Origin of the sequence: Streptomyces sp. NPDC050997, from assembly GCF_040660135.1 — a bacterium.
Taxonomy (GTDB): domain Bacteria; phylum Actinomycetota; class Actinomycetes; order Streptomycetales; family Streptomycetaceae; genus Streptomyces.
In genome coordinates, this window is record NZ_JBFAGK010000020.1 from 1 (window position 1) to 109,636 (window position 109,636).

116 protein-coding genes and 4 pseudogenes (1 of these 120 cut by a window edge) are annotated in these 109,636 nt (G+C 70.1%); 68 read left to right on the top strand and 52 right to left on the bottom strand.

All coding sequences use genetic code 11. The features are described from left to right. Positions 1-120: 120 nt before the first annotated feature. Positions 121-795: a response regulator transcription factor gene (locus tag AB0H86_RS33775; protein ID WP_362447636.1), complete on the bottom strand. Its 675-nt coding sequence runs from the start codon at positions 793-795 to the stop codon at positions 121-123. Continuing rightward, positions 792-2,081 (bottom strand): histidine kinase, encoded by a 1,290-nt coding sequence (locus AB0H86_RS33780; RefSeq protein WP_362448144.1) that lies wholly within the window; start codon positions 2,079-2,081, stop codon positions 792-794. Before AB0H86_RS33780 ends, AB0H86_RS33775 begins: the two co-directional genes overlap by 4 nt. 84 nt (positions 2,082-2,165) lie before the next feature. Here AB0H86_RS33780 and AB0H86_RS33785 point away from each other — a divergent pair, with 84 nt between their 5' ends. Continuing rightward, positions 2,166-2,720, top strand: a complete 555-nt coding sequence (locus AB0H86_RS33785; RefSeq protein ID WP_362447640.1) for a GNAT family N-acetyltransferase — start codon at positions 2,166-2,168, stop codon at positions 2,718-2,720. Positions 2,721-2,741: 21 nt separating this feature from the next. Here the strand turns inward: AB0H86_RS33785 and AB0H86_RS33790 are convergent, their stop codons facing one another. From AB0H86_RS33790 to AB0H86_RS33835, 10 genes are all read right to left on the bottom strand, one after another. After that, complete coding sequence (locus tag AB0H86_RS33790; RefSeq protein ID WP_362447643.1) at positions 2,742-4,352, bottom strand: type VI secretion protein; 1,611 nt, start codon at positions 4,350-4,352, stop codon at positions 2,742-2,744. A 90-nt stretch (positions 4,353-4,442) separates the two neighbouring features. Continuing rightward, entirely contained in the window at positions 4,443-5,858 is a 1,416-nt protein-coding gene (locus AB0H86_RS33795; RefSeq protein ID WP_362447646.1) for an ATP-binding protein, read from the bottom strand. Between the two features lie 10 nt (positions 5,859-5,868). Then, positions 5,869-7,428, bottom strand: a complete 1,560-nt coding sequence (locus tag AB0H86_RS33800; RefSeq protein ID WP_362447649.1) for an SCO6880 family protein — start codon at positions 7,426-7,428, stop codon at positions 5,869-5,871. Continuing rightward, positions 7,425-8,765: a hypothetical protein gene (locus tag AB0H86_RS33805; protein WP_362447652.1), complete on the bottom strand. Its 1,341-nt coding sequence runs from the start codon at positions 8,763-8,765 to the stop codon at positions 7,425-7,427. The genes AB0H86_RS33800 and AB0H86_RS33805 overlap by 4 nt, the downstream gene beginning before the upstream one ends. Then, complete coding sequence (locus AB0H86_RS33810) at positions 8,755-9,558, bottom strand: hypothetical protein (protein WP_362447655.1); 804 nt, start codon at positions 9,556-9,558, stop codon at positions 8,755-8,757. The genes AB0H86_RS33805 and AB0H86_RS33810 overlap by 11 nt, the downstream gene beginning before the upstream one ends. 201 nt (positions 9,559-9,759) lie before the next feature. Next, positions 9,760-10,068 carry a hypothetical protein gene (locus tag AB0H86_RS33815; protein ID WP_356777353.1) on the bottom strand — a complete coding sequence of 103 codons (309 nt, stop codon included), beginning with the start codon at positions 10,066-10,068 and terminating at the stop codon, positions 9,760-9,762. Between the two features lie 426 nt (positions 10,069-10,494). After that, positions 10,495-10,869, bottom strand: coding sequence for a VOC family protein (locus AB0H86_RS33820; RefSeq protein WP_362447658.1), 375 nt, complete (start codon positions 10,867-10,869; stop codon positions 10,495-10,497). Next, positions 10,862-11,134, bottom strand: coding sequence for a DUF397 domain-containing protein (locus AB0H86_RS33825; protein ID WP_362447661.1), 273 nt, complete (start codon positions 11,132-11,134; stop codon positions 10,862-10,864). Before AB0H86_RS33825 ends, AB0H86_RS33820 begins: the two co-directional genes overlap by 8 nt. Continuing rightward, positions 11,127-11,315: a DUF397 domain-containing protein gene (locus AB0H86_RS33830; RefSeq protein ID WP_362447664.1), complete on the bottom strand. Its 189-nt coding sequence runs from the start codon at positions 11,313-11,315 to the stop codon at positions 11,127-11,129. The genes AB0H86_RS33825 and AB0H86_RS33830 overlap by 8 nt, the downstream gene beginning before the upstream one ends. A 10-nt stretch (positions 11,316-11,325) precedes the next feature. Next, positions 11,326-12,171, bottom strand: a complete 846-nt coding sequence (locus AB0H86_RS33835; RefSeq protein ID WP_362447667.1) for a helix-turn-helix transcriptional regulator — start codon at positions 12,169-12,171, stop codon at positions 11,326-11,328. 197 nt (positions 12,172-12,368) lie between these two features. Here AB0H86_RS33835 and AB0H86_RS33840 point away from each other — a divergent pair, with 197 nt between their 5' ends. The 5 genes from AB0H86_RS33840 to AB0H86_RS33860 all read left to right on the top strand — a co-directional run bounded on the left by AB0H86_RS33840 (position 12,369) and on the right by AB0H86_RS33860 (position 16,519). After that, positions 12,369-12,803, top strand: a complete 435-nt coding sequence (locus tag AB0H86_RS33840; RefSeq protein ID WP_362447670.1) for an ATP-binding protein — start codon at positions 12,369-12,371, stop codon at positions 12,801-12,803. A 31-nt stretch (positions 12,804-12,834) separates the two neighbouring features. Continuing rightward, positions 12,835-13,608: a Uma2 family endonuclease gene (locus tag AB0H86_RS33845; protein WP_362447673.1), complete on the top strand. Its 774-nt coding sequence runs from the start codon at positions 12,835-12,837 to the stop codon at positions 13,606-13,608. 9 nt (positions 13,609-13,617) lie between these two features. Further along, on the top strand, positions 13,618-14,262 hold the full coding sequence (locus AB0H86_RS33850; protein WP_362447676.1) for a Uma2 family endonuclease: 645 nt from the start codon (positions 13,618-13,620) through the stop codon (positions 14,260-14,262). A 347-nt stretch (positions 14,263-14,609) separates the two neighbouring features. Continuing rightward, on the top strand, positions 14,610-15,617 hold the full coding sequence (locus AB0H86_RS33855) for a bifunctional lytic transglycosylase/C40 family peptidase (RefSeq protein ID WP_362447679.1): 1,008 nt from the start codon (positions 14,610-14,612) through the stop codon (positions 15,615-15,617). A 197-nt stretch (positions 15,618-15,814) separates the two neighbouring features. Then, positions 15,815-16,519: a phosphatase PAP2 family protein gene (locus tag AB0H86_RS33860; protein ID WP_362447682.1), complete on the top strand. Its 705-nt coding sequence runs from the start codon at positions 15,815-15,817 to the stop codon at positions 16,517-16,519. Between the two features lie 79 nt (positions 16,520-16,598). Here AB0H86_RS33860 and AB0H86_RS33865 read toward each other — a convergent pair whose 3' ends face one another. Then, the gene (locus AB0H86_RS33865) at positions 16,599-18,143 is read right to left on the bottom strand and encodes an FAD-binding oxidoreductase (protein ID WP_362447685.1); all 1,545 of its coding nucleotides are present in this window, start codon (positions 18,141-18,143) and stop codon (positions 16,599-16,601) included. Between the two features lie 405 nt (positions 18,144-18,548). Here AB0H86_RS33865 and pstS point away from each other — a divergent pair, with 405 nt between their 5' ends. The 4 genes from pstS (at position 18,549) to pstB (ending at position 22,713) form a co-directional block, all read left to right on the top strand. Then, positions 18,549-19,670, top strand: coding sequence for a phosphate ABC transporter substrate-binding protein PstS (gene pstS, locus AB0H86_RS33870; RefSeq protein ID WP_362447688.1), 1,122 nt, complete (start codon positions 18,549-18,551; stop codon positions 19,668-19,670). Between the two features lie 140 nt (positions 19,671-19,810). After that, entirely contained in the window at positions 19,811-20,818 is a 1,008-nt protein-coding gene (gene pstC / locus AB0H86_RS33875; RefSeq protein WP_362447691.1) for a phosphate ABC transporter permease subunit PstC, read from the top strand. Next, a complete protein-coding gene (gene pstA, locus AB0H86_RS33880; protein WP_362447694.1) occupies positions 20,815-21,873 on the top strand; it encodes a phosphate ABC transporter permease PstA in 1,059 nt (352 codons plus the stop codon). Before pstC ends, pstA begins: the two co-directional genes overlap by 4 nt. Positions 21,874-21,936: 63 nt before the next feature. Then, positions 21,937-22,713: a phosphate ABC transporter ATP-binding protein PstB gene (gene pstB, locus AB0H86_RS33885; protein WP_362447697.1), complete on the top strand. Its 777-nt coding sequence runs from the start codon at positions 21,937-21,939 to the stop codon at positions 22,711-22,713. A gap of 201 nt (positions 22,714-22,914) precedes the next feature. Here the strand turns inward: pstB and AB0H86_RS33890 are convergent, their stop codons facing one another. Both AB0H86_RS33890 and AB0H86_RS33895 read right to left on the bottom strand, forming a co-directional pair. After that, complete coding sequence (locus AB0H86_RS33890) at positions 22,915-23,913, bottom strand: inorganic phosphate transporter (RefSeq protein WP_362447699.1); 999 nt, start codon at positions 23,911-23,913, stop codon at positions 22,915-22,917. 7 nt (positions 23,914-23,920) lie between these two features. Then, a complete protein-coding gene (locus AB0H86_RS33895; RefSeq protein ID WP_362447701.1) occupies positions 23,921-24,541 on the bottom strand; it encodes a DUF47 family protein in 621 nt (206 codons plus the stop codon). Positions 24,542-24,740: 199 nt separating this feature from the next. On the opposite strand from AB0H86_RS33895, the gene AB0H86_RS33900 reads away from it, so the two are divergent. Next, positions 24,741-25,100: a metal-sensitive transcriptional regulator gene (locus AB0H86_RS33900; protein WP_362447704.1), complete on the top strand. Its 360-nt coding sequence runs from the start codon at positions 24,741-24,743 to the stop codon at positions 25,098-25,100. A gap of 48 nt (positions 25,101-25,148) precedes the next feature. On the opposite strand, the gene AB0H86_RS33905 is transcribed toward AB0H86_RS33900, so the two are convergent. Further along, entirely contained in the window at positions 25,149-25,322 is a 174-nt protein-coding gene (locus tag AB0H86_RS33905) for a hypothetical protein (protein ID WP_362447707.1), read from the bottom strand. A 109-nt stretch (positions 25,323-25,431) separates the two neighbouring features. Further along, positions 25,432-26,268, bottom strand: coding sequence for a hypothetical protein (locus AB0H86_RS33910; protein WP_362447710.1), 837 nt, complete (start codon positions 26,266-26,268; stop codon positions 25,432-25,434). Positions 26,269-26,389: 121 nt separating this feature from the next. On the opposite strand from AB0H86_RS33910, the gene AB0H86_RS33915 reads away from it, so the two are divergent. Beyond that, the gene (locus tag AB0H86_RS33915; protein ID WP_362447713.1) at positions 26,390-26,560 is read left to right on the top strand and encodes a hypothetical protein; all 171 of its coding nucleotides are present in this window, start codon (positions 26,390-26,392) and stop codon (positions 26,558-26,560) included. A gap of 99 nt (positions 26,561-26,659) precedes the next feature. Here the strand turns inward: AB0H86_RS33915 and AB0H86_RS33920 are convergent, their stop codons facing one another. The 3 genes from AB0H86_RS33920 to AB0H86_RS33930 are packed head-to-tail and all read right to left on the bottom strand — an operon-like array spanning position 26,660 to position 30,555. Beyond that, complete coding sequence (locus tag AB0H86_RS33920) at positions 26,660-27,085, bottom strand: NUDIX hydrolase (protein WP_362447715.1); 426 nt, start codon at positions 27,083-27,085, stop codon at positions 26,660-26,662. A gap of 25 nt (positions 27,086-27,110) precedes the next feature. Beyond that, the gene (locus AB0H86_RS33925; protein WP_362447718.1) at positions 27,111-28,208 is read right to left on the bottom strand and encodes a CHAD domain-containing protein; all 1,098 of its coding nucleotides are present in this window, start codon (positions 28,206-28,208) and stop codon (positions 27,111-27,113) included. Continuing rightward, positions 28,189-30,555, bottom strand: coding sequence for an RNA degradosome polyphosphate kinase (locus tag AB0H86_RS33930; protein ID WP_362448147.1), 2,367 nt, complete (start codon positions 30,553-30,555; stop codon positions 28,189-28,191). The genes AB0H86_RS33925 and AB0H86_RS33930 overlap by 20 nt, the downstream gene beginning before the upstream one ends. A gap of 901 nt (positions 30,556-31,456) precedes the next feature. On the opposite strand from AB0H86_RS33930, the gene AB0H86_RS33935 reads away from it, so the two are divergent. The 5 genes from AB0H86_RS33935 (at position 31,457) to AB0H86_RS33955 (ending at position 36,190) form a co-directional block, all read left to right on the top strand. Further along, entirely contained in the window at positions 31,457-31,999 is a 543-nt protein-coding gene (locus AB0H86_RS33935) for an RNA polymerase sigma factor (protein WP_362447721.1), read from the top strand. Between the two features lie 229 nt (positions 32,000-32,228). Further along, positions 32,229-33,065 carry a zf-HC2 domain-containing protein gene (locus tag AB0H86_RS33940; protein WP_362447724.1) on the top strand — a complete coding sequence of 279 codons (837 nt, stop codon included), beginning with the start codon at positions 32,229-32,231 and terminating at the stop codon, positions 33,063-33,065. A gap of 73 nt (positions 33,066-33,138) precedes the next feature. Then, positions 33,139-34,005 (top strand): ABC transporter ATP-binding protein, encoded by an 867-nt coding sequence (locus AB0H86_RS33945; protein ID WP_362447727.1) that lies wholly within the window; start codon positions 33,139-33,141, stop codon positions 34,003-34,005. Further along, positions 34,002-35,534, top strand: coding sequence for an ABC transporter permease (locus tag AB0H86_RS33950; RefSeq protein ID WP_362447730.1), 1,533 nt, complete (start codon positions 34,002-34,004; stop codon positions 35,532-35,534). The genes AB0H86_RS33945 and AB0H86_RS33950 overlap by 4 nt, the downstream gene beginning before the upstream one ends. Continuing rightward, entirely contained in the window at positions 35,525-36,190 is a 666-nt protein-coding gene (locus AB0H86_RS33955) for an ABC transporter (protein ID WP_362447733.1), read from the top strand. Before AB0H86_RS33950 ends, AB0H86_RS33955 begins: the two co-directional genes overlap by 10 nt. A 26-nt stretch (positions 36,191-36,216) precedes the next feature. Here AB0H86_RS33955 and mshD read toward each other — a convergent pair whose 3' ends face one another. After that, a complete protein-coding gene (gene mshD / locus AB0H86_RS33960; protein WP_362447736.1) occupies positions 36,217-37,143 on the bottom strand; it encodes a mycothiol synthase in 927 nt (308 codons plus the stop codon). A gap of 147 nt (positions 37,144-37,290) precedes the next feature. Between mshD and AB0H86_RS33965 the strand changes: the two genes are divergently transcribed. Together AB0H86_RS33965 and AB0H86_RS33970 are read left to right on the top strand one after the other, a co-directional pair. Further along, positions 37,291-39,117, top strand: coding sequence for a bifunctional metallophosphatase/5'-nucleotidase (locus AB0H86_RS33965; RefSeq protein WP_362447739.1), 1,827 nt, complete (start codon positions 37,291-37,293; stop codon positions 39,115-39,117). Between the two features lie 92 nt (positions 39,118-39,209). Next, positions 39,210-40,508, top strand: a complete 1,299-nt coding sequence (locus AB0H86_RS33970; RefSeq protein ID WP_362447742.1) for a DUF2993 domain-containing protein — start codon at positions 39,210-39,212, stop codon at positions 40,506-40,508. 33 nt (positions 40,509-40,541) lie between these two features. On the opposite strand, the pseudogene AB0H86_RS33975 reads toward AB0H86_RS33970, so the two are convergent. Then, positions 40,542-40,669 (bottom strand): annotated as a pseudogene (locus tag AB0H86_RS33975) (Uma2 family endonuclease); the annotation flags it as partial. 688 nt (positions 40,670-41,357) lie between these two features. Between AB0H86_RS33975 and AB0H86_RS33980 the strand changes: the two are divergent. Continuing rightward, positions 41,358-43,136, top strand: a complete 1,779-nt coding sequence (locus AB0H86_RS33980; RefSeq protein ID WP_362447745.1) for an ABC transporter ATP-binding protein — start codon at positions 41,358-41,360, stop codon at positions 43,134-43,136. A 44-nt stretch (positions 43,137-43,180) separates the two neighbouring features. On the opposite strand, the gene AB0H86_RS33985 is transcribed toward AB0H86_RS33980, so the two are convergent. The 3 genes and pseudogenes from AB0H86_RS33985 to AB0H86_RS33995 form a co-directional block, all read right to left on the bottom strand. Then, a complete protein-coding gene (locus tag AB0H86_RS33985; protein WP_362447748.1) occupies positions 43,181-44,941 on the bottom strand; it encodes an Imm49 family immunity protein in 1,761 nt (586 codons plus the stop codon). A gap of 175 nt (positions 44,942-45,116) precedes the next feature. After that, positions 45,117-47,184 (bottom strand): annotated as a pseudogene (locus AB0H86_RS33990) (pectinesterase family protein). A 121-nt stretch (positions 47,185-47,305) separates the two neighbouring features. Beyond that, positions 47,306-48,268, bottom strand: coding sequence for an aminoglycoside phosphotransferase family protein (locus AB0H86_RS33995; protein ID WP_362447751.1), 963 nt, complete (start codon positions 48,266-48,268; stop codon positions 47,306-47,308). A gap of 397 nt (positions 48,269-48,665) precedes the next feature. Between AB0H86_RS33995 and AB0H86_RS34000 the strand changes: the two genes are divergently transcribed. The 9 genes from AB0H86_RS34000 (at position 48,666) to AB0H86_RS34040 (ending at position 56,237) form a co-directional block, all read left to right on the top strand. Beyond that, positions 48,666-49,067 carry a hypothetical protein gene (locus tag AB0H86_RS34000; RefSeq protein WP_362447754.1) on the top strand — a complete coding sequence of 134 codons (402 nt, stop codon included), beginning with the start codon at positions 48,666-48,668 and terminating at the stop codon, positions 49,065-49,067. Between the two features lie 158 nt (positions 49,068-49,225). Next, the gene (locus tag AB0H86_RS34005) at positions 49,226-50,212 is read left to right on the top strand and encodes a hypothetical protein (RefSeq protein WP_362447757.1); all 987 of its coding nucleotides are present in this window, start codon (positions 49,226-49,228) and stop codon (positions 50,210-50,212) included. Between the two features lie 201 nt (positions 50,213-50,413). Continuing rightward, entirely contained in the window at positions 50,414-51,769 is a 1,356-nt protein-coding gene (locus AB0H86_RS34010; protein ID WP_362447760.1) for a peptidoglycan-binding protein, read from the top strand. After that, the gene (locus tag AB0H86_RS34015) at positions 51,769-52,488 is read left to right on the top strand and encodes an ABC transporter ATP-binding protein (protein ID WP_362447762.1); all 720 of its coding nucleotides are present in this window, start codon (positions 51,769-51,771) and stop codon (positions 52,486-52,488) included. Before AB0H86_RS34010 ends, AB0H86_RS34015 begins: the two co-directional genes overlap by 1 nt. Before the next feature lie 86 nt (positions 52,489-52,574). Beyond that, a complete protein-coding gene (locus tag AB0H86_RS34020; RefSeq protein ID WP_362448150.1) occupies positions 52,575-53,759 on the top strand; it encodes an ABC transporter permease in 1,185 nt (394 codons plus the stop codon). Between the two features lie 135 nt (positions 53,760-53,894). Continuing rightward, positions 53,895-54,404: a SigE family RNA polymerase sigma factor gene (locus AB0H86_RS34025; RefSeq protein ID WP_362447765.1), complete on the top strand. Its 510-nt coding sequence runs from the start codon at positions 53,895-53,897 to the stop codon at positions 54,402-54,404. Between the two features lie 54 nt (positions 54,405-54,458). Further along, positions 54,459-55,463 (top strand): hypothetical protein, encoded by a 1,005-nt coding sequence (locus AB0H86_RS34030; RefSeq protein WP_362447768.1) that lies wholly within the window; start codon positions 54,459-54,461, stop codon positions 55,461-55,463. Positions 55,464-55,554: 91 nt separating this feature from the next. Beyond that, on the top strand, positions 55,555-55,842 hold the full coding sequence (locus AB0H86_RS34035) for a hypothetical protein (protein WP_362447771.1): 288 nt from the start codon (positions 55,555-55,557) through the stop codon (positions 55,840-55,842). Next, complete coding sequence (locus tag AB0H86_RS34040) at positions 55,839-56,237, top strand: hypothetical protein (RefSeq protein ID WP_362447774.1); 399 nt, start codon at positions 55,839-55,841, stop codon at positions 56,235-56,237. The genes AB0H86_RS34035 and AB0H86_RS34040 overlap by 4 nt, the downstream gene beginning before the upstream one ends. Positions 56,238-56,243: 6 nt before the next feature. Here the strand turns inward: AB0H86_RS34040 and AB0H86_RS34045 are convergent, their stop codons facing one another. The 6 genes from AB0H86_RS34045 to AB0H86_RS34070 all read right to left on the bottom strand — a co-directional run bounded on the left by AB0H86_RS34045 (position 56,244) and on the right by AB0H86_RS34070 (position 61,969). Continuing rightward, positions 56,244-57,698, bottom strand: coding sequence for a HAMP domain-containing sensor histidine kinase (locus AB0H86_RS34045; protein WP_362447777.1), 1,455 nt, complete (start codon positions 57,696-57,698; stop codon positions 56,244-56,246). Then, positions 57,695-58,426: a response regulator transcription factor gene (locus tag AB0H86_RS34050; RefSeq protein WP_362447780.1), complete on the bottom strand. Its 732-nt coding sequence runs from the start codon at positions 58,424-58,426 to the stop codon at positions 57,695-57,697. Before AB0H86_RS34050 ends, AB0H86_RS34045 begins: the two co-directional genes overlap by 4 nt. A 105-nt stretch (positions 58,427-58,531) precedes the next feature. Further along, the gene (locus AB0H86_RS34055; RefSeq protein ID WP_362447783.1) at positions 58,532-58,732 is read right to left on the bottom strand and encodes a hypothetical protein; all 201 of its coding nucleotides are present in this window, start codon (positions 58,730-58,732) and stop codon (positions 58,532-58,534) included. Between the two features lie 29 nt (positions 58,733-58,761). Next, the gene (locus tag AB0H86_RS34060) at positions 58,762-59,937 is read right to left on the bottom strand and encodes a trypsin-like peptidase domain-containing protein (RefSeq protein ID WP_362447785.1); all 1,176 of its coding nucleotides are present in this window, start codon (positions 59,935-59,937) and stop codon (positions 58,762-58,764) included. A gap of 133 nt (positions 59,938-60,070) precedes the next feature. Continuing rightward, complete coding sequence (locus AB0H86_RS34065) at positions 60,071-61,093, bottom strand: LacI family DNA-binding transcriptional regulator (protein ID WP_362447788.1); 1,023 nt, start codon at positions 61,091-61,093, stop codon at positions 60,071-60,073. Positions 61,094-61,189: 96 nt separating this feature from the next. Continuing rightward, positions 61,190-61,969, bottom strand: a complete 780-nt coding sequence (locus AB0H86_RS34070; RefSeq protein WP_362447791.1) for a response regulator transcription factor — start codon at positions 61,967-61,969, stop codon at positions 61,190-61,192. A gap of 171 nt (positions 61,970-62,140) precedes the next feature. On the opposite strand from AB0H86_RS34070, the gene AB0H86_RS34075 reads away from it, so the two are divergent. From AB0H86_RS34075 to AB0H86_RS34110, 8 genes are all read left to right on the top strand, one after another. Beyond that, on the top strand, positions 62,141-63,025 hold the full coding sequence (locus AB0H86_RS34075) for an alpha/beta fold hydrolase (RefSeq protein ID WP_362447794.1): 885 nt from the start codon (positions 62,141-62,143) through the stop codon (positions 63,023-63,025). Positions 63,026-63,063: 38 nt separating this feature from the next. Beyond that, the gene (locus AB0H86_RS34080) at positions 63,064-63,318 is read left to right on the top strand and encodes a MoaD/ThiS family protein (protein ID WP_362447797.1); all 255 of its coding nucleotides are present in this window, start codon (positions 63,064-63,066) and stop codon (positions 63,316-63,318) included. Between the two features lie 2 nt (positions 63,319-63,320). After that, positions 63,321-64,556 carry a hypothetical protein gene (locus tag AB0H86_RS34085; protein WP_362447800.1) on the top strand — a complete coding sequence of 412 codons (1,236 nt, stop codon included), beginning with the start codon at positions 63,321-63,323 and terminating at the stop codon, positions 64,554-64,556. Between the two features lie 153 nt (positions 64,557-64,709). Then, positions 64,710-65,447 (top strand): DUF2993 domain-containing protein, encoded by a 738-nt coding sequence (locus tag AB0H86_RS34090; RefSeq protein ID WP_362447803.1) that lies wholly within the window; start codon positions 64,710-64,712, stop codon positions 65,445-65,447. Positions 65,448-65,666: 219 nt separating this feature from the next. Continuing rightward, positions 65,667-65,747 (top strand): putative leader peptide, encoded by an 81-nt coding sequence (locus AB0H86_RS34095; RefSeq protein ID WP_350310325.1) that lies wholly within the window; start codon positions 65,667-65,669, stop codon positions 65,745-65,747. A gap of 127 nt (positions 65,748-65,874) precedes the next feature. After that, entirely contained in the window at positions 65,875-66,714 is an 840-nt protein-coding gene (locus tag AB0H86_RS34100; RefSeq protein WP_362447806.1) for a sulfurtransferase, read from the top strand. Positions 66,715-66,755: 41 nt separating this feature from the next. Then, complete coding sequence (locus tag AB0H86_RS34105; protein ID WP_362447809.1) at positions 66,756-67,043, top strand: DUF1416 domain-containing protein; 288 nt, start codon at positions 66,756-66,758, stop codon at positions 67,041-67,043. Positions 67,044-67,150: 107 nt separating this feature from the next. Beyond that, on the top strand, positions 67,151-67,411 hold the full coding sequence (locus AB0H86_RS34110; RefSeq protein WP_362447812.1) for a DUF3099 domain-containing protein: 261 nt from the start codon (positions 67,151-67,153) through the stop codon (positions 67,409-67,411). A 16-nt stretch (positions 67,412-67,427) separates the two neighbouring features. Here AB0H86_RS34110 and AB0H86_RS34115 read toward each other — a convergent pair whose 3' ends face one another. After that, entirely contained in the window at positions 67,428-67,790 is a 363-nt protein-coding gene (locus AB0H86_RS34115; protein WP_362447815.1) for a DsrE family protein, read from the bottom strand. A gap of 177 nt (positions 67,791-67,967) precedes the next feature. Here AB0H86_RS34115 and AB0H86_RS34120 point away from each other — a divergent pair, with 177 nt between their 5' ends. From AB0H86_RS34120 to AB0H86_RS34145, 6 genes are all read left to right on the top strand, one after another. Further along, a complete protein-coding gene (locus AB0H86_RS34120) occupies positions 67,968-68,702 on the top strand; it encodes a hypothetical protein (RefSeq protein WP_362447818.1) in 735 nt (244 codons plus the stop codon). Beyond that, complete coding sequence (locus tag AB0H86_RS34125) at positions 68,699-69,727, top strand: hypothetical protein (RefSeq protein WP_362447821.1); 1,029 nt, start codon at positions 68,699-68,701, stop codon at positions 69,725-69,727. Before AB0H86_RS34120 ends, AB0H86_RS34125 begins: the two co-directional genes overlap by 4 nt. Beyond that, on the top strand, positions 69,724-70,650 hold the full coding sequence (locus AB0H86_RS34130) for a hypothetical protein (RefSeq protein WP_362447823.1): 927 nt from the start codon (positions 69,724-69,726) through the stop codon (positions 70,648-70,650). The genes AB0H86_RS34125 and AB0H86_RS34130 overlap by 4 nt, the downstream gene beginning before the upstream one ends. Positions 70,651-70,876: 226 nt before the next feature. Beyond that, entirely contained in the window at positions 70,877-71,452 is a 576-nt protein-coding gene (locus AB0H86_RS34135; RefSeq protein WP_362447826.1) for an FABP family protein, read from the top strand. Positions 71,453-71,598: 146 nt separating this feature from the next. Further along, positions 71,599-72,036 (top strand): transcriptional repressor, encoded by a 438-nt coding sequence (locus tag AB0H86_RS34140; RefSeq protein ID WP_362447829.1) that lies wholly within the window; start codon positions 71,599-71,601, stop codon positions 72,034-72,036. Positions 72,037-72,046: 10 nt separating this feature from the next. After that, positions 72,047-73,015, top strand: a complete 969-nt coding sequence (locus tag AB0H86_RS34145) for a folate-binding protein (RefSeq protein WP_362447832.1) — start codon at positions 72,047-72,049, stop codon at positions 73,013-73,015. Positions 73,016-73,031: 16 nt separating this feature from the next. Here the strand turns inward: AB0H86_RS34145 and dtd are convergent, their stop codons facing one another. Beyond that, positions 73,032-73,457 (bottom strand): D-aminoacyl-tRNA deacylase, encoded by a 426-nt coding sequence (gene dtd / locus AB0H86_RS34150; protein ID WP_362447835.1) that lies wholly within the window; start codon positions 73,455-73,457, stop codon positions 73,032-73,034. Between the two features lie 158 nt (positions 73,458-73,615). On the opposite strand from dtd, the gene AB0H86_RS34155 reads away from it, so the two are divergent. From AB0H86_RS34155 to AB0H86_RS34165, 3 genes are all read left to right on the top strand, one after another. Continuing rightward, positions 73,616-74,206: an aerial mycelium formation protein gene (locus AB0H86_RS34155; RefSeq protein ID WP_362447838.1), complete on the top strand. Its 591-nt coding sequence runs from the start codon at positions 73,616-73,618 to the stop codon at positions 74,204-74,206. 71 nt (positions 74,207-74,277) lie between these two features. Beyond that, positions 74,278-75,273, top strand: coding sequence for an asparaginase (locus AB0H86_RS34160; RefSeq protein ID WP_362447841.1), 996 nt, complete (start codon positions 74,278-74,280; stop codon positions 75,271-75,273). Positions 75,274-75,592: 319 nt separating this feature from the next. Continuing rightward, the gene (locus tag AB0H86_RS34165; protein ID WP_362447844.1) at positions 75,593-76,846 is read left to right on the top strand and encodes a GNAT family N-acetyltransferase; all 1,254 of its coding nucleotides are present in this window, start codon (positions 75,593-75,595) and stop codon (positions 76,844-76,846) included. A 174-nt stretch (positions 76,847-77,020) separates the two neighbouring features. On the opposite strand, the gene AB0H86_RS34170 is transcribed toward AB0H86_RS34165, so the two are convergent. Then, positions 77,021-77,206: a hypothetical protein gene (locus tag AB0H86_RS34170; RefSeq protein WP_362447847.1), complete on the bottom strand. Its 186-nt coding sequence runs from the start codon at positions 77,204-77,206 to the stop codon at positions 77,021-77,023. Between the two features lie 174 nt (positions 77,207-77,380). Here AB0H86_RS34170 and AB0H86_RS34175 point away from each other — a divergent pair, with 174 nt between their 5' ends. Next, positions 77,381-78,298, top strand: coding sequence for a GntR family transcriptional regulator (locus AB0H86_RS34175; RefSeq protein ID WP_362447850.1), 918 nt, complete (start codon positions 77,381-77,383; stop codon positions 78,296-78,298). A gap of 45 nt (positions 78,299-78,343) precedes the next feature. Here AB0H86_RS34175 and AB0H86_RS34180 read toward each other — a convergent pair whose 3' ends face one another. After that, positions 78,344-78,532, bottom strand: a complete 189-nt coding sequence (locus AB0H86_RS34180; protein ID WP_362447852.1) for a hypothetical protein — start codon at positions 78,530-78,532, stop codon at positions 78,344-78,346. Positions 78,533-78,702: 170 nt separating this feature from the next. Here AB0H86_RS34180 and AB0H86_RS34185 point away from each other — a divergent pair, with 170 nt between their 5' ends. From AB0H86_RS34185 to AB0H86_RS34210, 6 genes are all read left to right on the top strand, one after another. Further along, entirely contained in the window at positions 78,703-79,587 is an 885-nt protein-coding gene (locus AB0H86_RS34185; protein ID WP_362447855.1) for a GntR family transcriptional regulator, read from the top strand. Continuing rightward, a complete protein-coding gene (locus AB0H86_RS34190; RefSeq protein ID WP_362447858.1) occupies positions 79,587-80,339 on the top strand; it encodes an HAD family hydrolase in 753 nt (250 codons plus the stop codon). Before AB0H86_RS34185 ends, AB0H86_RS34190 begins: the two co-directional genes overlap by 1 nt. Positions 80,340-80,417: 78 nt before the next feature. After that, positions 80,418-80,555, top strand: coding sequence for a hypothetical protein (locus AB0H86_RS34195; RefSeq protein WP_362447860.1), 138 nt, complete (start codon positions 80,418-80,420; stop codon positions 80,553-80,555). Positions 80,556-80,918: 363 nt separating this feature from the next. Further along, positions 80,919-83,036: an aminoglycoside phosphotransferase family protein gene (locus AB0H86_RS34200; protein WP_362447862.1), complete on the top strand. Its 2,118-nt coding sequence runs from the start codon at positions 80,919-80,921 to the stop codon at positions 83,034-83,036. A 40-nt stretch (positions 83,037-83,076) separates the two neighbouring features. Next, positions 83,077-83,682: a TetR family transcriptional regulator gene (locus AB0H86_RS34205; protein WP_362447865.1), complete on the top strand. Its 606-nt coding sequence runs from the start codon at positions 83,077-83,079 to the stop codon at positions 83,680-83,682. Between the two features lie 55 nt (positions 83,683-83,737). Then, positions 83,738-85,825, top strand: coding sequence for an AAA family ATPase (locus AB0H86_RS34210; RefSeq protein ID WP_362447868.1), 2,088 nt, complete (start codon positions 83,738-83,740; stop codon positions 85,823-85,825). 81 nt (positions 85,826-85,906) lie between these two features. Here the strand turns inward: AB0H86_RS34210 and AB0H86_RS34215 are convergent, their stop codons facing one another. Then, positions 85,907-86,749, bottom strand: a complete 843-nt coding sequence (locus AB0H86_RS34215; RefSeq protein ID WP_362447871.1) for a nitroreductase/quinone reductase family protein — start codon at positions 86,747-86,749, stop codon at positions 85,907-85,909. A gap of 206 nt (positions 86,750-86,955) precedes the next feature. On the opposite strand from AB0H86_RS34215, the gene AB0H86_RS34220 reads away from it, so the two are divergent. Beyond that, the gene (locus AB0H86_RS34220) at positions 86,956-87,081 is read left to right on the top strand and encodes a hypothetical protein (RefSeq protein ID WP_362447874.1); all 126 of its coding nucleotides are present in this window, start codon (positions 86,956-86,958) and stop codon (positions 87,079-87,081) included. On the opposite strand, the gene AB0H86_RS34225 is transcribed toward AB0H86_RS34220, so the two are convergent. After that, positions 87,039-87,515: a DUF4265 domain-containing protein gene (locus tag AB0H86_RS34225; protein ID WP_362447877.1), complete on the bottom strand. Its 477-nt coding sequence runs from the start codon at positions 87,513-87,515 to the stop codon at positions 87,039-87,041. The genes AB0H86_RS34220 and AB0H86_RS34225 overlap by 43 nt on opposite strands. 67 nt (positions 87,516-87,582) lie before the next feature. Beyond that, positions 87,583-87,798, bottom strand: coding sequence for a Clp protease N-terminal domain-containing protein (locus AB0H86_RS34230; RefSeq protein ID WP_362447880.1), 216 nt, complete (start codon positions 87,796-87,798; stop codon positions 87,583-87,585). Positions 87,799-87,850: 52 nt separating this feature from the next. Here AB0H86_RS34230 and AB0H86_RS34235 point away from each other — a divergent pair, with 52 nt between their 5' ends. The 6 genes from AB0H86_RS34235 (at position 87,851) to AB0H86_RS34260 (ending at position 91,024) form a co-directional block, all read left to right on the top strand. Continuing rightward, positions 87,851-88,072 (top strand): type II toxin-antitoxin system VapB family antitoxin, encoded by a 222-nt coding sequence (locus tag AB0H86_RS34235; RefSeq protein ID WP_362447883.1) that lies wholly within the window; start codon positions 87,851-87,853, stop codon positions 88,070-88,072. Further along, on the top strand, positions 88,069-88,488 hold the full coding sequence (locus AB0H86_RS34240; RefSeq protein WP_263210236.1) for a PIN domain-containing protein: 420 nt from the start codon (positions 88,069-88,071) through the stop codon (positions 88,486-88,488). Before AB0H86_RS34235 ends, AB0H86_RS34240 begins: the two co-directional genes overlap by 4 nt. Before the next feature lie 62 nt (positions 88,489-88,550). After that, positions 88,551-88,682, top strand: coding sequence for a hypothetical protein (locus AB0H86_RS34245; RefSeq protein WP_362447886.1), 132 nt, complete (start codon positions 88,551-88,553; stop codon positions 88,680-88,682). A 449-nt stretch (positions 88,683-89,131) separates the two neighbouring features. Beyond that, positions 89,132-89,698, top strand: coding sequence for a helix-turn-helix transcriptional regulator (locus AB0H86_RS34250; RefSeq protein WP_362447889.1), 567 nt, complete (start codon positions 89,132-89,134; stop codon positions 89,696-89,698). 77 nt (positions 89,699-89,775) lie between these two features. Then, complete coding sequence (locus AB0H86_RS34255) at positions 89,776-90,558, top strand: hypothetical protein (protein ID WP_362447892.1); 783 nt, start codon at positions 89,776-89,778, stop codon at positions 90,556-90,558. A 130-nt stretch (positions 90,559-90,688) separates the two neighbouring features. Next, a complete protein-coding gene (locus tag AB0H86_RS34260; RefSeq protein WP_362447895.1) occupies positions 90,689-91,024 on the top strand; it encodes a DUF2516 family protein in 336 nt (111 codons plus the stop codon). Between the two features lie 60 nt (positions 91,025-91,084). Here the strand turns inward: AB0H86_RS34260 and AB0H86_RS34265 are convergent, their stop codons facing one another. The 3 genes from AB0H86_RS34265 to AB0H86_RS34275 all read right to left on the bottom strand — a co-directional run bounded on the left by AB0H86_RS34265 (position 91,085) and on the right by AB0H86_RS34275 (position 94,955). Next, positions 91,085-92,605, bottom strand: a complete 1,521-nt coding sequence (locus tag AB0H86_RS34265) for a fused response regulator/phosphatase (protein ID WP_362447898.1) — start codon at positions 92,603-92,605, stop codon at positions 91,085-91,087. 251 nt (positions 92,606-92,856) lie between these two features. Then, positions 92,857-93,936, bottom strand: coding sequence for an NlpC/P60 family protein (locus AB0H86_RS34270; RefSeq protein WP_362447901.1), 1,080 nt, complete (start codon positions 93,934-93,936; stop codon positions 92,857-92,859). A 206-nt stretch (positions 93,937-94,142) separates the two neighbouring features. After that, positions 94,143-94,955 (bottom strand): class I SAM-dependent methyltransferase, encoded by an 813-nt coding sequence (locus AB0H86_RS34275; protein ID WP_362447904.1) that lies wholly within the window; start codon positions 94,953-94,955, stop codon positions 94,143-94,145. A gap of 294 nt (positions 94,956-95,249) precedes the next feature. On the opposite strand from AB0H86_RS34275, the gene mshA reads away from it, so the two are divergent. Then, on the top strand, positions 95,250-96,587 hold the full coding sequence (gene mshA / locus AB0H86_RS34280; RefSeq protein ID WP_362447906.1) for a D-inositol-3-phosphate glycosyltransferase: 1,338 nt from the start codon (positions 95,250-95,252) through the stop codon (positions 96,585-96,587). Next, positions 96,580-97,107, top strand: a complete 528-nt coding sequence (locus AB0H86_RS34285) for a YbjN domain-containing protein (protein ID WP_362447909.1) — start codon at positions 96,580-96,582, stop codon at positions 97,105-97,107. Before mshA ends, AB0H86_RS34285 begins: the two co-directional genes overlap by 8 nt. A gap of 15 nt (positions 97,108-97,122) precedes the next feature. Here AB0H86_RS34285 and AB0H86_RS34290 read toward each other — a convergent pair whose 3' ends face one another. Both AB0H86_RS34290 and AB0H86_RS34295 read right to left on the bottom strand, forming a co-directional pair. Beyond that, positions 97,123-97,764, bottom strand: a complete 642-nt coding sequence (locus tag AB0H86_RS34290) for a hypothetical protein (RefSeq protein WP_362447912.1) — start codon at positions 97,762-97,764, stop codon at positions 97,123-97,125. Between the two features lie 75 nt (positions 97,765-97,839). Next, positions 97,840-98,679, bottom strand: a complete 840-nt coding sequence (locus AB0H86_RS34295) for an AraC family transcriptional regulator (RefSeq protein WP_362447915.1) — start codon at positions 98,677-98,679, stop codon at positions 97,840-97,842. A gap of 49 nt (positions 98,680-98,728) precedes the next feature. Here AB0H86_RS34295 and AB0H86_RS34300 point away from each other — a divergent pair, with 49 nt between their 5' ends. Further along, the gene (locus AB0H86_RS34300) at positions 98,729-99,184 is read left to right on the top strand and encodes a DUF2000 domain-containing protein (protein WP_362447918.1); all 456 of its coding nucleotides are present in this window, start codon (positions 98,729-98,731) and stop codon (positions 99,182-99,184) included. Between the two features lie 12 nt (positions 99,185-99,196). Here the strand turns inward: AB0H86_RS34300 and AB0H86_RS34305 are convergent. Beyond that, positions 99,197-99,864, bottom strand: a pseudogene (locus tag AB0H86_RS34305) (MFS transporter); the annotation flags it as partial. A 78-nt stretch (positions 99,865-99,942) separates the two neighbouring features. On the opposite strand from AB0H86_RS34305, the gene AB0H86_RS34310 reads away from it, so the two are divergent. Beyond that, on the top strand, positions 99,943-100,704 hold the full coding sequence (locus AB0H86_RS34310) for a phosphoglyceromutase (RefSeq protein ID WP_362447920.1): 762 nt from the start codon (positions 99,943-99,945) through the stop codon (positions 100,702-100,704). Positions 100,705-100,798: 94 nt separating this feature from the next. On the opposite strand, the gene AB0H86_RS34315 is transcribed toward AB0H86_RS34310, so the two are convergent. The 7 genes and pseudogenes from AB0H86_RS34315 to phoU form a co-directional block, all read right to left on the bottom strand. Next, on the bottom strand, positions 100,799-101,446 hold the full coding sequence (locus AB0H86_RS34315; protein WP_362448153.1) for a hypothetical protein: 648 nt from the start codon (positions 101,444-101,446) through the stop codon (positions 100,799-100,801). Between the two features lie 107 nt (positions 101,447-101,553). Next, positions 101,554-101,775 (bottom strand): annotated as a pseudogene (locus AB0H86_RS34320) (hypothetical protein); the annotation flags it as partial. A gap of 102 nt (positions 101,776-101,877) precedes the next feature. Beyond that, positions 101,878-102,219, bottom strand: a complete 342-nt coding sequence (locus AB0H86_RS34325; protein WP_362447923.1) for a hypothetical protein — start codon at positions 102,217-102,219, stop codon at positions 101,878-101,880. A 112-nt stretch (positions 102,220-102,331) separates the two neighbouring features. Continuing rightward, positions 102,332-103,348, bottom strand: a complete 1,017-nt coding sequence (locus AB0H86_RS34330) for a hypothetical protein (protein WP_362447926.1) — start codon at positions 103,346-103,348, stop codon at positions 102,332-102,334. A gap of 39 nt (positions 103,349-103,387) precedes the next feature. Continuing rightward, positions 103,388-103,597 carry a hypothetical protein gene (locus tag AB0H86_RS34335; protein ID WP_362447929.1) on the bottom strand — a complete coding sequence of 70 codons (210 nt, stop codon included), beginning with the start codon at positions 103,595-103,597 and terminating at the stop codon, positions 103,388-103,390. Between the two features lie 169 nt (positions 103,598-103,766). Then, on the bottom strand, positions 103,767-104,015 hold the full coding sequence (locus AB0H86_RS34340; RefSeq protein WP_362447932.1) for an SCO4226 family nickel-binding protein: 249 nt from the start codon (positions 104,013-104,015) through the stop codon (positions 103,767-103,769). Between the two features lie 449 nt (positions 104,016-104,464). Further along, positions 104,465-105,166 carry a phosphate signaling complex protein PhoU gene (gene phoU, locus AB0H86_RS34345; RefSeq protein WP_362447935.1) on the bottom strand — a complete coding sequence of 234 codons (702 nt, stop codon included), beginning with the start codon at positions 105,164-105,166 and terminating at the stop codon, positions 104,465-104,467. A gap of 235 nt (positions 105,167-105,401) precedes the next feature. On the opposite strand from phoU, the gene AB0H86_RS34350 reads away from it, so the two are divergent. Together AB0H86_RS34350 and AB0H86_RS34355 are read left to right on the top strand one after the other, a co-directional pair. Next, entirely contained in the window at positions 105,402-106,721 is a 1,320-nt protein-coding gene (locus AB0H86_RS34350; protein WP_362447938.1) for an ATP-binding protein, read from the top strand. Beyond that, complete coding sequence (locus AB0H86_RS34355; RefSeq protein ID WP_266890667.1) at positions 106,718-107,398, top strand: response regulator transcription factor; 681 nt, start codon at positions 106,718-106,720, stop codon at positions 107,396-107,398. Before AB0H86_RS34350 ends, AB0H86_RS34355 begins: the two co-directional genes overlap by 4 nt. A gap of 90 nt (positions 107,399-107,488) precedes the next feature. Here AB0H86_RS34355 and AB0H86_RS34360 read toward each other — a convergent pair whose 3' ends face one another. Next, positions 107,489-108,172 carry a DUF461 domain-containing protein gene (locus AB0H86_RS34360; RefSeq protein ID WP_362447941.1) on the bottom strand — a complete coding sequence of 228 codons (684 nt, stop codon included), beginning with the start codon at positions 108,170-108,172 and terminating at the stop codon, positions 107,489-107,491. A gap of 684 nt (positions 108,173-108,856) precedes the next feature. Between AB0H86_RS34360 and AB0H86_RS34365 the strand changes: the two genes are divergently transcribed. Beyond that, positions 108,857-109,339, top strand: a complete 483-nt coding sequence (locus AB0H86_RS34365) for a CarD family transcriptional regulator (protein WP_003953493.1) — start codon at positions 108,857-108,859, stop codon at positions 109,337-109,339. 274 nt (positions 109,340-109,613) lie between these two features. Further along, on the top strand, positions 109,614-109,636 hold the 5' portion of the coding sequence (ispD, locus tag AB0H86_RS34370) for a 2-C-methyl-D-erythritol 4-phosphate cytidylyltransferase (protein WP_362447944.1). The gene runs 790 nt beyond the window's last position; 23 of the gene's 813 nt are visible here — the first part of the coding sequence; it begins with the start codon at positions 109,614-109,616; its stop codon lies beyond the right edge, outside the window.

Genomic DNA, 109,636 nt, shown 5'->3' on the forward strand with positions numbered 1-109,636 from the left:
TGCAGGGGGGACCCTGTGGGAGAGTAGGACGCCGCCGAACAATTTTTGGGAAAACCCCCGTGCCTTGGGCACGGGGGTTTTCTGCGTTCCAGGGGTCTTTCACGACGGGATTCAGTCTTTTCAGGACGGATTCACCAGTCTTGTGTCGTAGGCCAGAATGACCGCCTGGATACGGTCCCGGGAACCCGTCTTCGAGAGAATGCGGCCCACGTGGGTCTTCACCGTGGATTCGGCGAGGTGGAGACGAGCGGCTATCTCGGTGTTCGTCCAGCCCAGGCCGATGACCGTGAGGATCTCGCGTTCGCGGTCCGTGAGGGATGCCAGGCGGGGGTCCGGCTGTTCCGGGCCGTCGGTGTGGGTATCCGCCGGCGGGAGGTGCTGGGCGTAGGCGTCCAGGAGGCGGCGGGTCAGGCCGGGGGCCACCACCGCGTCGCCCGTCGCCACCGAGCGGATACCGGAGAGAAGGTCCTCCGGCTGGGCGTCCTTCACCAGGAAGCCGGAAGCGCCGGCGCGCAGCCCCGCGTACGCGTACTCGTCCAGGTCGAACGTCGTGAGGATCAGGACGCGGGTGCGGTCGCCGACGGCGGTGATGCGGCGGGTGGCCTCGATGCCGTCCAGGCCGGGCATACGGACGTCCATCAGGACGACATCGGGGTGGAGTTCGGCGGCCAGGCGGACCGCCTCGCTGCCGTTCGTCGCCTCCGACAGCACCGACATGTCGTCCTGGCTCTCCAACAGCATGCGGAAGCCTAAGCGTTGGAGGGGCTGGTCGTCGGCGATGAGGACCGTGGTCACTGCGGGGATTCCTCCGGGAGGTGAAGGTGGACGCGCCAGCCCCGGTCGGGGGGTTGGCGGGGGCCGGCTTCAAGTGTGCCGCCGTACAGGGCCGTTCGCTCGCGCATGCCGGGAAGGCCGCGGCCCGCGGTGCCGTCGGGTTCGCGGCCGTGGCCGGTGTCGGTCACCGTGACGGTGACGGCGCCCTGGGCCTCGTAGGACAGCTTGATGTGTGAAGTGGCTGCCGGGCCGGCGTGTTTGAGGGTGTTGGTGAGGGCTTCCTGGATGACTCGGTAGACGGTGAGCTGGCGGCCCGGGGGGAGGGTCGGTGTGCCGTGGATGGTGGTGTGGACGGGCAGGCCGGCGGAGCGTACGCCGGCTATCAGGGGGTCGAGGTCGGTCAGGGTGGGTTGCGGGGAGAGTTCCGGGGCGGCGGGGTCCTTGTCCTCGTCGCGGAGGACGTCCAGGAGGCGACGGAGTTCCGTCAGGGCCTGGCGGCTGGTGGTGGAGATGGCGTTCAGGGCCTCGGCGGCGCGTTCGGGGGCCTTGGCCGCGGCGTAGCGGCCGCCGTCGGCGAGGCCCGTGATGACGGAGAGGTTGTGGCCGATGATGTCGTGCATCTCGCGGGCTATGCGGGCGCGTTCGGCGGCGGCGGCGAGGCGGGCCTGCTGGTCGCGTTCGATCTCCAGGCGGCGGGCGCGGTCTTCCAGGGCCTCGGTGTAGTTGCGGCGGGTGCGGACGGTGATGCCGATCGCCGCCGCCACGATGATCGACATCAGCACGGAGAAGATGCGCTGGTCCAAGCTCTCGCGTGGGTGGCGCAGGGTCGTCAGGGAGTCGATCGTGAGGATCAGGGCCGTTGTCCACCACAGGGTGCGCGGGTGGCGGCGCAGGGCGAGGTGGAAGACGACGAGCATGTGGAGCATGGAGACCTGGAGGGCCGCTCCGCTCCAGGCGTTGACCAGCGCGAACGGGGCCATCGTGAGGAGTACGGACCTGGGGTGGGCGCGGCGTTGGAGGAGGGGGAGCGACAGGGCCAGGCTGAGGGTGAGGAGCAGCCAGCCGGGGGTGTCGGGGTTGCGGGTGACATTGCGCCAGCCGCCGCCCAAGTAGTCGATCAGGGCCGCCGTTACCCAGAAGCCGGTGAGGTGCAGGTCCCAGAGGAGGGGGTGGCGCCGGTCGAATTCGCGGACTCGTCGGCTGACGCGTTGGACGTACTCGGTGAGGGGTTCTGCCGCGCGGTCCTGAGTCACCGGGGTCTGTGCCGCCGGGTTCCGCGTCGCCTGTTCTTCCGCCACGAGGTCCATCGTGAAGGGTGCGGTTGCCGTCGTCACAGGTCCGGGGCTGTATTTGCGGTGAGCGGTGTAGTACTGGGGTACTAGCGTGGACGTATGAGTAGCTATGTGATCCGGTCCGTGCGTGCCGGCGAGTGGGCTGCCGCCAAGGAGTTGCGGCTTTCGGCGCTGCGGGATCCGGTCGCGCACCTCGCCTTCCTGGAGACCTACGAAGAGGCGGCTGCCAGGCCGGACTCCTTCTGGAAGGAGCGGACGGCGGGCGGCGCCGAGGGGGCGCTCGGGACGCAGCAGATCATCGCCGAGGGGCCGGACGGGCACTGGGTGGGGACGCTGACCGTGCTGCTGGAGGAGCCCGGGACGACGGACTGGGCCGGGCTTCCGGTGGAGCTGCGGCAGGGGCACGTCGTCGGTGTGTTCGTGCGGCCCGAGGAGCGCGGGAGCGGGCTGACGGAAGTGCTGTTCGACGCCGGGCTGGAGTGGGCGTGGGGGCGTGAGGCGGAGCGGGTGCGGCTCATCGTGCACGAGGAGAACGGGCGGGCGCAGCGGTTCTATCGCCGGGTGGGGTTCGTGCCGAGCGGGCGTACCGTGCCGTTGCCGATGGCGCCGGGGGAGAACGAGTTGGAGTTCGTCCTCGAGCGGGGGCGGGACTGACGCGGGTGCGTGGCCGAGGCGTTACGACGGGAGGTCGGCGTTCGGCCAGCGCGTACGGGCCTGTTCGCGGGAGCGGAGCAGGGCCAGGGTCGGCAGCCCCCGGTTTGCTCCGGTGGTCAGCAGCTCCGGGAGCTGGGGAAGCGGGGCCACGGCGGCGACGTCGTCCAGGACGAGGGTGAGTGGTGGGTCGAGGCGACCGGAGGATGACCGTTCGGCCATGTGCCGGCCGCGCTCGACCACGCTTGAGGTGAGGGCCGTGAGGAGTGGCATCGCGCCCGGGTTTGTTCGGGGGTCCTCGATGGATTCACCCACCACGTAAAGCGTGCCCCCTTCGTCCACGAAGGAATCCAAGGCGAGGGCATCACTTCGGTTGGGAGTGCAGGCCTCGCGGATGTTGACCGTGGAGAGGGCGGAGAGGGCTCGGGCGGCCAACTCCTGGGCGATGTCCCGGCGTTCGGGGTGGGCGGTGAGGGCGGCCTCGAGTTCGCCCGCGGAGCCGGAGGCCGCCTTGGGGTTCGTACGGAGGGTTCGTACCGCGTCCTGGATCTGGATGCCCTGGGACCAGCGGTGGACGTGGCGGATCGTGCGGCCGTCGATCGCGGCGGCGTGCAGGTAGCTCCGTAGGAGCGTTTCGGCCACGTCGGTGACGGCCTGGTCGATTTTCGCGGTGGGGCGGATGGGGGCGAGGAGCGCGGTGGCTGTGGCCGCCGCGGTCTGTTTGTTCTCGCAGCCGGCCGTGGGGGACCAGTGGAGGCGGGCCGGGGTGTCGCAGAGGTGGGTGGGGTCGTAGACGTGGACCGGGCCGAGTTTGGCGCGGGCGTCCTTGGTGTCCTGCCACACGGCGGGGTTCGAGGTGAGGACGAGGGCGGGGCCCTCCGCGTCGCGTACGGCCTGGGTCGCGGTGGTGTGACGGCTTGCCGGGGGGCCGTAGTGCACCATGGCTTCGGCGCGCTGGGTTTCCCACGCGCCCGGCTGCTTGCCGGTGGCCAGGGGTGCGAGGGGCTGGGGTGCGAGGGGCTGGGCGGGTGCCGGCGTCGCGGTGAGGGGGGCCGTGGGGTCGGCCGCGGGGTGGGCGGCGGAGGGCTGCGCGAGGTGTGGCTGGTGTGCGGGTTCCGTCGTCGGCCGGGTGGGGAGTTGCTCCAGTGCCGGCTGGTGGGGGGTGGCGGTGCCGGCGTGGGGCGGCTCGGGCGTCGGTCTCTGGGCCGGGACCTCGTACGCGGTGGGGCCCGGTGCCGGCCCGGCGTAGGGGTCCCCTGCCCGCTTCCTCGCCCGGACCGCCCTCCAGCGGGCCACGGTGCCCAGGATGAACACCGTCAGGACGACGAGGATCATCAACTGGCCGATGAACAGGCCCCAGAAGAGGCCGTAGCCGGAGAAGGCGGTGGGGTCGGCCTCGGGCCAGGCGCCGGGGATGTCGTGGGGTCGGGCGATCAGGTGGCGCATGGCCGGCGGGGTGCGGGCGAAGGTGACGCCGGTGGGCCAGGCGCCGTGGGCGAACAGGCCGGCCAGACCCGTGGCCGTCCAGACCAGGACGGTCATGCCGAGGAGGAAGGCGAGCAGGCCGACCAGCAGACCGTCGGGCATGCCTCCCTGGCTGCCCGCTCGCCGGTCGCGCTCGTCACCCGGTCTCATCGTTCCCCGCTCCCGTTCTCGGCTCGCCGCTCGCCGCTCGCCGCTCGCCGCTCGCCGCTCGCCGCTCGCCGTTCGCCGTTCGCGTTCGCCCTACGCCACTGTCGACTCGGAGTCGCCGAGGTGCTGTTCCACGAACGCCGCCGCCCGTTCCTCCGCCTCCAACTCGGCCGCGTGCAGGGCGTCGTCGATCAGCTGGCGGTCGGCGGACGACTCGGTCATGGCGCGGTCGGTGAAGACGAGTGGCCGTTCCGTCTCGGTGACCAGGTGTTTGACGACCTGGACATTGCCGTTGACGTCCCACACGGCGATGCCGGGCGTGAGGGACGGGATGATCTCCACGGCCCAGCGGGGGAGGCCCAGTACCCGGCCCGTCGCCCTCGCCTCGTCGGCTTTCTGGGCGTAGATCGTCCGGGTGGACGCCATCTTCAGGATCGCGGCGGCCTCCTTCGCCGCCGCTCCGTCCACGACGTCGGACAGGTGGTGGACGACCGCGACGAAGGACAGGCCGAGGCGGCGGCCGAACTTCAGCAGCCGCTGGAACAGCTGGGCCACGAAGGGGCTGTTGATGATGTGCCAGGCCTCCTCGACCAGGAAGATGCGCTTCTTCCGGTCGGGGCGGATCCAGGTGTGCTCCAGCCACACGCCGACGATCGCCATCAGGATCGGCATGGCGATGGAGTTGCGGTCGATGTGGGACAGGTCGAAGACGATCAAGGGGGCGTCGAGGTCGATGCCGACCGTCGTGGGGCCGTCGAACATGCCGCGCAGGTCACCGTCGACCAGGCGGTCGAGGACCAGCGCCACATCCAGGCCCCATGCCCGGACGTCCTCTATGTCGACGTTCATCGCCTCGGCGGACTCCGGCTCGGGGTGCCGTAGCTGCTCGACGATGTCCGTGAGGACCGGCTGGCGTTCGACGATCGTCTCGTTGACGAAGGCGTGCGCGACCTTCAGCGCGAAGCCCGACCGCTCGTCGAGGCCGTGGCCCATCGCGACCTCGATGATGGTCCGGAGCAGCGCCAACTGCCCCGTGGTCGTGATCGCGGGGTCGAGCGGATTGAGCCGGATACCCATGTCCAGGGCCGCCGTCGGGTCGAGCCGGATGGGAGTTATTCCCAGCTCCTGCGCGACGAGGTTCCATTCGCCGACGCCGTCCTCGCCCTGTGCGTCCAGGACGACGACCTGGCGGTCGCGGAAGCGCAGTTGGCGCAGGACGTACGTCTTCTCCAGGGCCGACTTGCCGTTGCCCGACTCGCCGAGGACCAGCCAGTGCGGCGCCGGGAGTTGCTGGCCGTACAGCTGGAAGGGGTCGTAGATGTACCCCTTCCCGGAGTAGACCTCGCGGCCGATGATGACGCCCGAGTCGCCGAGGCCGGGGGCGGCGGTCGGGAGGTAGACGGCCTGCGCCTGGCCCGTGGAGGTGCGCACCGGCAGGCGGGTCGTCTCGACCTTCCCGAAGAGGAAGGACGTGAAGGCGTCGGTGAGGATGGACATCGGATCCCGCATGAGGCGGCCCCTACCTTCGAATGCCGGTGGCGAACGGAAGGGTGTTCACGAAGGCGCGATGGTGCTCGCGGTCGCACCACTCCAGCTTCAGGTACGACTTTCCGGCCGAGGCCCGGATGGTCCGCTTGTCGCGGGCCAGGGCCTCGGGGTTGCGGGAGGAGACGGTGATGTAGCCGACGAGATTGACTCCCGCCGCGCCGCTCGCGAGGTCCTCGCCGCGCTGGTCCAGACGGTTGTGGGCGGCGATGTCACGAGGGTCGACGGTCCGGTTCATCTTGGCGGCGCGGGACGCCTCGGCGTCGTCGTTGGTCTTCTCGGTGAGCATCCGTTCGATGGCGACCTCGGTGGGTTCGAGGTCCATCGTGACGGCGACCGTGCGGATGACGTCCGGGGTGTGGACCAGGAGGGGCGCCAGGAAGTTGACGCCCACCGGGGTCATCGGCCATTCCTTCACCCAGGCCGTGGCGTGGCACCAGGGGGCGCGGGTGGAGGACTCCCGGGTCTTCGCCTGGAGGTACGTCGGCTCCATGGCGTCCAGTTCGGCCGGCCAGGCGTTGCGTTTCGTCATCGCCTGGATGTGGTCCATGGGGTGGTCCGGGTCGTACATGGAGTGGATGAGGGAGGCGAGCCGGCCCTGGCCGAGGGGCTGGCGGACGCGGATGTCCGCTTCCTGGAGGCGGGAGCAGATGTCCGTGAGCTCGCGGGCCATGACGACGGCGAGGCCGGCGTCCCGGTCGAGCTTGCGGCCGTTCTGAGGCCGTGCCGCCCGTGCCATGGCGTTCGCCTCGGCGGCCAGTTCGCGGGTGAAGTGCATACAGGCGACGAGGTACGCGCGGTGCTGCTCGCTGCTGGTCGACACCATCGACTGCAGCTGGTCGTACGACTGCTGCAGCCAGGGCAGTGACTTCTCGTCGCCGCGTACGGCGACGTCCTTGGCGTGGGCGTCGGGGTCGGCGGGGAGGGTGCGGGCGAGCATCTGGATGCGGCTGACGAAGCCGTCGCCGTTGGCCACGTGCTTGAGGAGGGTGCCGAAGCGGTCGACGAGGGCTTCCTGGTCCTCGCTGTCGCGCAGGCCGACGCCGGGGCCCTCGATCTCGATCGCCGCCGTCACCGTACGGCGGTCCGCGTGCAGGAGTACGGCGATCTCGTCGGGGCCGAACGGGGCGGCCAGCCAGGTGATGCGGCCGATGCCGGGCGGCGGGCCGATCTCCACCTCGCGGCCGTCGAGGCCGGTGCCGGCCTCGACGACGCCGGAGCGGTAGGCGGTGCCCTGCTTGAGGCTGCGCTTGTAGCTGCGGTTGATCTCGAACCACTTGTAGAACGTGCGGCGCTTGTACGGCACGTAGACCGCGCCCAGCGCGAGCATGGGGAAGCCCATCAGCAGCACGATGCGCAGTGACAGCACCGGGACGAGGAGCCCGCACATCATTCCGAGGAACGCGCCGCCGATGATGAGCGCGATCTCGCCGGTTTCACGATTCCTGCCGACGATCGCGTTCGGCCGGGCGCGGCCGATCAGATATGTACGGCGGGGCGTGACCGGATGGGACACGTGGGACTCGGTCGTCAACGCCCTTCACCTCCCGTGCGGTTGTTGCTGCTGTTGCGGGTGTTGCTGGCATGGGGGGTGTTCACCGGACTGCTCGCGCGGGGAGCGGGGGCGGCGGAGGGGACAGATCCGCCGCCTCCGTTCGTGTTGCGCGAGCTGTGCGCGGCGACACCGCCGGATGCCGGGTTGCTCGGACGGGCACCGCCCGAGCCGCTCTGGCCTCCGCCACCGTTGTTGTCGGCGCGGGTGCTGTGGGTCTTGATGCCCTGTGCGACGAGGGTCGCCGGGGAGGTCATGACGGCCGCGGCCTTGCCTTCCGCGCCCCGCATGATGCGGTTGTTGCGGGAGTTGGCGATCTCGTCGCCGAAGCCGGGGACGAAGCGGTAGATCATTCCGCTGGCGAAGATCGCGAGCAGGATGATGGCGAGGCCGGAGACGATCGCGGCGAGCGAGTCGGGGCCGCCGTCGGAGGCCAGGGCCCCGGCGAGGCCGAGGACGATCACGATCACCGGCTTGACCAGGATGACCGCGATCATCACGCCCGCCCAGCGGCGGACGTGGCCCCAGAGGTTCTTGTCGACGAGGCCGGCGTAGACGACGACGCCGAGGAGGGCGCCGACGTACAGCAGGACGGCCCTCAGATACAGCTCCAGGTAGAGGACACCGGCCGCGACGATGGAGACCAGCGACACCAGCATCAGCATGATCGGGCCGCCGCCGATGTCGTCGCCCTTGTTGAGGGCCTGCGAGAACGTGCCGAAGAACGTGTCCGTCTGATTGCCCGTCGTCTTCGCGAGGACGTCGCTGATGCTGTCCGTCGCGGAGACGACGGTGTAGAGGATCAGCGGAGTGAAGGCGGAGGCCAGCACGGTGAGCCAGAGGAAGCCGATGGCTTCGCTGATGGCCGTGGTGAGCGGCACGCCGCGCACGGCCCGCTTGGCGACGGCCAGCAGCCACAGCAGGAGCGTGAGGACGGCGGAGGCGGCGAAGACGACGGCGTACTGCTGGAGGAACTTCGGGTTCGTGAAGTCGACGTTCGCGGTCTCCTTCACGGCCTTGCTGAGCTGGTCGACGGTCCACGAGGCGGCGTCGGCGCAGCCCCTTGCCAGGGAGGAGAGGGGGTCGAGGGTGTCGGTGAGGGGGTTGGTCGCGCCCCCGCCGCCGGTGGCTCCGCCGGTGCCGCTGTCTTGTTCGCAGTAGTCCTTGGCGGGGCCGACGATGAGGTCACAGTTGCCGTCCGACGGTGTCGGAGACGGTGTGGGGGCGGCTGCGGCACGGGTGGCCAACATGAAGGCTGTGGTCTGTACGGCGGTGAGGGCGGCGGCGACCTTGAGAAGGCGGCGTGGGCTACCGGGCATACGTGAACCCTCCGTACTCCTCGACGGCCTTGGCCATCTCGTCGGCGCTGGACGCCTTGTCGTCGCCGGGCACGGGTGCTGGCCCATCCTTCTGGGAGAAGCTGTCGACCTTCCAGTCGCCGTCCGTCCAGCGCAGTTGGAGGGTCATGGTGAACCAGTCGCTGGTGACCGGGTTGGTCGAGTCCGCCCCTGCGGTGCCATAGAGCCCGGTGCACCAGACCTCAGTGGTAGCCGTGGCGTCCGCGAAGCTCGTGACCTTGGTGCCGATCGGCACGGTCCGTGAGACGTAGGTGCTGCCCGCTTTCGCGTTGCCGTTCTCGTCCAGGCCGACGTTGCTCAGGAACTCCTTGGAGTACGCCTTGTCGAACTGGTCCTGAAGAGCGGCCTGCTTGTCGGTGACGAAGACCTGCTGGACGATCTCGGCTCGCCGGGCGGGCTTGAGGATGTCGGCCGAGACCAGCGTCACCGCGTAGTTCGCCGCCGCGCTCTCCGCCCCCTGCTTGTTCTGGGCGAAGCCCGACTGAACCGGCTTCGTTCCGCTCGCTGCCGTGCTGGAAGCATCCGGTTGGGAGCCCGGAGACGCTGTCGTGTCGGGGTCGTCCTCTCCGCGGTTCGCGAAGGCGATCGCTGCGATCAGGAGGACGATGACGCCGACGACCGTGACCAGGCTTCTGGAGGACGAGCGGCCGCGCCGTGCGCCGCCGTACACGTCGCTCCGGTCGGGCAGGCGGGTGCGGGTGTGGCCCGTGCCGCCGTAGCCGCCGGAGGTCTCCTGGTCGTCATCGAGACTCATGCCGCGTACGCCCCCTCGACGTCGTGCGGATACGCGTAGGAATACGCGTACGAGTACGACGGTAGCCGTGCTGGTTCCCGCGCGGGCGCGGTGTGGTGACTCGACATCAGGGAAACGCAACCTCAGCCGGTGGGCACGACGGACGGGTGGGGGTGGAGGGGGGACCGAGCGGACGCGCCACACACGGGCGGTGGTCCCCCGCTACACGGCCATGCCGTACACGATGGTGAACAGCGTGCCCAGTGAACCGATGATGAAGACACCCGTCAGGCCCGCGATGATGAGGCCCTTGCCCTGTTCCGCGCTGAAGGTGTCCCGCAGGGCCGTGGCGCCGATGCGCTGTTTGGCGGCGCCCCAGATGGCGATGCCGAGGCAGAGCAGGATGGCCACCGCCATCACGACCTCGATCATCACCTTCGCCTCGTTGCCGAGGCTGCCGAAGGGCCCCCAGTCCGGAGCGATCCCACCGATGATGGTGTTGATGTCTCCCTTGTCAGCCGCAAAGAACATGTAAGTCACCGCCCCTGGTGGGTAGTTCCGCTTCCCCCTGCCTTGGGGCAGAGGTCAGGCATCATTGTCGCTGACAACGGCGCTGTCGTATGTCGACTTGGCGTCATTGATTGGCGGGTTTCGTACGAATACCTTGCCACCGGTCCGCGTCTGCCCTCCGGGAATCCTTCGAACAGACGTTGGGGCGGTAAATAAGGAGTCGTATGGTCACTCTGTGTATCACGGCAGGTCACGCCGGGCAATGAGGACTGGGCGGAACCTGTCGTGTGGTTCCGTCGTTATCCCCTCTTACGGCACGGTTCGGTGATCGCGCCGGTGTTCTGCGGGTGACCTCGGTGAGTTCCTGGTGGAAGGCTAACCCGGGCATGGCGAGACCCTGTGACGGAGGGTCAGCCGGGAATGGCCGTGTGATGGTGCCCACGCGGCTCACGGCCAGGTGCGTGCCTCGGCCTGGAAGACGTCCGGATCGCTGTCCACCGGCAGGACGCACAGGAGGTGGCCGCCGGGGGCGCGTAGTACGCGGCACTCCAGCCACTGTGTGACCTGCGTCGCTCCGAGGCCGAGCAGGCGGGCGGTCTCGGCTTCCACGTCGTCCGTCTCGATGTCGAGGTGGAAGCGGGGAGTGTCATCCACCGCTTGTACGGCCACGGCCAGGCCGGGGATGGCCTCGTGCAGCGACGTGAACTGTTCCTCCCCCAAGAGCGGGTGGGCGGGCGCCCCGAGCGCCGCGGACCAGAAGGCCGCGGCGGCCTCCGGCTCGGGGGTGTCGATCAGCAGGGCGTACACACGGCTTCTATGCATGCGGCGATTCCTCCGAGCTCTCGATGAACCCCTCCACGAAGTGGTCGAACTCGCCTGCCTGGACGCCGAGTACGAAGGCGTCCCACTTGCGTCGGTTCGTCGTGACGACGGTCTCCGGGGCGCTGGTCTCGCGGAGGTAGACGGGGGCGTCCTTGTCGTCGCCGTTGTCGCTCTCGCCGAAGGCGATCTCGATCCAGGGGCCGGGGCCGGTGGCGTCGGGTGGGGCGGCGCGGGTCCAGGTGAGGTCGGAGGGTACGTCAGACACGGGGCGTTTCTTCCTTGAGTACGGCGAGGAGGGCGTCGAAGGCGGCGGGGGTGGCGGTGAGTATCGCTCCGCGTGGGTCGCCGCTTTCGATGAGGTGGATCGTTTCGGCGGCGGTGGCTACGTGGACGCAGGAGTTGCCTTCAGGGCAGTAGGACGACCTCTGCCAGGTGAGCTTGGGCATCGGGGCTCCTTCACAGGCCCTTGAGGATGGTGTGGATGAACTGGTGGGACTGCTTTGGCGAGAGGGCCGCCGCCTCCATGCGCTCCAGGAGGACGCGGTACTTGTCCAGTTGGGCCTCGGCGTCCAGGAAGACAGGCCCGTGCGATTGGTCGAGATTGACGGTGTCGAGCTGCGGCACGGGTCCCTCGGCGTAGTAGATCGACTGTCCTGAGCCGGGGTAGATGCTGGAGTCGAACGGCAGGACGTGGATGGAGATGTTGTCTCGTTCGTTCATGTCCAAGAGGTACTTGAGCTGGTCACGGGTGACCGTCGCACTGGCGAACCTCATGCGCAGAGCGGCCTCGTGGATGATGACCTGCTGTGATGTCGGCGGATCACGGAAGAGTACGGCCTGCCGCTTCACTCGGAACGACACCCGGTGTTCCACGGCAGGTGCCGGGAGTTGGGGAACGGCCTGGCGAAAGAGCTCGCGGGCGTACTCCGTGGTCTGGAAGAGACCTGGAATATGCACAGTCACTGCGGTGCGCAGCCGTACCGCGTGGTGTTCGAGTTCGGCGAGGTCGAGCAGCACGGCGGGCAGCAGCTCGCGGTACTCCTCCCACCAGCCCCGCTTGCGATCGGGAGTCATGGCGGCGAGTGCCTCGACCAGAGCCCAGTCCGAGCAGTCGTAACTGCAGGCGATGGTGCGCAGGCGGTCGGGGCTCACGCCGTGGCGGCCGGCCTCCATGTTGCTGACCTGGTTCTGCTTGATGCCCAGTAGTTGTGCCGCCTGTGTCGAGCTCAGCCCTGCACGTTCGCGCAGCTTGCGCAGCTCGGCGCCCAACCGGAGTTGGCGGCCGGTGGGGGTGCTTCTCATGGCCAATGTTCGACTCCTCCACGTCACCCACACGCGTGAATACTGAAGAGCTTCGCGGTTCTGGGTCTAACAACTTACAACTTGCCGCTACCTTACAACTGGGCCCCTCGCCCAGAAGCGCACCGTCCGACGGGACGACACCGCCACTGGGCCACCGTACGCACACCCCCAACTCCCCTCAGTGACCGGAGACTTCCATGGCCACCGTAACCCCGCCCTGGGCGTACACCCTCCACCTCCCGCACGATCCACTCGCACCGGGGATCGCCCGTGCGACCCTCCGTACCGTCCTCGACGCCCACGGCCTTTCCTCCCTCACCCCCACCGCCGAACTCCTCGCCTCCGAACTCCTCACCAACGCCCACGTCCACACGACCGGCCCCTACGCCCTCCGCCTGCGCACGATGGAACCCGGCCGCCTCCGAGTCGCCGTATGGGACGCGGACCCGAGGGTGCCGCCCGGATTCGAGGTCGCCGGAGCCGTAGCCCCGTGGGACGCCGAAGGTGGACGCGGGCTGCACCTGGTGCGGGCCTGTGCGGACGCGGTGGGGGCCTCCGTGCTGGGGGGCCTGGGCGCGTCGAAGGGCGGGAAGCTGCTGTGGGCCGAGTGTCAGTGGGGTGACCTATCGTGATGGCGAGTGATCGTAGAGTGAGGGTGGTCGCATGACTGAGGTCGACCGACGGCTCAGGGCCCGGACGTGTGCCCGGACGGATATTGAAGGGGAGCGGGCCGAGAAGGCCGCACAGTACGGTGGAATCACCGCTGAGCGGGACATCGGGCCTCCCACCGATCCCGTTCGCGTGATCAAGGTGTCGGAGCCGGAGGGACGGAGGGGGCGCATCGTGTCGCGGATCCATCCGAAGCCCCGCCCGGGGAACCTGCGCGAGGTCGCCGAGAAGATCGAGGAAGCGACAGGTCTGCGGGTGCAGATCTTGGGAGGAAAGCTCGTGATGTCCCCGACGCCGCGTGGCAAACATGCGGGAGTGATCTACGAGCTTGAGGAGCTGATCAGGCCGAAACTCCCGCATGAACTCGTCGCGACGGAAATGTCCTCCATCGAGATGCCGGACGAACCGGACGACTTCGTGACGCCGGATCTCCTGGTCTGCCCCCGGCAATTCCTGGACTCCGACGACTGGCTGCTCGACCCTCGCGACATCGAGCTGGCCGTGGGGGTCATCTCCCAGTCCGAGAAGTCCCGTGAGATCCGGGACAAGGCCGATTGGTACGCGGTGGCGGGCGTGGCCGTTCTCCTCGTCGTCGACCCGCGCCACGGCACCTGGGCCCTGCACACCCGCCCCGACAACGGGGCCTACCAGGACGTAGTGCCGGGCAAGTTCGGAGAACCCGTGCGGCTCCCTGAGCCCCTGCACCTGGAGATCGCCACGGACGGGTTCCCGGTGTACGGGGGCGGTCCGCGCACTTCTCGGCCGTAGCGGCCCGGGATGGAGACAGCGAGTCGTGGCCCTGTCACCCGGTGCCTGGTCCCATCTGCGCCCCAGCCTCGGAATCTGCGCGAGATTGCCGAAAAGATCGAGACTACGACGGGACTGCGCGTGCAGGTCGTGGGAGGGAAGCTCGTGCTACCCCCGACGCCGCGCGGAAAGCACGCCGGCGTGTTGAAGCGGCTGCGGCGCCAGTTCGAGGGTTCTGTTCTGCCCGAGGGTCTGGATGTGTACGAGGTGTCCTCGATCGCTCTCCCGGAAGACCCGGACGACTATGTGACACCGGGCCTGGTCCTCCTGCCTGTGGAGTGGGAGGAGGACGACGGCTGGCTGGCCGCTTCCGAAGATGCCGCCCTCGCCGTCGAGGTCATCTCCCAGTCCGAGAAGTCCCGTGAGATCCGGGACAAGGCCGATTGGTACGCGGTGGCGGGCGTGGCCGTCCTCCTCGTCGTCGACCCGCGCCATGGCACCTGGGCCCTTCACACTCGCCCCGATAGCGGGGCCTACCAGGACGTACTTCCTGGCAAGTTCGGAGAATCCGTGCGGCTCCCCGAGCCCTTGCGCCTGGAGATCGTCACGGACGACTTTCCGGTGTACGGCGCTTCACCACGCGGGCGGCGGGAGGGCGAGGAGAGAGCCGAGTAGAGGCGTCTGACAATCTCTCACCTTCGTACGCGACGCTGAGTTCCGATGATGAAGGGCGGGCCACGTCACGTCCTCGCCCTCACCGTTCTGCTCGCCATCACCTCGGCCCCCGAGGCGGCCGCCGATGACGGGGCGGGGCCTCGGCGTGACCGCCGTGGGCGTGTGAAGCGCGCGGGCGGCGGAGTTGTGCCGACGTGCGGCCGGTGAGCCGTAGGTCGTAAGCCGTCATCCTTCATTCGTTATCCGTCATTCGCGGGGCCGCGGGGCGATACCGCACCGGTTGCGCCGGGATTCGGGTGGGAAGCTCCTAGACTGACGCGGGCGGAATCCCAGTGGCCGAGGGGCGGTTGACGGTGCGTAAGGCGTGGGTCGTGGGGGGTGCCGCCCTGGGGGCGGGGCTCGGCTTCGTGATGCTGCTCGTCGTCGGTGTGTACGTGGTCGCCGGGAACCTCACCAACGGGGTGGGCGGTGGCGCCAAGACGCTGGCCGAGGGTGCCGTGCCCGCCGCGTACCGGGACCTCGTGCAGAAGGCGGGCAACATGTGCCCCGCCATCAATCCGGCGCTGCTCGCCGCCCAGCTCTACCAGGAGAGCGGGTTCAACCCGAAGGCCCAGAGCCCGGCGGCGGCCCAGGGGATAGCGCAGTTCATTCCCGGGACGTGGTCGACGCACGGGGTCGACGGTGACGGGGACGGCGACAAGGACGTATGGGATCCGAACGACGCGATCCCGTCCGCCGCGGCCTACGACTGCTCACTCGCCTCGTATGTGAAGGACGTTCCCGGGAACCTGACCGAAAACATGCTGGCCTCGTACAACGCGGGGGCCTACGCGGTCATCAAGTACGGGGGTGTGCCGCCGTACCAGGAGACCCGGAACTACGTGAAGACGATCACGACCCTGGAGGAGAGCTTCGCGGCTCCCGTGAGCCGGGTCGATCCGTCCGAGCAGGCGGCCGGCGCCATCTACTACTCGCAGAAGAAGCTCGGCACGCCCTACCTGTGGGGTGGCGACGGAACCAGCGCGGACGGCGGGCGGTTCGACTGTTCCGGGCTGACCAAGGCCGCGTACGAGAGTGTGGGGATCACGCTTCCGCGGGTCGCCAACGATCAGTACAACGCCGGTCCGCACCCCTCGCGGGCCGAGCTGCTGCCCGGCGATCTGGTGTTCTTCTCGGACGACCTCGGCAACTCCCGGGCCATCCGCCATGTGGGGATTTATGTCGGTGGCGGCTACATGATCGACGCGCCGAGAACAGGTGCTGTGATCCGGTTCGACCCGATCGACACCCCCGACTACTTCGGGGCAACGCGGGTAACCGAAGATGGCGCGAAAGCGCTCCCCACGACGGTGTGAACCGAGCGTGAACCAACCCCCTGAGCTGCGGCGATGAGTCTCTCTTCGATAACGTCTGAGTGATCATTCGGTGGAGTGTGGAACGTATTTACGGGAGTCGTGCGTTCCTGGTGACATAGCGAATCTGCAAACCAGCGGGGGTGGGCAGAAACGGCGTGCGCAAGGGCGCGCCAGAGACGACGAAGGGGCCGCGCACCATGGCTGGACTCGCAGAATCCGGGTCGAACCCTGACGTCGATCTGCTGTACGACATCAACGGCCTCGCCAAGGACGCCCCCGCCTGGTTCGACCGGGGCATGGAGTACATCGGCGAGTACGGCCTGCTGCTCGTCATGGTGCTGCTCGTGCTGTGGTGCTGGTGGTCGGTGCGCCGGCGGGGTGCCGAGGACGCGGCGTCGTCCGTGGCCGCGCTCGTCTGGGCCCCGCTGGCAGCCGGCGTCGCGGTCCTGGTGAACGTGCCGATACGGGGCTTCGTCGAGCGGCCCCGGCCCTTCCGCACCCACGAGGGGCTCGACGTCCTGGTCTCCGGCAAGACCGACTACTCGTTCGTCAGCGACCACGCGACGATCACCATGGCCATGGCCGTCGGACTCTTCGTCGCCCACCGCAAGTTCGGGCTCTTCGGCCTCGGGATCGCGCTGCTCGAAGGCTTCTGCCGGATCTACATGGGCGTGCACTACCCGACCGACGTCGTGGGCGGTTTCGCGCTCGGTACCGCCGTCGCGCTGCTGCTGTCCCCGGTGGCCGCGGCCCTGCTGACGCCGCTCACCAAGGCGATCGAGCGGTCCCCGCGGGCCGGCTGGCTGATCCGGGCCCGGGGGCGGTCGTACGGGCGGGACGCGATGGTCCCGGGGGCTCACAAGGAGCCGACGGGCACCGAGGAGCGGGACCTGGCCGCGTAGGGCCGAGCAAGACCTGGCCGCGTAGGGCCGAGCAAGACCTGGCCGTAGGGCCGCGCGATCCCTGTCCGTATCCCCAGGTTCACAGAGCCTGGGGATACGTGAAGAAGCGGTTCGGGTCGTACTGCTTCTTGATCGTGGTCAGGCGGGTCGCCGCGGCGCCGTAGTACGCCTTGCGCCAGTCCTTCAGGGTCGGGTCCGTGTAGTTCTGGTAGGCCGCGCCCGAGGCGTGCGGCTTCATCGCCGTGTGGGCCGAGGTCAGCCAGGACTGGGCGGTCGAGCCGCTGGTGCCGGCCCGCCAGGAGGCGATGTACTGGGCCAGCATCCGCGAGCGGCGGTGGACGAACGCCGTCGCTGTCGGGGAGACCCGGTTGACCGCCCCGCCGAGTGCCGTGAACGCGATGCTGCCGGAGCCGCCGCGCACCGAGTTCATCTGCTTGAGCAGCGTCTGGATGCCGGCCGGGGACAGCGAGCGGTCGAAGAAGTCCGAGCGGGCCGCGTACGTCTCGCGGCCGAGCGCGCCCTGCCGGGAACGGCCCGGCGTCGAGCCCGGCAGATGGCACTGGGCGTCGTTCGAGAAGGACGAGCAGCCCGCGTAGATCTCCATCGCCTCCTCGTAGCCGCGGCGCCGGAGCGAGACGCTGCTCGCCGGGGCGCCGACCTTGTCCGCGAGGCGGTCGACCGCGTTCTGGAGTTCGCCGTAGGTGCCGAGGGAGAAGGCGGCGACGGAGACGGTGGTGTGACCGCCGGGCGCGCCCGCCAGGTGCAGGGACGACCAGATCTCGTCCGGCTGGGACGGGCCCCACTCCTGCCAGGCCTTCATCACGGCGGCCGCCTTCGACCACGGCCAGGACAGGTACGCCGTCACCGCCTGCGGGGCCGGGTGGGTCTTGAACCGCAGTTCCGTGACGACACCGAAGTTGCCGTTGCCCGCGCCGCGCAGGGCCCAGAAGAGGTCCTTGTGGTCGGTGGCGTTCGCGGTGAGCTGCTTGCCGTCGGCCGTGATCAGGGTGGCCTGGGTGAGGCTGTCGCAGGTCAGGCCGTACGCCCGGGAGACGACCCCGTGGCCGCCGCCGAGGGTGAGGCCGGAGACGCCGACGGTGGGGCAGGAGCCCGCGGGGATCGTCACGCCCTTCGCGGCGAGGGCCCGGTACACGTCGATCAGCTTGGAGCCGGCGCCGACCACGGCGGAGCCGCCGCTCGCCCGCACCCGGTTGAGCTTGGAGACGTCGATGATCAGGCGGCCGTTGCCGGAGGACCAGCCCGCGTAGGAGTGGCCGCCGTTGCGGATCGCCACGTGCAGGCTGTGGGCGCGGGCGTACGACAGAGCCGTACGGATGTCGTCGTTGCCGGCGACGAAGGCGACCGCGGCGGGCTTCAGCGAGTCGAAGCGGGTGTTGTAGAGCTGGCGGGCGGCCGGCCAGTCGGCGTCGCCGGGGCGGACGAGGGGGCCGTCGAGGTCGCGGGCGAGGGCGGACCAGTTGGCGGCGGTGGCACTGGTCGCCCGGAACGAGGTGCGGGAGGACGACGCCGACGTGCTCGCGGCGGATCCGCCGCCGGTCTTGCAGCCCGTCGCCAGTGCCGCGAGGGCGGTGGCGGTGCCGCCGATGAACGTACGCCGTTCCATGTCCGTGCCTTCCGTCGACTTCGTGGAACGAGACGGCCTCACGAGGTCACGGGTTCCACTCGACGTACGACACGGTTCCACATCGCGCCGGGGGCCTGGCCTGTAGGTACCGTGAGATGTGATGCCTCGCGGCGCGAGTGCGCAGGTCGTCCGCGGGGCCACCGCGCCGAGGTCGCTTGTGCCGGGACCTCGGTGTGCCCTTCCCGTAAGCGTTCCGTGACCTAACCGCACCGTCCTCAGGGGTTCACCCGCCGTTCACTTACGGCCGTGTGCGGCTTCACCTGATCTGCCTAGTTTCAGCCTTACGCGGTGCGGGCCGCGTGCCTCGAGTACGGGTCCGCATCACCCAGACCTCGCGCACGCCGCCGGATTCAGGATGGCGGCTCCTGGAAGGAACTCCCTCAAGTGAAGCTTCAGCGCATGAACCGGCGGGCCCTCACCCTCGGTGCTCTCGCCGTCTCCGGCGCCCTGGCCCTCACGGCGTGCGGCTCCGACGACACCAGCTCCGGCGGGGGCAGCGGCGCGTCGACCGCTGCCGCCGGCAACATCAAGTGCGACGACGCGAAGGGCCAGCTGCTCGCCGACGGCTCGTCCGCGCAGAAGAACGCGATCGACGCCTGGGTCAAGCAGTTCACCCAGGCCTGTGGCGTTCAGATCAACTACAAGGGCAGCGGCTCCGGCGCCGGTATCACCGCGTTCACCCAGGGCCAGGTCGCCTTCGCCGGTTCGGACTCCGCGCTGAAGCCCGAAGAGGTCGCCGCCTCCAAGAAGGTCTGCACCGGTGGCCAGGCCATCGACCTGCCGATGGTCGGCGGCCCGATCGCGGTCGGCTTCAACGTCCCGGGTGTGGACAAGCTCGTCCTGGACGCGCCGACCCTCGCCAAGATCTTCAACAGCAAGATCAAGAACTGGAACGACGCGGCGATCAAGAAGCTGAACCCCGACGCGACGCTTCCCGACCTCAAGATCCAGGCGTTCCACCGCTCCGAGGACTCCGGCACCACGGACAACTTCACCAAGTACCTGATCGCCTCCGCCAAGACCGACTGGCCCTACGAGGGCGGCAAGGCCTGGCAGGCCTCCGGCGGCCAGTCCGCGTCCGGCTCCTCCGGCATCGCCCAGCAGGTGAAGCAGACCTCCGGCGCGATCGGCTACATGGAGCTGTCGTACGCCAAGGACGGCATCAAGCCGGTCAGCATCGACACGGGCGCCTCCGCCCCGGTCGACGCCACCGTGGAGAACGCCACCAAGGCCATCTCCGACGCCAAGGTCGTCGGCACCGGCAAGGACCTGGCGCTGGAGCTGAACTACGCGACCAAGGCCGACGGCGCCTACCCGATCACCCTGGTCACCTACGAGATCGCCTGCGACAAGGGCAACAAGGCGGAGACCCTGCCCGCCACCAAGGCGTTCCTGCGGTTCATCGCCTCCGAGGACGGCCAGAAGGTCCTCTCGGACAACGACTACGCGCCCATCCCCGACGACATCATCGCCAAGGTCCGCACCACCATCGATGGCCTGAACTGACTGAGCGTGCGGCCCGGCCCGGGGCCTGAAACCCCGGACCGGACCGCACCGTCCGGTGCACCGCCGCCAGGAGCCGCCGCCACCGCGACCGGCTCCACTGGGCCGTACGGCGCGTACGGCTCCGCAGACCGGAGAACCCGATGGACATATCCACGAAGAACACCGAAGCCCCTCCCCCCGCCCCACATCCGAACGTGGCCGAGCAGAAACGCGCGGCCCGCGGTGCCACCCGACCCGGTGACCGGATCTTCCTCGGTCTCTCCCGCGGGTCGGGCATCCTGCTGCTCGTGATCATGGCCGCGATCGCGGGCTTCCTGACCTACCGCGCCTCGATCGCGATCAGCAAGGACGAGGCCAACTTCTTCACCGCCTTCGAGTGGAACACCAGCCTCCTCCCGCCGAAGTTCGGCATCGCCGTCCTGGCGTTCGGCACGGTCGTCTCCTCGATCATCGCCATGGTCATCGCGGTCCCTGTCGCCGTCGCGATCGCGCTGTTCCTCACCCACTACGCCCCGCGCAGGCTCAGCGGTCCGATCGCCTATGTGATCGACCTGCTCGCCGCCGTGCCGTCCATCGTCTACGGCCTGTGGGGCGCCCTGGTCCTCGTGCCGAACATGACCGGCCTCTTCGGCTGGCTGGACAAGTACTTCGGCTGGACCGGCATCTTCTCCTGGCAGGGCGGCGCGCCCCGCTCGATGCTGACCGTCGGCATCCTGCTCGCGATCATGATCCTGCCGATCATCACCAACGTGAGCCGCGAGGTCTTCCGCCAGGCTCCGCAGATGATCGAAGAGGCGGCCCTCGCCCTCGGCGCCACCCGCTGGGAGGTCATCCGCATGGCGGTGATCCCCTTCGGCCGCTCCGGCGTGATCTCCGCCTCGATGCTCGGCCTCGGCCGCGCGCTCGGCGAGACGATGGCCGTCGCCACCGTGCTCTCGCCGACCTTCGACATCCAGGCCAGCCTGCTCGACCCGGGCGGCGGCACCTTCGCCCAGAACATCGCCAGCAAGTTCAGTGAGGCCAGCGAGATCGGCCGGGACGCGCTCATCGCCTCCGGTCTGGTCCTGTTCGTCATCACCCTGCTGGTCAACGGCGCGGCCCGCGCGATCATCGCCCGCCGCAAGGAGTACTCGGGGGCCAACGCATGAGCCACGCAGTCGCCGACAAGCACCCCAGCACCCTGCAGGGCGCCAGGCTCCCCAGGTGGGCGCCGTACGCCATCGCGGCCGGCTCCATTGTCGGGGCGGTCGGCATCGGCCTGGCCGCCGGCCTGGACAGCAAGGTCCAGCAGGGCCTGATCGCCGCGATCATCTTCCTCATCGGTGTGTTCGGGCTCGCCGCTCGCGTCGAGGGGCGCCGGCAGGCCAAGGACCGGCTCGCGACCTCGCTGGTCTGGGCCGCCTTCCTGCTCGCCGTGGTGCCGCTGGTCTCCCTGGTGTGGACCACCGTCTCGCGCGGTGTGAAGGTCCTCGACTTCTACTTCCTGACCCACTCGATGGGCCTGGTCTCCGACACCGATCCGGGCGGCGGTATCTACCACGCCATCCTCGGCAGCCTGGAGCAGGTCGGCCTCGCCACGCTGATCGCCGCTCCGATCGGTGTGCTCACCGCGATCTACCTGGTCGAGTACGGGCGCGGCAACCTGGCCCGCTCGGTCACCTTCTTCGTGGACGTCATGACGGGCATCCCGTCGATCGTCGCTGGCCTGTTCATCCTCAGCATCATGCTGATGTTCGACATGCAGCCCTTCGGGTTCGCCGGCTCGCTCGCGCTGGCCATCCTGATGATGCCGGTCGTCGTCCGCTCCACCGAGGAGATGCTCAAGCTCGTCCCGAACGAGCTGCGTGAGGCCTCCCTGGCGCTCGGTGTCCCGAAGTGGCGCACGATCCTGAAGGTGGTCCTGCCGACCTCGATCGGCGGCATCACCACCGGCATCATGCTGGCGGTCGCCCGTATCGCGGGCGAGACCGCGCCGGTCCTGCTGCTGGTGTGGGGCAACTCGCTCATCAACACCAACCCCTTCGAGGGTGCGCAGCAGTCGCTGCCGCTGTACATCTATCAGCAGTACGCGAACAGCGCGGGCTCCGGTGCGGCGTACGACCGTGCGTGGGCGGCGGCCCTGACCCTGATCGCGTTCGTGATGATCCTGAATCTTGTGGCCCGCGGGATCGCCCGCTGGAAGGCACCCAAGACCGGTCGCTGAGGCGACCACTCCGGCTCCGCCGGGCGGGGCCAACAGCGACTGATCTGGAAGTGAAGTGGAGACATGGCCAAGCGAATCGACGTAAGCGGGCTCACCGCCTACTACGGATCCCACAAGGCGATCGAGGACATCTCGATGACGGTCGAGCCGCGTTCGGTGACGGCCTTCATCGGCCCGTCCGGCTGCGGCAAGTCGACGTTCCTGCGCACGCTGAACCGGATGCACGAGGTCACCTCGGGCGGCCGCGTCGAGGGCAAGGTGCTGCTGGACGACGAGGACCTGTACGGGCAGGGCATAGACCCGGTGTCCGTGCGCCGCGAGGTCGGCATGGTGTTCCAGCGTCCGAACCCCTTCCCCACGATGTCGATCTTCGACAACGTGGCGGCGGGGCTGCGGCTGAACGGCAGTTACAAGAAGTCGGAGCTGAGCGACACCGTCGAGAAGTCCCTCAAGGGCGCGAACCTCTGGAACGAGGTGAAGGACCGCCTGAACAAGCCGGGATCCGGTCTCTCGGGTGGTCAGCAGCAGCGTCTGTGCATCGCGCGGGCCATCGCGGTGGAGCCGAACGTGCTGCTCATGGACGAGCCGTGCTCGGCGCTCGACCCGATCTCGACGCTCGCCATCGAGGACCTGATCGGTGAGCTGAAGGAACGCTTCACGATCGTCATCGTGACGCACAACATGCAGCAGGCGGCCCGGGTATCCGACCGCACCGCGTTCTTCAACCTCGCGGCGGTCGGGCAGCCCGGCAAGCTGGTCGAGATCGACGACACGGAGCGGATCTTCTCCAACCCGTCGGTCCAGGCCACGGAGGACTACATCTCCGGCCGCTTCGGCTGAGCCGACGCTCCCCTGACCCCTCGCGGTGCTGCATGGCGGTGCCACCGCGAGGACGAAGAGGGCCCGCCCCCGGCTCCCGGGGGCGGGCCCTCCGTCGTTGCCGGGGGCTCAGGGCCCTTCTGATGGATCTCCGCGGCGTCACGGAGGTCCATCAGACGGGCCCGAGCCCCCAGCGCGCAGGTAGGCGCTAGAAGGTAGGCGCTACAGGAACGCCAGGTTCACCACGCCGTACGCCCCCGCCGCCACCAGGGCCGCCGCCGGCATCGTGATGAACCAGCCGAGGATGATGTTCTTGGCGACACCCCACCGCACGGCGTTCACCCGCTTCGTCGCGCCGACGCCCATGATCGCGGACGTGATGACGTGGGTCGTCGAGATCGGCGCCTTGAAGATGAACGCCGTGGTGAACATGATCGACGCGCCGGTCGTCTCCGCCGCGAACCCCTGGGGCGGGTCCAGCTCGATGATCTTCCGGCCCAGCGTCCGCATGATCCGCCAGCCGCCCGCGTAGGTGCCCAGCGACAGCATCACCGCGCACACGATCTTGACCCACACCGGGATCGGGTCGCCGTAGTCCTGGACGTCCGCGATGACCAGTGCCATCACCACGATGCCCATGGTCTTCTGGGCGTCCTGGAGGCCGTGTCCGAGGGCCATACCGGCCGCCGACACGGTCTGCGCTATCCGGAAACCGCGCTTGGCCTTGTGCGGGTTGGAGCGCCGGAAGAGCCACAGGATCGCCGTCATCACCAGGTAGCCGACGCCCAGGCCCACCACCGGCGAGATGAACATCGGGATGACGACCTTGTCCATCACCCCGCTCCAGTACACGGTCGTGCCGCCGGCCAGCGCCGCTCCGACCATGCCGCCGAACAGCGCGTGGGAGGAGGACGACGGCAGCCCGAAGTACCAGGTGACCAGGTTCCAGGTGATCGCGCCTATCAGCGCCGCGAAGAGGATGCCCATCCCCTTGGAGCCGTGGGGTGTCTCGATCAGCCCCTCGCTGACGGTCTTGGCGACCCCGGAGCCGAGGAAGGCACCGGCAAGGTTCATGACAGCCGCCATCGCGAGCGCGGCCCGTGGTGTGAGCGCACGCGTCGAGACCGACGTGGCGATCGCGTTCGCCGAGTCGTGGAAGCCGTTCGTGTACGTGAAGAAGAGCGCGACCGCGATGGTCACGACCAGAGCCAAGGTGTCCATGAAGAGTTCAGGACTCCTTGACGGCGATGGTCTCCACCGTGTTCGCGACATGCTCGAACGCGTCGGCGGCTTCCTCCAGCACGTCCACGATCTGCTTGAGCTTCAGCACCTCGATGGCCTCGTACTTGCCGTTGAAGAGCATGGCGAGCAGCTTGCGGTGGATCTGGTCCGCCTGGTTCTCCAGCCGGTTGACCTCGATCCAGTACTCGGTGAGGTTGTCCATCGTGCGGAGGTTCGGCATCGCCTCGGCGGTCAGCTCGGCCGCCCGTGCCAGTACCTCGACCTGCTGCTCGACACCCTTGGGCAGTTCCTCCACGTTGTAGAGGACGACCAGGTCGACGGCCTCCTCCATGAAGTCCATGATGTCGTCGAGGGACGACGCGAGGTTGTAGATGTCCTCACGGTCGAACGGCGTGATGAACGAGGAGTTCAGCTGGTGGAAGATCGCGTGGGTGGCGTCGTCACCGGCGTGTTCAGCGGCCCGCATACGCTCTGCGATCTCGGCCCGGGCGGAAGAGTCCGCCCCGAGCAGTTCCATCAGGAGCTTCGAGCCCGTGACGATGTTGTCCGCGGACGCGGCGAACATGTCGTAGAAGCTCGTCTCCCTGGGGGTCAGACGAAAGCGCACAAGGGGTCCTCGGGGTGCATCGGTTTCGGTCTGGGTGATGCTAGGCGCATCATCCGGCCACGGCTAATGGGCCGTCCCCCAGTGTCACCTATGGGGCAGAGTGTTCGACACGGGGGCCGCCCGCAGGCCTTCTACCCCGTAAAGTTCGGTAGGATATACCCTGTAGGGGTATATGTCTGTCCCTGATGTGGAGGACGCGATGACGACCACCGAGGCCGGCGCGCAAGCGCCCTCCGCCACCGAGGATCCGGGCGTCGTGACGGACCACGACCGCGGCGTGCACGGATACCACAAGCACAAGGACGAACACCTCAAGCGGCTGCGCCGGATCGAGGGCCAGATCCGCGGCCTTCAGCGGATGGTCGACGAGGACGTCTACTGCATCGACATACTCACGCAGGTGTCCGCCTCCACCAAGGCCCTGCAGTCCTTCGCCCTGCAACTCCTGGAGGAGCATCTGCGCCACTGCGTCGCCGACGCGGCCGTCAAGGGCGGCGCGGAGATCGACGCGAAGGTGGAGGAGGCGACGAAGGCGATCGGCCGTCTGCTGCGCACCTGAGCGTGCCAGGTGGCCGAAAACACGCGCTGCCGGCTCGGCGCTCCCGGCTCATGCGTCGGAGGCGCGTTCCTCGGCCACGCGCAGCACCTCGTCGATGCTCTCCAGGCTGAGCCGGTCCCCGCCGGCGGCGGAGGCCGCGATGATCAACTCTCCGCACAGCTCTATCTCGGCGAGGGCCACGTGGTCCTGAACTGCCGTACCGCCGACCGGAGCCACGCGCATCACCTCTTCTCTGCCGTCACCGGCTTCCTAGAGTAGGGAGCGGCCCACGCGCCGCGCATGGCACGGACGGGCTAGTTCTTGACACCCGTCACCAGGCCATGCGGGGCCCTCACTCTTCGGCGATCCGGCCGGCGTAGATGTCCCCGGCCGCCGGCAACCGTACCTTCGCGGGCGTCCCGAAGTCATAGAGCAGGGTCGTCGAGGCGACCATGACGGAGTCCTTCGGCGCTCCGCCGACCAGGCTGAAGCGGTGGCGGAGCTTGCGGATACGCCCCTCCTCGTCGAGGTAGACGTCGAAGGGCACCCTGGCCGAGGTGAACCCTTTCGCCGCGGCCGCCAGCGGCCCCTTGTTCCCGGCGGACGCCTCCCTGGCCGCCGCTCCGAGATCCGCCGTCCCCCGGTAGTGCCGCACCGCGGTCCCCGCGAGCTCGGTCTCGCCCACGTACGTCGCCGTCCGCGTCCCGCGCAGCACCTCGGCGGCCGCGAGCGGATCGGTGACCCCGCCGGTGACGAGGTTCCCGTCCGAGAGAGTGGCGGTGTCGACCCGGACCCATTTGTCCGCGGGCACACCGGCACCCCGGTTCTTCATGAACAGGGCGCCGGGCGCGAGGAGTTCGGTGATCGGCCGGTGCTCGCTGATGCCCGCCGGGTCCTGCGGCAGCAGCACCCTCAGCCGCCCGAGCTGCCGGCGGTAGTCGTACACGCCCTCGCCCCGGATGGTGACCCGGGTCCCGCCGTTGGCCATCTCCATCGACGTACGGGCCTTCGAACTCCCGGCGTCCACCAGGGTGTCGGCGACCAGGCGCAGGGTCCGGACCGAGTCGGCCGAGCGGGCGTCCTCGGTGTCCGCCCCGCTGTCGGAGCAGCCGGTGATGCCGACGCACCCGCAGAGCAGGAGCCCCGCCACGACGAGCGCACCACCGGTACGCCTGTGCCGCTCCACCATCGCCTCTTGCCCCCCAGCCGGTATGTCCGTCACGGGCCCCGTGTCGTTCCGCTTAACGACGGGTATGAGGCCTCGTCACGCGCACATCAGCCCTTTGCCTTGGCCGGGTACCGTTGTCGGCGTGGCGCAGCAGGACAGGATTCCCCCACTTCCCGACCGACCCGCACACGACACACAGACGGTCGAGCGGGGCCGTTTCTGCCTTGCCCGCTGCACCTGCGGATGGCGCGGCCCGGCGCGCAGAGCCCGCAGCCAGGCCCGCGCGGACGCCGAGGGGCACATCCGGGACTGACGGGACCGAGGGGACCGACGGGACCGACGGGATTGCGGGGCGGCGTCGACCGTTCCGCTACATGCGCTTACCTGCGCTTACCTGCGCATACGTGCGCGTTCACGTGCGTTCGAACTCCCGGACCAGTAGCTCGTCGATCAGGGTCCGGTCCCGGGGCTGGGTCAGACGGATGCGGGCGGCCGTCGGGGGGAGCCAGAGGATGCGGTCCACCTCGTCGTTCGGGACGAACGCGCCCTCGGTGGCCTCGGCGGCCCAGTAGCGGACCTCCTTGGCGCGGCCGTTGGCCATGTAGCAGACGGTGGACAACTCGGCGCCCGGCGCGGCGTCGTAGCCCGTCTCCTCGGCGACCTCGCGGCGGGCCCCGACGAGGTGGTCCTCGCCGTGCTTCAGCTTGCCCTTGGGCCAGGACCAGTCGTCGTACTTCGGCCTGTGCACCAGACAGAGCTCCAGCTCGCCGTCCATCGGGGAGCGGCGCCACAGGACGCAGCCAGCCGCCTGGACGGGGGTTTCCTCCGGGTGGTTCATGTCGTTCACCGCCTCCTGAGGGGGGTCAGGGCGTGCCGACCGTCTGCTTCTGCCACGCCTGCTGGAAGGCGAAACGTGCCGCCTCCACCTCGTGCCGCTGGTCGGCGTGGAGCACGCCGAGGGCGTAGGCCGTCGCCGGTGCGATCCGCGGGGTCCGGGCCGCCTGCGCCGCCGCCGCGGCCGCCTCGGAGGCGTCGCGGTGCCGGTCCAGGGCCTGGCCCGCGGCCAGCAGGCGTACGTCCACGGGCGCGTTCGGGCCCTGGAGGACCTCGCGGGCGTAGCGGTGCAGGCGCAGGAGCAGCCGGACCTGGTGCCAGGGGGTGTCCTGGGGGTGCGGGGCGGGGTCGGGGGCGAGGCCGTGGATCAGGGCCTCCGCGTTGTAGGGGTGCCCCGCGGTGACGAGTGGGAGGGCGGTCACCGCGTCGGTGAGTCTGTCCTGGGCCGCGACGGTATGGGGGTGGAGGCGGATGGTGGTCGCGTCGGGGACCAACGGGACCTCGCTGGCGAGTACCGCGATGTTGTCGGCGACCGCGTGGAAGCGGGAGGAGCCGAGGGCCTGGAGGGCGGTCGAGTGGGCCCGGGTCCGGGCCAGGGTCAGCTGGCGTTCGAGCAGGGCGCCCGCTTTGGCCGCGCCCACCGTGAGGTTGCCGCGGTCCGGGGCGGCCGGAGGGGCCGGCGGGCCGGAGCGGCCGGGCCGGGCCGTACCCGCCGTGGCGCCCGCCGTCTGGACCGGGAACACCGCCCCGGACAGCCTGTGCAGGGCCAGCAGCAGCCTCTCCAGGCGGGCCGAGTACGCGTGTTCCATCGCCAACGTGCCGGACAGCCAGGCCAGTTCGGGACGCATGGACTCCGACCAGTCGGAGTCCAGCAGGGGGCGGAACGTGTGCAGGCTGCCGCTGATGCGGCGGACCGCGCGGCGCAGGGCGCGGGCCGCGTCGACGGGGTCCGCCGGGCTGCCGGAGCCGTGCGGGCCCGAGCCGTTCGCCGTGCCGCCGCCGGTCTCCCGGTGCAGCCGCAGGGCGCGGAGGAACTCCGTGGCCTGAGCCCGCAGGTAGCCCGCGAGGGCGTCCCCGGTCACCGGCCCGGCCATCGGGTCCGTCGGGTCAAGGTGTTGCTGTGCCACGCCGGCGCCTCCGGGCGTCTATGAGCATCTCCTGGACGTTGCGCAGGGGTTGGCCGTCGGCGTCGGTCGCGTGCCTCGTCCACTCACCGTCCGGGCCGAGGTGCCAGGAGGAGGTGGAGTCGGACATGCCGGTCTCCAACAGCCGGTTGAGCGACGCGCGATGGGCCGGGTCGACGACCCTCACCAGCGCCTCGATACGGCGGTCGAGGTTGCGGTGCATCATGTCGGCGCTGCCGAACCACACCTCGGGCTCGCCGCCGTTGCCGAAGATGAACACGCGGGAGTGTTCGAGGAAGCGGCCGAGGATCGAGCGGACCCGGATGTTCTCGGACAGGCCCGTGACGCCGGGGCGGACCGCGCAGATGCCCCGCACCCAGACGTCGCACTGCACGCCCGCCTGGGACGCGCGGTACAGGGCGTCGATGATCGCCTCGTCCACCATCGAGTTGACCTTGATACGGACGAACGCGGGGCGTCCGGCCTGGTGGTGCTGGATTTCCTTGTTGATCCGCGCGATCAGGCCGTCCCGCAGGGACTTGGGGGCGACGAGGAGACGACGGTAGGTCTCCCGGCGCGAGTAGCCCGACAGGCGGTTGAAGAGGTCGGAGAGGTCAGCGCCGACCTGCTGGTCCGCCGTGAGCAGGCCGAGGTCCTCGTACAGCCGGGCCGTCTTCGGGTGGTAGTTGCCCGTGCCGACATGGCTGTAGCGCCGTAGCGTCTCGCCTTCCTGACGGACCACCAGGGACAGCTTGCAGTGGGTCTTCAGGCCGACCAGGCCGTAGACGACATGGCAGCCGGCCTCCTCCAGCTTGCGCGCCCACTTGATGTTGGCGTGCTCGTCGAAGCGGGCCTTGATCTCGACCAGGACGAGGACCTGCTTGCCGGCCTCGGCGGCGTCGATGAGCGCGTCGACGATGGGGGAGTCGCCCGAGGTCCGGTACAGGGTCTGCTTGATGGCGAGGACGTCGTCGTCCTCGGCCGCCTGCTGCAGGAACGCCTGCACCGACGTCGAGAACGAGTCGTAGGGGTGGTGCAGCAGCACGTCCCTGGCGCGCAGAGCCGAGAAGATGTCGGGCGCGGACGCCGACTCGACCTCGGCCAGGTCGCGGTGGACACCGGCGATGAACTTCTTGTACTTCAGCTCGGGCCGGTCGAGGCCACCGATGCGGAAGAGGCCGGTGAGGTCCAGGGGACCCGGCAGCGGGTACACCTCGGCCTCGCTGATCTTCAGCTCCCGGACCAGCAGGTCGAGCACCTCCCGGTCGATGTCCTCCTCGACCTCCAGGCGCACCGGGGGCCCGAAGCGGCGCCGCATGAGTTCCCGCTCCAGGGCCTGGAGGAGGTTCTCGGCGTCGTCCTCCTCGACCTCCAGGTCCTCGTTGCGGGTGACCCGGAAGGCGTGGTGCTCCAGTACCTCCATGCCCGGGAACAGCTCCTCCAGGTGGGCGCCGATGACGTCCTCCAGGGGGACGTAACGGCCCGGGGAGACCTCCAGGAAGCGGGACAGCAGCGGCGGCACCTTGACGCGCGCGAAGTGCGGGGTGCCGGTGACGGGGTTCCGTACCCGTACGGCCAGGTTCAGGGACAGGCCGGATATGTACGGGAACGGGTGCGCGGGGTCGACCGCCAGCGGGGTCAGCACCGGGAAGATCTTGTGGCGGAAGAGCGTGAACAGGCGGGCCTGCTCCTTTTCCTCCAGCTCGTTCCAGCGGACCAGGTGGACGCCCTCCTCGGCCAGGGCGGGGGCGACGTCCTCGTGGTAGCAGGCGGCGTGCCGGGCCATGAGCTCGCGGGAGCGGGCCCAGATCATCTCCAGCACCTCGCGGGGCTGGAGGCCGGACGCGGACCGGGTGGCGACACCGGTGTGGATACGGCGTTTGAGACCGGCCACCCGGACCATGAAGAACTCGTCCAGGTTGCTGGCGAAGATCGCGAGGAAGTTCGCGCGCTCCAGCAGCGGCGTGTTCGGGTCCTCGGCGAGTTCGAGGACGCGCTCGTTGAAGGCCAGCCAACTGCGTTCCCGGTCGAGGAACCGCCCCTGCGGGAGCTGGGGCCCGTCGAACGGCGCCTCCTCGTACGCGTCGAGGTCGGCGTCGATGTCGGGTTCCAGGTCGGAGACGGCCGCGGACACGGTGTGCGGGCGGTGCGCGGCTATGGAACCCACGGAGGGCTGTGCGTGCTGGACCGATGCCTGGGCGTTTGGCTGGCTCATGGACCCATTGTTCCGCGCCACGAGCGATACAGGCGCGTCGGACAGCGCGGGCGGGAGTGCGGCGGACGCGCGGGCGTCCCCGTTCCTCCGCTTTTCCCCGGGGGGAAATGAAGGCTCTGGCACGGCTGGCTTCATTCGCTGAGGGTCGCAAGCCCGTCTGAACCAATGGTTACGGCGACATGGCGTGCGGGATATCGGGGGGCGGCTCCCGGATATCGGAGGCGGCTTCCGGGCGAGGACGATGCCGGTCTCCGTGAGCTGGAGGGGGCCAGAAGTGGGCGGCGGGGGAGCGGTCTGCGGGGCGGTCACGCCGGTCTCCCAGGGCCACAGGCGGGGCAGGGCCCACCCGACACCCAGGCGCAGGGCCAGGACGCCCGCGACGGCGACGGCGAGCGCGGGCAGCGCGCGGCGCAGGACCAGGCCGGCGAGGGCGCCGCCGGTGAGGGCGAGCAGGAGCCGGGCGAGGGCGGCGGTGCCGTTTGCGGTGAAGGTGGGGTCGTCGTGCCAGCTCCAGTCCGCCGAGGGGGCCCGGGTCTCGTACACCAGCCGGTGCCGAAGGACCAGGACGGTGGTGACCAGGGCGGGGCTCCACACGATGGCGAGCTCACCGAGCGTGCGGGCCGCGCGGTACGGCTCGACGGCGATGCCCCACTGACAGGTGTCGTCCGGGGTCGCGCACGGTCGCCGCCACTCCGCGGTGGCCCCGCGCGCACCGGGACCGTGGGCCCACAGCAGGTCGCCCGCAGGGCGGTGGGGGCGGTCATACGGGGGACTCCTCGCGGACGCGGGCGGTGCCGGTACGGCGCCTCAGCGGCAGCGCCTGACCAAGGCCGGGGAGCCGTCGCACGCACGTGGTCGCCGAGCCCAGGGCGAGGGCGACGCGGGTGCGCCGGCCGCCGGAGTGCGGACACGGCTCCTCAGGTCCAGGTAGCCGGCGTCCAGGATCCGCCGCTCGGTCTGCTGGACGATCTGGACGTGCCCGAAAGTCAAGCGTGATCGCGTGAACCGATCGACCGGGCTCGTCCGATGAGGAGACGTGAGCGAAACGAGAAGCGACGGGGAGCTGCTGCGGGCCATCGCGGCGGACGCGGACCGGCGTGCCTTCGAGGAGCTGTACCGGCGGTTCGCGCCGTGGCTCACCGCACGGCTGCGCGGCCGGTGCGCCGATGCCGGGCTCGTCGACGACGTCGTACAGGAGACCTTCCTGGCGGTGTGGCGGGGCAAGGCCCGTTACCGGCAGGAGGGGGACGTGGCGGGGTGGCTGTGGCGCATCGGGTCGCGGCGGCTGGTCGACGCGCTGCGCGGGGACGGGGCACGGGGGCGGCTGCGGCAGGCGCTGGCGCGGCTGCGGCACCGGGACGAGGCGTCCGCGGAGGAGCGCGTGCTCGCGGGGGTGGAGCACGGGGACCTCGCGGGCGCCCTCGTCCGGCTCTCACCGGAACTGCGTGCGGTCCTGCAGGCGACGGTCATCGACGGACTGACCACCCGAGAGGCGGCCGTCCTCCTCGGCATCCCGCCGGGCACGGTCAAGACACGGGCGATGCGGGCTCGCTGGCAACTGCGGGAGGCGCTGGCATGAGGACAGGGGAACGTCTGCGGGGTGCTGACGTGACGGCGCGTGAGTATCTGCGGGGCGTGCGTGCGGCGACGCGTGATCGTCTGCGGGGCGTGCGTGCGGCGACGCGTGATCGTCTGCGGGGCGTGCGTGCGGCGACGCGTGATCGTCTGCGGGGCGTGCGTGCGGCGACGCGTCAACGACCGCAGGGGACCGGCATGAGTACGGGTGGACGACGGTGGGAGGTGGCGGCATGACCTGGCATGTGAGCGAAGAGGATCTGCGGGCCTACGCGCAGGGCGAGTTGGCGCCGCCCGTGCTGTGGGCCGCCGACACCCACCTCGGCGCCTGCGCGCAGTGCCGGGCCGTGCTGGCCGGTGTCGGCGACCCGGCCGCCCTGGACGCCGGATGGGAGCGGCTGGACGCCGAACTCGACGCGCCCCGGCCCGGGTTGTTCGAGTCGCTGCTGGTGCGGACGGGCGTCCCCGACCACATCGCGCGGCTGCTCGCGGCCACCCCGGTACTGCGCGGCTCCTGGCTTGGCGCGGTCCTCGCCGTGCTCGGCATGACCGTCTTGGCGAGCAACGCGCTACGAACCACCGACTCGCCCACGCTCTTCCTCGCCCTCGCCCCGCTGCTGCCGCTGGCCGGCGTCGCGCTCTCGTTCGGGCCCGTGCTGGACCCGACGTACGAGATGGCCGTGGTGGCCCCGCTGCACGGCTTCCGGCTGCTGATGATCCGGACGGTCGCGGTACTTGTCGCGAGCCTCGGCCTCGACGGCCTGGCCACGCTCGCCCTGCCCGGGTACGGGCTGCGGGCCCTCGCCTGGCTGCTGCCGGCGCTCGCCCTCACCACGACCGGGCTGGCACTGACCCCCCGCCTTGGCCCGGTACGCGCGCCCTCGCTGGTCGGCGGCGCGTGGATCGCGCTGCTGCTGGCCGCACGCGTGGCCGGTCCGGCCGGCGACGGGGCGCTGGTGCCGTTCACCGCGCTCGGGCAGGGGGTGGCCGCGGCGGTGGCCGCGCTCGCGGCCGGTCTGCTGTTCGCCGGGCGGGACGGCTTCGACCGCTTCCATGGGAGGCCCGTATGACCACCGTTCCAGCTGTTCCAGGGGAGTACCGGATGACTTCCGCCGACTTCGAACACCTTCTTGGGAGTGCCGTATGACCCCCACCGTCTCCGCCTCCGGGCTCAGTCTCCGCTACGGCGGTACGCGCGCCCTCGACGACGTGTCGCTGCGGCTGGCGCCGGGCGTCACCGGGCTGCTCGGGCCCAACGGGGCGGGCAAGACCACCCTGTTGCGGGTCCTGGCCACGGCTGTGCCCGCCGATCACGGCGCCTTCACCGTGCTCGGCAACGACCCGGGCACCGCGCGCGGCCGGCAGGAGGTGCGGCGCGCGCTCGGCTACCTGCCCCAGACTCCCGGCTTCCACCCGGACTTCACGGCCTTCGAGTTCGTAGACTACGTGGCGATCCTGAAGGAGCTGACCGACCGCGCCGCACGCCACCGCGAGGTGCGGCGCGTCCTTGCCGAGGTCGACCTGACCGACGTACGCGGCAGGCGCATCAAGAAGCTGTCCGGCGGGATGCGGCAGCGGGTGGCGCTGGCCGCCGCCCTCGTCGGCGACCCCGGTTTCCTCGTCCTCGACGAGCCCACCGTCGGCCTGGACCCCGAACAGCGCATGCGGTTCCGGGAGTTGATCGCCCAGGCGGGAGAGGGACGGACCGTGCTGCTGTCCACCCACCAGACGGAGGACGTGGCGATGCTCTGCCACCGCGTCCTGGTGATGGCCGGCGGGCGCGTCCGCTTCGACGGCACCCCGGCCGAACTGACCGCGCGGGCGGCCGGCCGGGTGTGGAGCAGCACCGAGCGTGCCCCGGCCGCGAAGGCGGGCTGGCGCACCGGCACCGGCACCTTCCGCAACGTGGGTGATCCGCCGCCCGGCGCGGACCTCCTCGAACCCACCCTGGAGGACGGCTACCTGCTCACGCTCGACGGCGAGGGTGCCCAGGAGGTGACGGCGGCATGAGCGCGGTCATGGAAGCGGCACCGACGGTGGTGCGCACCGAGCTTGGACGGCCGTGGCGGGCCGTGACGGACCTGGCCCTCTTCGAGGCCCGCAGACTGCTGACGCGGATCCCGGTCCTCTTCGCCTTCCTCGTGAACATCGGCTGGATCGTGTGGCGGACCCGGGATTCCTACGACGGCTACCCGGCCCTTCAGGACGTCGACCGCGCCACCCAGGGCGCGCCGGTACTCGTCGGACTCGCGGTGCTGCTGAGCGTCAACCACGCGGTGCTGCGCGCCAAACGGCGGGACACGGAACGGCACTTCGCCGTCCTGGTGGTGCAGCCGTGGCGGCGTACTGCCGCACACGTGCTGTCCGTCGTGCCGGTGGCCGCGGTCGTCGCGTTGTGCGTGGCCGGGCAGTTCACCTGGGAGGCGCTCAAGCCCGGGGCGGTCGGACGCGGCTCGGTCGGCGAACTGCTCGTCGGCCCGCTGACGGTACTGCTGTTCGGGGCCGCCGGGGTTCTCATCGCCCGGCTGGTGGCGTCGGTGGCCGCGGCGCCGCTGCTGATCGTCTTCTTCCTCCTCTTCTTCCTCTTCGCCTTCAGCGCGTCTTCCGGCGGCAATGAGGAGGACGGCACACGCTGGCTGTACCCGATGATCATTGAGGCCGGCGGCAACTCCTTCCCGTCCGACCTGCTGGGCCGGCCCGCCGTCTGGCACGCCCTGTACCTCCTCGCGCTCGCCCTGACGGTCGGTCTGCTCGCCGTGCTGCTCGGCGGCGGGCGGCGGATCCGGACCGTGCAGGGTGCCTTCGTGGGCATGCTCGCGGTGACCGTGCTCGGCGCGTCCGCCCAGATGACCGGGGTCCCGGCCGCCACGACCGCCGCCCGCGAACGGGCCTCGGCCACCCCGGCGAAGGAACAGACCTGCGTCGAGCGGGACGGGTCCACGTACTGCGCGTTCCCCGAGTGGACCCCGCGGGCCGACACCTGGGCCGACACGGTGAAGCAGGTCCAGTCCCTCACCGGCGGTACCGCGCACGACCAGAAGCTCCTCGTCCGGCAGCGGCTCGAGGCCCGCTACGGCCTGGGCTCCGACAGCACGCTCGAACCGTCGACCACCCCGTACCAGGTGACCGTGGGCACGGCCTGGGGCGGCAACCGCGTCCCCGAGTTCTCGGTCGCGGTCGCCGGAGTGCTGGTCACGGGCGACGAGAAGACGGCGACCGGCGATCTGTGCGACGGGCGGATGGTCACCATCATGTGGCTGGGCCTGGCCGGCCGGCCCGACCCGATCGGCGACCTGGCCCGGGCCCGTCTCGACGACGGCGTCAGCGGCTCCTCGCTCGTCATCTCGCCGACCGAGCCCCTCTACATGACGGGCGGCCAGACCAGTGTCGTACGGCAGTTGCTCGACCAGCCCCGGCAGACGGTCGCCGCGAAGGTGACCTCGCACTGGGCGGAAGTGACCGCGCCGAAGGTGACGACCGCCGAGGTGGCCCGGCTGCTGGGCGTCGAGGCGCCGAAGGAGGCGGACAAGTGCCTGTAGGAGCGACGGTACGGGGACTGCTGGCCCCCCTCGCGCGCACGATGCCGTGGCGGACGCTGGGCGCTGCCGGTGCGCTGGGTCTGCTGGCGGCCGCCATGCCCCGGCTGCTCGGCGACGAGCCCAGCGACTGGCTGGCGCTCAACCTGTTGCGGGCCGCCGCCCTGGCCCTCGCGGCGGGGCTGGCGTTCGTCCTGGACGATCCGGCCCGCCACACGACCGCCCCGGTACCGGTACGGCGGCCGGTCCGCCAGTTGCTGCGGGCGGCGCTGGCGGTCCCGTTCACCGCGTTGTTCTGGACGGCGGCCGTACTGCTGGTGCCGGCGGCGGTCCGCCCGCCGGTGGGCGCGGTCACCCTGGAGGCGGCGACGACGTTCGCGCTGGCGCTCGCCCTGTCCGCCGTGGCGATCCGCTTCCGCGAGGAACCCCGGCCGGGCGCGGGGGTGACGGCTGTGCTCCTCACGGGGGCCGTACTGTCCGCGCTGCTGCCGCCGGACCGCTGGGCGCTCATGGTGACGGTGAAGGACGAGCGGTGGGCGGCCGCGCACGAGCGGTGGGGGGTGCTGCTGGCGGCGGCGTTGGCGGTGTGGGCGATGTGCGGGATGGAGCCGGTACGGCGGCGGTCGGCGGCGGGCCCGCTGAAACCGTCGCGCACCTGACCGCCCCGCGGTCACACCGTCCTGGCTCAGCTCTCCGTGCGGTACATCAGGTCCGTCTCGTACGTCCCGAAGCCCAGGCGTTCGTACACGGATACCGCCGCCTCGTTGTCGGCGTCGACGTACAGCATCGCCGTCGGCAGTCCCTGACCCGCGAGATGCCGTAGCCCGACGGTCGTCAGTGCCTTGCCCAGGCCGCCGCCCTGGGCACCGGGCCGGACTCCCAGGACGTACACCTCCCCGAGCTGTTCCGCCGCGTGGACCTTCGTCCAGTGGAAGCCGACGAGTTCCTCGCCGCGGAAGGCCAGGAAGAAGCCCGCGGGGTCGAACCACGGTTCGGCCTCGCGGTCGTCGAGGTCCCGCTGGGTCAGGGACCCCTGCTCGGGATGGTGCGCGAAGGCCGCCGCGTTGACCGCGAGCCAGGCCGAGTCGTCGACGCCGGGGACGAAGGTCCGGACCGTCACGCCCTCGGGGAGCACCGGATCCGGCAGGTCCAGATCGCCCAACGACCGCCGCATCTGCCGTAGTTCACGGAACAGGGTCAGGCCGAGGACCTGCGCCAGATGACGGGCGGACGAGTGACCTCCGTGGGCCCACACCCGCAGCCGCTTCCCGGACGCGGCGAGCAGCGCGGAGCCCAGCGCCCGGCCGTGGCCGTTACCCCGGTGCGAGGGATGGACGACGAGTTCCGCCGCCGGCGCCTCCACCGGGTCGGTGTCCTCCAGTTGGGCGTAGCCGACGAGTTCGTCCCCGACGGACAGCAGCAGATGAGCCACCCCGGCGCGCGAGCCGCCCCGCAACTGCAACCGGCCCTGTTCCGACACCGCCTGCTGCCCGTCGTTCCGCGCCGCCGCCGCGAGCAGCCCGAGCACCGCCTCGGTCTGGTCCGGGGAGAGTTCGGAGCGGGTCTCGATTGAGCGGGGGGTACCGGTGTGTGCGATGTCGTCGCTGGTCATGCGTACGAGGGTACGGGGAGGTCCCGGCAAAGTGGCGGCAAAGAAGCAACCAGGATGTAACCGGGAAACACCTGTCGCGCTACGCGCGTTGACCCTAGGCTGCGCCGGAACGGGGCCCACTTTCACACCTGAATCACAGGGGGGCGTATGCCAGCCAATTCCCACCCGCACCCGGATCGAGCCGTGCGCAGCAGACGTCGTACTCGCCGGCTCCTCGCCGCTGCCGCCGGTCTCGTCACCGTCGGCGCGCTGGCCGCCGCGATGCCGGCCACGGCGAGCGCCGGCGAGGGCAAGGGCCGGCCGGGAGGTCACACGCCGGGCCGCTACCAGGACGTACAACTGCTGTCCTTCAACGACCTGCACGGCAACCTGGAGCCGCCGTCCGGTTCCTCCGGCCGGGTCACCGAACTCCAGGCGGACGGCACCACGAAGACGATCGACGCGGGCGGCGTCGAGTACCTCGCCACCCATCTGCGCGAGGCCCGCGAGGGCAACCCGTACTCCGTCACCGCGGCCGGCGGCGACATGGTCGGCGCCTCCCCGCTGATCTCGGGCCTGTTCCACGACGAGCCCACCATCGAGGCGCTGAACAAGCTCGACCTGGACGTCACGAGCGTCGGCAACCACGAGTTCGACGAGGGCGCCAAGGAACTCGCCCGGCTGCAGAACGGCGGCTGTCATCCGACCGCCGGCTGCTACACGGACAAGAGGTTCAAGGGCGCCGACTTCCCCTACCTCGCGGCGAACGTGCTGGACGAGAAGACCGGCAAGCCGATCCTGAAGCCGTACTGGGTGTGGAAGAAGAAGGGCGTCAAGGTCGGCTTCATCGGCGTGACCCTGGAGGACACCCCGGGTGTCGTCTCCGCCGAGGGCGTCAAGGGCCTGAAGTTCAAGGACGAGGTCGAGACGATCAACAAGTACGCGCGCGTGCTCCAGGCACAGGGCGTGAAGTCGATCGTCGCCCTCATCCACGAGGGCGGGCAGCCGGCCTCCGGCTCCTACAACTACGACTGCGACTCCCCGGGCGCGGGCGACGGCATCTCCGGCCCGATCGTGGACATCGCCAAGAACATCACGCCGTCGGTGGACGCGCTGGTCACCGGCCACACCCACGCGGCGTACGTGTGCACGATCCCCGACCCGGCGGGCACGCCGCGCATGGTCACCTCGGCCGCGTCCTTCGGCCGTCTCTACACGGACACCACGCTCACGTACGACCGTCGGACGGGTGACATCGCCCGTACGTCCGTGAAGTCGGCGAACCACGTGGTCACCCGGACCGTCCCCAAGGCCGCGGACATGACCGCGCTGATCGGCAGGTGGAACACCCTCGCGGCACCCATCGGCAACCGCGCGATCGGCTACATCTCCGCCGACGTGCCGAGCACCGGCACCGAGTCCCCGATGGGCGACCTGATCGCGGACGCGCAGCTCTGGTACGGCCGTGAGCTGGACGCCGAGACCGACCTCGCGCTGATGAACCCCGGCGGTGTCCGGGCGGGCCTCACCTACGCGGCCAAGGGCAGCGAGGGCGACGGCGTGGTGACGTACGCCGAGGGCTTCACCGTGCAGCCGTTCTCCAACACGGTGAACCTCCAGGACTTCACGGGCGCCCAGCTGATCCAGGTGCTCAAGGAACAGGTGAGCGGCACGAACACGGCCGCGCCGAAGATCCTTCAGCCCTCCGCCAACCTGACGTACACCCTGGACCTGACGAAGACCGGCGCGGACCGGGTCGTCACCGACTCCATCAGGCTGAACGGCGCCGCCATCGACCCGGCGGCCGGCTACCGGGTCGCGACGAACAGCTTCCTCGCGGGCGGCGGCGACGGCTTCACCACCCTGGGCCAGGGCACGAACGACCTCGTCGGCACCGACGACCTGACCGCTCTCGAGCAGTACCTGACGGCCAGTTCCTCGGCCGGCGGCCCGATCGCGCCGCCGACGGCGAACCGAATCACGATTCTGCAGTAGTGAACGTTCAGTTGATCGGCGGATCGTGAGCTGAGTCGCACGGAGCCGGTTCAGGTTGCGGGTGGGGGGTACGCGCATGATCGGATGGATCGATGCGCGCCCCCCACAACATCCCTACGCATCCGCCTGCAAACACCTATGCAAATCCGTACGACGAACTCCGTGCCCTCGATGACGGCCCAGAGGGTCCAGACGGTCCAGACGGTCCACTGGAGGAGGCCCTTCAGCGGGGCTCCGAGCGGGGCTCTGACTCCGAGCGGGGCTTCGAACGGGGCCCCGAGGAGGACGAGTCCTGGGCTCCGCCGCATCACGGCCGCAGTGGTCGCAGTTCTCGCGGCGGCAGCAGCCGCCGTCGCAAGCGCGGCCGGTTCGCCGGACTTCCGTTCGCGCTGAAGGCGGTCTGCGGCCTCGTCGTCCTCGCCGCCTTCCTCACCCTCGCCGACCGCTGGGCCCTGCTGTACGCCGAAGGCCGGGCGGCGGACACGCTCAAGGACCGGATGAAGCTGAGCGCGGCGCCCGAGGTGGAGATCGGCGGATTTCCCTTCCTCACCCAAGTCGCCGACAAGCGGCTGGAATCGGTACGGCTGACCGTGCCGGACGTCGCCGCGGACCGGGTCTCGCTGGCCCGGGTGACGGCGACCGCGCACGACGTCCATCTGGACGCGGACGGGCTGACCGCCGTACGGGGAGCCGACATTCCCCGGCTCGACGGCGAGGTGCTGCTCTCCTTCGACGATCTGAACCGTGAACTCGGCGCGTCCCAGGTGACGTTCACCGGGCAGGGCCGGGACCGGGTGCTGGCGCGCGGCACGTTGCCGGTGGCCGGGCACGATCTGAAGTTGCGGGCCGACGCGCGCATCCGCCGGGACGGCGAGCAGGGAATCGCCACCGAGATCGGCGGAATGCGCCTCGACATCGGGGACTTGGCGACGTACCGCCCGGGAACCTCGGCCTCCGAGGGACTCCACCTGACCCGCGGGGCCGCCGCCGCCCTCGCCCACGAGACCCGCAAGGCGAAGGCGCTGCTGGGGGTTCCGTCGGTGGTGCGGTCGCTGGGTGTGCCCGACTCCGATGTGCGCGAGGCGCAGCGCTCCGACTCCGCGCTGTCCCGGCTGACCGGCCGGCCGAGCTTCGTACGGCAGGCCATGGGCCTCAACCTCGTCGACCTGGCCCTGGAACAGCCCGAGCTGCTGCAGCGCCTCGGCTTCGATCCCGCGCTGCTGGACGCCCTGCCCCGACTGACCCGGCCGGTCCTCGCCGATCAGCTGTCCCTGGGGTTCGAGGTGCCCGAGCCGGAGCGGGGGCAACTGCGGCTGCGGGACGTGCGGGTGCGTGAGGACGGGATCCAGGTGCGGATCGAGGGCTCGGGGTTGGCGGTCGGCGGGTCCTGACGGTTCTGCCGCCTACCGACAGGCGCCCGCCTGTCAGGCCCGCTTGGGGCCAGTGATCTCTTCGCCGATCACGAAGCCCTTGGCGGGGCCTTCGGGGATGGTGACCTCGGTGCCGTAGGGACGCGGTGGATGTCCTCCCAGTCGGCCTTGTCGGGCCTTGGCGGGCCTTGCCGGGCCTTGCCGGGCCTGCCGTCGTGTCGGGCATAAGTTCTGTGTGAATTCTCATCGGTTCCGGGATTCGTCTGAGACTTTCATTTTAGAGGGGACTCACATCGAATCTTATTGAGTTCCAAGGTGAATTGGCTTTTTCGGCCCAGGAAATCCCGTAGTGTTTTCCATGTCGAAAGCGAACGACGCAGACGCGAAGGGCGCGAACGGCGAAGTCAGTTCACCCGCACGACCACAAGGAGAGAACCATGAGCTTCCACAAGATCGCCCCGGTGAAGAAGGCCTGTAAGCCCGCCCCGGCGCCGAAGAAGCACGCCCCGAAGAAGGTCGCCCCCAAGCGTCGCCCGGTCGCGCACAAGGGCTGAGCTGTAGCAAATCCGCGACATATAAATCCTAGCTAAAGAATTCCGTCGAGGAATTCCGGGAGGGAACACCCATGAGCTTCCACAAGATCGCCCCCGTCAAGAAGACCCGTAAGCCCGCCCCGGCGCCGAAGAAGCACGCCCCGAAGAAGGCGGCCCCCAAGCGCCGCCCCGTCGCCCACAAGGGCTGACGCAAGGGCTGACACAAGGGCTGAGGCACGCCACGAGGCGGGGTCGTCGGTGAGCGGGCTCGACCCGCCACCGGGGCCCCGCCTCGGCCATGTCCAAGAGGGCTCGCGCCCGGAGGGAGTTGGAGACCATGAGGGAAGTCCGCGAGGCTTTCGGCCGTTTCTGGCCGCTGACGCGGGGCGACCGCAAGTGGCTGGCGGTGATCGTGGCGTGCGTGGTGGTGTCCGCGCTCGCCGAGACCGCCTCGATCCTGCTGTTCGCGCAGCTCACCGACAACGCCCTGAAGGCCGGTTCGCTCGCCGCGTTCTGGGGTCCGGCCGGGGGCTGGCTGGGCGTCGCCGTGCTCGGCGCGCTCGTCGGCTACCTCGGCAACTCGCTGGCGACCTGGACGGCCGAGAGATTCGTCCTCCGGCTCCGCGCGAACGTCTTCCGCCATGTCCAGGACCTGCCACCCCACTTCTTCCAGCAGCACCGCCGGGGCGACCTGGTCGAGCGCCTGACCGGTGACGTCGAGGCCATCGAGCAGATGGTCGTCTCCGGAGTCGTCGGCACGGTCTCCGCCGCCTTCTCCGCCGTCTTCTACGCGGCCGCCGCCTTCTGGCTGCGCTGGGACCTGGCCCTGGCCACCTTCGTCCTCGCACCCCTCTTCCTGCTCGCCGCCCGCCGCTTCTCCGGCCGGATCAGGGAGGCCGCACGGGACGAGCGGGTCGCCGACGGCGCGATCACCTCGGTGGTGGAGGAGTCACTGGGCAATGTCGTGCTGACCCAGGCCTACAACCGGCGGGGCGACGAGGAGGAACGCCTCGACCGGGAGGCCCGCGCCTGGATGAGGGCGTCCGTGCGCGGGGCGCGACTCAGCGAGATGTACGAGCAGTTCGTCGAGGTCGTGGAGACGCTCTGCGTCCTCACCATCATCGGCCTGGGCGTCTGGGAGATCTCCGCCGGCCGCATGACACTGGGCCAACTCCTCGCCTTCGCCGCCTTCGTGGGCTACCTCTACCCGCCGATCCGCAACCTCGGCCAGCTCGGCCTCACCCTCACCGCCGCCACCGCCGGCGCGCAGCGCCTGGGCGAGATCCTGGACACCCGGCCGTCGGTGGCCGACCCCGCCGAGCCGGTGGGGCGGTGGCCCGTCCGCGGCTGGGTCGGCTTCCACGGCGTCTCCTTCCGCTACCCGGGCGCGGCCCGCGAGTCGCTGGACGACGTGGCCTTCACCGCTGCTCCCGGCGAGCTCGTGATCATCACCGGCCCGAGCGGCGCCGGAAAGTCGACGCTGTCCAAACTCCTCACCCGCTTCTACGACCCCTCGACCGGCGTGATCACCCTGGACGGCGTCCCGCTGCCGGACGTACCCCTGGAGTTCCTGCGCGAGCAGGTCGCACTCCTGCCCCAGGAGACGCTGATCCTCAACGGCACGATCCGCGAGAACATCGCGTGCGGGCGCCCCGGCGCGAGCGACACGGACATCGAACGGGCCGCCCGCTCCGCCGCCGCGCACGACTTCGTCACCGCGCTCCCCGACGGCTACGACACCGAGATCGCCCCCGGCACCGCGGCCCTCTCCGGGGGCCAGCTGAAGCGGATCACCATCGCCCGCGCGATGCTCCGCGCGGCCCCCGTCCTGGTCCTGGACGAACCGACCGCCGGCCTCGACTCGGTCTCCGCCCGCCAGGTCGTCCAGCCCCTGCGCCGCCTGATGTCCGGCCGTACGACGATCATGATCACCCACGATCTGAGCCTCGCCCCCGACGCGGACCGCATCCTGGTCGTCGACCGGGGCCGACTCGTGGAGAGGGGCACCCACGCCGAACTGGTCGCACACGCGGGGATGTACGCCCGCCTGGCGGGCCCGTTGCCGGAGACCCTGGCGGCACCGGACGACACCCTGATCCTCCGGACTGTCCTCTAGATGATCGGCTGCGGGATCTGGCGCCTTCCCCGGCCCGATGAACCCTAGAACGGCTCCGCCGCCTCCAGGATCCGCGCCGGCAGATACGGCGACGACACTCTGATGTTCCAGCCCCGGCGGCGGGCGTGGCAGACGAGGGCCAGGATGTCCAGGTTGATCGCGGCGTCGCAGTCGGTGGCGCGGTCGGCGATGCGGTGGTGGTCGCGGTGGGCTTCCAGGGCGTCGAGGAGAGCCAGGTTGAAGGTCTCCTCGTCGCCTTCGACGAGCTGGGAGAACAGGATCGCCGGGGGCGGCAGGAACGCCTGGTTCTGGGCCTTCGCGCAGTCCAGCAGGGCCTGGTCCGTGGCGGGTTCGGGGTCCTCGCCGCGCAGGTAGTCGTGCAGGGCCTGCCGGTACGAGGCGAAGGGCGACCCGTCGGCGGAGACGCAGGTGGGGCCAGCGAGGACCAGCGGAGCCAGATCCTCCCGGCGGCCCGTGACCAGGGCGAGGTTCACCGCCCGGTGCCAGGCGCCCGGCCCGGCGTCCTCGTCACGGCAGGCGGGATACGTGACGGTCGTCCCGTCGATCGTCACCTCGACCTCCGTGCCGGGCTCCGCCAGCGTCGTACGGAACAGCGCGGCGCCCAGCTCGGCGGCGAGCCGCAGGTTGCCGAACTGGAGGTCGGTCGCGTCGGCGGAGTGCGAGGCCCGGGTCTTGAAGAGGATCTCCTGGTCCGTGACGGCGTGCGCCAGCTCCCAGGCGGCGAGCGGCTCCCCCGGCACCGGGGTGAAGGCCTCCCGGGTGTACCGCTCGAACTGGGCCTCACTCTCCGGGCTCAGCGGCTGCGGATCCACCGGACGCTCGAACTCCACCACACCGGAGGCGAGTTCGGCGACCGCGTCGGGTCGCCGGTCACGGCCGTACGCCACCACTCTCGGCGGTGGCGTCTCGAAACCGGTGACCAGCGCGTGCGGCAGATACCCGGAGTCGACGGGGGACGGCCAGCCCTCGCGGCGGTACGCCAGCGCCGTCAGCGCGAGCGGCAGCAGCGGCAGCAGACTGCCCGGACGCGCCCCCGGGCCGGGGGTGTCGGCGAGCGGCAGCAGCAGCCGCACCACCGCCGAACCGAACGCCTCCGGGTCGCCCGCGGTCAGCGCGCGCAGGGCCTGCAGTCCGAGGCCGTGCGGATGGTCGACCAGGTCCTCCCCGGTCTCCGCCTCCAGGGCCCGGATCCTGACGATCGCCGCGTCGATCGCGGCGAGCTTCTCCTCGCGGGAGGGCGGGTAGTTCGCGTCGTCGTCCCCGGTGTCGCCGATGACGTACGCCATGAAGCCGTTGATCAGTTCGGCGTCGGGCCGCCCGGCCCGGCCCTGCTGCGGGGCCTCGCGGGCGAAGTGGAAGGCCTCGCCGTGCCATTCGGCCTTGGCGCCCAGGACGGACAGACAGAACGCGTCCAGCCACTGGCCGGCGCCGACCGACTCCGGGCTGCCCTCGGACTCGGGGTCGTAGACCATGCCCCAGTTCACGTAGTTGAGGAAGACCTGGAAGTGGTTGTGCGGGAAGTACGCCGCGTACGCCACCGCCCCCGCGGCGGCCTCCACGGCGTCCTCCAGCACCGCCTTCGCCTCCGGCGTGTGCAGGTCGGGCGTCTCGACGGAGAGCGCGCCCAGGTACTCGACGAACTCCTCGGCCAGCAGCCACCACTCGTACGAGGTCACCGGACCGGCCTTCGACATCGACCGCACCCGCGAGCCGATCCGGTTGACGAAATCCTCGCGCACCGCCGAAACGGCCGCCTCCCCGACCCGGTGCCGCTCTATTCGCACTGTCCCGCTCCCCCGTCGTTCCCGACTCCATGATCCGGCCCAAGCCTAGATCGATCGCGGGCCACCGGGGGAGCGATGGGTGTCAGTTGGGGGAGCGATGGGTGCCAGTTGAGGGAGCGACGGGTGTCAGTCGGGCGTCGGTGTCAGGAAGCCGTGGTGTCAGGAAGCCGTCGGGTCAGGAGGCCGTGGGGGTCCAGTCGGCCAGCCAGTCGGCGACCTCCTGGCCGGTGGCCTGGGCGTCGGTCAGCTGGGGGCGGTCGGAACTCGCGGCGCCCGCGCCCGCTCCGGTGTTCTTGTACTCGGCGAAGCGGTCGTCCTTCCAGGAGAAGCCGCCCATGTCGGACCAGGGAGTGGTCTTGATCGCCGCGCTGAGGGAGGTGTTGCGGACGGTGGTCTGCGGGTCGAGGGTCGCGTCGCCGCCCGCGTGCCAGTTGCGGCCGAGGAAGAAGCTCCGGTCGGACACGTCACCGTTCACCGTGGAGTTGGCGATCAGGATGCCCTTGCGGTTCGCGGCCGTGCTGGGGGCCGTGACATAGCCGGCCGAGGTGCCGTTCCAGCGCTTCTTCAGGGTGATGACGGACTTGTCGATCACCGCGGTGGCGCGGCCGAAGATGAAGTCGGTGTTGCCGATGACGTAGGAGTTGGCGATGTAGACGCGGCCCAGCTTGTCCTTGGACGCGGTGTCCACCAGCAGGGTGTCCTGGTCGCCGCTGACGATGACGCCGTCGAGGAACACCTTGTCGGCGGAGGTGCGCAGGGCGACTGCCTGGTTGGCGATGTCCTGGTGGGCCGCCTCGTCGAAGTCGTTGGAGATGGTCAGGTTGCGGGCCTGGAAGTCGTCCGCGTCGACGGCGACACTGGCGCTGCCGCCGGTGCCGTACGTACCGGAGCCGTCCGGCTTCTGCGTACCGGCCGCGTTGTCGTAGACGATCGTGGTGTCCTTGCGGCTGCCGCCGGTGCCCTGGATGGTGACGTGCGGCTTGTTGGACGGGACCTTGACCAGCTCACGGTACGTGCCCGGCTTGACGGCGATCACGACGCGCGGCGTTGTTCGCGGGTACGGCGTTCACGGCGGCCTGCACGGTCGTGTACTGGCCGCTGCCGTCCTTGGCGACGGTGAGGGTGGTGGCCGCGGCCGCCTTCGTCGTGGGCGTCGTACCGATGGAAGTGCGGGGCCCCGCGCCCGACTTGAGGAGCGCCGGGACGTCGGCGGCCTTGTCCAGCGTGTACGCGTAGTACGTCTTCGGGTCCCACGCGGCACCGGGGCCGCCGCTCTCGTTGTCGCCACTGGTGCCGGAGAAGACGTTGCCGCGCTGGACGACGGTGGCCGTGTCGTCGCGGGTCACCGGGTTCTTCATGCCCTGGAAGTAGGAGTTCTCCAGGACCATGTTCGTCCTGCCGCGCGAGTAGTTGCCGTACGAGGAGGTGATGGAGGTGCCCGCCTCGTCCTCCAGGTAGTTGTTGTAGAGGTGCGCGTGGGCGACGTTGTCCGTGGAAGGGTTGCGTTGCTCCGTCTCGCGGATCCAGTTGTGGTGGATCGTCATGTCAGCGGTGACGTTGTCGGTCCAGCCGATGCCGAACGCCTTGTTCTCCTGGCTCAGTTTGTTCCAGGAGACCGTCAGGTACGTGGTGTCCTTGCGGCTGTCGATGAGTCCGTCGGCCATGTGCCGCAGGTCGTTGTGGTCGATCCACACATGGTGCGCGCCGTCCATCTGGACGGCGTCGAAGTCGTGCTCCTTGTCGTTCCACACGCCTTGGTAGGCGTCCCGGATCGTCAGGTTGCGGATGATGACGTTGTGCACGCCCTGGCCGAGGAAGAAACCGCCGCCGACGATGTGCCCGGAGGTGCCGGAGCCGACGATGGTCTTGTCCGACTGGACCTTGATCTCTTTGCCGACCGGACTCATGGTGATGGTCGCCGCGACGACGATGACGTACGGCTCGGGCGCGGTCGCGTACTTCTCCAGGTCGGCGAGGGTCTTCACGGTGACGGTCTGGCCGTCCCGGCCGCCGTACGTGCCGTTCTGGCCCAGCGCGTCGACGGACGCGAAGCCGTCGGCGGTGGCGGTCGCCCAGGCGGGGGCGACCGTGGCGGCGGAGGCCATGGTCCGCGCGTCCGCGCCGAAGGCACCGAGGTCAGTGCCGAACGCCATGGTCCCTGCGGCGGTCAGTGCGACAGGCAGACTCACCGCCAGCGCCGTCTTCCTTCTGCGGTGGCGGGTCCTGCTGCGGATTTCGCTCACGGCTGCGTCCGATCAAGTGGGGGGCGGGTACCGGCACTTGGCAGTCGCAGCCGACGACGGAAACGTTGCCGGGCTCCCGACACGACACGACACGACCCGGGCGGGCGGGCCCTGCGAGGGCTCAGCGCCGGTACCGCGAGTGCTGCGTGAGCACTCCCGCCAACTCGTCCGCGAACCGGATGATCCAGTCCAGCCGTGCCCCGCCCCGGGCGACCCGGAACCCGTGCCGACGCCCGTGGAACGCGGCCTGCACCGCGTGGAACTGGGCCCAGCGCCGGACCCGTTCCCGGTCGAGCTCCGCCGCCTCCGCGAACACGTCGAGGGTGCGATGCACGGCCTGGCCCAGGTCGTCCGCCTCCAGCAGCGCGAGCGCCCGCGACTTGAGCAGGGTGCCGCCGTCGTAGGCCGGGTCTCCCACACAGCCCTTGGGATCGACGGCCAGCCACTGCTCCCGGTCGGCGCACAGGATGTTCCGGGCGTGCAGGTCCCCGTGGACCAGGAGGTCCGGCTGCGCCGGGCTCAGCTCGCGGACGGTCGCCAGGGCGGCGTCGAGCACCCGTCCCGGCAGCTCGTGCCGCAACTCGCCCGCGTCCCTGCGCAGTTCCTCCTCCCAGGCCTCGGCCCGCTCCCGTAACCGGGGCAGCCGCGGCAGCCCGGTCGGCGCGGGCACCGCCAGCCGGCGGCTGAGGCGCCCGGCCACACTGACGATCACGTCCTCGTCGCCGGCCTCGGCCTCCGCCAGGGTCCGCGTGCCGGCCCGCTCCAGCAACATCGCGAACCGGTCGTCGTCCCGCTCGTACAACAGGACGGCCCCCTGCCCGCCCCACGCGGCGAACGCGTCCGGCTCGTGCACGTTGCCCGGATGCGGAAACGACACCTTCAGTACGGCGGCGGTCCCCGACCCACGCCGTCGCACCGGAGCGATCAGGCCGACGCCGCCGTGCGTGACCTCACCGTCGGGCACACACGCCCAGCGCCCCAGCAACTCCTCGACAACGCCCGGCAGTTCGGCCAACCAGGCCGCCCCGGCCGCGCCCTCCCGCTCGACGGTGCTCCGCGTGAACGTCTCCGGTACCGCGATCATCCGGGCACCTTACGTGCCGGCGGGCCCCGCAGGGTGCCGGTCGGTCGGCGGTGGTGGTGGGTGAAACCAGACAAGCTTGCTGAGGAACGTGGGGTGGAATTATATGTTCCACTGTCCCGTTAATTCTGTATTTTTCTGATATCGGGGACATTTGGGCCGGCTCCTCCCGTCTTCCCCTTATCCGTATTCCGTGGCGCTGGCCAGCGGATCGGTGGCGGTCCGGGGACTCCGCGTCAGGGAAAAGGTGGCAAAGGTCGGCTTTTGGTCACCCACGCTTATCGCCTTTCAGTCAGACGTTCGAGCTAGGTACGTTCCGGTCGCAGCGGGCGCCACGGTTTTTGTAACGCGCCGCGGTGTCCGGAGCGTCATGTCGGCATGAACCTACGAAGGGAACTTCATGCGCATCAGAACCCTGGCCACCGCCGGAGCGGTCGCTCTGGCCGGCTTCGGTGTCTCCCTCGGCACGGCCGGCTCCGCCAGTGCCGCCGAGTACTGCACGACGGGCTACGCCTGCCTGTACTACAACAGCGACTTCAAGGGGGCCTTCTACCGCCAGTACTTCGACATCCCCAACTACGCCGGTTACTACTTCAGCGCCAGTGCGGCCGGCAGTGCCGGCGCCGGCGTGGCGGTGAAGAACAACACCGCCTCGGTGGACAACTGGGACTTCGACTGGGGCATCCGCCAGTACTTCAACAGCAACTACGGCGGCGCCTCCCAGGCGATCCCGGCCGGCGGGGCGGCGAACCTGAACGCCACGCTCAAGAACGACAACGCGTCCGGCAAGTTCTACAACTAGTCCGCCGCACGACACGGGCCCAGGCCCGGGTCACCGCGACAGGCAAGGGGTGCGCTGCCCAATGCAGCTGGGCAGCGCACCCCCGCGCCCGGATTCTAGTGCCCGCCACGGAAGTGGACGGCGGCCCCCGTCACCAGCACCGGAACAGCCAACCAAGGATGAGCATCACGATGCGTACCCGTCGCTTCACCGCCCCGCTGACCGTTCTGTGCGCCGCCGTGGCGCTGTCCGGGATCGCGGGCTGCGGTTCCTCCGACTCCGGATCCGGGGACGAGGACAAGCCGGGCTCGGGCGCAGGCGCGGGCGCACCCGACGTCTCCTCGATCCCGAAGCTGGTCTCGGTGACGGACAAGTCCCTCCCGATCGAGGCGTACCTGCTCAGCCCCGAGGAGGGGAAGCAGATCCTGCAGGCCGAACTCGCCCTCAGGCAACGGTGCATGTCCAGGTTCGGCATCGCCTACCAGGTCCCCGAGCAGACGGCCGGCTTCGAACCGAAGAGCCTCACCCAGCTTCGCTACGGCCCCACGGACGCCGACGACGTGGCCGGCCACGGGTACAAGCCGCCCGGCTCGGAGAAGGCGGTGGGCAAGCCGAAGCCGCAGGAGCTGGCCCCGGCAGCCGCGATGGTGCTCAACGGCACCAACGACCCGGACGTGAAGCCGGGTTCGGCCGCGGCCAAGGGCGGTCAGGACTACAACGGCCAGAAGGTTCCGGCGGGCGGCTGTATCGGCGAGGCGAAGGCCAAGCTGGGCTACTCGACCGCCCAGGAGCCGTCCAAGGACGGCGCCCCGCCGGTCGCCGACAAGGTCAACACCGACAGCTGGGCCAAGTCGTACGAGGACGCGCGGGTGAAGGCCGTCTTCGGGAAGTGGTCGGCCTGCATGAAGGAGAAGGGCTACACCTACGCCGACCCGATGAAGGCCAACGACGACACGCAGTGGCAGCAGGCCGCCCTCGCCACCGCCAAGGAGAAGCAGGTCGCCTCGGCCGACGTCGCCTGCAAGGCCAAGTACAACGTCATCGGCACCTGGTACGCCGTGGACGCCGCTTACCAGGAACAGATGATCGAGCAGAACGCGCAAGCGCTGGCCGAGGTGAAGAAGACGAAGGAGAAGCAGCTGAAGTTGATGGCCGAGGTTCTGTAACGCCCGGTGCCCCGCAACGCGTCCACAGAGAAAACCAGTCGGCCCCGGAGAGTCGCAGTGTCCGAAGCAGAGCAGTCCGTCCCGACGCCGGGGTCCGAGACGTCCGGCGGAGTCGAACCATCCTCTACGTCCCGCCGAGCCGAACCATCCTCTACGTCCCGCCGGGCCGCGGACTCCGGGCTGTCGCAGAAGCGCAAGTGGGTGGCCGCGGTGGCGGTGGCCGCGGTCCTGCTGACCGGCGCCGGGATCGCCGCCTCGTTCGTGGTGAAGTCGCCCGCGCAGGCGGCGGCCGAGGCCGAGCCGCCGCCGCAGGACGTTCTGACGGCCCCGGTGGAGAACCGCGTGCTCAAGGACTCCGTCATCATCCGCGGCACCGTGGTCGCGGGGCAGTCGGTGGATGTCGCCCCGTCCGGCGCGAGCGGCGAGGGGACGACCGGCGCGGTCGTCACCAAGGCGCCCAAGGCGGTGGGCACTGAGGTCAAGGCCGGGCAGGTCCTGGCGGAGATCTCCGGCCGCCCGGTGTTCGCGCTGAAGGGCCGCGTGCCCGTCTACCGGGACCTCAAGCCGGGCTCCACCGGCGACGACGTGACCCAACTCCAGTCCGCGCTGGCCGCGTTGGGGCACGGCACCGGCAGCGACGCCCGGGGCACGTTCGGCGCCGGCACCAAGTCCGCGCTCACCGCGTTCTACGCGTCGATCGGCTACAACCCGGTCTCCGCGCAGGCCGAGGGCACCGCCACCGTCCAGGACGCACAGGATGCCGTGACCGCCGCCGAACGCGCCTGGCAGGATGCCGAGGACGCGCGGCAGGACGCCTCCAACGAGGAGACGCAGAAGGCCGTCGACCGTGCCGCGCAGGACCTCGAACGGGCCCGCACCCGGCTCACCGAGGCGCAGGTGGCGGCCGGCCCCATGCTGCCCGCGTCCGAGGTCGTCTACCTCTCCGGCTTCCCGGCCCGGGTGGACAGCGTGAACGCCGTGCTGGGATCCGCGCCCACGGGCAAGGTGATGACAGTCTCCGCCGGCAAACTCGCGGTCGACGGCTACCTCCAGGAATCCCAGAAGGGACTCGTCCGGGTCGGGCAGAAGGTCGAGATCCTGTCCGAGACGACGGGGGTCAAGGTCACCGCCTCGGTCCGTTCGGTGGCGGACACCATGGCCGCCGGGCAGCAGCAGACCACGGCCGATCCGGCCCAGGGCGGCGGGGCCGCCGACAGCGGGAACGCGGGCGCCGAGTCCCAGGGCTACCTCGTGGTCGTCGAACCCGACAAGGCCCTGCCGTCGAACACCGTGGGCCAGGACGTCCGGCTGACCGTCGAGGCCGCGTCGACCAAGGGCAGGGCACTGGTCGTGCCGGTGACCGCGATCACCGCCGGATCCGACGGCAAAACCGTGGTCACCGTCCTGGAGGCCGGTGACCGGCAGCGGCGGGTGGAAGTCACGACCGGCACCACCGGCGACGGCTACGTGGAGGTCAGACCGGCCGCCGGGGCCGAACTGGCCGAGGGCGACAAGGTCGTCACCGGCGTCAACTCCGGTACCGGGGGCGGCAAGTGATGACGAACGGCACGATGCCGGCACCCGGCACGCACCCCCGGCCCCCGGTGATCGAGTTCCGCCGGGTCGGCCTGACCTACCCCGGCCCCCCACCCGTGCCGGCCTTCCGGCCCTGCGACCTGGTCATCGAGCAGGGCGAGTTCGTGACGGTGATCGGCCCCTCCGGCTCGGGGAAGTCGACGTTCCTGAACATCGCGGGCCTGCTGGACGCCCCGACCGAGGGGACGTACCTCCTGGACGGCATCGACACCGGAAAGCTGAAGGACGGGGACCGCACGGCACTGCGCGGACGCCGTATCGGCTTTGTGTTCCAGTCCTTCCATCTGCTGCCGCACCGCAGCGCCCGGGAGAACGTCCAGCTGGCCATGGTCTACAACGGCGCCCCCAGGACGGAACGCCGGCAACGGGCCCAGGACGCCCTGGAGCAGGTCGGCCTCGGACACCGGCTGGACGCCGTGCCCACCCGGCTGTCCGGCGGCGAGCGGCAGCGCGTGGCGATAGCCCGTGCGCTGGTGTCCCGGCCCTCGCTCCTGTTGTGCGACGAGCCGACGGGCAACCTGGACAGCCGCAACGCCGAGTCCGTCCTCGGCCTGCTGGAGCAACTGCACACCCTGGGGATGACCGTCCTCGTCATCACCCACGACCCCGCCGTGGCCGAACGGGGCGTGCGTACGGTCACCATCCGCGACGGCGTACTGCGTGAGCAGGTGACCGTGTGACCCATCGCAAGCCCCGACGGCTCACCTTCCGCACCCGACGTGACCGAGCGACGACCGTCGAACCCTCCGTCTTCGCGCCCCGGGACCTGATCGGCGAGTCCATGGCCGGCATGCTGCAGCGTCCGGCCCGGTCCGCGCTGACCGCCCTCGGCACTGTCCTGGGCGTCGGCACCTTCGTGGCGATCCTCGGTCTGACCGCCACCACGTCGTCCCAGATCGACTCCCGCTTCAACGTACTGACCGCCACCGAGGTCAACGTCGAGGACATCGGCATCGAGCAGAACGAGTTCGTGCCCCTGGCCTTCCCCAAGGACGCCGACGCGCGCGTCCAACGTCTCGGCGGGGTCGAGCACGCCGGGGTCTACTGGACCGTCGACACCCGGGACACCGACGCCACCATCAGGTCCTCGCCGGTCGGCGACGCGTCGATGGGGGAGCGGTCCAACATCGTCGCCGCGTCGCCAGGTGCCGTCGAGGCGGCCGTACCCCATGTGGCACAGGGCAGGATCTACGACGCCTACGCGGAGCGGACCGCTCAGCCCGTGGTCATGATCGGTTCCGGAATGGCCGCCCGGCTGGGCATCACCACCCTGCAGACGCGCCCGGCGCTGTTCATCGGCGAGCAGCCGTTCACCATCGTGGGGATCATCGACGACGTGGAACGCAAGGCCGATCTGCTCCTGTCCGTCGTTGTACCGCGTTCCACGGCGGAGAAGATGTGGGGCGAACCGGCCGCGGGCGGTGCCAAGATGCTGGTCTCCACGAAGATCGGTGCCGCGCGGCAGGTGGCGAGACTGGCGCCCACCGCGCTGCGTCCCGATCACCCCGAGTACTTCAAGGCGGTGCCCCCGCCCGACCCCAAGACCCTGCGCGGGAACGTGACGTCCGACCTCCAGCAGCTCTTCCTGCTGCTGGCGGCGATCTGCCTGGTGATCGGCGCGGTGGGGATCGCCAACACCACCCTGGTCGCCGTGCTGGAGCGCACCGGGGAGATCGGGTTGCGGCGGGCCCTGGGCGCGCGGGGCGGCCACATCACCATCCAGTTCCTCGCCGAGTCCGGTTCGCTGGGGGCGCTCGGCGGGTTGATAGGCACCAGCCTCGGCACCCTGACCGTGGTGGGGGTCGCCATCGCCCGGGACTGGACTCCCGTCGTGCATCCCGCGACGGTCGCGGCGGCTCCGGCCATCGGGCTGGTCACCGGGCTGGTCGCCGGCCTCTATCCGGCCTGGCGGGCGTCACGCATCCAACCGGCCGAGGCGCTCCGCAGGTAGCGCGACCCACCGTCCGCGAGGCAGGCTCCCGGTATCCGGGCGCCTGCCTTTTTTCGGTCCCGGGTGTAACGCGACGGAAGGCCTGGAGCGTCAAGGACATGTGAGCGCGGACGCGTTACCGGGAGGGGAACCCACATGGCCAGGTCGTCACACCGGTCGGAAGAGATCGAGGCCTTCATGCAGGCCGTGAGCCCCCGTCTCTTCCGTGCCGCGCTGCTGGTCTGCGGTGACTGGCATCTTGCGGAGGACCTGGTGCAGACCACCCTGGGCAAGGCGTTCGTCTCCTGGGGGCGGGTCCGCAAGGCCGACAGCCCGCACGCTTATGTGCGCACCATCCTGATGCGCACGTATCTCTCGCATGTCCGGCTGCATCGGACGTACGAGAGACCCGTGGGTGAGCTGCCGGAGCAGCCGGCCACCACCCACGACCCGGCCCTGCGGCTTGCGCTGACGCAGGCGCTGGCGTTGTTGTCGCCGCAGGACCGGGCCGTGGTGGTGCTGCGCTACTGGGAGGACAGAAGCGTCGCGCAGACCGCGGAGGAACTCGGCCTGAGCGCCGGAAACGTGCGCATCCGCAGCATGCGGGCGCTGTCGACGCTTCGTACGTCGCTGGGCGGCGAGCACGACGTACTCGCCGGTCGCTGACCGGCATCACATCATCGCCGCGGCACCACTTCGGTGGGGAAGGGCTGGAATCGCATGGAGAACATGGGGCAGATGGAGCGGGACGAGCGGGAGTTCGGCCCCCGACTGGGGAGCATGCTCGACGCGTACGCCGACGAACTGCCCACTCCGGCAACGGATCTGGTGAGCGGGGGGCTCGCCCGTGGCCGACGGCTGCGGAGGCGTAGGCAGACCCTGTGGGGAGCGGCCGTGTTCACCGTGGCGACAGGGCTCGCGGGCGGCGCCGTCCTGGCCGGGGTGATGCCGGGGGATGCGGGCAGCGGCAAGGACAACCAGGCCGCCGACGCCACCGTGACCATCCCGGACTTCTCACTGGCGGCCGCCCAGACGTCGGCACCGGCGGGCAAGGTCGCGGTCACCGGCGAGGCGGCCGTCGCGACCCTGCGGGACCTGCTGCCCGGCAAGCCCACGACCAGCGGATACCAGTGGTGGAACGGCAAGGAGGGCGCGGACTCGGTCAGCGCCGGGGGGCGCCTGCTCATTCAGGGCCGGGCGGAGACGACGGTCAGTCTCCAGGGTGCCTTCCAGCTCACCGCGTTCGACGCGCTCGACAAGGACGCGGCACGCGAGGCGGCCGGAAAGTCCGGGCAGCGGGAGCAGGACAAGAGCGGGCGGACCGCACCGGACAAGTCCGCGGCCGCGAACGAGGCCGCCGGGTCGGGCAAGAAGCTCCGGCCGGCGACCGAGGCGGAGCTCCAGACGTTCTACTCCTGCGCGGACCGGGCGGAGACCGGCGTCACCCTGGCCTCCTGCCGGGCACGCAACCTCGACGACGGCTCCGTCCTGATCAGCTACGAGGAGAAGTCCGGCACGCTGACCCGCCGTACCGCCGACCTTCTCCGCAAGGACGGCACCAGGATCGTCGTCGTCACGTCCAACAGCACGGACACCAAGCGCGGCCCCGCGGACGTCACCGCACCGCCACTGACCCTGGCCCAGCTCACCGACATCGCGGGCAGCGCCGAATGGCAGGCGTGGGTGGAGCCTTCGGTGAACGACGGGGCGAAGGGCGTTTCCTGACGTCGTCAACGCCGGGCGGTCGGTGCGCACCTTCGGGTGGAACGGGCGACAACGGGCACGTACGACGTTGTGGCGGGACTATGGTTTGGTTATGGCAGAAAACACGACCATCCAGGTGTCCCGGCAGGCCCGCGACCACCTTGCTCAGGTGGCGAAGGAGCGGGGGATGACCCTGGGGCAGCTCGTCGAGCGATTGGCGGCTGAGCAACTGACCGCAGAGCAGATCGCCGAACGTGTCGCCACCACCCGGAAGGTGCTGCGTGAGCGGATGGGCTGCACACTGACCGACGAAGAGTTTGACCAAGGTCCGGACGTTCTGGCGAACGTGTACGCCGTGGCCGCTGAGAAGATGCACACTCTGCGAGGCCGGGCCGCGTGATCATTCTCGACACCAGTGCGGTGGTCGCGCTCGCGCAAGGGCACCGCGCCCTCCATCACCTCGCAGACAACGTCGCCCACACGCCGGGGGACTGGCTGCACATCCCGGCGATGTGCCTGATGTACGCGGAGTCAACGGAGAAGGGGATCGCCAGCGACGTGCTCGCACTTCCGGGCGTCTTGGTCAACCCGCTCGCTCAGGCGGCGGCGGCAACAGTCGGTGCGATGTTCCGGGACGGCTGGGGAGGTTTTGACATCTGTCACGCCCTCTGCATCGCGACACCCCATGTTGAGACCGGCGGTATGTCGATCATCTTGACCGGCCGGGAGGGCGTCTATCCCCCCGGCATCCTGACCGTCGACATCGACTCGCCGGGCATGCTCGGCTTCCACTGAGCCCGGTCACGGCACCTCCGGCGGCGGCGCCGCCGCCCCAGGCAGCCGTACCGTCGCCACCGTGCCGCCGCCCCGCGCGTGGGCCAGGGTCACGGCGCCGCCGACCTGTTGGACCGTGCGGGCGACGATCGACAGGCCGAGGCCCGAGCCCGGTAGCGCGCGGGCGCTCGGGGAACGCCAGAAGCGGTCGAAGACGTGCGGGAGTTCCTCGGCGGGGATGCCGGGGCCGTGGTCGCGTACCGTCAGGACACCCTCGTACAGCTGGACCTCGATCGTGCCGCCCTCGGGGCTGAACTTCACCGCGTTGTCCAGGATGTTGACCACCGCGCGTTCCAGCGCGGCCGGTTCCGCCCGTACGTACCACGGCTCGAGGTCGGCGGTGATGGTCAGCTCGGGCCCCCGCAGCCGTGCGCGGAGCAGGGCCGACTCGACCGTGTCCTCCAGCGCGATCACCTGGACGCGCTCACCCTGCTGCCCCGCTGAGCGGGACAGCTCCTGCAAGTCGCCGATCAGCGAGGCCAGTTCGGTCATCTGCGCCTTCACCGAGGCGAGCAGGGCCTTGCGGTCGGCGGCGGGGATGGGACGGCCGGTCTCCTCGCTGCGGGTGAGGAGTTCGATGTTGGTACGGAGGGAGGTGAGAGGGGTGCGGAGTTCGTGGCCGGCGTCGGCGATGAGCTGTTGCTGGAGTTCGCGGGAACTGGCCAGGGCGGAGGTCATGGAGTTGAAGGAGTGCGAGAGGCGGGCGATCTCATCCTCGCTGTCCTCCTCCACCGGGATGCGGATACTCAGGTCCTCGGTCCGGGCGACGTGCTCGACGGCCTCGGTGAGCTTGTCCACGGGGCGCAGGCCGGCGCGGGCCACGGCGAGGCCGGCGGCTCCGGCTCCGAGAACTCCGACGCCGGAGACGAGGAGGAGGATCAGGGCCAGTTCGTTGAGGGTGGACTGGGTTCCCTTGAGGGGGACGGCGATGACGAGGGCGTAGTCGGCGACCACGCCCCGCACGACGGGCCCGTCCTTGATGACGACCGCGGTGGTCAGCACGCGCACCGCGTTGCCGTCGCTGTCGGTGCCGTTGCGCAGGGTGCCGGAGTCGGGGTCGGGGTTCTTGGCCACCGCTTTGTCCCCGTCGGTGATCTTCACCTGGGCCGTGGAGTCGTTCACGAGGCAGACCTTGCCGTCGGACGTGACGACCTGCGCGTAGCTCTTGAGCCGTCCCATGCCGAGCGTGTCCGACCTCGGTTCCTGGAGGCACGTCTTCGTGAGCTGATCGAACGCATCCGACGGCATGCCGCGCATCGACGACTGCAAGTCGTTGTTCAGCTCCCCGTACAACTTCCCCTGCACGATGAACCAACAGGTGACCGAGACCGCCGCCACCGCGAACGCCACCGCCGCCGCCACCAGCAGCGCCAGTCTGGAACGGATCGGCAAGGACCGGAACCGGCGTACGACCTTCCTCACTCCGCGCCGCCCTGGCGCAACACGTACCCCACACCCCGCACCGTGTGCACGAGCCGCGGCTCGCCGCCCGCCTCCGTCTTGCGGCGCAGGTACATCACGTACACGTCGAGCGAGTTGGACGACGGCTCGAAGTCGAAGCCCCACACCGCCTTCAGGATCTGCTCACGGGTGAGGACCTGGCGCGGGTGCGCCATGAACATCTCCAGGAGCGTGAACTCGGTACGGGTCAGTTCCACCGGCCGCCCGGCCCGCGTGACCTCACGGGTCGCGAGGTCCATGCGCAGGTCCGCGAAGGTGAGGGCGTCGTCCGGCTCCACGCCCGCTCCGGACGCCGCGTACGAGCTGCGCCGCAGCAGCGCGCGGACGCGGGCGAAGAGTTCGTCGAGTTCGAAGGGCTTGACCAGGTAGTCGTCGGCGCCCGCGTCGAGCCCGGTGACTCGGTCGCCGACCGTGTCGCGGGCCGTGAGCATGAGGATCGGCGTGGTGTCGCCGGCTCCGCGGATGCGCCGCGCGGCGGTCAGACCGTCCATGCGCGGCATCTGGATGTCCAGGACCACCAGGTCGGGCCGGTACGCGGTCGCCTTCTCCAGGGCGTCCGCGCCGTCGACGGCGACCTCCGTGTCGTAGCCCTCGAAGGCGAGGCTGCGCTGGAGCGCCTCGCGTACCGCCGGCTCGTCGTCGACGATCAGGATGCGCTGGGTGTCACGGTCGCCTTCGGCGGGGCTCATGGGCGTGGATTCCTCGGGTGCGGTGGAACAAACGGGGCTGACAGGGATGAACGCTTTCAGCCTCGCACGGTTCCCGGCTGGTGCTGAAGGAAGAGTCGGGTGGGATCAGCCGCGTACGGTGCGGCGCCGTCCGCGGGTGGCGGCTTTCGCGCGGCGACCCGTGCCGTGGGCGAGCGCCGGCTGCGCCAACCGCGCCAGCTCCGGAGCCCGCGGCACCGGCTCGTGCAGCTCGTACGCCACCTCAAGGGCCAGGGCGAATGCGGCCGGGTCGGTATCGACCACCGTGTGCGAAACCTGCTTGATCATGACGTACTCCCTAGGGACTCGGTGTGGGGTCAGTTGCTGTCGGAGCCGCCGGCCCGCAGCGTGGCCAGGTCGGCCTTGACGGTGTTGATCGGGATGGCGAAGCCGAGGCCCACACTGCCCGCGGCGGACGAGGACGAGGACGATCCGGAAGCGGCCGAGTACATCGCCGAGTTGATGCCGACGATGTTGCCGTTCATGTCGATCAGCGCGCCGCCGGAGTTGCCGGGGTTGAGCGAGGCGTCCGTCTGGAGCGCCTTGTACGTGGTGGTGGACGAGCCGGTGTCGCCGTTGAACTCCCGGCCGCCGAACTCGAACGGCCACTGGCCGTCGCCGCCGCCCTGCTGCTGTTGCTGCTGGCTCTCGTCCGTGGAGACGGTGACGTCGCGGTCCAGGGCGGAGACGATGCCGCTGGTGACGGTGCCGGTCAGGCCCTCGGGGGAGCCGATCGCCACGACCGTGTCGCCGACCTGGACGCCGCTGGAGTCGCCGAGGGTGGCCGTCTTCAGGCCGGAGACGTTCTCCAGCTTGATCAGGGCCAGGTCCTTCTTGCTGTCGGTGCCGACGACCTTCGCGGTGTAGGTCTTGCCGTCGCTGGTGCTCGCCTTGATCGAGGTGGCGCCCGAGATGACGTGGTTGTTGGTGATGATCTCGCCGTCGCTGGTGATGACCACGCCGGAGCCGGTGGACTCGCCCGCGTTCGAGGTGGCGTTGATCTCGACGATGCTCGGGCTGACCGCCTTGGCCACCCCGGAGACCGTGCCCTTGGCGGAGGACGGCACCACGGTCGTGCTGGTGCTGCTGGAGGTGGCCGTGTCGTTGCCGGTCAACTCCTGGATGCCGTACGCGGTTCCGCCGCCTATCGCCGCGGCGACGATCGCCACGGCGGCCAGCAGGGCGAGCGGACCGCGGGTGCGCTTCTTGTGGGCCGCGGCGGGAGCCGGCCCGGCCGGAACCGCCGTCATCACGGCCGTACCGCCGCCGCCGTCACCACCGTGCCCGCCACCGTGCCCACCGCCGTACGCACCCTCGGTCGCGAACCCGGCCGGCGCGGGCGCCTGGGCCGGCGGGGGCGGCGGCCACTCGGGGTTCACCGGGTTCACGGGAGAGGGGGAGTACTGCTGCTGGGGGTACGCGGCCTGCTCGCCGTGACCCTGGGGGTGCTCGGGGTTCTCGTACTCGCCGCTGCGGCGGAAGCTCTCGGTCATGACACTCAGCTTGTCCGCCGACCATGAGAGCCCGCTGAGTGCTCCCTGAGAAGCACGCCAGAACCTCGTTCGTCCGATATAAAGACGCGTCTGGCAGCTTGCGGGGCTCTCTCAGAGAGCCCTCAGAAAGCCCTCACACGCAGCCGCAGGACCTGCGCAGCACCAGCCGCGACGGGAACTGCTTCAGCCGCTCGTGCCGGGAGCCGGCCACCCGCAGCCCGTCGTCGAGGACGAGGTCCACCGCGGCCCGGGCCATGGCGGAGCGGTCCGACGCGATCGTCGTCAGGGGCGGGTCGGCCAGCGCCGCCTCCTTGATGTCGTCGAAGCCGGCCACCGCCAGCTGGCCGGGCACGTCGAGCCGCAGCTCACGCGCCGCGCGCAGCACGCCGATGGCCTGGTCGTCGGTGGAGCAGAAGATCGCGGGCGGCCGCTGGGGCCCGGAGAGGACGTCGAGCGCTACGCGGTAGGCGTCGTAGCGGTTGTACGGCGCCTCGAAGACCCGGCCCTCGGTGGGGAGCCCGGCTTCCTGCATCGCGCGCCGCCAGCCCTCGACATGGTCGGAGACCGGGTCGCCGACCGCGGGGGTCTCGGCGGTGCCGCCCATACAGGCGACGTACTCGTAGCCGTGCTCCAGCAGGTGGCGGACGGCGAGCTGGGCGCCACCGAGGTCGTCCGTGACGACGGCGACGTCGTCGATGGCCTCCGGCCGCTCGTGCAGCAGCACCACGCGGGCGTCCCAGGCGTCGATCTCGGCGGCGGCGTTGTCGTTCAGGGCGTGGCTGACGAGGATGAGCCCGGAGACCCGCATGCCCAGGAAGGCACGCAGGTAGTGGACCTCGCGCTCGCCCACGTAGTCGGAGTTGCCGACCAGCACCATCTTTCCGCGCTCGGACGCGGCCTGTTCGACCGCGTGCGCCATCTCTCCGAAGAAGGGCTGGCGGGCGTCCGGCACGATCAGGCCTATGAGATCCGTGCGCCGCGACGCCATCGCCTGGGCGACCCGGTCGGGCCGGTAGCTCAGTTCCTTGATCGCGGCGAGGACACGCTCGCGCGTGGCCGGGGCAACCGGCCGGGGTCCGTTGTTGATGACATAGCTGACGACGGCAGTGGACGTCCCTGCCAGCCGCGCCACATCATCCCTGGTTACCTTGGCCACGCGCGGAGTCTACGCGGATGGACCCGCTCTGGGCAGGGCGTGCGGAGGCCTGCCCGAGCGGGAGTGCGCGCGAGTGATGCCCTGGCCACGGGCCCGCTACGCCTCCGCCGCGATATCGGCGCCGTCCAGAGCGCCCTTCTCGTCCGCATCCTCCGGATTTGCCGCGGTCGGCTTGGCCTTGGCCTCGTCCGTGGCGCGCTCGCCCTTCTCCGGAGTAACGAATCGATAACCGACGTTCCGGACGGTCCCGATCAGCGACTCGTGCTCGGGTCCGAGCTTGGCGCGCAGCCGTCGTACGTGGACGTCGACGGTCCGGGTGCCGCCGAAGTAGTCGTAGCCCCAGACCTCCTGGAGGAGCTGTGCGCGTGTGAAGACGCGGCCCGGGTGCTGGGCGAGGTACTTCAGGAGCTCGAACTCCTTGAAGGTGAGGTCGAGGACCCGGCCCTTGAGCTTGGCGGAGTAGGTCGCCTCGTCGACGGAGAGGTCGCCGTTGCGGATCTCCATGGGGGAGTCGTCGTTGACGATCTGCTGGCGGCCCATGGCGAGACGCAGACGGGCCTCGACCTCCGCCGGACCGGCGGTGTCGAGCAGTACGTCGTCGATGCCCCAGTCGGCGGTGACGGCCGCGAGGCCGCCCTCGGTCACGACGAGGATGAGTGGACAGCCGGGCCCGGTGGAGCGCAGCAGCTGGCACAGGCTGCGGACCTGTGGCAGGTCACGGCGCCCGTCGATCAGGATGACGTCGGCGCCCGGGGTGTCGACGAGAGCGGGGCCCTCCGCGGGGGCCACGCGCACGTTGTGCAGCAGCAAACCGAGAGCGGGGAGCACCTCCGTCGACGGCTGGAGGGCATTGGTCAGGAGCAGCAGAGAACTCATATGTCTGGTTCCTCCTCGGTCCCTGCGAGGACGTGTGCGGTGCGGCACTGCGCTGCGATCCCGGCGGCCCCGTACACCTGCGGTTTCCCGCTTCGTATACAACGCTTCCGAAAGCACAAAAGGACCCGGGGGCTACGCTGCCCGAGTCCTCTGCCCAGCAGAATAGCCCACATGAGTACCGGTCCGGCAGGTCATGTGGCGCGATCCACCGATCGACCGCACTCCGAGACGGGCAGACGTACCCCTTTGCGGGTGTTTCTGCACACCGCCGACGGGGTGACGATCGATTCCGTATACAACCCGGGGGACGTCGTATACGACGCCTCGGCGTCACCTTCCGGTGGCCCGGTGTTCGTGATCGCGCACGGTTTCACCGGCGACGTGGACCGCCCGCACGTCCGGCGGGTGGCCACGGCGTTCGCGCGCCACGGCGCCGTCGTCACGTTCTCCTTCCGGGGGCATGGCGCCTCCGGCGGGCACTCCACGGTCGGCGACCGGGAGGTGCTGGACCTCGCCGCCGCGGTCGAGTGGGCCCGTTCGCTCGGGCACCCGCGTGTGATCACCGTCGGTTTCTCCATGGGCGGCTCGGTGGCCCTGCGGCACGCCGCGCTGTACGGCCCGAATCCCCCGAAAGAGGAGCCGGTGCACGAGGGGCACGCGCAAGCGGCGACGGACGTGGTGGTCTCGGTGAGCGCCCCGGCCCGCTGGTACTACCGGGGCACGGCTCCCATGCGCCGACTGCACTGGCTGGTGAGCCGCCCCGAGGGCCGCCTGGTGGGCCGCTACGGATTCCGTACGCGCATCCACCACCGTGAGTGGGACCCGGTGCCGCTGTCGCCCGTGGAGGCGGTCCCGAGGATCGCGCCGACGCCGCTCCTGATCGTGCACGGCGAACAGGACGGCTACTTCCCTCTCGACCACCCCCGCATGCTGGCCGGCGCCGCCGGCGACCACGGCGAACTCTGGCTGGAGCCCGGCATGGGCCACGCCGAACACGCGGCCACGGACGAGCTGCTGGCCCGCATCGGGGACTGGGCTGTCGGTCGGGCGGGCTAGCCTGACCGTGTACACCGCCGATTGATTGAGGAACCGGGATGGCAAAGGTCACGGTGCGCTACTGGGCCGCCGCGAAGGCCGCGGCAGGGATCGCCGAGGAGCCGTTCGACGCGGACACCCTCGCCGAGACGCTCGACGCGGTGCGCGGGCGACACCCCGGCGAACTCGCGCGTGTCCTGCGGCGATGCTCGTTCCTCATCGACGGTGACCCCGTGGGCACCCGCGGACATGAGACGGTACGGCTGGCCGACGGCGGCACGGTCGAGGTGCTCCCGCCGTTCGCAGGAGGGTGACGATGACCAACCAGCCGTACGACGGGCCGTACGAAGGACAGCAGTACCGACGGCGCAGGCAGCACCAAGGGGAGCAGCAGGGGGAGCAGCCCGGGCAGCAGCAGTACCAGGGCGAGCAGCACGGGCAGCAGCCCCAGGGCTACGACCCGCAGGGCTACGACCCGTACTGGCAGCAGGCCTACGAGGATCCGCAGGCCGCCCAGCAGTACACGCAGCAGTGGCAGGGGCAGACCTGGGAGACCCAGATGCACCAGCCGGTGCAGCCGGTGCCGGCCGCCGAGACGGCGTATCTGCCGCAGCAGGCGCCCGCGGACCGGGCGTACCCCGCCGCCGCGGCGCAGCAGCCGCAGGCTCCCGGCGCTCAGGCCCACGGCGCTCAGGCCCCCCACACCCACGCTCCGGCACACGCGCGTACACCGGCGCCGGCCGCCGAGGAGCCGGCCTCCGGGTACGGCCCGGCCACCGTCGCCGGCAACACCCGCGTCACCGACGCCCAGCGGGCGAGGCTGGAGGGGCGCTCGCCGGTCATCGAACCCGGCATGCAGCCCGCCGCGCTCACCGCGCTCCTCGCTCTGCTGCTGTCCGGTACGGCGGCCATCGGCTCGTACGCCCTCGTGGTGCCCCTCGTCGTCCTCCAGGCGGTCACGGCCGCGGGCTGGTTCCGGCTGAACGGCATGTGGCCGGCCCGGCAGGGCATCGCGATGGCGTTCCTCGGGGCGCTGGTGGCGGACGCCGTACTGCTCGTGGTCGGCCGGGAGAACGGGCCCGCCGCGATCCTCGGCACGCTCGGTGTGTGGGTCCTGCTCTCCCTCGTCCTCCAGCTGCGCTCGCACGCCGACGCGGACGAGCGGATGTACGGCCTGATGGCGACCGTCGCCTCGGCGGCGCTGTCCATCGTCGCGGCCGGACACCTCGCGGCCGAGCCGGACGCGGTGACGGTCGGCGCGGCGGCGGTGGCGGTCGCCGTCCTGGCCCGCACGCTGCCCCTGCCGACCCCGGTCTCCGTGGTCGTCGCCCTGCTCGCCGCGGCGGGCGCGGGTATCGCGGTCGGTGGGATGACCGGCCTGGGCGCGAAGGGCGCGCTGCTGGGCGCGGGCGCGGCGGTGTGCGCGCTGATCGGGCACCGGGTGGCGAGCTACGACTACCCGTCGAGGTTCGTGCACTTCACGGCGGGAGTCGCTCTGCCGCTGGCGGCGGCCGCACCGGCGGTGTACCTGCTGGGGCGGGCGCTGACCTGACGCCGGCGTGGCGGGCGCCTGGCCGCCCGCCTCTCCTGTCACGAATGATCGACAATTTGCCGATCCCTTGCGAGCCCAGGGTTACCCTCACGTTCGGCGGCCACCCGGTCCGTCAACCGACCGTCGTCTGACCGCCGTCGTGGGGGACACCGCATGCGTGCACTGCGAATACTTCTGATCCTCGTCGTGATCTTCGGCGGCCTCTTCGTGATCGCCGACCGCGTCGCGGTCAACTTCGCGGAGGGCGAGGTCGCGGACAAGCTGAAGACCACCGAGAACCTGGACACCACCCCGGACGTCTCCATCAAGGGCTTCCCCTTCCTCACCCAGGTCGTCGGCGGCGCACTGGACGACGTCCAGGTCGGTATCAAGGACTACGAGGCGGACACCGGAACCGAGGGCGGGACGATCCGTATCGACGACCTCGAAGCGAACATGAAGGGCGTCGAGTTCTCCGGCGACTACAGCTCCGCCACCGCGTCCACCGCCACCGGCACGGCGTCCGTCACCTACGCCGAGCTGCTCAAGACCGCCAAGTCCGAGCCCACCCAGGTCGCCCCCGGCGTCACCGCCAACATCGTCGGGCTCTCCGACGGCGGCAACGGCAAGATCAAGGTCGCGGTCGAGGCGACGGTGCTCGGCACCAAGCTGCCGAACCCGGTGTACGTGCTCAGCACCGTCACCGCCGAGGGCGACATCGTGCGGGTGCACGCGGACCAGCTGCCCTCGTTCGGCGGTGTCGACCTCGCCGAGAACCGGGTCCGGGCCATCACGGACTTCGAGCAGAAGATCGAGGGGCTGCCCGGCGGCATCCAGCTCGACAAGGTGCAGGCGGGGAAGAGTGGTGTGGAGATCACGGTGAAGGGTTCGAACGTCAAGCTCGCGGGGTAGGACGGGCCGGGAATGGGGCACGGGCCGCGCGCGACCGCGTCGCCGTCCGAGGGGCGAGACGCTCCAGTCCGTACAGCAGATGTGATGACGGCTTCATGCGCCCGGCAACCGTGGGATCATGGCCCGGGTGCCGTTTTTTTCTCACATCGCGGACGATAGCGTCTCAGAATGCGACACGCCGGTGACATGGCTGCCTCTCCATCCCTACGATCGATACCTATGAAGCGACAGGCGGACCTCACGAAGCGGCGGGCAGTAGACCTGTGCCGCGTCGCCGCCATGCTCTGTCGCACCTTCTGAGCGGAAACGCCGACTCCGCATGCAGCCTGCCCCGATCAGGGCATCCCGCGCATGCGCCGATCCCGGCCCGACCGCGCACCCCTCGCACTCGTACGCCCCGCCGTAACTGCCCCGGAGGAGAAAGAGCATGAGCCGCAGCGCCGTCCTGGTAGACGCCGACTGGGTCCAGGACCACCTGGACGACCCGACCATCGCGCTCGTGGAGGTGGACGAAGACACGTCCGCCTACGAGAAGAACCACATTCGCAACGCCATCCGTATCGACTGGACGAAGGACCTTCAGGACCCGGTCCGCCGTGACTTCGTCGACCAGGAGGGCTTCGAGAAGCTCCTCTCCTCGAAGGGCATCGCCAACGACACGCTGGTGATCCTCTACGGCGGCAACAACAACTGGTTCGCGTCGTACGCCTACTGGTACTTCAAGCTGTACGGCCACGAGAACGTCAAGCTTCTCGACGGCGGCCGCAAGAAGTGGGAGCTGGACGCCCGCGAGCTGGTCGAGGACGTGCCCGAGCGCGCCACCACCTCGTACACGGCCAAGCCGCAGAACAAGGCCATCCGCGCCTTCCGTGACGACGTCGTCGCCGCGATCGGCTCGCAGAACCTGGTCGACGTCCGCTCGCCCGACGAGTTCTCCGGCAAGCTGCTCGCCCCCGCGCACCTGCCGCAGGAGCAGTCGCAGCGTCCGGGTCACGTCCCGTCCGCGCGCAACATCCCGTGGTCGAAGAACGCCAACGACGACGGCACCTTCAAGTCGGACGACGAGCTCAAGGAGCTCTACGCCGAGGAGCAGGTGGACCTCGCCAAGGACACCATCGCCTACTGCCGCATCGGTGAGCGCTCCGCGCTCACCTGGTTCGTCCTGCACGAGCTGCTCGGCGTGGAGAACGTCAAGAACTACGACGGCTCCTGGACCGAGTACGGCTCCCTCGTCGGCGTGCCGATCGAGCTCGGCGCCAACAAGTAGTCCCACCGACCGACCTTTCAAGACCTCTTCAGGAGTACGACATGTGTGGAGCGAAGGCCGGCGGCCCGGACGCCTCGACGATCAAGCCCGGTGAGACCACCATCCAGGGTCAGGTGACCCGCGACGGTGAGCCGGTGGTCGGATACGTCCGGCTGCTCGACTCGACCGGCGAGTTCACCGCGGAGGTCCCCACCTCCGCCACGGGGCAGTTCCGCTTCTACGCGGCCGAGGGAACCTGGACCGTCCGCGCCCTCGTCCCCGGCGGCAGCGCCGACCGCACGGTCGTCGCCCAGCAGGGCGGCCTGGCCGAGGTCGCGATCGCGGTCTGACGACGGCCGGCCCAACAAGGCATTGAAGGGCCGCACCCCAAGGGTTGGACACCTGGGGTGCGGCCCTTCGGCACGCCTGCCCCGCCGCCCCGGCCTACCCTGGACGTATGTACGCACGGCGACGTCACACCTACTTCGCCATGATGGGCATCTGCATCACGCTGTTCGTCCTGGCCTGGGGAGTCGTACGCATCTGGTCGGTCCCGGTGGCCGTCGGGATGTGCGTGGTCGCGATGCTCATCCCGCCGCTCGCGGCGATGGTCGCGAACCGACGCGGCCCCGACGACCGCTGGTGGGACGACCCCTCCGGCGACCCGAAGTCCGACGAGTGGTGGGACGAGCTGGACGGGCGGAAACGCCCGCGGTAGGAAGGCCCGCGTCGTCTCAGTAGACGAGCGCCTGTGTCTCGTCTCCCAGGGCCTCCTGGACGAAGACCTGCGCGCCGGCGATGCGTACGCCCTCGATGACGTCCTTCTCCGTGATGTCCCGTCGGGCCGCGCACTGCGTGCACAGGGTGACCCTGCCGGCCGACAGGACCGAGTCGAGGAGGTCGGGCAGCGGGGCGGCATGCGGGAGGTCGAACTCCGCGGCCCGCCCCGGGAGCGCGAACCACGCGGACTCACCGGTCAGCCACAGGGACACCTCGACACCACTGGCCACGGCCACCGCCGCCACCGTGAACGCCTGCGAGCAGCGCTCGGGAGCGTCCGCCCCGGCCGTCACCTTGATCACGAGCTTCTTCGCCATGCCCGAATCGTAATCAACTCCTCTACAACTCCGGATATTGACTGAGGGTCTCCTGTGAGCGCGCATACGGAATGCGCGCTTCGCGTTCTGTGGGGGGACGTCTTGGAATTACCCGAAGAGGCGGCAAACGTACGGGTTGAGCCGGTTGTACCGGTCGCTCCGGTGGGGGCGCCCGTCGTGCCGTTCGAGCCCGGCCCGGTCCGGCCGCGCCGGCGTGGGCGTACGGCTCTGCTGATCGCCGGTGCCGCCGTGCTCGGTGTCGTCGCCGGTACCTGCGCCGGCTATCTCGTGCAGGCCGACCGTGAGCCCACGCGGCTCGGCCCGCTCTCGCAGCCGAACCTGGCGCGGGCGAAGGGCGAGGGGCCCGAGCCGCTGTCCGCCGCCCGGGACCGGCGCGTGAAGACCGACGGCGACCTGCGCAGGCTGCTGCTGAAGAAACCGAGCGGGGCGAAGGACGACGACTGGCTCACCGGTTCCGACGGCTGGATGGACCTGGCCGAGTACGCCGACACCCACGAGAAGCCGAAGGTGGCCTTCGGCTACCTGGGCGGCGGCGAGTTCCGCCGGGCCGCCGTCACCGGCTGGGAGGGCGGCGGCAAGTCCATAGTGAAGGCCCGGCTGGTCCAGTTCCGCCAGGAGGAGACCCTCGCCGCCGCCGAGTCCGCGGAGAGCGGCAACTACTGGGCGGAGGACGCCGACTCCACCGACAGCTGGGTCATCCCCGGCACCGGTGACGGGATGGCGTACGTCCACAACGTGCCCGACACCAAGGCCGGCTACCTGCCGATCTACAGCGCGGAGGCACACGCCTGGCGGGGCGACATCGCCATGGAGATCTGGGTCTACGACGCGAAGCCGATCCCCAAGAAGACCATCCTGGACCTGGCCACCCGGCAGATGGAGCGGCTGTGACCGAGAACCCCGACAACACAGCCACGCAGCCCGAACCGGCAGCGCAGCCCAATACGGTCGCGGAGGTGGGCGAGCCCGCTCCGGCGAGCGAGATCACCCCGGCCACCCAGAACGGGCCGTCCGCTGTGGGTGTCCCGGCGGCTCCGGCCGCCGACGTCGCGCCGGTGGGCCCTGTCGGTCCCGTTGTCCAAGTGGGTGGCGTGGGGTTGCTCGCGCCCGTGGCGTCCGCCGTGGACGGTGTTCTCCCGGCGCCCTTTCCCGGGCCGGCCGGCAAGAACGCGGTGCTTCGTCGCCGTATCGCCGCGGTGGCGGGTTCGCTGTTGCTGGTCGGGGCGGTTGTGGCGGGGGTCGGGTTCACCATGGTCACCGTGGGGGACGCCGACCGGGATGCCGGGGCGCCCGTATGGGAGTTCCCGAAGAGCGCGGTCGAGGAGGAGAAGCCGGTGACCGCTCAGGGGCTCGCCGGCCTCTTCGTGCCGTACGGGACCGACGGCTGGACCCGGGGGCCGGACCTCGGCGAGTACGGCTTGGACGCGCGGCTCAGCGGGGCCCAGGCGACCGCCCTGCGCAAGGAGTCGCTGAGCGATCTGCCCCGCACCCAGCGCAGGCAGCTGGAGAAGGAGATCGACCGGCAGCGTCTCACTGGCATGGCGATGCGCAGCTACCTCAACTCGGAGGCGAGCGCGTTCGGCAAGAACGAGGAGATCTACACGGTCAGCATCACGCTCGCGCAGATGGAGTCCAAGGCGGCGGTCAAGGACATCTCCACGTTCCAGCGGGAGTTCCTCGACGCCCTGGAGATCTTCCGTGAGGGCCCGGAGATCAAGGGCCACAAGAACGCCGAGTGCTTCCTGCCGCCCAAGGACGCCGACACGGAACTCGACACCATGTACTGCTCCGCGTACCAGGGAGACGTCCTGGTCACCGCCACGGCGGACGGCGCCGAGCCGCTCGACACCGAGGGAGTCGCGCGGCTGCTGCGCGAACAGCTGGACCGCATAGCCGAACCGGGGGAGGCGGTATGAGCACCGACCAGCCACAGATCAAGGACCCGACCGCCGAAGGGAGCGGGACTTCACCCGCGGCACCGCAGGCACCCGTCGTCGTCGAGCAGCCGCAGGCCCTCCTGCCCCCGCCGCCCGAAACCCAGCCCCTCACGGCACCGAATCCCGGTCCGCCCCCGCCCAAGGACCGCCGAATCCTGCGGGCGGTCCTCCGCTGGACCGCCGCCGTCGTCGTCCTCGCGACGGTCGGGGCGGGGACGGCGTACGGGATCACCCGGATGGAGCGGACGGACGTACCGGGTCTCGCGACGGAGTCGGACGGGCGCTGGGCGTACCCGGAGCTGACGAAGCCGCCGCTGCCGTCCGGCAGCCCGGAGCCGTTCACCGGGACGAACAAGGCCGCCGCGCACTACGCCGACCTGCGGGCCCTTCTGCTGCCATCCCCCGAGGGCGCCACGGAGGACGAGGCGCTGCGCGGCTCGGACGGCTGGCTGCCGACGGAGGACTTCCTGGCGGAGTATGCGCGGGACGAGCGCGACGAGTACCGGCAGGAGCTGACCGACAACGGCCTGAGGCACATCGCGGCCCGCGGCTGGACGACGGACGACGGCACGCACACCCGCGTCTACCTCCTCCACTTCGACACGGCGGCCGTCGTGGACGGGCTGTACACCTCCGACCTGACCTCGCCCAGCAACCCCGGCCACATGCTGCGCGACACCGAGGCGATCGCCTTCGACGACGACTTCCCGGGGTCCGCCCAGGTCGATGACGTCCCGCACTCGGTCTACGTCGAGAACAAGCCGTACGGTGCCGAACAGGTCCGGCAGGCGTATCTGTCCGCCGGTGACGTCCTCGGCGTGGTCATCCAGTCCCGCAAGGGCGCCGCGAAGGCCGTTCCGTTCCAGCAGACGGTGATCCTGCAGTCCCAGCTGCTGGGCTGAGCCCCGCGAGGGCGTACCTCGCACGGAGCCACGGGTCCCGGCCGCGTAAGCTGGGGCCCGCTCTGTGTACCGCCCCATAACGATCGTCCGAGGAGCACTCCGTGCTTGAGGTTTTCTTCGAAGCCCTGCTGGTCCTGGTCTGCGTCGGAGTGCTCGGCTTCGCCTGGCTGACCGTGAAGAAGCTGTACCAGGGCCAGCGCTGACCCACGTCTAGGAACTGCTGCTCATGATCGAGATCCCGTCCGACCTCCACAAGGACCTCGTCCCCCTCGCCTTTCTGCTCGGCGACTGGGCGGGCGCGGGCGTACACGACTTCCCCGGCTCCGAGAAGTGCAACTTCGGACAGGAGGTCTCCTTCGCCCACGACGGCCGGGACTTCCTGGAGTACCGCTCGCACACCTGGGTGCTGGACAACGACGGCAACAAGGTCAGGCCGCTGGAGTCCGAGTCCGGCTTCTGGCGGATCGACGCCGACCGCAAGGTAGAGGTCACGATGACCCGCGACGACGGCGTCGTCGAGATCTGGTACGGCGAGCTGGCCCGCCAGAAGCCGCAGATCGACCTGGTCACGGACGCGGTCGCCCGCACCGCCGCTTCCGGCCCCTACACCGGCGGCAAGCGTCTGTACGGCTACGTCAAGTCCGACCTCATGTGGGTGGGCGAGAAGCAGACCCCCGAGGTCGAGCTGCGCCCCTACATGTCCGCCCACCTGAAGAAGATCGTCAGCCCGGAGGACGTCGAACGCTGGGCCAAGGCCCTCCCCGACGACATGCCGGACGACGGCATCGCGTTCTTCAAGTAGGCGTCCCGCACCTCCGCCGGCCGACCCTTCTACGTCCCCCGTGCCGCAGTGGCCCGGGGGACGTTGTGCGTGGCCCGTCCGGAGCGCCTGAACGGCGTTCTGTCGGCCGAGCCGTGACCCGGTCCGCCCCGGCCTAGACTGGCTACGTGGTGAGCACCGACTGGAAGAGTGATCTCAGGCAGCGCGGCTACCGGCTGACGCCGCAGCGGCAACTCGTGCTCGAAGCCGTGGACACGCTGGAGCACGCGACCCCGGACGACATCCTCGTGGAAGTACGCAAGACGGCGTCGGGGGTCAACATCTCCACGGTCTACCGGACCCTGGAGCTGCTGGAGGAGCTCGGGCTGGTCAGCCACGCGCACCTCGGGCACGGCGCGCCGACGTACCATCTGGCCGATCGGCACCATCACATCCACCTGGTCTGCCGGGACTGTATGAACGTGATCGAGGCGGATGTGAGTGTGGCCGCCGAGTTCACCGCCAAGCTCCGGAACGAGTTCGGCTTCGACACGGACATGAAGCACTTCGCGATCTTCGGCCGGTGCAAGGACTGCTCCCTGAAGGGTTCAACTACCGAGTCGTAGGCTTAGGGATATGAAGAGCCCTCTGCTGACCCTGCCCGGCGCCGTCCCCGCCGAAGGCGTGGACGAAGGCGTCGCCGCCCACTACGGCGACCTGTTCCGCGAGCAGCGCGCCCTCGCCGACGGCAACGGCTTCGTCGACCTCTCGCACCGCGGAGTCGTCACCGTCTCCGGCGACGACCGGCTGAGCTGGCTGCACCTGCTGCTCACCCAGCACGTCAGCGACCTGCCGACGGGCCAGGCCACCGAGGCGCTGATCCTGTCCGCGCACGGCCATATCGAGCACGCCCTGTACCTGGTGGACGACGGCTCGACGGTCTGGGCGCACGTCGAACCCGGCACCCAGGACGCGCTGATCGCCTACCTGGAGTCGATGAAGTTCTTCTACCGGGTCGACGTCGCCGACCGCACCGCGGACATCGCGGTCGTCCACCTGCCCGCCGGTTCGATCGCCGAGGTCCCGAAGGGCGTCGCCGTACGCGAGACGGCGTACGGCCGTGATCTGTTCCTCCCGCGCGCCGAGCTGGAGGCGTACGCCGAGAAGTCCGGCCCCGCGGTCGGGATCCTCGCCCACGAGGCCCTCCGCGTCGAGCAGCACCGCCCCCGCCTCGGCTTCGAGACCGACCACCGCACCATCCCGCACGAGCTGGGCTGGATCGACACCGCGGTACACCTCGAGAAGGGCTGCTACCGCGGCCAGGAGACCGTCGCCCGCGTCCAGAACCTGGGCAAGCCCCCGCGCCGGCTGGTCTTCCTCCACCTGGACGGCAGCGAGGTCCATCTGCCGCCGGCCGGCACGGAGATCCGCCTCGCGGACGACGAGCCCGACGGCCGCAAGATCGGCTTCATCACGACGTCCGTACGGCATCACGAGCTCGGCCCGGTCGCCCTGGCCCTGGTGAAGCGGAACGTGCCGTTGGACGCGCGGCTGGTGGCGGGCACCACCACGGCGGCGGCCCAGGAAGTCGTCGTAGAGCCGTAGACGTCGTCGCGGAGCCCTAGATCTCGACGAGTACGGTGAACGGGCCGTCGTTCGTCAGCGAGACGCGCATCCGCGCGCCGAACCGGCCCGTCGCCACCGTCGCGCCCAGCTCGCGGAGCCGGGCGACCACCTCGTCGACCAGCGGCTCGGCCACGTCGCCCGGGGCGGCCGCGTTCCAGGTGGGGCGGCGGCCCTTGCGGGCGTCGCCGTAGAGGGTGAACTGGCTGATGACGAGGAGCGGCGCGTCGATGTCGCTGCACGACCTCTCGTCCGCCAGCATGCGGATCGACCACAGCTTCCGGGCGAGTTGGGCCGCCTTCTCCTTGGTGTCCTCGTGGGTCACCCCGACGAGGACACACAGTCCCTCGCCGTCGATCTCCCCGACCGTCTCGCCGTCCACGACGACGCTCGCGCCGTCAACCCTCTGCACCACCGCACGCATACGACCATCATGCCGGGTGGTCGACAGTGCTCCGCACGGGCCTTCTTTTTTGACGCATACCACCCAATCTTGGGCGGATCGTGGGTACTCGGTCACATAGCGGCCACTTGGGGTGGCACGATGCTTGCACACGCCGGTCGAGGGGACGGTAGAGGCACATGAGAACACCGAGTACCGGGCAGCTGGGCACCCAGCGGCCGCCCGTGCAGCGCACCGACAGTCCGCTGCTGCCCGCTGACCCGCCCGAGCACGAACTGACCGCGCTGAACCTGCCCGAACTGCGCACTTTGCGCCGGGACGCGCAGCGCGACGAGGCCGACCTCAGCTACGTACGACGGCTGCTGCAGGGCCGTATCGACATCCTGCGGGCGGAGCTGGGGCGGCGGTCCCCGGCGGGGCCGGCGGCCGTCGTGGCCGTGGGGGAGCCCTCCGTGGTCGAGCGGCTGTCGGAGATCCTCACCGACGCCCCGGCCCGGCACCGCTCCTCCGCCCGCCATGTGACGCTGGGCACCCCGCACAGCGAGGAGTACCGGCTGCTGGCCGCGGAGATGCTCGCCGAGGTCGAGCTGTCGGACCTGGAGGCGCGCACGGACCTGGAGTTGAGCACGGCGATGGGACGGCTCGTACGGTACGAGCAGCGGGTGTCCCGGCGTCGGCAGCGGCTGCAGCGGACGGCCGACGACTGCAGCGCGGAGATCGCCCGCAGGTACCGTGAAGGGGAAGCTCAAGTAGACGACCTGCTCATCTGACACGGCGGCCGTACCGGCGATCCCGGGCCCGCTGTCGGGGCGGGTCCCCTCTCTCCGGAAGGCCACCGCCGATGTCCGCGTCCGCCGCCAACTCCGCGTCCGCCGCTGTTCCGCCGCCGGTGCCGTCCGTACCGCCCGTTCTCGCGGAGGTCGTCCGCTCCGGGTTCGTCGAAGGACGGCACCGGGGCAGTCTGGTCCTGCTGGATGCCGGCGGGGGTGTGGAATGGGCCCTCGGGGATGTGACGGTCCCGGTCTTCCCGCGCTCCTCCAACAAGCCGATGCAGGCGGCGGGCGTGCTGCGGGCGGGCCTGGACCTGGCGGGCGAACGCCTCGCACTGGCCGCGGCCAGCCACTCCGGCGAGCCCTTCCACCGTGACCTGGTCCACAAGATGCTGGACGAGTACGGGCTGGACGAGGGGCTCCTCCAGTGCCCGCCCGACCTTCCGCTGGACGCGGAGGAACGGGAGACGTATCTGGCGTCGGGCGCGGTCCGCGCCCGCGTGACCATGAACTGCTCCGGCAAGCACACGGCGATGCTGGCGGCGTGCGCGCTGCGGGAGTGGCCGCTGGACTCCTACCTGGACCCGGCTCACCCCCTCCAGCAGCTTATCCACAGGGGTGTGGAGGAGGCGGCGGGCGAGCGGGTGGCCGCCGTGGGCACGGACGGCTGCGGCGCGCCCCTGATGGCGATCACTCTCACCGGCCTGGCCCGCGCCTACCGCTCCTTCGCCCTCGCCGCCCCGAACACCCCCGAACACCGCGTCGCCACCGCCATGCGCGCCCACCCCGAGTACGTCGCCGGCACTCGCCGCCCCGACACCTGGCTGATGCGCGAGGTCCCCGGCACCCTGTCGAAGATGGGCGCGGAGGCCGTCCAGGCGGTCGCGCTCCCGGACGGCCGCGCCCTCGCCTTCAAGGTGGAGGACGGCGGCCTCCGAGCCCTGGGCCCCGTACTGGCCCGCGCCCTCACCCTCATGGGCGTCAAGTCCCCGGTCGTCGAACGAATCGGGCGGGCACCGCTGCTGGGGGGAGCGGCGGAGGTGGGGGAGATCCGGGCGGCGTTCTGAGGGGTGCGTGATCCGTGGTCCGTGGTCCGTGGTCCGTGGTCTCGGCCGGGGGTCAGGGGCGACGCCTCGAAGGGAACTTGGAGGCCCCTGACGGCTTTCGGGACGGCACCCCCGCCAGGGGTGCGAAGGGGCAGCCCCCAGGGTCCAGGGGCAGAGCCCCGCGAGGGGTGCAGGGGACGCAGTCCCCGCCGGGGTCCGGAGCGGAGCCCCCCGGTGGGGTCGAAGGGGCGACGCCCCTGGGGATGGGACGGGTAGGGGCGGCGGGGGCGAAGGGAAAAACCCCCCGCGACACCCCGCCCCGCCGACCTAACGTGGCCCCATGACCCGCCCGCACCCCGACATCGACATACGCCCCGTCACCGAACCCGAACTCGCCGACTGGCTGCGCGCCGTGAACACCGGGTTCCTGCGCGCCCCCACCGTCCCGGACAGCGACCTCGAAGCCCGCCGCACCCAGTTCGAACCCGGCCGCTTCCTCGGCGCGTTCGACGGCGGCCGGTGCGTCGCGACATTCCGGTCCTTCGACCAACAGCTCACCGCCGTCGGCGGCGCGACCGTCCCCGCCGACGCCGTCACCGGCGTCACCGTCACCCCGACCCACCGCCGGCACGGCCTGCTCACCCGCATGATGGCCCGGGACCTCGCCGTCGCGAAGGACCGCGGAGACGTCGTCGCGACCCTGATCGCCGCCGAGTACCCCATCTACGGCCGCTACGGCTTCGGCCCCGCCGCCTGGATGACGGAGTGGACGATCGACGTCCCCCGCACCGGCCTCGACCTGCGCCGCCCCGTCCCCGACGACGGCGGCCGTATCGACCTGGTGGACGGCGACGACGTCCGCAAGCTGGGCCCCGAACTCCACGAGCGGGTACGCCGAATCCAGCCGGGCGCGGTCAACCGCGACGAGATGTGGTGGCGGGTCCACACTGGGGTCGTACGGTTCGACCCGACGTGGACCGAGCCGTTCTACGCCGTGTACCGCTCGCCCGAGGGCGAGGTGCAGGGGCTGGCCACGTACGAGTCGGACGACAACTGGCACGACAAGCAGCCGCACAACACGGCGACCGTGAAACAGCTGATCGCGTCGACCCCGGCCGCCGAGCGGGCCCTGTGGCGCTACCTCTGCTCGATCGACTGGATCACGCACGTCAAGAGCGGCTGGCGGGCCCCCGACGACCTGCTCCCGTTGTTCCTGCCCGACCCGCGGGCGGCCAGGATCACCGCGCAGGCGGACTGGCTGTGGGTGCGGCTCCTGGACGTCGTACGGGCGTTGGAGGCGCGGACGTACGAGGGGGAGGGATCGCTGGTGCTGGAGGTGACCGACCGGGACGGGCTGGCCGGCGGCCGCTACCGGCTGGAGGCGTCTTCGGAGGGCGGTTCCTGTACGCCGACGACCGCCGACGCAGACCTCACCCTAGACGTGGCCGACCTGGCGGCGCTGTGGCTCGGTGACGAGTCTGCCGTACGGCTGGTGGCGCTGGGGCGGGTGCGGGAAGAACGAGCGGGCGCCGGCCGGTCGGCCGACGCCCTGCTGCGTACGTCCAGGCGTCCTTGGTGCCCGGACATGTTCTGAGGCTCCTTCCACTCGGCGACAGGTTCTGCTGCTCGGCATCCGTAGCGAGCTCTTCAGTTGTGGCTGTGCTGGTCCTGACTGTCTTGAGTTGTGGCTGTGCCAGGTGTCGACCGTGTTCAGTTGTGGCTGTGCTGACCGACCGGACTCCCGGCTCCCCTCCGGAAGGGAGCCCGGTCAGCCTGACTGGGCGAGCAGCATCACGAGGATCACCGCTCCGATGCCGCCGATCGCGGCGCTCTTGGCCTTGACCCCAACGGTGAGCGCGACAAAGGCGACGATGCCCATCGCGCCCAGCTTCCACTGGACGATCTGTTCGAAGCCGACGGCGAGGGCGGCGATGGCTATGGCGATCAGCGGCATGTCGGTCCCCCTTCGGGACGGTGGTCCCTGTCGGTCGCCCACCTGGCCAACCTTTCGAAAGTTTGACCACGTTGCTTAAGTTGGCGACCAACTTCACTGTACTTATCTCCACTTGGATGCGTCTCATAACCACCCTTCAGTGAAGTGCTCAAAGATGGCGGGAAGTTGTAGTGTTTGGTCGTGGACCCGAAACACGCCGCCGTCAATGGGCGGAAGAGGGCACAGCGGCCACACACGTCACATCACGAGGTGGCCGACGAACTGCGCGCCCGGATCCTGTCCGGGCGGCTGCGGTCGGGCGAGCGCATGCCCACCCAGGCCAAGCTGGCCGACGAGTTCGGGGTCGAGCGGGGAGTCGTACGGCAGGCGCTGCACATCCTGCAGTCGGAGCGGTTGCTGACCAACGTATCCAAGGGGAGCCCGGCGACCGTGGCCCCGGATCCGGGCCTGACCAGGACATCGGTCGGTCCCGCCGCACCTCCGCTGCCCACCACGGTGGCCCTCGCGCCGCGGATCGCCGCCGCCTTCGCCGCCCCGCACGTCGAGATCGACGCCCTGTGTCTGACCTCGGTCTCCCTCACCCTCGCCATGGGCGAGCCGCTGCGCGAGATCCACGCCGGGCGACTGAATCCGGCCAAGGTCGACGTCCGGGTCCTGCTGCCGAGCCGGGACATCGACCTCGCCTTCCCGGTGCCGGTCGAGGGGCGCGGGGACGACGATCCCGTACACGAGCGCTGGCTGGCCCAACGCAACGCCCAGGGACAGGTGCTGAAGCACAACCTGCTGGCGCTGCGTGCCACCCACGGCATCGACGTGCACGTCACCTTCCGCGCGCTGCCCTTCACCCCGCCGGTGAAGCTGTACCTGCTCAACGGGGCGGAGGCGCTGTTCGCGTACTACACGCTGGGCCGCCATGAGGCGGAGATCGACCACGAGTACCTGGAGACGTACGACGCCGAGGGCACCCAGTCGATGCTCTTCGCCTTCGAGCAGGGCGCCGGCCTGCGGGACACGACCTTCGTGGAGCAGTCCCACCTGTGGTTCAACGCACTGTGGGAGACGATCAGTTCGGAGCTGACGCTCACGAGCTGATGTCTCCCACAGCGGGCTGACCGGGGTGCCGTCGACCTGGTCGACTCATAGGGCGGGCCCCGCGACCAGCAGTGCGAGGACCACGGCTCCGAGGGAGCTGACGGTCGGGTTCTTGGCCTTGATACCTATGGTGAGCAGGAGCAGACCGACGGTGCCGACGGCGCCGTACTTCCACTGGACGGTCTGCTCGACACCGACGACGAACACGGCGGCGAGGAGGGCGATTGCAGGCACGGTGGTTCCCCCTTCAAGTGGTCCGGCAGAGACCTTGCGGGCGAGAGGAGGCGAGGCATTAACCAACTGAACCAAGTTGGCAACCAACTCTAAGATAGTTGTCCCCACTTGGCACCCACCTATAAACAACTTTCAAACAACTCCCCATAGATGGATCTAAGTTGTAGCGTTTGGTCGTGACCCAGGAGAACGTGGCAGTGAACGGCAGCAGAAGGCTCTCGCCCCAGGAGATCGCCGATGTCCTGCGGGAACGGATCCGCACCGGCGACCTGAAGACGGGCGACCGCCTGCCCACCCAGGCCGAACTCGCCGAGGAGTTCGGCGTGGAACGCGGCACCGTCCGCCAAGCTCTGCGCGCCCTCCAGGACCTCGGCCTCCTCAGCAACGTCAGCAAGGGCAGCCCGCCCCGCATCGCGGAACCGGCCCGGGCGGTGGGGGAGCAGCCGCAGCCGACGATGGTGGGCCTCGCGCCCCGCCTGACGGAGGCGTTCGCGGCACCGCACGTCCGCGTGGACGCGGCCTGTCTCACCGCCGAGTCCCTGATGCTGGCCCTGGGAGCGCCAATCCGTCTGATCCACGAAGGCAAAATCCGCCCCGAGTCGATCGACGTCCGCATCCTGCTGCCCTCCCGCGAGATCCCTCTCGCGTTCCCCGTCCCGGTGGAGGGCCGCGGCGAGGACGACGACCCGGTCCACGAGCGCTGGCTGGCCCAACGCAACGCCCAGGGCCACGTCCTCAAGCACAACCTCCGCGCCCTGCGCTCCTCCCACGGCATCGACGTCCGGGTCAGATTCCGCGCGCTGCCCTTCACCCCACCGGTGAAGCTGTACCTCCTGAACGGGGAGGAGGCGCTGATCGCGTACTACATGATCACGCGCCGGGAGGAGGCCTCCGACAGCGGAACCATGGACATGTACGACGTGCTGGGCACCGAATCCCTCCTCTTCTCCTTCGAGAAGCGGACAGGTCAGCGGGACGCCTCCTTCGTGGAGGAATCAGAGAAGTGGTTCGACGCCCTCTGGGAAACCATCACGACGGACCTGACACTCTCCTAGTGACTTCTGATACGACGCAGACTGAACCCGTGGCAGCGGAGACCGTGGCAGCGGAGACCGAGGCGGTGCGCGACCTGATCACCCGCGCGCGTGTCGTGCTCTGGGACTTCGACGGCCCGATCTGCCGCCTGTTCGCCGGCCACGCGGCGGACAAGGTGGCGGACGACCTGGTCGACTGGCTCGAGGGGCGTGGCCTGCACGGCCTGCTGACGGACGAGGAACGCAGGTCCCTGGACCCGCACATCGTCCTGCGCGCCCTGGACCGCAGACACCCCGGCAGTGACCTGGTCGACGAGTTGGAGGAACGTCTCACCCAGGAGGAACTGCGGGCCACGATCTCGGCGATGCCCACGCCGTACGCCGACCCGCTGATCCGCACATGGAAGGCGGTGGGGCGTCGGCTGGCGATCGCCACGAACAACTCCCCGCAGGTGGTCCGCACTTACCTGGAAAGCCGCGACCTCACCTCCTGTTTCGCGCCCCACATCTACGGCCGAACCCAACAGCTCAACCACCTCAAGCCGGACCCGCACTGCCTCAACCGCGCCCTGAACGCGATGGGTTCGGCCCCCTCGGACGCCCTGATGATCGGCGACACCCCCTCGGACCTGTACGCCGCGAAGGCGGCGGGGGTCCCGTTTCTGGGCTACGCGCGTAACGAGCGCAAGGAGAAGCTGCTGCGGGACGCGGGTGCCACGGTGACCGTCTCCTCGCTGGAGCCGGTGCTCAGGATGACGCGCGCTCAGGCCTGAGTCATCAGCAGCGCGAACACCACGGCCGCCCCGACGGCGAGGCCGCCGCGGCGCGCTCGCACTTGCGACGAAGAGGTCATGGCGCTCGACGTGCTGGGCCTGGGCGCCACCCTCACCCACTACGTGAAGGACGCCGAGCCGAACTCGCCCGGCACGGTCTTCGTGGACAGCATGGAGAAGTGGTTCAAATCGGTCTGGGAGTTGTTGTCCGAGTAGGACGGGTCCTGGTGCCGCGACAGTGCTGCGACAGGGCCGCGACAGGTTTCGGCGACACCTGAGCGGGTCAAGTGGGGCTCTGTCGGCTTGCTGTAGCATGCCCGCACCGACTGAGCAATCGCTCGCCTTCGTTCGTATGGAAGGGCCTACAAGGCCAACCTCGAACACCTCTCATGCAGAAAGTGGCAAACCACCCGTTGGAGCCACGCGAGCGCCACTCTGTCGAGCGCTTCCCCCAACCCTGTGCTTAACGTTGCCGTAGCTTCCCCCTTCTCGTACCCGGAGCGGCCAGTGGGCGCACGTCCAGTTCCCCGTCCCTCCGCCGGGGAGCGCGCCACACCCGAGGCAGCGCATCGGGCGTTCATGTTGAGGGCCGTCGCGCAAGGCCAGTCCACCAGTGGGCACCACAACCAGAACTATGTGTCGCAGCTGAGCGAACCGATGGCGGGACTGCTCGGGCGCGCGCCCGGTACGTCCGTCACCGTGCGGGTCCGGCGGACCGAGGCCTTGCCCGTGGTGATCAGGACCTGGCAGAACGAGGCGGAGATCCTCAACGCCATCAAGGGGATCCTGCCCCACGTGCCGGAGTGCCTCGCCGAGGGGGACCACTTCGCCCTCCACAGCTATGTGGAGGGCGTGCCCCTCTCCACCGTCTGCGGGAACGGCAAACCCGTCGACACCCTGCTCATCGGGGCACTGGCCGAGCTGCTCGCCCAGATGGCCCAGGTCCGGCGCGGGGCGCTGCCGCCGCTGCCGTCCGTCTGGCCCAGCAACGACATGGACAGCCAGGGCTTCCTGCGCACCCTGGCGTACTTCGCGGACCGGCAGATCAGACGCCCCAACTGGGATGCGTTCGGTGGGTTGTTCGCGGCGCTCGGGATTCCCGGGGACGCCCTGGTGCGGCTGGCCGAGCGGGTCCCCGTGATGTCCCGGAGGCCGTACAGCCTGCTCCACGCGGACCTGCACCGTGACAACCTGATCATGTCCTACGCCGGTGACCCGCCCCTCATCTGCGTCGACTGGGAACTGGCGACCTACGGCGATCCCCTGCACGATCTCGCGACGCACCTGGTGCGCATGCGGTATCCGACCCACCAGTGGGACGAGGTGATCGAGGCGTGGGCGGGGGCCATGCAGCGTACGCGTCCCGCCGCCGTCAACGGCCTGACCAGGGACCTGCGCCATTACCTCGCCTTCGAACGGGCCCAGTCCGTCTATCCGGACGTGATGCGGGCCGCGCAGTCGCTGGAGCAGGCCAGCACCCGGAAGAGCCTGGACGAGGCGACGGCGGAAGTGCGCCGCGCCCTGGAAGCGGCGGAGGAGCCGCTGCGGCTCAAGAAGCTGCCGGGCAAGAGCGAGATCGAGCGGGCCCTGTTCCGCTGGCTGACCTCCAGGAGCGGCCGCTCCTACGAGGGGCAGGGACGGCTCGCGCAGACCTTCCGGTGGCAGCCGGACCGGCGTCTGCCCGAGCATCCGGACTTTCCCGCCTCCGCCGTGCGAGAGGCTCTGGTGGCGGAGGGGGCCGCCCCGGCGGGCCGGGTCTTCAAGGGGACCGCGCATCTCAACACCGTGGTCCAGGTGCCGAGCATCTCCTTTCCCGTGGTCGTGCGGCGAAGGCTGCCCGACGTCTGCCGTCGGGAACGCAGTTTCCTCAGCGAGCACGCCGTCCTGCGGGCCATCGAGCAGGCCGACATCGCCGTGGCGGCGCCGAGAGCGCTGGCGCTGGGCGAGAGCTACCCCAACGACCTCTTCGCCATCCACACGTACGTCGGGCCCCGCGCCATCGACAAGCTCCCCAACCATCCGGTACACGGACTGCTGCCGCACGAGGCGGACGGGCTCGTCGACCAGCTCTGTGCGCTGACGGAGGTGAAGTACAAGCAGGTCGACCCGGCAGCCGGTGAGGGCGGCTTCCATCAGTGGCTGCGGGCCAGCCTCGTCTCGCTGGTTCGGGAGCTGCCGAAGGAGTCGCAGCACCTGGCGAGGCTCCTCGGGTTGCCCGACGCGGACGGTCTGCGACGGATCCTGTCCCGCCACGAGGTGAGCCACCGGAGGCCGGCCCTGCTGCACGGCGACCTGAACCCGTGGAACCTCGTACGCCGTGACGACCCCTTGGCCCTGACCATCATCGACTGGGAGATGGCCCTGGTCGGGGATCCGCTCTACGACCTGGTCCGGCACATGCATCTCACGCCCACCCGGCCGGAGATCCGGGAGCGCATGTTCCGCCGCTGGGAGAAGAAGCTGCAGCCCGAGTACACGTGTGACTGGCGCAAGGACTGGGGCGTGTACCGCTGGATCGAGATCGTCCGGTCCGCCTACGTCGACCTCGACCGGCTGGTGACCGGGGCGAGCCTGGATGCCCCCAACGTCCGCCGGGCCGTGGACTCGTACGCGATGACCCTGGCGGCCGCGAGGGGCTCGCTCGGTCTGCCGGCCCGCTCTACGGCGAACCCCTATCTGGCCCGGGCTCTGGCGTAGGGGACCAGGTCTCCAGGTCGGCAGTGGTTACGCTCACCCCATGAGCGAGACCGGTCTGCGTGAGCGCAAGAAGCGGCGGATGTACGAGGTGGTGTCGGAGGTCGCGATCGGGCTCTTCCTGGAGAAGGGGTTCGACGCGGTGTCCGTCGCGGAGGTCGCCGCCGCGGCCGAGATCTCCAAGCCGACCCTGTTCCGGTACTTCCCGGCCAAGGAGGACCTCGTCCTGCACCGGATCGCCGATCACGAGGAGGAGGCGGCGCGGGTCGTCGCCGGTGAGGCCGCGCCCCTCGGCGCGCTGCGGCGGCATTTCCTGGACGGGCTGGAGCGGTGCGATCCCGTCACCGGGCTCAACGACGATCCGCGGGTACTCGCCTTCCACACGCTGCTGTACGGGACTCCCGCGCTGGCGGCTCGTGTGTACGCGTACCAGGAGCGGTCCGAGGCCGCGCTCGCCGAGGCGCTCGGCGGGGGGCTGGAGGCACGGCTCGCCGCCGGACAGATCATCGCCGTCCGGCGCATCCTCGCGCTGGACAACTGGCGACGGATCGCCGAGGGGGAGCAGGTGGCGGACGTACGGGCGGACGCGGTGGCCGCCGCCGAGCGGGCCTTCGGGCAACTGGCGGTCGGGTTGCCCCATCTCGCGTGAATGAGACTGAGTAAATAATGTAACTCGGTTACGGTATTCCGGTACGCTCGGTGGAATGACGTCACCCGACCCCGCTCTCCAGGACACTCAGGACACCCAGGACACTCTCCGCGCCTCCCTCCGTCAGGAACGCGGCCACCACGACCGTTGCCGCGCCGCCCTCGCCGCCATGGTCGACGGGGCCCAGGAACACGTCGTCACCGGTGTGGACGTCTCCGCCTCCGGGGCCGACGCCGAGGTTCTCGGGTACCGCCTGCGCAGCCAGGCCAAGGAACTGCGGGAACTGCCCGAAGGGCCCCTGTTCTTCGGGCGGCTGGACTTCGGCGGGAGCGCGGGGGACCACTCCGGGCAGCGATACCACATCGGGCGCCTTCGGATCAGCGAGCACCCGGCCGTGCCGCCCCTCGTCGTCGACTGGCGGGCGCCCGTCGCCCGCGCCTTCTACCAGGCGAGCGCCCATGAGGCACAGGGCGTCGCGGTGCGCCGGCGGTTCGGCTGGGCGCCCGGCAGCCGGGGCGACTGCGCCGACCTGACCGGGCTGGAGGACGAGCACCTCGGCCGGGGAGAGTCGCGGGCCAGCGGCATCGTCGCCCGGGAGATCGAGCGGCCCCGGGTCGGCCCCATGCGGGACATCGCCGCGACCATCCAACCCGAGCAGGACGATCTCGTACGAGGGGACCTGCCCGTCTCGGTGTGCGTGCAGGGCGCCCCGGGCACCGGGAAGACCGCCGTCGGACTGCACCGGGCCGCCTACCTGCTCTACACCCACCCGCAGCGCATCCGCCGCGGCGGACTGCTCATCCTCGGACCCAACCGGACCTTCCTCTCCTACATCGCGGAGGTGCTGCCGGCGCTCGGCGAGACCGGCGTACGGCAGTCGACCCTCCAGGAGGAGATCGCACGACAGCACCGGATCACCGGAGTCGACGACGAGCGGACCGCCGTCGTCAAGCACGACGCCCGGATGGCGGAGGTGCTGCGGCGGGCGCTGTACGCGCGGGTGTCGGGGGGCGCGGAGGGTGGGGAAGGTTCTGGCGGGGCCCTCGGCGTGCCCGACGGGACATATCGGTGGCGGGTGCCCGGTGGCGAACTCGCGCGGATCCTGCGTGGCGTACGCGCCGAGGAACCGCCGTACGCGGTCGGGCGGGAGCGGGTGCGCAGCCGGGTCGTGCGGTGCGTGCAGGCGCAGGCGGAGCGGCGGGCGGGGCCGCGGAGCAACGCCTGGCTGCAGAAGATCTCACGGTCGCGGGCGGTCGGGGCGTACGTGGACGCCGTATGGCCGCGGGTGCGGGCGGAGGAGGTGGTGGCCGAACTCCTCACCGACGGGGCGGTGTTGGGGGCGGCGGCGGACGGACTGCTGGACGCCGACGAGCAGCGGGCGCTGCTGTGGGCGAAGCCGCCGCGGTCGTGGAAGTCGGCACGCTGGTCGGCCGCCGACCTGGTCCTTCTGGACGAGGTCGGCGGTCTCGTCGAGCATCCGGAGGGGTACGGCCATCTCGTCGTCGACGAGGCACAGGACCTCTCCCCGATGGAGTGCCGGGCGATCGCCCGCCGGGCCGCCTTCGGGTCGCTCACCGTCCTCGGCGACCTGGCGCAGGGGACCACGCCCTGGGCGGCGCGGTCCTGGGGCACGGTGCTGCGGCACCTCGGGAAACCGGACGCGGCCGTGGTGCCGCTGACCATCGGGTTCCGGGTGCCTCAGGCCGTCGTGACGCTGGCGAACCGGCTGTTGGAGAGGCTGGAGGTGGACGTCCCGGCGGGGCGATCGCTGCGCGGGGACGGGGAGTTGCGGATCCGGGAGGCGGCCGCGGACGGACTGCTCGACGTGGTCGTGGACGCCACACGGGACGCGCTGGCGTGCGAGGGGTCGGTCGGGGTCGTCGCGGCGGACGCGGACGTGGACCGGGTGCGCGCCGCGCTCGACGCGGCCGGGATCGCGACGGCGGGGCCGCAGGAGTTGGGCGCCCGGCTGAGCGTCGTCCCGGCGAGCCTGGTGAAGGGCCTTGAGTACGACCATGTCGTCGCCGTGGAGCCGGCCGCGATCGCGGAGGCGGAGCAACGGGGGCTGCATCGGCTGTACGTGGTGCTGACGCGGGCGGTGTCGCGGTTGGACGTGGTGCACGGGCGGCCGTTGCCGTTCTAGGACGGGTCCAGGGGGACAGGTCCAGGGGACAGGTCCCGGGGGCAGTTCCTGGGCGACGACCGCCCGTGAGACGCGGCTCCGTCAGCTGGTGGCCTCGAGGAGCGGGATCAACTGCTGTTCCTCGTACGTCAGATGGGCCTCAAGCTCCGCCGTGAGGCGCTCCACCTCCGCGCGGGCCGTGTCCCGGTCCGTGTCCTCGGCGGTCACCGCGCGGCGCAGGTCCTCGGCGAGGGCCGCGATCCGCTCGTGTTCCTCGCGCAGGCGGGCGAGCGCGGGGGCGGCCTTCGGGTGGCGGTCGGCGATGAGCGGGAACATGCCGAGGTCCTCGCCGGTGTGGTGGTTGTGCAGGCCCTGGCAGAACGTCAGGCAGTTCACCCTGAGTTGGGCGCCGAGCGTGGACGTACCGGAGCTCATCTCCTTGCGGATCTGGGTGAGTTCGCGGCGGAAGGCGTCGTGCACGACCTTGATCGCCTCGCCGAAGGAGCCGGCGTTGATGTTCGGCGGTCCACCCCGGGCGATCTCGTACAGGGCGACCACCGGGATCACCCGGTCCGTCTTCTCCTGGTACGCCGCCCAGCCCGGCTCCGCTTCCACGGCCCGCGCGAAGGCCTGGTCCCGCTCCTCGCCGGTGAGTGCCTCGGCCCGCGCCTGGTACGTGAACGCGCCGCTCTCCACGGTGACTTCGGGGTGTGCGAGGAGGTTGCGGTACCAGTCGGGATGCCGGGGCGCACCGCCCGCCGAGGCGATGACGAGGATGCGGTCACCGCCGTCGGGGAGGTAGCCGACGGGAGCGGTGTGCGGGGTGCCGGTGCGGGCGCCGGTGGTGGTGAGGAGGATCAGCCGGGCGCCCTCGAAGGGGCCGCCCATACGGCCCTTGTTGACGCGGAACTCTTCGATGATCTGATCATTGAAAGGGTTGGGCACTCTCTCTTCTTTCTCTTTCTCTGTCGCTGGAGTCTTCGGAACGTCGAAGGCGGCGCAGAGAAAGAGGCGGGCTCCTGGCCCTCCCCCACTCTCGAATTCGCTCGAGCGGGGGGACCCCCATCGGCCTCACTCAGAGGCCGGGCACCCAACTCGCTCACGGCACAAGGCCGACCCGGCAGTCATGGGCCCACGGTAGCGTCCTCGTCGTGATCGAAGCCACGGAGTTTCTGGACATCCCCACGACCACCCTGGCCGACCTGCTGGGCCGCGAGCGGGTCATGGACATCGGTCAGGCGTTCCGCCACTCGTCGGTGGCACAGCCGACTTCGTAGTGCCACCAGCCCTCCTCCTCTCCCCGGTCCAGGAGCGCTTTGATCCCGGCGAAGTCCGCGCCGGCCGGCGCCGTGACCGCGACCATCGGGAAGTCCGTGCTGAAGACCTCACCGCCCAGCCCGAACACGGCCAGGCGCTGATGCACCTCCTGGGCGCTGCCTCCCAGGGGCCCGGTAGGAACCGGAACCACGCGGATCGTGCAGTTCCCCGAGGCACTGACCCGCTCGACAGCCCAGTGGAGCCCGTCGGAGCCGGTCCGGTACCGCACGACGTCACCCTCGGCGACCCCGTCCTGGAGGAAGGGGACGTTCTGGACGCGGGCCAGGTCATCGCCGAGTCTCGCCGCCCAGAGCCCCTCGGTGTCCTGGGGAAGCCATCCCTCGCGCGGAACGAACCGGAACCAGACCTTGACCTTCTCGACCGCGTTCTCCATGACGGCCATGATGCGCCGACGGTCAGTGGCCGCCTCGCGTCAGGGGGACGGGATTCGTGGGTGCGTCTTACGTGGCGTCGAGGGTTGCCGGGTCGAAGCCGACGTCGGTGAGGACGGTGGCGGCCACTCCCCGGCCGACCTGGGCCAGGCCGATCAGCAGGTCTTCGCATTCGATGCGGGCGGAGCCCTTCCGCTCAGACCGTTCCTCGGCGATGCCGATGGCCTTGCGGGAGTAGGGGGCCAGGCGAGGGGGTGGAATGTGCCGGTGGTCCGGAGCAGGCATGCACACCGCGGATACATATACTGGATATTGCCCTTGAATAAAGGAGTCCAGTATGAGCGTGACGACGATCGACCTTGATGACGATGCGCTGGAGAAGGCCATGCGTGTCGCCGGTGGTGGCACCAAGAAAGACGTGGTCAATGCCGCCCTTCGCGAGTACGCCGAACGCCATGAGCGGGCCGCGCTCGTAGCCAGGCACTTCCACGCCGCCCAGCAGTGGGACTACGAGGGCTGGCAGCAGCGCCGCGTCGAGGACAAGCAGGGTGGCGCGTGATCCACTACCTGCTCGACTCCTCGGGTCTGTGGCGCCTCCTGCGCGAGGAGCAGCTGAGGGACGCGTGGCTGGAGACCACCACCCTCAGGGCCATCGGGTCGTGCGCTGCCCAGCGGGCCGAGTTCCGGCGCTCAGCGCGCAACGCAGTGGAGTACGAGGCCATGGGGGAGATGTTTACGGATCTGTACCCTGACGTACCTCTCCCGAAGAGGTTGTGGGACTGGGTCGACACAGCCCAGTACGCGCTCGCCGAGAAGGGGGCCCTCGGTGCGGCCGGGCCGCTCGACCTGATGATCTGCGCCACCGCCGTGCACCATGGACTGGTTGTCCTGCACGACGACGCTGATTTCGTCACCGTGGCCCGCTTCCTGCCCGACGTCAGCGAGCGGAATGTGCGCAACGCTCCAGGTCTCTAGCATCCTCGGTCGTCGTGGACGCGCGAGTACACCGGATCCCCGCCTTCAGCACCGATGCGTAGATGACGATCCCGACCGATCATGAAGATCGGCGGGATCTGGTCTACCGCTCCCCGAGCGAACTCGAGAACAAGCGGGTCATGGACATCGGTCAGGCGTTCCGCCACTCGTCGGTGGCGCAGCCGACTTCGTAGTGCCACCAGCCTTCCTCCTCTCCCCGGTCCAGGAGCGCTTTGATCCCGGCGAAGTCCGCGCCGGCCGGCGCCGTGACCGTCAGGGACTCGCGTCAGGTCCGCCGTAGTGCGCGTTGGAGGGCCAGGCGCAGGGTGGGGAGCTGGTCGGCCGGGCGGCCCGGTTGTGGGGTGAGCCGGGAGGAGCACGATCGCCGAGACGGACGTATCACCGGGTGCCGGGGTGCCGGGGTGCCGGGGTGCCGGGGTGCCGGGGTGCCGGGGTGCCGGGGTGCCGGGGTGCCGGGGTGCCGCAGGGGTGGAACAGGGGTGGAACAGGGGGCGGCGGGGGAGTCTGGGGGAGGGGCGTCGGTGGGTGGGATTGGGGCACTCGGGTGGACCTCGGCGTGGCGTGGCGCACTATTGCAAGCAGATGCTTGCAATAGTTAGCGCGAGTGGTGCAGGGTGGAGGCATGGCATCTCTCAACGTCGGCAACCTCGGTGACTATCTGCGTGAGCAGCGGCGCAACGCGCAGCTGTCGCTCAGGCAGCTCGCCGACGCCGCCGGGGTGTCCAATCCGTATCTGAGCCAGATCGAGCGCGGGCTGCGCAAGCCGAGCGCGGAGGTGTTGCAGCAGGTCGCCAAGGCCCTGCGGATCTCCGCCGAGACGCTGTACGTGCGGGCCGGCATCCTCGACGCCGAGCGGGACCGGGACGAGGTGGAGACGCGTGCGGTCCTCCTCGCCGATCCCACGCTGAACGAGCGGCAGAAGCAGGTGCTGCTCCAGATCTACGAGTCCTTCCGCAAGGAGAACGGGTTCGGGATCGACGAAGCGGGCTACGAGGACAAGGGCGACTGGGCGGATGAACCCGCCCACGCCGACGCTCCCGGTGACGATGCTCCGAGCGACGGTGTCCTGGGCACCCAGGACGGTGCCCCCGTCGTACGAGAGACCCGCACGGCGGACGGACGCGAGTACCCCCGTCGTACCCGCAGGACTGGCGTCAGCGACGCCGACCCGCAGCAGACGGCCAGTTGAGCCGGACCAGGGCGCCGGCCGCCTGACTGCGGACCACAAAACCCTCAGCCGAACGCGAATCCGGGAGGACCATCACCATGGCCATCACCGACGACCTGCGCAAGACCCTCAGCGACCCGACCCCGCTCTACTTCGCCGCCGGCACCGCCGACCTGGCTCTTCAGCAGGCCAAGAAGGTGCCCGGTCTGGTCGAGCAGCTGCGCGCCGAGGCTCCTGCGCGGATCGAGGCCGTGCGTAACACCGACCCCAAGACCGTCCAGGAGAAGGCCCAGGCGCGTGCCAAGGAGGCCAGCGCCAAGGCCAAGGAGGCGCAGGAGAGCATCCAGGCCAGGGTCGGCGAGTTCATCGGCACCCTCGACGGTGACCTGAAGAAGCTCGGCAGCACCCTCGACGCCGACCTGAAGAAGCTCGGCGAGAGCGCCCAGGACTTCGCCCTGCGCGGTGTCGGCGTCGCCGCCGAGTACGCCGTCAAGGCCCGCGAGACCTACGAGAAGGTCGCCGAGCACGGCGAGCAGACCGTGCGGACCTGGCGCGGCGAGGCAGCCGACGAGATCGAGGACCTGGCGATCGCCGTCGAGCCGAACACCGAGCCGAGCGCCCAGCCGAAGCCGGCGCCCGCCGCGGTCAAGGCCCAGCCGAAGCCCGCGTCCGCCGCGGTCAAGGCCGACTCGAAGCCCGCGTCCGCCGCGGTGAAGGCCGAGCCGAAGCCCGCCGTGGTCAAGACCGTGCCGAAGCCCGGCGAGGCCAAGACCGTGCCCGCACCGGCGAAGAAGCCGGAGGCGAAGAAGGCCCCGGCCCGCAAGACCACCACCCCCACCCCTTCCCCCACCGCCAAGAAGACCACGCCGCCCGCCAAGTGAGGCACCGCGGTACGGGTCACGGGCCGGGCACTCCTGGAGTGCCCGGCCCGTTCTCCGGGTAGCGGGATTCCGGGAACGGGTACGGTGACCGCGTGATGACAAGCCGAGTCTGGTGGTGGACGTAGTGCTGATGCAGGGTTTCGCAGGGTTCATGTGGCTGCTGAGCGTCGCCCTGATCCTTTTCAGCGGCTTCGCGCTGTTCGACGCCGCCACGCGCCGCGAGGACGCCTACCGCGCGGCCGACAAGAAGACCAAGCCCTTCTGGCTGATCGTCCTCGGGCTCGCGTTCGTGGTGAACCTGATCTTCAACATCCTGTCGTTCCTGCCGATCATCGGCCTCGTCGCGACGATCGTGTACATGGTCGACGTACGACCGGCCCTGCGTGGTCTGCCCGGCGGGGGCCGCAGCCGACGCGGTGGCTCCAGTAGCGACGGTCCGTACGGCCCTTACAACGGCGGCCGCTGAAGCGTCCCGAAGGGGCGGCGGAGCGCGGCGTACGGCAGCACCGCGACGGCGGTTCTCCGCTCAGGCCGTCCGGTCCAGCAACAGCACCGCCACGTCATCGGTCAGCTCGCCGCCGTTGAGATCGCGCGCCTCGTTCACCGTGGCCCGCAGCAACTCCTCCCCGCGCAACCCCGCGGAGAGCTGACGGCGGACCATCTCCACCATGCCGTCCTCGCCGAGCCGCTCCCGGCCCTGGCCGACATGGCCCTCGATCAGACCGTCGGTGTAGAGCATCAGGCTCCACTCGGCACCCAGCTCCACCTGCGTCCGGGGCCAGCGGGCGCCGGGGAGCAGGCCGAGGGCGGGGCCGTTGTTCTCGTACGGGAGCAGTCGGGCGGGCCGGCCGGGGCGGGCGATCAGCGGGGCCGGATGGCCGGCGAGGCACAGGCCCGCGCGGCGGCCGTCGGGGGCGATGTCCACCGTGCACAGCGTCGCGAAGATCTCGTCGTCGGAACGCTCATGCTCCAGGACCTGCTGGAGCGTGCCCAGCAGCTGGTCGCCGCACAGGCCCGCCAGCGTCAGCGCCCGCCAGGCGATACGCAGCTCCACGCCGAGCGCCGCCTCGTCCGGGCCGTGCCCGCAGACGTCGCCGATCATCGCGTGGACCGTGCCGTCCGGGGTGCGGACGGTGTCGTAGAAGTCGCCGCCGAGCAGGGCGCGCGAACGGCCCGGCCGGTAGCGGGCGGCGAAGCGGAGCGAGGAGCCCTCCAGGAGGGGCGTGGGCAGCAGGCCGCGTTCCAGTCGGCGGTTCTCCTGGGCGCGCATCCGGCCCTCGGCGAGCCGTCGCTCGGCCCTGTCGGAACGTTTTCGTTCCACCGCGTACCGGATCGCCCGGCTCAGCAGCCGACCGTCCAGCTCGTCCCGGAACAGATAGTCCTGGGCGCCCACACGCACCGCCTCGGCGCCACGCTCGGCGTCACCGGACGCGGTGAGCGCGAGGACGGCGTGCCGGGGCGCGAGCTCCAGCACCTGCCGGAGTACGGCGAGCTCGTCGTCGCCCTCGGCCCGGCGGGCGGCGGGCAGCGCGAGGTCCAGCAGGATGCAGTGGACGTCGTCGGTGAGCAGCCGCGCCGCCTCGGTGAGGTTGCGGGCGGTGCGCACACGGATCGGCCGGCCGGCCGAGTCCAGCAACTCGGGCATGCCCGTGGAGCCGCCGGGGTCGTCCTCGATCACCAGCAGGGTGAGGTTGGTGCCGGTGGGGGCGAGGACACCGGTGGAGTTGCTGGTGGTGGGGCTGGTGGGGCTGGTGCTGCTGGTGGTGACAGTGGCGCTTGCAGTGCTTGCCGTGCTTGCAGCGCCGGTGGAGCCAGTCGTGCCGCTGGGGTCGGCAGGGTCGGCTGTGCCGGCGGAGCCATCCGGGCCGGTCATGGCTGTGGCGGTTGCGGCAGTGGTGCGGCCGGTGGGCTCGGCCGCCGTGCTCCCGGCCGGGGCCGGCTCGCGCGGGGCCCCTTCCTTCGAAGGGCCGGTGCCTGAGGACGCGGCCTGCGCCTGACCACTCTCCACGGCCGGGATCGCTCTCTGCCGCGGTACGGGTACGGGCATCGTCTCGGTTCCTTCCCGCCCCCCGAGGGCGTGGCAGGGCGAGGGGCCTCGACCTACCGACGGGGACCATAGCGGTAGTCGGCGCCGCAACGGAATGGCGCACGGCACGCTGTCCGAACGCCGGCCGCTGTCATATGCCGCGATCCGTACCGCAGTTGGACAGGTCGGCTGCCGCGCCGGGATGACGAACGTCACGTCGGCGACAGGTTTGAAGTGGGCCAGCTCACGTGGCCCGTGTCACCCGCGCATGCTCAGGCGCCGGGCCGCACCACCCCGAGTATCGGCATCGTCCCCGCGCCGGCGATGGTCACCGTCCGCCCCGGTCGCGGGGCGTGCACGATCGCGCCGTCGCCCACGTACATCGCGACATGGCTGGCGTCGGCGAAGTAGATGATGAGGTCTCCGGGGCGCATGTCCTTGACGGCCACGTGCTTCAACTGCTGCCACTGCTGCTGCGAGGTGCGCGGGATCGCGCTGCCGGCGCTCGCCCAGGCCTGTGAGGTCAGTCCGGAGCAGTCGTACGTGCCCGGGCCCTCGGCGCCCCATTCGTACGGTTTGCCCATCTGGGCCGTGGCGAACTCCACCGCCTTCCTGCCCTGGGCGGAGGCATCGCCCTTGATCTCGTCGAGGATGCCGGAGTCGAGCCAGGCGGTCTGTGCCTTGAGCGCGGCCTCCTTCTCCAGCTCGGCGAGGCGGGCCTTCTCCTTCTTCGCCAGCTGGGACTCGAGCTTCTGGGCCGCCGCGATCTGCTTCTTGATCTCCTTCTTGGCCGCCGCCTTGGCCTTGCGGCCCGCCTCCAGCTTCTTCCACTGGGCGGACGCGTCCTTGGCGTACTGCTCCAAGTCCTGCTGGGTGCGGGTCATTTCCCCGATCAGGCCCTTGGCCGCGCGCTCGCCCTGGATCACCCGGCCCGCACCGTCGAGGAATTCCTGAGGGTCGTCGCTGAGCATCAACCGCGCCTCGTCCGGCAGCCCGCCGACGCGGTACTGGGCGCGGGCCGCGGCACCCGCGCGGTCCTTCAGCCGGTCCAGCTTCTTCTCGCCCTCGACGATCCTCTTGGCCAGCGCGACGATCTCGGCCGACTGCTTCTCGGCCTTCTCCTCGGCGTCGTTGTACGCGTCCGTGGCGACCGCCGCGTCGTGATAGAGGTCGTCCAGTTTCTCGCGTACGGCCTCAAGGTCCTTGTCGGGCGGAGCCGTTGCGGAGGGGGTCGTGGTCGGGGACGGTGTGGGAGTCGGAGCCGCGAAGGCCGTGCCCGGCGCCGCCAGTACGGTGATCGCGCAGACGACGGTCACTGCCGCTGTGATCAGTCCGCGCTTGCCCGTTCCCATACGCCTGCCCCCAAAACTGATTTACCGTCAGTAACTTACGGACGCCTGGGGATCGTGCCACGTATGCGTGCAAAACGACAGAGGCCCGTCGCGCACGTCGACAGGGCCAGTCCTTCCCCCTTCTCGTCCCCCGTAGACGATCTCCCCGCCTGTGTGACGAACGACTCGCGGAGATCGTTCCCGGCACGCCGGGGAAGCCGACCGGGTCAGGTGCGCGGCGCCAACGCCTCCCAGGAAACCGTCACTTCACCCTGCCGCCACCGCGTCGGCCCGTCCGTCACCGGCCAGTCGGCCGTGAGGTCCCGCACCGCCCGCATCCAACGCTGGCGGGCGCCGTAGGAGGCGTAGGGCGCGGCGGCCGCCCAGGCGCGGTCGAAGTCACGCAGGAAGGCGTGCACCGGTTCGCCGGGGACGTTGCGGTGGATGAGCGCCTTCGGCAGCCGTTCCGCGAGGTCCGAGGGGCGCTCCAGCGAACCCAGCCGGGTCGCGAAGGTGACCGTGCGCGGCCCCCGCGGACCGAGCGCCACCCACACGTGACGGCGCCCGATCTCGTCGCAGGTCCCCTCGACGAGCAGCCCGCCGGGGGAGTGCCCGGCGGCCGGGGCGAGGCGGGCGCACAGCCGCTCCCATACGGCGGCGACCTCACCCTCGTCGTACTGGCGCAGTACGTTGGCGGCCCGGATGAGCAGCGGCCGCCCGGAAACCGGGATCTCGAAGCCGCCGTGCCGGAAGACCAGCCCGTCCCGTTCGTACGGTCGCGCCGCCGCGACCCGCGCCGGTTCGATCTCGACGCCGACCACGCGCGCGCGTGGCGCCGCCGTGCGCAGACGGGTGAGGAGTTCGACGGCCGTCCAGGGGGCGGCGCCGTAGCCGAGGTCGACGGCCACGGGGTCGACGGCGCGGCGCAGCTCGGCCCCGTGCGTCGCCGCGATCCAGCGGTCCATACGGCGGAGCCGATTGGGATGGGTGGTCCCACGGGTGACCGCGCCCACGGGGCGGGTCGCTGCGCGGGATGTCATGGGGATGAGGGTATGCGGCCGCTTGCCCGGGCACTCGGCCCACTTGCCTGGGCGCTGGGTCCGCGGGTCTGGGGGATCACTCGGTCCGGCCCGAAGGGGCCCACATATCCGCGAAAGGCCTACGCATCCCGCCTGGGGCCCACGCATCCCGTCCTAGAACAGTTGAGCGATCACCGGTAATAACTCGGCAAAGACCCTCCCGTCCGGAATGGGAACGCCTCAATCCGGTGTTGCCGACCTAGGAGGCGCTTCGCACCCTCCGTCCGGCATGTCCGCAGCTAGGAGGAACGCCACGTGAGCCAGTACGTCAGCAGGCTCGGGCGACGCTCTGTGGCGGCACCCGCGCGCCTGCGACTGCACCGCCGCCCCCGCCGCGTCGCCATGCTCTCCGTGCACACCTCACCGCTCCACCAGCCGGGCACCGGCGACGCCGGCGGCATGAACGTCTACATCGTGGAGCTCGCGCAGCGCCTCGCCGCGATCAACATCGAGGTGGAGATCTTCACGCGCGCGACGACGGCCGCTCTCCCGCCGACCGTCGAACTCGCGCCCGGCGTCCTCGTCCGGCACGTCGACGCGGGCCCCTACGAGGGCCTCGCCAAGGAGGAGCTCCCCGCCCAGCTGTGCGCTGTCACGCACGGCGTGATGCAGGCCTGGGCCGGCCACCGCCCCGGGTACTACGACCTCGTGCACTCCCACTACTGGCTCTCCGGCCACGTCGGCTGGCTCGCCGCCCAGCGCTGGGGCACCCCGCTGGTGCACGCCATGCACACCATGGCCAAGGTCAAGAACGCCAACCTCGCCGACGGCGACACCCCCGAGCCCGCCGCCCGCGTCATCGGCGAGACCCAGATCGTCGCCGCCGCCGACCGCCTGATCGCGAACACGGCCGAGGAGCGCGAGGAACTCGTACAGCACTACGCCGCCGATCCCGCCAAGGTCGCCGTGGTCCACCCCGGCGTGAACCTCGACCGCTTCCGCCCCGCCGACGGCCGCGCCGCCGCCCGCGCCCGTCTCGGCCTCCCGCAGGACGCCCTGGTTCCCCTCTTCGCCGGCCGCATCCAGCCCCTGAAGGCGCCGGACGTGCTGCTGCGCGCGGTCGCGGTCCTCCTCGACGAGCGTCCCGACCTGCGCTCGCAGATCGTCGTCCCGGTCGTCGGCGGCCTCAGCGGCAGCGGTCTCGCCAAACCGGAGGGCCTGCAGAAGCTGGCGTCCCGGCTCGGCATCGCGGATGTCGTACGGTTCCAGCCGCCCGTCGGCCAGGAGCAGCTCGCCGACTGGTTCCGCGCCGCGTCCGTGCTCGTCATGCCGTCCTACAGCGAGTCCTTCGGCCTGGTCGCCATAGAGGCACAGGCGGCCGGAACACCGGTGCTCGCCGCCGCGGTCGGCGGACTTCCGGTGGCCGTACGCGACGAACAGACCGGTGTGCTCGTACGAGGACACAATCCCGCCGACTACGCGCGCGTGCTGCGGGGCTTCGCCGACGACCCCACACGCCTGGCACGGATGGGCGAGGCCGCCGCCCGGCACGCGCAGTCCTTCGGCTGGGACACCGCGGCCGCCGCCACGGCGGACGCCTACACGGCCGCGACCCAGTCGTACCGCCGTCGCGTACGCTCCCACCATGGGTGACACCGGAAAGGCGGACCGGGACGCACGGGCCGTGGAGACGGCGCAGGTCCTCGAAGACGCCCTGAAGGACGCCGAGCTGGAATGGGAGAGCCCCGCACCCGGCACCTACGTGGTGAAGCTCCCCGGCACCCGCAAGCTCTCGACGACGGTGTCCCTGCTGCTGGGCCGCCACTCCCTGTCCCTCAACGCCTTCGTCATCCGCCACCCCGACGAGAACGAGCCCGGGGTGCACCGCTGGCTCCTGGAGCGCAACCTCAAGCTGTACGGCATCAGTTACGCCGTCGACCCGCTCGGTGACGTCTACGTCACCGCCAAGCTGCCCCTGGCCACCGTCACCGCCGACGAGATCGACCGCCTCCTCGGCCAGGTCCTGGAGGCGGCCGACGGTGCCTTCAACACTCTTCTGGAGCTGGGGTTCGCCTCCGCCATCCGCAAGGAGTACGAGTGGCGGGTGTCCCGGGGCGAGTCGACGCGCAACCTGGACGCGTTCGAGCACCTCACCCGGCGCTCGGCCGACTGACCCCGGGCCGCCGCGTCAGTTCCCTTCCGGCGGCAGGGAGGAGTCCGGCTGGGGCTCGTCGGTGGGATCCGGGTCGTCACCGGACCCGCCGGACGATCCGTCGGGCTTGTCGAGTTCGTTGGCGAAGGCGCGTAGGGCGTCGGCCAGTTCCTTCTTGGTGGGCAGCTCGTCGACCTTCCGGTCGAGCTCCGCGATACGCCGGTTGATCGCCTCCAGGTCGGTTTCCGCGGGCGGCGGGCTGGCCGGGGCTTCGGTGGGGATCGGAGGGTCGGTCGGATGGGTCGGGACGGAGGTGGGCTCGCCCGGTTCGCCGCCGGTGTCGCCGCCGGTGGTGCCGGCCGTGTCGCCGCCCTCGTCGCCGGGGTCCTCGGCCGGCGCCTCGGTGGAGACCGAACTAGGGCTCGGGGACGGCGTAGGCCCCTCGTCCGAGGCGGACGCGAGAGCCGCGCCGACGCTTAAGGCGACCAGGGCCGCGGCGCCCGCGACGGCGGTGGAGACCCGGCTGAGTCTCAGGGAGCGCAGGGTGGTCGTGGCGGCGGAGCTCCGCGAGCCCGGCGAGTTCTGCGGGCCCTCCAGGTTCTCCGGGTTGGGTGCGTTTTTCGGGTTTTCCTGGTTCTCCGGGTTGTTCGAGTTCTGCGTGTTCTGTGAATCGTCCATGGGGCGACGCTAAGCGGGCGTGACCGGTGGACGGACGGCTTCCGCCGAATCTCTCGAACGAACGTCCGCAACGGGTCAGTTGTCGCGGTGACTGTCTCGGTACCGCCCGGGGGGCACTCCCACCAGCTTCTTGAAGTGGCGTGTGAGGTGGGCCTGGTCGTGGAAGCCGGTCAGCGCGGCGACGTCGGCCGGACCATGGTCCGTGAGCAGCAGACGACGGGCCCGATCGACCCGCCGGGCGTTCAGATACTGGTGCGGGGCGATGCCGTACGCGCTGCTGAACGCCCGTACGAGATGCGCGGGATGAGCCTGGAGCAGCCGCGCGGCCTCGTCCAGGGAGAGGCCCTCGACGACGCGCTCGTCGAGGAGTTCGCGGAGCCGGCGGGCGAGCGCGGGGTCGGGGCGTGAGGTGAGACGTGAGGTGAGATGTGGGGTGCGGCTCCCGTCCGCCGGTCGCAGATGCGTCCGCAGCCGCTCGCCGACGAGCGTCAGCCTGCTCTCGGCCTCCAGTTCGTCGCCGGGCCGGGTGAGCGCGGTGTGCACCTGTCCGACGCGCAGCCGCAGCAAGGGATCGCGCAGATCGGGTGCGTCGACGGCGGGCCCGATCAGATCCTCGCCGAGCCGACTGCTGTCGAGGTACAACACTCGCTTGCGGAAGCCGTCCGGGGTGGCGGGGGAGCCGTTGTGCGGAACGTGCGGCGGCAGCAGCGACACCGTGTCGTGCGGGGTGCCGTGCTCGTGCCGGTCCAGGTCGTACCGTACGGCCCCGTCGTCCACGATGAGCAGCGTCCACGCGTCATGGACGTGCATCGGGTACGCGTACTCGGTGAAGTGGGCGTGGAAGACCTCCACGACACCGGGGATACGCGGGCGCCAGGCGGAGACCTCCTGCTGAACTGTTGGTTTGGCCGCCATGCAAAGAACGTACAAGACGCTGCCGTACGACGCCCCGCAGTCTCGGAGCATGAGCACTCAACCCCTGCGTACCGAGGCACTGCCTGCCGAACCCGTCCGCTTCGACACCAAGATCGCTGTGCTGCTGCGGGAGGACCTGGAGCCCTGGCAGCGTCTGAACGTGACGTCGTTCCTGGTCAGCGGCCTCGGCACCCAGGTCCCGGAGGTGATCGGCGAGCCGTACGAGGACGCGGACGCGGTGGCGTATCTGCCGATGTTCCGGCAGCCGGTCCTGGTCTTCGAGGCCACCAAGGAGACCCTGCGCGCGGCCCACACCCGGGCCCTGTCCCGAGCCCTGCCCCGGGCACTCTTCACGAGCGACCTCTTCACCACGGGCAACGACCGCGACAACCGGGCGGCGGTACGGGCCGTGTCGACGAGCGAGTTGGATCTGGTGGGGCTGGCGGTGTACGGGCCGCGCAACGGGGTCGACAGGGTGGTGAAGGGGGCGCGGATGCATCCCTGATGGCCCCGCCTGCTAGGCCGTGCTGACCTCGGGCTTGACGGTGGTTGGCGGTTCGGGGGTGGCGGGTGGTTCGGTGGCCGATGGCTTCTCGGCCGACGTCTCCGCCGGTTCCTCATCCGGTCCGTCATCCGGTCCCTCGTTGGGTCCCTCGTTGGGTCCCTCATTCGGTTCCTCGTTCGGCATCCGCCGCATGAGGGCGCCGTACCCGATCGCGGCCCCCGTCCCGATGACCGCGCACGTCCCCCACAGCCACTCCGCGCCGAAGTGATCGATGACGACGCCGGACATCAGGGGTGCCACCAGGGCCGCGCCCGACCAGGACATGGTGTACATGCCCTGGTAGCGCCCGCGACCGTGCACCGGTGAGAGCCGGACGACGAGACCGGTCTGAGTCGGCGCGGTGATCATCTCGCCGAGCGTCCACACACAGACGGTGAGGGCGAACACGCCGATCGACCCGGCGAAGGCGGTGAGTCCGAAGCCGTATCCGGCGAGGAGGGACGAGACCACCAGCAGCCGCTTGGTGTCCCGGTGCTCGATGAACCGGGTGAGCGGGATCTGCAGGGCGACGATCAGCACGCCGTTGACGGCGATGGCGAGGCCGTAGTCGGCGGGTGTGAACCCGGCCTCGCCCATGGCGACCGACAGACCGACTCCTGCTGGAAGATCAGCGCGATCATCCGTTCCCCGGTCCGTTCCACGGTCCGCCTGGCGAGCGGCCACACAACGGATCAGAGCCTTCGATTACGCTCATGCACATGGCCGACGCACCGTACAAGCTGATCCTCCTCCGCCACGGCGAGAGCGAATGGAACGCGAAGAACCTGTTCACCGGCTGGGTGGACGTCAACCTCAACGAGAAGGGTGAGAAGGAGGCAGTCCGCGGCGGTGAGCTGCTCAAGGACGCCGGCCTGCTCCCCGACGTGGTCCACACGTCCCTCCAGAAGCGCGCCATCCGCACCGCACAGCTCTCCCTCGAGTCCGCGGACCGCCACTGGATCCCCGTCCACCGCTCCTGGCGCCTGAACGAGCGCCACTACGGCGCCCTCCAGGGCAAGGACAAGGCCCAGACCCTCGCCGAGTTCGGCGAGGAGCAGTTCATGCTGTGGCGCCGCTCCTACGACACCCCGCCGCCCGCGCTCGAGGACGGCACGGAGTTCTCCCAGTCCGACGACCCGCGCTACGCGACCATCCCCCCGGAGCTCCGCCCCCGCACGGAGTGCCTCAAGGACGTCGTCATCCGCATGCTCCCGTACTGGTACGACGGCATCGTCCCCGACCTTCTCACCGGCCGCACGGTCCTGGTCGCCGCCCACGGCAACTCCCTCCGCGGCCTCGTCAAGCACCTCGACGGCATCTCCGACGCCGACATCTCGGGCCTCAACATCCCGACGGGCATCCCCCTCTACTACGAGCTCGACGCGTCCTTCAACCCGGTGACCCCGGGCGGCAAGTACCTCGACCCGGACGCGGCAGCGGCGGCCATCGAGGCGGTCAAGAACCAGGGCAAGAAGAAGTAGGTTGCGTGTTCATGCCCCCGACCTGCGCATACGGCGCGGGGCGGGGGCATTTTCACGGCCTGGGCCCTCTGTGGGACCTCAGCGCGGCGGCGCTTCAGCAGGACTCCCCGAACTTCACCGCGGTGAGCGTCACGGGCTGGCCGTCGAGCTTGGCGCCGGCGGTCGGCTCCTGTGCGCACACCTGCCAGTTCGACTCCATGAGGACCATGCGGTCCTGGCCGGAGGCATCGTTGACGGTGATGCTCGTGGAGCTGTCCAGGGCCTGGCGGGCGACCTTGACGGCCTTGCCCTTGAAGTCGGGCATGGTGGCTCCAGCTGACTCGGGCGCTGCGCCTGCGTCCTTGGCCGGACAGGTCTCGTCCAGCTTGACCGTGGCAAAGTCGACCTTGGTGTCCGTGGGGTGCTCGCCGGCCTTCGGAGTCTGGGAGCAGACCTTCCAGTTGCGGTCGAAGGCCTGCATGCGATCGCGGCCGAGCGCGTCGTGGGAGGTGAGGCTGTAGAAGCCCGCCTCTTGGGCCTGGTCCTGCGCGGACTGGAGGCCCTTGCCTGTCATGTCGGGCAGATCGACGGTCTCGGTCTTCGCCGTGTCGTTGCCGTCCTGGCTGCTGCGAGCCTTGCTGGAGCCGCTGCTCGTGTCGGTGCCTTCGCAGGCGGTGAGTACGAGCAGTGCCGCGGCGGCGAGTACAGGTACGGCGATGCGGGTGCGCATGGTGTCCCCCAGGGGTGCGAGCTGAGTGAGCATCATGCGCGGCGCGGGGGATATGTGGAGGTGGAGTGGCTCTCACGTGACACGAACGGGTGCCAAGTATGGCCAAGGCCCGCGCGGCGAAGCTGTCTCGGTAGGGGTATTCACGTTCGGGATCGAAGGGGCCTCGGGAAACTCCCCCGGATCACACTGTCGCTGGTGCGCAGGGCTGCCGTCAGTTGTCCTTGCAGGTCATCGGAGACGGCCCCGGCCCCGAGGGCGCAGGCACGCACCAGCGCACGGCAGTCCTGCTGTTGCCGGTCTGTGGCGATCGTGGTGAACAGAGGGTGCGCCAAGTTCTCGCGGGCCGCGTAGCCGTCTTCCGCGTGCGGGCTCGGTGCGTATACCAGGCCCAACCGGTATGCCCGGTGCGGAGCTTTCTTGAGGACGGCGGCTATGGCCCCTTGCGTGTGCACTCCCGACAGCGATCACTCAACCCTCTGCCGTACGCCAGTGCATGCCACCAGTCCGCTGCTGTCTTCGGTGATGAAGAGCATGAATGCCCAGGTCCGGTCTGCGGAGTTGATCTGCCCCAGTTGTATCGGTTGACCATGCTGGCTGAGGAGTTTCACGGCACGTTCCAGGCCGATGGTTTCGATGCCTTGGCGGAGGGTGTGCCTGAGTCGGCGTCCGTAGATGTGGGCGAGTGAGTCGGAAGAAGTGGTGCCCTCCCAGACGACCTGAGACGCACCGGTGCGGAGCGTAGCCAGGGCTGCCAAGGATGCCTCGTCATCACCGGTCAGCAACTGTTCGAGTCGTTCTCGGTCCATAGCCGTCAACTCCGTTGGGGATCCTGCTGCGCGCGAGCCAGCACCGGTACGCCAAAGGCCTCACCGGCCTCACCGCCGGACTGCCCAGCAGTCTGGGCAAGTCGGCCCCGCGTCACCGTTCGATGAGAACGTTCGTGGCCTCCGCGTTGTGTGTGACCCCCGACGGCTGTTCCGGGTCGGAGGGCCACCAAGGGGCCGTGACCGCGGCGAACAGTGCGGCGCCGACGGTGTCGGAACTGGCGGAGTTGTTTGACTTGGTGCCGGACGGTAGGGCGACGCGGATCCGGACGGTTTTTGATTCGCCGGGCTTGAGGGTGAACTCGGCTGTCTCTACGTGGGTTTGGCCTGTCAGGTCGGTCCAGTGGTTCTGGCGGTTGATCGACCAGTGCAGTTGGCGTACGGACTGGCCGATCTCGCCGGGGGCGAGGGAGATCGCGATGCGGAGGTCGGGGCGGGTGAGCTTGCCCTTGGCGTTGCGTACCGTCACGTACCACTCCACCGGCGGGCCGCCCTCGGTCGCCCTGAGTATCTGGGGGACCTTGACGGTGAGATGCGTGGGGTCGACGGGCAGACGCAGGCGGGGCGCTGATGCTGCCGGGTGGATGTCCGGATAGCGGGCGTTCTTGGCCATCTGCGCGGCAATGGTGCTGGTCACGGCGGGAACCTGGCCGTCGACGTTGTCAATGTGCTGATCCGCGGTGAAGAGGCGGAAGTCGAGCTCCGTGCGTGCCTTGCCGCGATACGAGAGTGGCACTACGGCGGCGAACTCCCCGTTGTCGTCCTGCTCGTTGGTCCACTGGAGCGGCACATCGTGCCAGGAGCCGTTCTCGCGGATCTGGAGTCTGTCGGGGACGGTGCCGATGTAGAGCGCCACGTGGCGTCGCTCGGCTTGTCCGGCGGTGAGGCCCGCGACGGAGAGATGGAATGGGAGGGGCGGTCCGCCTGGGACCAGGGTGTTGCCGTCCGCGCTGAGATGGATGACCGGGTGAGGTGCGGGTGTCGACCCGCTCGCGGATGGGCTCTTGGTCGCCGGCGCCGGCTTCTGCTCACCGCACCCGGTGAGTGCCGTCATCGCGACGACCGAGGCAGCCACCATGAGCGCAACGGCCGGTATGGGTGTTCGGGTCACGGGCAGTCCTCCGTGACCGACTCTATCGGTGGCAAGCGCTCAAGTCGCCGTTGTTCCCGCCACGTTGTGGAACGCCTGGGTGGTGCGGGGATGGGCGATCTCGTCCAGGACGTGGCGCCACTCGGGGTCCGCGACGGTCGGGTGGGCCAGGTCCCAGGCCGCGAGCAGCGGGGCGAGGTCGTTGTCGCCGGGGGACTCGGCCCGGTCGTCCATCATGGTGCTCGGCTCGGAGGACAGCAGCGGCTTCATGGCAGGTTCCTTCCAGGCGGGGAGGGCGTTGGACTCAACGATGCCGTCGCCCGCCTGTCGGAACCATGGAGTGACCCACCCCATCGAGGGTCTAGGTGGCTGCACCTCGCGAGGGATGCCCTCCCCCCACTGCCTGAGAGAGCCCCAGAGCCTCAGCCTATCCCGCGCGTCAGACCGACAGCGGGACCTCGTGGATCTCGGCGGCCTTGTGGCCCGCGCGTTCGTGGACGCGCTGGACCGCATCGGCCGAGGGTCCCTCGGCGAGGCAGTAGATCGTGCCGGAGGACGGGTCCGCCCAGGCGTGTTCGAAGTGCACGCCCTCCTCCTTCTCCAGAGCGAGGTCGGCCGCGTGCGCCTCCCTCAGCTGCTCGGGCGTGATGCCCTCGAAGCCGTGGTGGACGTCCATGAAGTGAGCCATGGTCTCGCACCTCCTTGTCCTACGGGTCCTACGGGTCCTACGGGTGCGCGAGGGTGCTCCGCATCAGCTGTTCCCTCCTCATGGTGCGCCTGTACGGCGGCACGGGCGACCGCTCGACTCGTCCGTCACCGTCACCGGCCTCGTCACCGGCCCCAGCACCAACTTCGGCACCGAAAGTGAGGGCCCCGGTATGACACCGGGGCCCTCACCGTCGTACGACATTCACCGCACCGTCAGCCGCACCGGCACGAATTGCCCAGTGGATGCCAGCCCGGCTGGGCGCATCAACGGCGCACTGTGGCTCGTACGCGCCCCCAACAGCCCCCCGCACCACCTGCGGCGTTCCGCCTCCGTAGGGGGACAGCCCCCACCGGCAGCGGCCCGGTCCGCCCCTGGAAGGGGCCGCAAGCAGCGGCCAAGCGGCCCATCTCCCGAAACCCCCGGAAAGATCAGGCCCCCTCCGTCCCCTGTACCGGCTGGATCTCAGGCTGCGTGTCCGACTGGAGCTCGTCCGCGTGCTCGCCCGTCACCAGGAACACCACTCGCTTGGCCACCGACACCGCGTGGTCGGCGAACCGCTCGTAGTAGCGGCCGAGGAGGGTGACGTCCACGGCCGTCTCGATGCCGTGCTTCCAGCGGTCGTCGATCAGGTGCTGGAAGAGGTGGCGGTGCAGGAGGTCCATCTCGTCGTCGTCCTGCTCCAGCTGGAGCGCCAGGTCGACGTCCTTCGTGATGATCACCTCGGCCGCCTTCGCCATCAGGCGCTGCGCGAGCTGGCCCATCTCCAGGATCGTCGCGTGCAGGTCGTGCGGGACCGCGCGCTCCGGGAAGCGCAGCCGGGCCAGCTTCGCCACATGCTGGGCCAGGTCGCCCGAGCGCTCCAGGTCCGCCGACATCCGCAGCGACGTCACGACGATGCGAAGGTCCGTCGCCACCGGCTGCTGGCGGGCCAGCAGAGCTATCGCACGGGCCTCCAGGTCGTGCTGGAGCTCGTCGACCTTCTGGTCGGCCTCGATCACGCTCTCGGCGAGCTTCAGATCGGAGTCGAGGATCGCCGTCGTGGCGCGCCCGATCGCCGAGCCGACCAGCCGGGCCATCTCCACCAGACCGTCGCCGATCGAATCCAGTTCCTCGTGGTACGCGTCCCGCATCAGGGTTCCCTCTCGTACGTCGTCTTCGGGGGGTTCACCGGGGGCCGGGGCCCGGCGCGAGTGTCTTGAAACCGGTGCTTCGCACCCCACGCTCCCACGTTCCGGCCTGTACGCGTCCGTTTCCGTCACCCCAAATGAACCAATGCTGGCTCCAAGGTGAACTCTGGGCGACGAGTGTTCGAGGTCGCACTCGGATGGCTGTGGCCAGGAGCGATCCCGTGCCTAACCTGGGTGCATGGACGTGAACGCGGCGGTCGCCGCAGCAGCAGCGATCGCCGGTGTGCTCACCGGCGTCATCGCCGTGCTGGCGTTCCGCTGGAGCGAGCGGGAGCAGAAGCGCCCCACCCGCACCTCCCTGCACACCGACCCGGTACTTCCGCCGGGCGTGGACACCGTCCTGTCGGTGCTTCGCTCCTCCGCCGTCGTCCTCGACGAGGCCGACGCCGTGGTCAAGGCCAGCTCCGCGGCGTACGCCCTCGGACTGGTCCGCGGCGGCAGGCTCTCGGTGGAGCCCATGCTGCAGATGGCCCGGGACACCCGCCGTGACGGGGAGATACGCCAGGTCGAGCTGGATCTGCCGAGGCGGGGGACCGGGCGGGGCGAGGCTCTCGCCGTTTCCGCGCGGGTCGCCCCGCTCGGATCCCGGCTGGTACTGCTGCTCGTCGAGGACCTCACCGAGGCCCGGCGGATCGAAGCGGTACGACGTGACTTCGTCGCGAACGTCAGCCACGAGTTGAAGACCCCCGTCGGCGCGCTCTCCCTCCTCTCCGAGGCAGTGATGGGCGCTTCCGACGACCCGGAGGCGGTGGAACGCTTCGCCGGCCGTATGCAGATCGAGGCGACCCGGCTCACCAACCTGGTGCAGGAGCTCATCGACCTGTCGCGGGTACAGAACGACGATCCCCTGGAGGACGCCGAACCGGTCCGCGTCGACGAACTGGTCGCCGAGGCGATCGACCGCTGCCGGCACCAGGCCGGCGCCAAGAACATCACCATGGCCGCCGGCGGAACCGCCGACCTGCATGTCTGGGGCAACCGCGGCCAGCTCGCCGCCGCCCTCGGGAACCTCGTCGAGAACGCCGTCAACTACTCGCCCGCCCGCACCCGCGTGGGCATAGCCGCCCGCGGGGTCAACGCGCCCGGCGGGGACATGGTCGAGGTCGCCGTCACCGACCAGGGCATAGGGATCTCCGACAAGGAAAAGGAGCGTGTCTTCGAGCGCTTCTACCGTGTCGACCCGGCCCGCTCCCGTGCCACCGGCGGCACGGGCCTCGGCCTCGCCATCGTCAAGCACGTGGCCGCCTCGCACGGCGGGGAGGTCACGGTGTGGAGCGCCGAGGGACAGGGTTCCACCTTCACCCTGCGTCTGCCGGAGGCGGGCGCGGCCCGTGACCGCGCACACCAGCACCCCGACCTCGACGGTCCCGACGACTTCGACGATCCCGACGATCTCGACGGTTCTGACGATCTCGACGATCAGACCGGTCGGCACAGCGCCCCAACCCCCCCACCATCCTCTTACGAACCGCATCCCGCCCCGGAGGTCCTTCCGTGACCCGTGTGCTCGTCGTCGAGGACGAGGAGTCCTTCTCCGACGCCCTGTCGTACATGCTCCGCAAAGAGGGCTTCGAGGTCGCGGTCGCGACCACCGGGCCCGACGGACTCGACGAGTTCGAGCGCAACGGCGCCGACCTCGTCCTCCTCGACCTGATGCTGCCCGGCCTGCCGGGCACCGAGGTGTGCCGTCAGCTGCGCGGCCGCTCCAATGTCCCCGTCATCATGGTGACCGCCAAGGACAGCGAGATCGACAAGGTCGTCGGGCTGGAAATAGGAGCCGACGACTATGTGACCAAGCCCTTCTCCTCCCGCGAACTGGTCGCCCGCATCCGCGCGGTCCTGCGCCGCCGCGGCGAGCCGGAGGAGGTCAGCCCGGCCGCGCTGGAGGCGGGCCCGGTCCGGATGGACGTGGACCGCCACGTGGTGACGGTCTCCGGCTCCAAGGTCGACCTCCCCCTCAAGGAGTTCGACCTCCTGGAGATGCTGCTGCGCAACGCCGGCCGCGTCCTGACCCGTATGCAGCTCATCGACCGCGTCTGGGGCGCCGACTACGTCGGCGACACCAAGACCCTCGACGTCCACGTCAAGCGCCTGCGCGCCAAGATCGAGCCCGACCCGGGCGCGCCGCGGTACCTGGTGACGGTCCGGGGGCTCGGCTACAAGTTCGAGCCGTAAACCGCCCGCTCACGCGCACGAAGAAGGGCGGGACCTCGTGGAGAGGTCCCGCCCTTCTTTCGTACGACCACTCGGTGCCCGTACGTCGGCTCAGTGGCCCGCGGCCGGCGACTCCGTGATGCTCGCGGACGCCGCGTCGGTCGGGGTCGTCGTGTCGGCCGGGCTGTTCGCCTGAGACTCGGTCGCGGTGGGCGAGCCCGTCGTGGCGCCGCCCGGTTCCGTGCTCGTGCCCGGCTTCGTCGTGTCGCCCGGGGCGGAGGGGATCTCGGTCGGGCCCCACTTGGTGAAGTAGTGCTCGGCCGGGACGACGAAGGCACGCAGCTTGACGTCGCCGGTCTTGCTGAAGGTGAAGGTGACGTTCTGGGCGTTGCCGTTCTGGACGGACGCGCCGATCTCGTTCAGCGCGGCGGAGGCGTTGCCCTGGCCGCCGAGGATGATGGAGCCGTTGGCCGGGACGGTCAGCGCGCCCTTGCCCTTGGCGGGCGTGAGCTGGACGGCGCCACCGCCGGCGACGGTCACGGAGTCCAGGGTCTGTGCGGTGCTGCCGTTGTTGAACACCGCGGCGGAGATCACCGCCGGGCCCGTGGACTCGTCGTTGGGCTGGGTGATGACCACGACGTTCTGGAGCTCGATGTCCCCGAGACTGGTGGCCGCGTTGTCCGGCTTGACCTCCAGGGTCTGGGCGTTGCTGCCGGCGCCGCACGCGGCGAGCGAGGCGATCGAGAACGCGATGGCGGCGGTGGCGAGGGCACCGCGTCGAAGGCTGCTGCTCACGGCGGCGGCAACTCCTTGAGCTCGAGCGAGGCGGCCCGATTAAGCCGCGCTAAGTGTCTGTCAGCGGCCTCAGGTTACCGAGCCGTTCCCATCGCACTGCACCCGACCCTCCCCGAAGGTCCGCTTCCCTCGGCAAGGCGTTGTCGCATGGGTAGTCACACGTGTAGTCGCAGGGGTAGTCGCAGCGGTAGTCCCGCATCTAGTCGCGCATGTAGTCGCGCATCTAGTCCCACGTGCCACAGGTGACTCTCGGGTCACATTGACGCCCGCTCGTCCGCCATTCACATAAGCATCCCCCACGGGGCCCCGGGGATTTTGCGTGAAGGAATCCATGAACCCCGGAATTGATCACCGTTCGAGTGGTCGGGCAGCTCGGTGATCAATTCCGGATTCGCCTCGTTCTCGACTCCGTTCACCGAACGGAGTAGCGGAAGTCGCACACCTGCAACCGGACATATCGGGATGTTCGGTCGCCCGGGAGGGGCTCCGGATGCGTGTAACGTACGCGTTTCACCTCACCCGGAGAGCCGCTCCCACCTGCGAATACCTTCTTCCGCTCGGCCCGCGCAGCACGTTCCTGTTGCTGTTGTCAAGCCCCGAGATATGCCCTGACCTGCGAAAACGCCATTCAGAACCCGCCGTTTCCGTGTTACTCTTGATAGCCACGGAAGGGGTACCTGTCACATGACGTTCAAGGTTGGCGACACCGTGGTCTATCCCCATCACGGGGCCGCGCTGATCGAGGCTATCGAAACTCGCCAGATCAAAGGCGTGGACAAGACCTACTTGGTGCTGAAGGTCGCCCAGGGTGATCTGACGGTACGTGTGCCAGCGGACAATGCGGAGTTCGTCGGCGTGCGTGATGTGGTTGGTCAGGATGGACTGGACCGGGTCTTCGAGGTGCTGCGCGCGCCATACGCCGAGGAGCCCACGAACTGGTCGCGTCGTTACAAGGCAAACCTGGAGAAGCTCGCCTCCGGCGATGTCATCAAGGTCGCGGAAGTCGTACGTGACCTGTGGCGTCGTGAGCGCGAGCGCGGACTCTCCGCCGGTGAGAAGCGCATGCTCGCCAAGGCCCGCCAGATCCTGGTGAGCGAGCTCGCGCTCGCGGAGAACACGAACGAGGACAAGGCGGAGGCCCTGCTCGACGAGGTCCTCGCGTCCTGACGCCGGCGCAGGCCGCACCACGCAGCCCGCTCAACTCAGCACATTGAAATGCCGCGGTGCCCGATGACGTAGTGAAGTCGCCGGGCGCTGCGGCATGTTCGCGTTTCGGCGCCGTACGCGTGTTCGCCTCGGGAGTGACACCCCCGATACTGTGCGTGCCGGGTCCGGGCAGCCGACTCGACCAGGGTCACGGAAGGGTTCTGGTCAAGCTGTCGTACCCGGCACGCTGAGGCCATACCCACGTATGCCGAGCACACAAACCTGACAGGAACCGATGTCTGACGATTCGCGCCCCTC

Coding starts and splice junctions, on each gene's coding strand:
- AB0H86_RS33780 (WP_362448144.1), bottom strand. CDS start 2,081: ATGGACCTCGTGGCGGAAGAACAGGCGACGCGGAACCCGGCGGCACAG.
- AB0H86_RS33785 (WP_362447640.1), top strand. CDS start 2,166: ATGAGTAGCTATGTGATCCGGTCCGTGCGTGCCGGCGAGTGGGCTGCC.
- AB0H86_RS33790 (WP_362447643.1), bottom strand. CDS start 4,352: ATGAGACCGGGTGACGAGCGCGACCGGCGAGCGGGCAGCCAGGGAGGC.
- AB0H86_RS33795 (WP_362447646.1), bottom strand. CDS start 5,858: ATGCGGGATCCGATGTCCATCCTCACCGACGCCTTCACGTCCTTCCTC.
- AB0H86_RS33805 (WP_362447652.1), bottom strand. CDS start 8,765: ATGCCCGGTAGCCCACGCCGCCTTCTCAAGGTCGCCGCCGCCCTCACC.
- AB0H86_RS33810 (WP_362447655.1), bottom strand. CDS start 9,558: ATGAGTCTCGATGACGACCAGGAGACCTCCGGCGGCTACGGCGGCACG.
- AB0H86_RS33815 (WP_356777353.1), bottom strand. CDS start 10,068: ATGTTCTTTGCGGCTGACAAGGGAGACATCAACACCATCATCGGTGGG.
- AB0H86_RS33820 (WP_362447658.1), bottom strand. CDS start 10,869: ATGCATAGAAGCCGTGTGTACGCCCTGCTGATCGACACCCCCGAGCCG.
- AB0H86_RS33830 (WP_362447664.1), bottom strand. CDS start 11,315: ATGCCCAAGCTCACCTGGCAGAGGTCGTCCTACTGCCCTGAAGGCAAC.
- AB0H86_RS33835 (WP_362447667.1), bottom strand. CDS start 12,171: ATGAGAAGCACCCCCACCGGCCGCCAACTCCGGTTGGGCGCCGAGCTG.
- AB0H86_RS33840 (WP_362447670.1), top strand. CDS start 12,369: ATGGCCACCGTAACCCCGCCCTGGGCGTACACCCTCCACCTCCCGCAC.
- AB0H86_RS33845 (WP_362447673.1), top strand. CDS start 12,835: ATGACTGAGGTCGACCGACGGCTCAGGGCCCGGACGTGTGCCCGGACG.
- AB0H86_RS33850 (WP_362447676.1), top strand. CDS start 13,618: ATGGAGACAGCGAGTCGTGGCCCTGTCACCCGGTGCCTGGTCCCATCT.
- AB0H86_RS33860 (WP_362447682.1), top strand. CDS start 15,815: ATGGCTGGACTCGCAGAATCCGGGTCGAACCCTGACGTCGATCTGCTG.
- AB0H86_RS33865 (WP_362447685.1), bottom strand. CDS start 18,143: ATGGAACGGCGTACGTTCATCGGCGGCACCGCCACCGCCCTCGCGGCA.
- pstC (WP_362447691.1), top strand. CDS start 19,811: ATGGACATATCCACGAAGAACACCGAAGCCCCTCCCCCCGCCCCACAT.
- pstA (WP_362447694.1), top strand. CDS start 20,815: ATGAGCCACGCAGTCGCCGACAAGCACCCCAGCACCCTGCAGGGCGCC.
- pstB (WP_362447697.1), top strand. CDS start 21,937: ATGGCCAAGCGAATCGACGTAAGCGGGCTCACCGCCTACTACGGATCC.
- AB0H86_RS33890 (WP_362447699.1), bottom strand. CDS start 23,913: ATGGACACCTTGGCTCTGGTCGTGACCATCGCGGTCGCGCTCTTCTTC.
- AB0H86_RS33900 (WP_362447704.1), top strand. CDS start 24,741: ATGACGACCACCGAGGCCGGCGCGCAAGCGCCCTCCGCCACCGAGGAT.
- AB0H86_RS33905 (WP_362447707.1), bottom strand. CDS start 25,322: ATGCGCGTGGCTCCGGTCGGCGGTACGGCAGTTCAGGACCACGTGGCC.
- AB0H86_RS33910 (WP_362447710.1), bottom strand. CDS start 26,268: ATGGTGGAGCGGCACAGGCGTACCGGTGGTGCGCTCGTCGTGGCGGGG.
- AB0H86_RS33920 (WP_362447715.1), bottom strand. CDS start 27,085: ATGAACCACCCGGAGGAAACCCCCGTCCAGGCGGCTGGCTGCGTCCTG.
- AB0H86_RS33930 (WP_362448147.1), bottom strand. CDS start 30,555: ATGAAGCCAGCCGTGCCAGAGCCTTCATTTCCCCCCGGGGAAAAGCGG.
- AB0H86_RS33940 (WP_362447724.1), top strand. CDS start 32,229: ATGACCTGGCATGTGAGCGAAGAGGATCTGCGGGCCTACGCGCAGGGC.
- AB0H86_RS33945 (WP_362447727.1), top strand. CDS start 33,139: ATGACCCCCACCGTCTCCGCCTCCGGGCTCAGTCTCCGCTACGGCGGT.
- AB0H86_RS33950 (WP_362447730.1), top strand. CDS start 34,002: ATGAGCGCGGTCATGGAAGCGGCACCGACGGTGGTGCGCACCGAGCTT.
- mshD (WP_362447736.1), bottom strand. CDS start 37,143: ATGACCAGCGACGACATCGCACACACCGGTACCCCCCGCTCAATCGAG.
- AB0H86_RS33965 (WP_362447739.1), top strand. CDS start 37,291: ATGCCAGCCAATTCCCACCCGCACCCGGATCGAGCCGTGCGCAGCAGA.
- AB0H86_RS33970 (WP_362447742.1), top strand. CDS start 39,210: ATGCGCGCCCCCCACAACATCCCTACGCATCCGCCTGCAAACACCTAT.
- AB0H86_RS33980 (WP_362447745.1), top strand. CDS start 41,358: ATGAGGGAAGTCCGCGAGGCTTTCGGCCGTTTCTGGCCGCTGACGCGG.
- AB0H86_RS33995 (WP_362447751.1), bottom strand. CDS start 48,268: ATGATCGCGGTACCGGAGACGTTCACGCGGAGCACCGTCGAGCGGGAG.
- AB0H86_RS34000 (WP_362447754.1), top strand. CDS start 48,666: ATGCGCATCAGAACCCTGGCCACCGCCGGAGCGGTCGCTCTGGCCGGC.
- AB0H86_RS34005 (WP_362447757.1), top strand. CDS start 49,226: ATGAGCATCACGATGCGTACCCGTCGCTTCACCGCCCCGCTGACCGTT.
- AB0H86_RS34015 (WP_362447762.1), top strand. CDS start 51,769: ATGACGAACGGCACGATGCCGGCACCCGGCACGCACCCCCGGCCCCCG.
- AB0H86_RS34025 (WP_362447765.1), top strand. CDS start 53,895: ATGGCCAGGTCGTCACACCGGTCGGAAGAGATCGAGGCCTTCATGCAG.
- AB0H86_RS34030 (WP_362447768.1), top strand. CDS start 54,459: ATGGAGAACATGGGGCAGATGGAGCGGGACGAGCGGGAGTTCGGCCCC.
- AB0H86_RS34035 (WP_362447771.1), top strand. CDS start 55,555: ATGGCAGAAAACACGACCATCCAGGTGTCCCGGCAGGCCCGCGACCAC.
- AB0H86_RS34050 (WP_362447780.1), bottom strand. CDS start 58,426: ATGAGCCCCGCCGAAGGCGACCGTGACACCCAGCGCATCCTGATCGTC.
- AB0H86_RS34055 (WP_362447783.1), bottom strand. CDS start 58,732: ATGATCAAGCAGGTTTCGCACACGGTGGTCGATACCGACCCGGCCGCA.
- AB0H86_RS34060 (WP_362447785.1), bottom strand. CDS start 59,937: ATGACCGAGAGCTTCCGCCGCAGCGGCGAGTACGAGAACCCCGAGCAC.
- AB0H86_RS34070 (WP_362447791.1), bottom strand. CDS start 61,969: ATGAGTTCTCTGCTGCTCCTGACCAATGCCCTCCAGCCGTCGACGGAG.
- AB0H86_RS34075 (WP_362447794.1), top strand. CDS start 62,141: ATGAGTACCGGTCCGGCAGGTCATGTGGCGCGATCCACCGATCGACCG.
- AB0H86_RS34080 (WP_362447797.1), top strand. CDS start 63,064: ATGGCAAAGGTCACGGTGCGCTACTGGGCCGCCGCGAAGGCCGCGGCA.
- AB0H86_RS34085 (WP_362447800.1), top strand. CDS start 63,321: ATGACCAACCAGCCGTACGACGGGCCGTACGAAGGACAGCAGTACCGA.
- AB0H86_RS34090 (WP_362447803.1), top strand. CDS start 64,710: ATGCGTGCACTGCGAATACTTCTGATCCTCGTCGTGATCTTCGGCGGC.
- AB0H86_RS34095 (WP_350310325.1), top strand. CDS start 65,667: ATGAAGCGACAGGCGGACCTCACGAAGCGGCGGGCAGTAGACCTGTGC.
- AB0H86_RS34100 (WP_362447806.1), top strand. CDS start 65,875: ATGAGCCGCAGCGCCGTCCTGGTAGACGCCGACTGGGTCCAGGACCAC.
- AB0H86_RS34105 (WP_362447809.1), top strand. CDS start 66,756: ATGTGTGGAGCGAAGGCCGGCGGCCCGGACGCCTCGACGATCAAGCCC.
- AB0H86_RS34110 (WP_362447812.1), top strand. CDS start 67,151: ATGTACGCACGGCGACGTCACACCTACTTCGCCATGATGGGCATCTGC.
- AB0H86_RS34115 (WP_362447815.1), bottom strand. CDS start 67,790: ATGGCGAAGAAGCTCGTGATCAAGGTGACGGCCGGGGCGGACGCTCCC.
- AB0H86_RS34130 (WP_362447823.1), top strand. CDS start 69,724: ATGAGCACCGACCAGCCACAGATCAAGGACCCGACCGCCGAAGGGAGC.
- AB0H86_RS34135 (WP_362447826.1), top strand. CDS start 70,877: ATGATCGAGATCCCGTCCGACCTCCACAAGGACCTCGTCCCCCTCGCC.
- AB0H86_RS34145 (WP_362447832.1), top strand. CDS start 72,047: ATGAAGAGCCCTCTGCTGACCCTGCCCGGCGCCGTCCCCGCCGAAGGC.
- dtd (WP_362447835.1), bottom strand. CDS start 73,457: ATGCGTGCGGTGGTGCAGAGGGTTGACGGCGCGAGCGTCGTCGTGGAC.
- AB0H86_RS34155 (WP_362447838.1), top strand. CDS start 73,616: ATGAGAACACCGAGTACCGGGCAGCTGGGCACCCAGCGGCCGCCCGTG.
- AB0H86_RS34160 (WP_362447841.1), top strand. CDS start 74,278: ATGTCCGCGTCCGCCGCCAACTCCGCGTCCGCCGCTGTTCCGCCGCCG.
- AB0H86_RS34165 (WP_362447844.1), top strand. CDS start 75,593: ATGACCCGCCCGCACCCCGACATCGACATACGCCCCGTCACCGAACCC.
- AB0H86_RS34170 (WP_362447847.1), bottom strand. CDS start 77,206: ATGCCGCTGATCGCCATAGCCATCGCCGCCCTCGCCGTCGGCTTCGAA.
- AB0H86_RS34195 (WP_362447860.1), top strand. CDS start 80,418: ATGGCGCTCGACGTGCTGGGCCTGGGCGCCACCCTCACCCACTACGTG.
- AB0H86_RS34200 (WP_362447862.1), top strand. CDS start 80,919: ATGTTGAGGGCCGTCGCGCAAGGCCAGTCCACCAGTGGGCACCACAAC.
- AB0H86_RS34205 (WP_362447865.1), top strand. CDS start 83,077: ATGAGCGAGACCGGTCTGCGTGAGCGCAAGAAGCGGCGGATGTACGAG.
- AB0H86_RS34210 (WP_362447868.1), top strand. CDS start 83,738: ATGACGTCACCCGACCCCGCTCTCCAGGACACTCAGGACACCCAGGAC.
- AB0H86_RS34225 (WP_362447877.1), bottom strand. CDS start 87,515: ATGGAGAACGCGGTCGAGAAGGTCAAGGTCTGGTTCCGGTTCGTTCCG.
- AB0H86_RS34230 (WP_362447880.1), bottom strand. CDS start 87,798: ATGCCTGCTCCGGACCACCGGCACATTCCACCCCCTCGCCTGGCCCCC.
- AB0H86_RS34235 (WP_362447883.1), top strand. CDS start 87,851: ATGAGCGTGACGACGATCGACCTTGATGACGATGCGCTGGAGAAGGCC.
- AB0H86_RS34245 (WP_362447886.1), top strand. CDS start 88,551: ATGACGATCCCGACCGATCATGAAGATCGGCGGGATCTGGTCTACCGC.
- AB0H86_RS34250 (WP_362447889.1), top strand. CDS start 89,132: ATGGCATCTCTCAACGTCGGCAACCTCGGTGACTATCTGCGTGAGCAG.
- AB0H86_RS34255 (WP_362447892.1), top strand. CDS start 89,776: ATGGCCATCACCGACGACCTGCGCAAGACCCTCAGCGACCCGACCCCG.
- AB0H86_RS34260 (WP_362447895.1), top strand. CDS start 90,689: ATGCAGGGTTTCGCAGGGTTCATGTGGCTGCTGAGCGTCGCCCTGATC.
- AB0H86_RS34265 (WP_362447898.1), bottom strand. CDS start 92,605: ATGCCCGTACCCGTACCGCGGCAGAGAGCGATCCCGGCCGTGGAGAGT.
- AB0H86_RS34270 (WP_362447901.1), bottom strand. CDS start 93,936: ATGGGAACGGGCAAGCGCGGACTGATCACAGCGGCAGTGACCGTCGTC.
- AB0H86_RS34275 (WP_362447904.1), bottom strand. CDS start 94,955: ATGACATCCCGCGCAGCGACCCGCCCCGTGGGCGCGGTCACCCGTGGG.
- AB0H86_RS34285 (WP_362447909.1), top strand. CDS start 96,580: ATGGGTGACACCGGAAAGGCGGACCGGGACGCACGGGCCGTGGAGACG.
- AB0H86_RS34290 (WP_362447912.1), bottom strand. CDS start 97,764: ATGGACGATTCACAGAACACGCAGAACTCGAACAACCCGGAGAACCAG.
- AB0H86_RS34295 (WP_362447915.1), bottom strand. CDS start 98,679: ATGGCGGCCAAACCAACAGTTCAGCAGGAGGTCTCCGCCTGGCGCCCG.
- AB0H86_RS34300 (WP_362447918.1), top strand. CDS start 98,729: ATGAGCACTCAACCCCTGCGTACCGAGGCACTGCCTGCCGAACCCGTC.
- AB0H86_RS34310 (WP_362447920.1), top strand. CDS start 99,943: ATGGCCGACGCACCGTACAAGCTGATCCTCCTCCGCCACGGCGAGAGC.
- AB0H86_RS34315 (WP_362448153.1), bottom strand. CDS start 101,446: ATGCTCACTCAGCTCGCACCCCTGGGGGACACCATGCGCACCCGCATC.
- AB0H86_RS34325 (WP_362447923.1), bottom strand. CDS start 102,219: ATGGACCGAGAACGACTCGAACAGTTGCTGACCGGTGATGACGAGGCA.
- AB0H86_RS34335 (WP_362447929.1), bottom strand. CDS start 103,597: ATGAAGCCGCTGCTGTCCTCCGAGCCGAGCACCATGATGGACGACCGG.
- AB0H86_RS34340 (WP_362447932.1), bottom strand. CDS start 104,015: ATGGCTCACTTCATGGACGTCCACCACGGCTTCGAGGGCATCACGCCC.
- phoU (WP_362447935.1), bottom strand. CDS start 105,166: ATGCGGGACGCGTACCACGAGGAACTGGATTCGATCGGCGACGGTCTG.
- AB0H86_RS34350 (WP_362447938.1), top strand. CDS start 105,402: ATGGACGTGAACGCGGCGGTCGCCGCAGCAGCAGCGATCGCCGGTGTG.
- AB0H86_RS34365 (WP_003953493.1), top strand. CDS start 108,857: ATGACGTTCAAGGTTGGCGACACCGTGGTCTATCCCCATCACGGGGCC.